This window comes from Microbacterium sp. sgz311019 (genome assembly GCF_056135325.1).
Genome location: NZ_JBWAXO010000006.1, coordinates 1 through 113,179 on the forward strand (window position 1 = coordinate 1; position 113,179 = coordinate 113,179).

The window sequence follows — 113,179 nt, forward strand, 5'->3', positions numbered from 1 at the left end:
ACTCCATGACCCTCCTCCTCGCCGAACCAGAGGAGGTGGCCATCCCCGAACTCACCGCGGCATAATCACATCAGCTGATCCCCGCACGGTGTCGAGAAACTCCACCAACCAGCGGGACGTCACCGGACGCCGCATCCGCCACCCTCGCCCAGTCGGCCCAGATGCTCACGCTCGTCGCCCGGTTCGACGACGGGTCAGCGCGCCCGGAGCGCCCCCAGGATCGGCGCACTCCGCTGGAAGAGCAGCGCGTGGCCGCCGTCGACGAAGTGCGCGGCGACGTGCGACAGCCGGGAGACGATCGCCCGGCCGGCGGACGGATCCACGTTTCCGTCCTGCTCCCCGTGCCACCACTGGATCGGCGCCTGCACGTCCTCCAGCTCGAAGCCCCACGGGCTGCAGATCATCCGCGCCTCGTCGGTCGGCCCCTCCGGACCCTGGCGGAAGCCGTCGGCGACGGCCTCGAGAGAGGTCCGCATGCGGTCCGGGTGCTCGCGTGCGAATGCCGCATCCGGTGACGAGCCACGGGCGACGAGGGCGATGGTGCGGTCGATCCCGGTCGCCGTCCGCGGCGTGCTGGACGCCATGAGCCGCCCGAAGAGCCTCGGCGCGTGCAGCGCCATTCCGTAGTAGGCCCGCGAGGTGCGCGAGATCCGCGCCTGTTCGCGGAACCACGGCTCGCTGTAAGGCCCGGAGCCGGCGCACACGACCGTCGCCGACACGCGATCGGGCAGCCGATGCGCCACCGCGAGCGCGAATGCGCCGCCGGCGGAGTGCCCGAGGACCCCGACCCGGTCGACGGCCAGCCGGTCGAGGAACGGGGCGACGTCCGCGGGCCAGTCGACGAGCGGTCGCACCGGCGCCCGGTCGGAGCGGCCCAGCCCGGGCCGGTCCATCCCGATGAGACGGATGCCCGCATCCCTTGCGGCCTGGTCGAGGGCGAGGCCTGCGAGCCCCGAGCTCGACGAGCCCGGGAGGAACAGCACGGGCGCGCCCGTGGGGTCGCCGAGGTCGTACCAGCCGAGCGCGCGGCCGTCGTCGAGGCGGACGTCTTGCGCGGTGGGAGTGGTCATCGCGAGCCCTCTCCCTGGGTGGCGATCCACTCGTCGAGCAGACGCGGCAGCTGCTCGGCCAGGAAGGAGTTCAGGGATGCCGTGGCCTCCAGCACCGCGCGCTGCTCGGTGCTCGACTCGTCCAGGAGCGAAAGGCCCTCTCGAGCCATCGCGGCCGCTTCGAGATAGGGTGCCGGGTCGAATCCACGCGTCCGGTCGAAGATGAGACCGACCCGGTCGGCGCGCTCTCCCGCGGCACGGGATCGCCGCACGAGCCGGCGCGATTCGAGCTCCCGCACTCCTCCGACGACGGCGCTCCGGCTCGCCTGCAGCGCCGCGGCGAGTTCGTCGATGGAGGGATGCGGCGGCTCGCACACGAAGAGGTATCCGGCGATGCGGCCCGTGATCGGTGCGACTCGGTAGCGCACGGTCCAGATGGCCGCGATGCGATCGGCGTAGGCCAACCGGTCTTCCAATGTGCTCACGTGGTGAGGATATCGCACTAACGACTGTTATGACAGATAAATATGTCATCTCGCTCGCGAGATCCGAGGAAGAATGAGACGGCGGGGCCGCCCGCATCCATCGACTTCCTCTGACAGGAGAACCCATGAGCGACCCGCACGCCGACTGGAACCAGCGGATCATCGACCAGTTCCGCACCAATGACGGCCTGGTGGAGTCGCCGCCGTTCGGTCGCAGCCTCGTGCTCGTGCACCACGTCGGCGCGAAGTCGGGCACGGAGCGGATCGCACCGGTCAGAGCCATCCCCGAGGGCGACGGGTGGCTGATCGCGGCGTCCAAGGGCGGTGCCCCGGAGAACCCGGGCTGGTACCACAACCTGCTCGCCCACCCCGACGTCTCCATCGAGGTCCCGGGCGAGGCCGACCTCGTCCCGGTGCGCGCCGAAGAACTCAGGGGACAGGCGCGCGACGAGGCGTGGCAGCAGTTCACGGCGGCCAGCCAGGGCTTCCGCGACTACGAGCAGAAGACCAGCCGGACCATCCCCGTGCTCGTCCTGCACCGCCGCTGACTCAGGGCTGCAGCAGAACCTTCCCGACCCGTCCCGGACGGGTGCTGGCCGCCACCGCCGCGGCGATGTCGTCGAGCGGGTGGATGCTGTCCACCGGCAGGGTGAGCTTCCCCGAGCCGACCAGCTGGAACAGCTCGCCGAACAGCGCCCGCTGGGTCTCGCCGGGCATCGCCGCCGACACCTTCGAGCCCCAGAATCCCTTGACGACGGCCTGCTTGAAGATGAGATCGCCGGAGGAGAGCTGCATCCGGTCCGACGCCATCGCACCGAACGAGACGAGGGTGCCGCCCTCGCCCAGGAGGTGGAGGAGATCGCCCGCCGCACTGCCGCCGACCGAGTCGACGGCGGCCCGGATCGGGCGGTCGCCGGCGAGCTCGCGCACGCGGTCCTTCCAGTCCTCGTCGTCGGTGGAGACGATGTTCGAGATGCCTTCCGATGCGAGCTCGTCGACATCCGACGCCCGTCGCACGATGCCGATCACGGTGATGCCACGGCTTGCGCCGATCTGGGCGACGAGGCGCCCGACGGTGCCGTTCGCCGTGTTCTGAAGGATGACATCGCCGTCGCTCACTCCGAGGAAGTCCACCAGCGTGAGGGCGCTGAACGGCATGGCGACGAGCTGGGCCGCGACCTCGTCGGGGATGCTGTCGGGGACCGGGATGACGGCGCCCGCCTTCGCGATGACGTACTCGGCCCATGTGCCGAATGTGCCGCCGGTGGCCACGCGCTGGCCGACCTCGATGCCCTCGACCTCCGGACCGACGGCATCGACGATGCCGACGGCCTCGGTGCCGGCGCGGGCCGGCAGCTGGGGCTTGTAGCCGTAGGTGCCGCGCACGGTCCACAGGTCGTGGTTGTGGATCGTGGCGAGGATGACCTTGACCCGGACCTCGCGGGGACCGGGCTCGGGAAGGGGCAGTTCTTCGACGCCGAGGACCTCGGCCGGGTCTCCGAATTCGGAGTGGATGAGTGCGCGCACCCGCCGAGCCTACGCTCCGACAACCCTCGGGGGCGGTCTCGGAGCGCGGAACCCCTATCGGATCACGCGATATCGCAGAAAGACGACTCCCGAGCCGAAGATGCGGGATTCGAGCAGCTCGAGGTCGTCGCGATGCTCGTGATGCGGGAAGTAGGGCGTACCGCCGCCGACGAGCACCGGGGAGACCCGCATCCGGAATTCGTCGACGAGTCCTGCGTCGATCGCGTGCGCGGCGAGGTCGGCGCCGCCGATGGCGATATCCCCCTCCCCCGGCTCCGCCTTCAATCGTTCGATCTCCTCGACGAGGCTGCCCGTCGCGAGGCGGGCATTGCCCTGCACGGCATCGAGGGACCTCGAGAACACGACCTTGGGCAGCCGTCGCCAGATCGCGGCCCAATCCTGCAGCGCACCGTCGAACTGTGCGACCTGGTCGTCGTCCTCCCAGACCAGCATGTCCTCGTAGAGCCGCCGCCCCAGCAGGTGGACGCCGTCGAGCCGGATCTCTTCGGTCACGAACGCGAACATCTCGTCGTCCGGCGCCGACCAGTCGAAGCCGCCGTCGGGACCCTTGACGTATCCGTCGAGCGACATCCCGAGTGAGTACGTCACCTTGCGCATGCCTATCCCTTCATGATCGGCTCAGCCGGCACACCGTCGCGGAACAGGTGCCAGTGACCCTCGGAGATCACCCCGACAGTCCCGTCGACGACGGAGATCGCGGTCTGATCGTCGATCGCGTAGGCAGTGCCCGGGATGCGCGTCGCCCAATCGCGTGCCTTCTCCGTCGTGTTGCCCGACCAGCCCGGATAGTCGAGGTGCGGGAAGATCGAGAAGTCGACGACCCCGAGGGTCTCGTCGCCCTCGCCGGGCTTCCAGTCGACGAACTCCTCGCCGATGCGCGGTGTCATCACCATGCTCCCCGCGCTCACGCCCACCCACACCGTGTCGCCGAGCGACGGGAGGAGGTCGGCGAGGCCGGAGTCCCGCATCCATGTCGCGAGGTAGACCGCCTCGCCGCCGTCCACCAGGAGCACGTCGGCATCACGCACCCACGGCACCCAACGCTCGTCGCCGATGCTCGGCAGCGCGGTCAACTCGAGCACGCCGACGGACTTCCAGCCGAGGCCGCACAGCCCCGACATCCCCGGCCATCGATCCGCGGTCGACCTCCAGACCGTCTCGGGAGAGCACTGCGGTTGCCCCCACTGCGCGGTCGGGACGAAGAGCGCCGCCGATTCGGCGATGGGCTTGCCCAGGAGGTCGACGAGCGCGTCGCGAATCGAGTCGTTCGTGACTCCGCCGGATGTCAGCAGCAGTTTCATCGTCGTCCAACCTCTCGTGAGCAGGGCGAAAGCGACGATATCTCCCCGCGCCGTCGACCGGCACCCCCTTGCGGGCTAGCGCACAGCGCCCTCTCGCGAGAGGTCGACGGCCGCGAGCGCGTAGCCGATCGCCATCCCCAGCAGGGCCGCAAGCCACACCCAGCGGATGATCGCCGCGAGGCCGCCCGATCCTGCGATGGCGACCGCGCCGGCGAGCGCCGTCATCGCGCCCGCGGCGACGGTGAACGGGCCGGGGATCCACAGGCTCTTCCCGAACGATCCGCCGCGCGTGCGACCCAGCGCGGCGAGCCAGACCCCGACGACCGCGACGACGATGCCGATCGCAAGTCCCGCCCACGGAATGACCGCGTACACCTCGTAGACGTTCTCTCCGACGATCGCGCTGACCAGAGCGATGAGCCCGAAGACAACGGCGAGGGCATACCCCGCTGCCGCGAGCCTGCTGTCGCGTCGTGGCCGCGTGGCGTGGTGGCTCGCGAGGGCCGCGAGCGCGATGAACTGTGCGACCCCGGCAGTGACGCGAAGCGCGGGGCCGGTCGGATCCTGCGCGAGCACGGCGACGACCATCACCACGAGGGCGGCGGCACCCGTCCACGCAAGCGCGGTGGGAAGCTCGACACGAACGGATCGCTGCGCAGCCGGTGCTTCCCGCTCGGCCGCCTCCCGCCTCAGCACCACGGCGGCGACGGCATATCCCACCCCCATCCCGACCATGCTCAGCGGCCAGAGCCAGTTCTGGTTCCAGCTCACCCCGCCCAGCCACACGACGATGGCGATGGTCGAGACGATCCCGGAGACGATGGCTCCGGGCGCGGGGGCCACGAGGCTCGTGGCGAACCGTGACGAGCGCCGGCGGCTTGCGCGCATGAGCCAGACCCCGATCACGATCAGCACCAGTCCGTATGCGAGCTGAACCCAGGACGCGACGAACGCCTGACCACCGACGGTCATCAAGACGATCGCGCTGAGGACGGCGGCCGCACCGAACAGATACGCGGCCGGGGTCGCGTCACGCCCGGGCCGAACGCTGCAGTGCACCGCGAGGGCGACGACACCGAGCGTCTGCGCCCCCAGTCCCGCCGCGCCGAACTCGTCGCCCGCTCCGAAGACAGTCGCGAGGAGGAGTGCGGCCACGACCACGAGCAGTACCGCCCCCGCCCACGCGGTCGCCAGGGCCAGCCTCACAGGCGTCTCGTTGTCCGGCCGCGACCGCGGCGCCTCCGGCATGACAGTTCGGTCGGCGGGCTTCGCGGGCTCTTCCTCGGATACGACGACGGGATGCCGACTCCCGACCGGCTCGGGCACCACGCCGGGCTCCGCCACCGCAACGGGCTCTGCATCCACAATGTGCTCTGCATCCACGACCGGCTCGGCCATCCCGACGGGCTCGGGGACCGCGGCCGGCGGCGCCCCCCGGCCACCGTGGGCCTGCGCCTCCTCAGGGCCCGGCGCATCCGCGATCCCCGCGCGATCCTGGCCGGCCGGCGCCTCCGGGAGGGCCGGCGTCTCGACCTCGATCTGTGCGTCGGCACGCCCGCCCGTGTCCTGGGAGGGAGCCTCTTCCTGGTCAGGAGCCGGACGGGCGTCCTGAACATCGAACAGCCGGGCGTCGCCATCGCGCAGATAGAGCACGGGTGTGCCGAACTCGGTCGCGAGCATCGCACCGACGATGGCTCGGCGCGCGGGGGCGAGCGCAGCATCCACCGGCAGTCCGTGTGCGAGCCCCGTGTAGAGGCTCTCGCTGAACGCGATGGCGGCGTCGTCCGTGATCTCGAACTGCATGCCGATCACCGCGGGGATGTCGAAGTTCACCAGGCTCGCGGCCACGCCGGAGAACGGATCGACGTGCGAGGTGCGCGCCCCTTCGCAGGCGTTCAGCACGACGAGCCGCAGGCTCGTCTCGTCCTGCAGGATCGCGCCGATCTCCTCGCCCGAGACGTCGTGGGCGCGGCCCTGCGGCGTCTCAAGCACGAGAATGCCCGAGTCGGTCGCCTCGTCGTACGCGCCATGGCCGATGTAGTGCAGCACGTGCACGCCGTCGATCTCCTCGACCGTCCGCGCCAGGTCGCCGAGCGTCGCCCGCTCGAGCCAGGTGACCTCGACCAGTCCCGCCGCGCGTGCTCCGGCGAGGGCGCGCTCCAGGTTCCGGCGCTCGGCATCAGCGTCGAGCTCCGGATACCCCGACGGGCTGCTGACCATCGCGAGGATGCGCAGGGGAAGGGCGAGTCGCTGCGGACGCATCGCCGAGTCCACGTCGAGCGCCCGCACCACCGGCGTCTGCGTGGACTGCGCGAGGAACCGCGGCCGCTTGTAGAGGAACTCCCAGGGCAGCCGCATCAGTTCGGGCGAACCCGAGAGCCGCAGCGTGATGCGCAGTCCCCGGTCACGCTCGGCCGCGGCGCTGCGCGCCGAGTAGTAGACCGTGCCGACGTCATCCTTGATCAGCGAGTCGAAGAGGGCCGATCCGACGTCCCGGATCGCATCCATCCGCGTGTCGGCCGATCCCCCGCGTCTTCGCGCGAGCCCGACGCGCTGCACGAAGTCGTCGAGCTCGTCGTCGCTCAGCGGGGAGACGAACGAGCCGCGCGCCGTGCGTCCGTCCGGTGCCATCGCGAGGACGCGGTACGACCCGTCCGCGTCGCGGTCGATCCGCAACTGGAGATCGTCGTACGTCGTGACAGCCATCAGCGGCTCCCCTGACCGCCACCCCACCTCAGCGCGATGCGGAAGTTCGCCTCGCCACCCGCCTTCGCGATGACGATGTTCGAGTCTGCGGAGATCTTCACCGCGAATTCGATCTCGACCTCGTCGGGCCACGCGCCGGAGCTGCGGATCTCCGCCACCATGCCCTGCATGATCGGCCCGATGCGCCCGACCACCTGTTCGAGACTCTGGCCCGCCTCGATGACATTCGAGGCGAGCGCGCCACCGCGCATGAGCGGGCGCTCGGCATCTGCGGTCTCGACATACACGACACCGCCGTCGTCCCCTGCTGCGAATGCGATCAGATCCGCCACGGCATCCCCCAGACATCGTCCGCCGCTCTGTCTCCAGTGTGCTCTTCCTCTGCGTCGCGCGCCATCCATCCGGGTGCTCTTGGCTGTCATCCGTCACGGCGCCAGACTGGACCTCGACAGGGGCGGCGGCATGGGAACGAGTGTCAAGACCATCACCATCGAGACCCGGGCGCAGCCCGAGGTCGCCTTCGCCTGCCTGACGGATCCCGCGGGATTCGGCGGGTGGCTGCCCCGATCGCCCGTGTATCGCGGTACAAGCGTCTCGGCGGCCGGTGCCGGCGGATACGAGTACGTCGACCGCACCCCGCTCGGCCGGGTGACCGGCAGTCTGGTGTCTGCCACTCCCCCGGAGCGGGTCGAGTTCTTCCAGTCGACCTCCGACGGGGCACTGAGCATCCGCATCGTCTACACGCTCACCCCGACCGGAGCGGGGACGCGTATCGCCCGCACGGGCACGATCACGACCGCGGGCCGGCTTCGCTGGCTCCACTCGATCGTCGTCGCGGCGACCGTCCGGGAGAATCGCCGGACCATGGGCCACCTCCGCACCGCCCTCGACGCGTCCGGACGGTGACGGCGAGCCCGGGTGACGTCAGCGCCTACGCCCGGGTTGATTACTGGAAGTCGCCGCCGGCAGCCATGTCGGTGAAGCGCGAGAAGTGGCCCTGGAAGGCGACCGTGATCGTATCGGTCGGCCCGTTGCGGTGCTTGGCGACGATGAGGTCGGCCTCCCCCGCGCGCGGGCTGTCCTTCTCATAGGCGGCTTCGCGATGCAGCAGGATCACCATGTCCGCATCCTGCTCGATCGAGCCCGACTCACGCAGATCCGACAGCGCCGGCTTCTTGTCAGCGCGCTGCTCGGGACCACGGTTCAGCTGAGAGAGCGCGATGACCGGCACTTGCAGCTCCTTGGCGAGCAGCTTCAGCGCACGCGAGAATTCCGAGACCTCCTGCTGACGGCTCTCGACCCGCTTGCCCGAGGTCATCAGCTGGAGGTAGTCGATGATCACCATCTTGAGGCCGTGCTTCTGCTTGAGGCGGCGGCACTTGGCGCGGATCTCCACGAGCGTCATGTTCGGGCTGTCGTCGATGAAGAGCGGCGACTGGTCGATGCGTCCACGGGTCGCCGCGATGGTCGTCCAGTCGCGCGAATCGAGCGTGCCCTTTCGCATGTTCTGCAGCGGCACCGCGGCCTCGGCGCTCATGAGGCGCATGGCGATCTCGGAGCGCCCCATCTCGAGAGAGAACACGACAGTCGGCATCTCGGCCTTGATCGCGGCGGCGCGCGCGAAGTCGAGAGCGAGCGTGGAGTTGTGGGTCGGGATCATCGACTTGCCCGCCAAGTACAGGTGGTCGTCGTTGTCCACCTCCACACAACGGACGGGCACGCTGGCGATCGGGCGGATCGCCTTGACGTAGCGCCTGCCCGTGCGCCGCGTGTCGGCCGGGCGCTCCTGCTCGTGCAGTGCACGTTTGCGCTCGAGCCAGAACACGTCCTCGGTCGTCGAGAAGTTGAGGATGTAGCAGGTGGACGACGCCTCCGAGCGACCATTCACGCGCTTGGTCGTGCGCCCGCAGCGGTAGCCGAGACCGACGATCAGTTCATATACCGAGTCAGCGAGCTTCTTGCTCGTGACAGCGAACTGACAGGAGCCCACTCCTCTGACGACAGTGCCGTCGGTGTCCAGCAGGCCGGCCAGCAGCTCGCGGCGCTGCGCCTCCGATGCACGCAGGTACGCCGCGGGCACATGCTTATCGCCGAGGACGCCCGCCTTCCGCAGCAGCGCCGTGAACGAGCCGTGGTCACGATGGCAGTCGGCGCATCGCTGCGCCTCGCCCGAATACGGCTTTCCGCAGTCGGGGCACGACAGGCGCTCGGGATGGGCGCCCTTGTTCTTCGGACCGCACGTGCGACCGCACGTGCGGACATGCGGATGGCGGGCCGTGAACCGGACGCCGCACACCTCGCAGGTGCGCACTAGTTCCTCACGGTCGAGAAGCTGAAGCGAGTACACCATGCCGCCGCGGGACTCGACCCGCACCCCGCTTCGCGCGATGAATGACGGGATCTCGTCGGACTCGCTCGTCATCCGGGCACCGTCGCTGTGCCCGTCGCCCAACCAGGCACCGAGCGCATACGGCGCGACGGGCAGATCGGCCTCGGGAGCCTGCAGTGCCCGAGCGTTCCGTACCGAGTGGTTGGCGCGCTCCTCAGCGCCCAGCCTGAGCGTTGCGAGCATCTGCTCGGTCGTGACGACAGTTGCGCCGACCGTTCCGCCCCGCCTCGCCGCACGCGTCTCGGTCAGCCATTGGTGCTCTGCGTCCGCAGTGATCTTCGAGCCGTCTGAGAACTCGATCTCGTAGCAGGGTCGGCCGAGCATGACCTCCGTGGCAGCGACGACCCGTGTCGGTCGGCCCTCCGCGTCGTAGAGCTCGTCGCCGACCTCGACGGCACCCATCGTCGTCCAGCCGGTCGGCGTCGGCAGCGGAGTGTCGAGGGCGAGCGCCTTGCCCATCGCCGGTCGGGCGGCGACGACGATCATCTGACCGGGGTGCAGACCGTTCGTCAGTTGGTCGAGCCCGGCGAAGCCCGTCGGGATGCCGGTCATCTGACCGTCGCGCCCGCGCGCGGCCTCGATCTCCTCGACCGCCGCATCGACTGCGACGGTGAGCGGGACGTAGTCCTCGGACGCCTCGGCGCCCGTCACCGCATAGATCTCGGCCTGCGCCGTGTTGACGAGGTCGAGCGCCTCGCCCTGCCCGGAGTACCCCATCTGCACGATGCGCGTGCCCGCTTCGACGAGGCGGCGCAAGAGCGCGCGCTCGGACACGATGGATGCGTAGTACCCCGCGTTCGCCGCCGTCGGGACGATCGACGTCAGCGAATGCAGGTAGTCGGCGCCGCCGGCCCGCTCCAGCTCGCCCGTCTTGATGAGCTCGTCGGTGACGGCAACGACATCCGTGGGCTCGCCGTGCGAGTACAGGGTGAGGATCGCCTCGAAGATCAGCTCGTGCTTCGGAATGTAGAAGTCGATGCCGCGCAGCGTCTCGATGACGTCGGCGACCGCATCCTTCGACAGCAGCATGCCCCCGAGCGCGCTCTGCTCGGCCAGCACGTCATGCGGCGGGGTGCGCTCGTGTTCACGCGGCGCGCCGAGTCGTTCGGGTGCGATGTCGGCGATCGACACGTGGCCGTCCTCCTCTGCTGCTCGGGCACTGCTTCGGGCCAAGCACAGCATTGACGTCCGACATCGCACACATGGATGCTCGGCGTCCCCCCGCGGGCCGCACCCCACGCTAGGCACGCGTATATCCGGACGCAACACGGCCTGTGGATAACTCTGTGGAGATCCTGCGGGAAACGCCGGTGCTCCTGTGCAGAACACCTGTGGACAACGTGCGGCATCACCCTCCGAAGGAAGTTTTTTATCTCCCCTGAACTGGGATTTGCGAATCCACACACTGTGGATGGAATCCAATATGAAGTTCACGTTGAAGGTTGCGCGCGCGGGAACGGCCTGTGCACAACCAGCTGCACCCGAAGAAGTTCTTCCACCGTCTGGACTCCGAGCCCGATCAGCGGTATCGTCTTCAGTCCAGGCACCCTCACCGGCCCGTGTCCTTCTTCGAAGACACGAGGCATTAGTCGTCTTGGGAGGTGAACGTGGAGACCGCACATCAGCGGCCCCGCTGGGGTTCCTGGCTTCTCATCGGCATCAGCTTCGCGTTCGCCTGGCTCGCGATGTCGTTCTTCTTCGGTCTCGGCGCCTCCGAAGCCCGCGCAGACGACTCCGGCGCCGGCCTGCTCGGTGGCGTCACGTCGACGATCGACAACACGGTGAGGGCTGCCACGAACACGGCCTCCGCGGTCGCGACGCCCGTCGTCCAGGCCGTGGTCAAGGCCACCGCCGCCGTCCCGGTCGTCGGCCCCGCCGCCTCGCAGGGCGTCACGAGCGCGGCCGACAGCGTGGCCCGCGTCACTCAGCCGATCGCGAGCTCCACGAGCGGACTGGTCACGACGACCACCGCCCCCGTCGTGAAGGCCGTCGAAACGACCGTCGGCACCGTGCTGAACACCACAGCCACCACGACGGCTCCCCTGCCGGTCATCGGCAGCGTGGTCGGCACCCTCGGAGCCGTCGTCGACTCGGTCGATCTCACCGGCACTGCCGGAACGCTGACAGGGCTCGTCGACGACACCGTCGGTGCAGTGACGGAAACCGTGACGGACGTCGTCTCGGCTCCCGGTTCGACGCCGGCATCGCCCGGCATCCCTGCGATCCCGGGCATTCCTCTCGTTCCGAGACTCTTCGACGGGTCGCCGGCGGCCGGCGCGACGCCTGCGACCGCCGTCGGCGTCGACGCCGCCTACGCGCTCGATGGGATGTGGGCCTCCGCTCGTCAGGCCGCCGCGTTGGCACGCGCCGCCGCATCCGTCGTCGTCACACTCTCTCCCGCTGATGGCGCGCTGCGCCTCGCGGACGACACCTCTCCCGTCCTCGGCGCGGCAACGCCGGGCGGGACTTCCGCGGGTTCCTCCGGTGCAGGACCCGGCGGTGCGGCAGCGCTGCTCGCGTTCGGACTGTTCTTCGCACACCGTGCCTGGGTGCGTCGGCGCGTCGCGAACGACCAGCAGGCGCCTCCCGTACCGGTGTACGACACCGACGTCGCCCCCGACTGATCGAGCCCCCGCCGCAATCGCGCTGCTCAGGCGCCGCGGCACGGAACAGGCAATCCGGCGCGCGCTCACGCGCCGAACATCGATCAAATCTGGGAGAACTTCTTATGCGCACTTTCTACAAGCGCGCCCTGTGGGGCACGCTCATCGCCGGCGGCATCACGCTGCTGGGAGCGACCGCGGCGAACGCCGCAGATAACACGACATCCGGAGACAACGGCCTCGTGTCGGGGACGCAGGCCCTCGTCAGCGTCGCCGCGCCGGTCACGGTCTCGGGCAATTCGGTCTCGCTGCTCGGCGGCTCGACGGCGACCTCGCCGTCGAGCGCTGCACCGGCTCCGGCACCATCCGGCGCCGCTGCTACCGGTGGCAGCGGGGGAGCGGCGTCGGGCACTCAGGCTGTCGCACTCATCAACGCTCCGATCACGGTCAGCGGCAACGCCGTGTCCGTACTCGGCAACTCGTCCGGCAGCTCCGCACCGGCGGCGTCGTCGGCCCCCGCGGCCGCATCGCCGGCCACCACGTCCGGCGCCGGCGGGGTCGGCAGCGGAACGCAGGTCGTCGCACCGGTCACCGCACCGGTGAACGCCAGCGGCAACGCGCTCTCGGTGCTCGGCAGCTCCACCGCCACCACCGGTGGTAGCTCAGGCAGCGGCGGGGCGGCCTCGACCCCCGGCACGGCCGCCACGAGCGGCTCCGCCGGCACCCTGTCGGGCACGCAGGTCATCGCTCCGATCGCGGCGCCGGTGAATGCGACGGGCAACGCCATCACGGTGCTCGGGCGTTCCTCGGCGACGACGACCGGAGGCACCGGAACCGGTGCGGGCGGGACCTCGACCGGCACGTCTGGATCGGTCACGAGCGGACTCGGCGGCATCCTGTCGGGCACTCAGCTCGCCGCACCGGTCAACCTGCCGATCACCGTCGGCGGCAACGCGATCTCGGTGCTGGGCAGCAGTACGACGACCGCGACCGACGGGGGCACCCCCGGAACGCCCGGCACGCCGGGCACCCCCGGAACGCCCGGAACGCCCGGCACCCCTGACGTCACCGGCTCCCCGGCATCCGTCGGCGCGGTGGTGGCGGTGTCGGCCGAGAGCGGCTCGCTCGCCTCGACCGGCGGCACGGGGGCCCTGGGTCCGCTGCTGTTCGCGCTGATCGCCCTCGCGCTCGGTGCGGCTGCCTTCGGCGCCACGCGCTGGAGCGCCGTCGCCCAGCGCTGATCCACTCACGCCGGGAGGCGGGCTTTGCCTGGGCCCGCCACCGGCGTTCAGGCGGAGATGATCGAGGCCGGGGGGCCGCGATCACGACTCCGCCGACCGTGTCACCGTCCAGTCGGATCGGCCCGAGTACCCGCGGCACAGCCGCGGCAATCCTGAGCGGCCGCGGCCCGTGGGTGGGCGGTGATACAGCGGGTGCGCGCGTCGGTTCCCCAGCCCGACGCGCGCACCCGTCCTTCGCATGTCCGCGCTGCGCCCGTTGCGGACGCATCCGATCCCCGACACAGTGAGGGGATGCCTGTTCCCGAGCCCTATCGCCTCGAGCCCGTCAGCCACGACCGTATCGACGACGTCCTCCGCCTCGACGTGTGGGCCTTCCCCACCGACCATTCGGTCGAGCAGCTGCGGGGCGTCCCCAGCCCGCTCACGTGGTCACGCGCATTCGGCGTCAGCCGGCCCGCGGACGGCACGGATCTCGCAGGCTTCCACGCGACCTATCCGCTGCGGGCCTATCCGGTGCCCGGAGCGGAGGTGGCCTGCGGCTGGCTCACCTGGGTCGGCGTGCACCCGAACCACCGCCGCCGCGGCATCCTCCGCAGCATGATCGAGTTCCACTTCGCGGACTGCCTCGCGAACGGCGAGGCCATCTCCGCGCTCACCGCCTCGGAGCCTCCCATCTACGGCCGCTTCGGCTACGGCATGGCCTCGACGACGCTGTCGTTGTCGCTGTCTCGGCGCGCGGCGCTGCGTCCGGTCGCCGGGTCGGACGCCCTCGACATCGAGGTCCTCGAATGGGATGCCGGCATCCATGGCCCGATCGTCGCGGAGATACACCAGGGCTACGCCCGCCTGCCCGAGGGCCTCGGACGACCCGGCTGGGCGACGCGCGAGACCCCCGAGCTGCGGACGGCGCGCGAGGCAGATCCCGCCCTCACGCGCGACGGGCGCGAGGCGCTGCGGCTCCTCCTCATCCGCGACGACCACGGCACGCCGGTCGCCTTCGCAACGTTCCGGCGCACGGTCGCGTGGGAACGCGGGGGCGCCGAGGGAACCGTCCACGTGCGCGAAGCCGTCGCGCTGACGCCGGCCGCAGCCCACCGGCTGTGGTCGACGCTGCTCGACCTCGACCTCACGAGCCGCGTCAAGGCGGGCATCGTCGCGGTCGACGACCCGATCGTGAACCTCATCGTCGACATCCGCGCCGCCCTCGCGGACTACCAGGATCACACGTGGGTGCGCATCCTCGACCTGGCCCGCGCCCTCGCCGAGCGCCGCTATGCCGGCGACGTCGACGTCGTCCTGGAGGTGAGCGATGGGATGCTGCCCGCCAATGCCGGACGCTGGCGCGTGCGCGCGGACGCCTGGCAGCATGCCGAGGTGACCCGCACCGACGCCGAGCCCGACCTCGTGCTCGACATGCGCGAGCTGGGCGCCGCGCACCTCGGGTCGACCTCGCTGGCGGGGCTGGCTCTCGCCGGTCTGGTCGACGTGCGCAGCCCGGAGAAGCTCGCGGCGGCCGCCGCCGCATGGTCCTGGCCCGTCGCAGCGGCGGCGAACTGGATCTTCTGAGCCGAGGTCGAAAAAAGGATGCCGCGGACCCGAAGGTCCGCGGCATCCTGATGCTTCCGAAGAAGGCGCGAATTACTTCGCGGCCACCACCTGAAGGGTGATCACGGCGGTGAGGTCGTCGCGCAGGCGAACGGTCGCCTCGTGCTCGCCCACCGACTTGATCGGGGAGGTGATGTGGATCTTGCGCTTGTCGAGCTCGCCCAGACCGGCAGCCTTCACCGCGTCCGCGATGTCGCCCGTCTTGACGGCGCCGAAGAGACGTCCCTCGGCACCGGCCTTGACAGCCAGCTTGACCTTGGCGGCCTCGATGGAGTCCTTGAGTGCCACGGCCTCCTCGTGGACGTGGATCGCGCGCGCGTCGCGAGCGGCGCGGATCGACGCCACCTGCTTCTCGCCGCCGCGGGTCCACATCACCGCGAAGCCCTGGGGGATGAGGTAGTTGCGGGCGTACCCGTTCTTGACCTCGACAACGTCACCGGCGCTACCGAGCCCGGCGACCTCATTCGTGAGAATCAGCTTTGCCATATCGGTACTCCTTACCGGCCAGCGCCGGCGTAGGGGAGGAGCGCCATTTCACGGGCGTTCTTGATCGCACGGGCGATCAGACGCTGCTCCTGCACCGAGACACCGGTGATGCGACGGGCGCGGATCTTGCCGCGCTCCGAGATGAATTTGCGAAGCGTTGCGACATCCTTGTAGTCGATGACGCCGACGCGGATCGCCTTCGCGGGGGCCGCGTTCTTCGCGCCCTTCCGCGGCTTGCGGCGGTCGCCGCTCGCCTTTCCAGCCATGGTCAGTCCTTTTCCTGATCGGATGCCGCAGCATCCGCGAATCTCTTAGAAGGGGGTGTCGTCGCCGTACGAGCCGGGGGCGGCCCACGCGTCCGAACCGTTGTCCGCGCCGCCGCGGCTGCTCGCCGCCGCGTTCGACCCCGGGGTCGACCACGGCTCGTCGTCGCGGCTGAACGAGCGCTGCTGACCGCCACCGTTGCCCGAGCCACCGCTGGCGGCACGGGTGACCTGAGCGGTCGCGTAGCGCAGCGAGGGGCCGATCTCGTCGACCTCCAGCTCGATGGACGTGCGGTTCTGGCCCTCGCGGTCCTGGTACGACCGCTGACGCAGACGCCCGGTCGCGATGACGCGAGAGCCCTTGGTCAGCGAGCCGGCCACGTGCTCGGCGAATTCGCGCCACACGCTCGCACGGAGGAACAGCGCTTCGCCGTCCTTCCACTCGTTCGAGGCGCGGTCGAAGGTACGCGGCGTCGACGCGATCGTGAAGTTCGCGACGGGGAGCCCGTTCTGCGTGTAGCGCAGCTCGGGGTCAGCCGTGAGGTTTCCCACCACGGTGATGACGGTCTCGCCGGCCATAATCCCTTACGCCTTCGCGACCTTGGCCGGAGCGGCGGCCTTGCGGGCAGCCTTCTCGTCCGAGCGCTTCTTCTCGGCGGCGACCTGCGCGATGGCCTCCTCGGCCCGGAGGACCTTGGTGCGCATCACAAGCTCGCTCAGCTTCAGCTGGCGGTCGAGCTCCTGAGTGGCCTCGCTCGTCGCGGTGAAGTTGACGACGGCGTAGATGCCCTCGGACTTCTTCTGAATCTCGTAGGCGAGACGGCGGCGACCCCACACGTCGACGTTGTCGATCGAGCCACCATCATTAGTGATGACCTTCAGGAACTTGTCGAGGTTCGGGGCGACCTGGCGCTCGTCGAGCTCAGGGGTCAGGATGACCATGAGTTCGTACTGGTGCGTCACTTACCCACCTCCTTCGGACTAGAACGGCTGCCGGGCATTTCCCGGCAGCAGGAGGGTGTGTTGCATGTGTCCGGGCGCGTGGGCGCCTGGACAACCCTCCCATGCTACCGGAAGCGTCGGCCGCGGACGAATCGTGCCCGCGAGGTAGCGTGATCTCATGGAGTGGACGGCGGACGTCGATGCAGGGGACTGGATCGCGGCCGGCGTGGACCGGCCCTGGCGGCGCACCGTGCACGACGTCATCCCGCGCGGCTTCCCCGCCTACGCCAGGGTGCTGCATCCGGTCACGCGCGAGCGGCCCGTGGATCGGGAATGGCCGGCAGACGGCGACCGCGCCGAATGGCGGAGATTCCAGCGCGATGCGCCCGAGATCGACGTGGAGCGGGTGACCTGGGACCAGGTCGCGGCCGCCTTCGGCACCGTGATGCATCCCCTCGCGCAATGGCTGCGGCTGGTCCGGGTCGATCCGCGCGACAACGGCTTCGGCCACCCGCGCGATGTCGAGGGCTGGCGATACGACTCCCCGCGCGAAGGCCAGCTGGATGCCGCCTCCTGGGCCGTCCTGGCGCGGGCGCTCGCCGACCACACCGCGACCTCGCGCGACGGCGGTGTCGCCGTCTGGGACGGGTGGGGAGGGCTCGTCGGGGCGTTGGGCTACGGCGGGTCCCGCCTGTTCGTCGAGAAGGATGCGGACCCCCTGCACGCCGCGTTCCTCGCCCACGCCGCCCGCGACAAGTTCAACGACGCCTTCCGCCCGCCGACGTGGCAGCCCGGCATCCTGTCCGACACCGTCTCGCGCGGACCCCGCCTCGAGCTGCCTGGTCGCGCGTTCGTCCTCTTCCGCGGCGGCGTTGCAGAGCTCGAGCGCCCGGACTGGCCGACGCGGATGCCGTGGCGCGACCCGGCGCGCACCGCGTCGGGGCTCGACGCGGAGGCGGAGTCGCCGGCGATCGTGTGGCCGGCGGACCGCGCGTGGATCGTCGTCAGCGAGGTCGACTTCGACTCGACGCTCGTCGGCGGCTCGCGCGAGCTCGTCGCTGCGCTGGTCCGCACGCCGGGCCTCGATGTCGTGCCGCTCCCCGCCGATGCCGACCTCGGCTGGGACGGCGACGAGGTGAACCGGCCGCTCGACTGAGCGCGGCCCTCAGCGGTGCGTGCCCTTGGGGACCGGCAGCATCCGCGAGAACACCATGCCGACCGGTCGCGTGAGGAACATCAGGAGCAGCGCGTAGTACGAGATCGTGGGGAAGACCACCGCGACGACGAGCGACACCGAGAACAGCACGATCATCGAGAGTGCGATCGCGATCCAGCGCAGCATCCGGTCGTGCCCGATATCGTGCATGCGCGGATGTGCGCGCAGGTAGAGGAGCGTGACGATGGTCATCGCCTCGGTGAGGAGCATGCTCCCGATGTACATGCCGGTGAGCAGGGGATCACCGCTCGCCATCTGCCCGACCATCGCCGTCACCACGGGCAGCCACACGATGGTGAGCAGCCAGGCCATCGTGATCCACAGGAAGGGCGTCGAGACCAGGTGGACCCGGGAGAACACCCGGTGATGGTTCATCCAGAAGAGCGCGATGATCACGAAGCTCAGCACGAATCCGAAGAGCTGATCGCCGTGGCCGGCGAGCCACTGCACCGCGCCCTGGCCTCTCGCCGCGACCGCGGAGACGCTCTCCATGAGGGGGAGGATCAGCAGCGTCATGGCGATGGCGACGACCGCGTCGATGAAGGCCTTCGCGCGCTCCGCGCCGAACAGCCGCTCGTCGTTCGCCTCGGTCGTGCGATCGGTCACGGTTCAGATGCTAGCGAGCGAGCGCCGGCCCGTCAGACCACGGTCTCGTGCCAGGCGGCACGGCGGGCGGCCTGCGCCACCGGATCCGGGACGGGCAGCGACGCGAGGAGCCGCTTCGTGTAGTCGTCTCTCGGATCGGTCAGCACCTGCACCGTCGTCCCCTGCTCGCGGATGACGCCGTGCCGCAGCACCACGATCCGGTCGGCCACCTCGTCGATCACCGCGAGATCGTGGCTGATGAACAGGCACGCGAAGCCGAAGTGCGCCTGCAGCTCGCTGAACAGCTCGAGCACGCGCGCCTGCACCGACACGTCGAGCGCACTCGTCGGCTCGTCGGCGATGAGCAGCTTGGGGTCGAGGGCGATGGCACGGGCGAGTGAGGCCCGCTGGCGCTGCCCGCCGGACAGCTCGTGCGGGTAGCGATCGCCGTACGTCTCGGGGAGGCGCACCGCATCCAGCAGCTCGTTCACGCGGGGGCGGGCGGCCGCGGCGCTGCGTGCACGACCGTGCACGACGAGCGGCTCGGCGATGCACTCCGCGATCGTGAGAAGCGGGTTGAAGCTCGTCGCGGGGTCCTGGAAGACGAAGCCGACCTCCGGCCGGAGCTTCGCGAGGCGTCGCGTGCGTGCGCCGCGCATCTCGGTGCCGAGGACCGTCAGGGAACCGTCGACGACCGGGGTGAGCCCGACCATCGAGCGGCCGATCGTGGTCTTCCCCGAGCCGGACTCGCCGACGAGGCCGACGACCTCGCCGGGGCCGATCCAGAAGTCGACACCCTTCACGGCGACGACGCCTGCGCTGCCGAAACGTCCGGGATACGCGATGTGCAGGTTCTTCGCGACGACCACCGCATCGTCGGGAGCGGAGGTCGGCGCAGGGATGCCGGCATCCTGCGTCGCGCTCTTGCCCTGGCCGACGCGCGGGACGGCCGCAAGCAGCTCGCGCGTGTACTCCTGCTGCGGGTTCGCGAACAGCTCGCGCACCGGCGCCTGCTCGACGATCTCACCGCGGTACATCACGACCACGCGGTCGGCGAGGTCGGCGACGACGCCCATGTTGTGGGTGATGATGACGATGGTCGCGCCGAAGTCGTCGCGGCACGTGCGCAGCAGGTCGAGGATCTCGGCCTGGACGGTGACGTCGAGCGCGGTCGTGGGCTCGTCGGCGATGATCAGCCCGGCGTCGAGCACGAGCGCCATGGCGATGACGATCCGCTGCTTCTGGCCGCCGGAGAACTGGTGCGGGTACTCGTCGACACGACGCTCGGGGTCGGGGATGCCGACCCGGCGCAGGATGTCGATCGCGCGGGCGCGCATCTGCTTCTTGCTGAGCTTCTCGTGTGCGGCGAGCCCCTGAGCGATCTGGTCGCCGATCGAGAGAACAGGGTTCAACGCGGTCGACGGCTCCTGGAACACCATGGCGGCGTCGCGGCCGCGCATGGCCCGCAGCTCGGAGGCCGAGGCGTGCACGACATCCGTCTCCTCGCCGTCGCGTCCCTGGATGACGATGGCGCCGGACATGGTGGCGTTCTCGGGGATGAGTCCGAGGAGGGCGTTGGCGGTGACGGTCTTGCCCGAGCCGGACTCGCCGACGATCGCGAGAACCTCGCCGGCGTGCGCCTGCAGCGAGATGCCGTCGACGGCGACGACGGGCTCGGCATCCGTCGCGAAGACCACGCGGAGTCCGTCGACGGATGCGACGTCGGGAGTCGTGTCGACAGCAGTCATGCGGCACCTCCGGCGCGGCGGCGACGGCGCAGGCGCGGGTCGCTCAGATCGTTCAGGCTCTCGCCGATGAGCGTGATGCCGAGCACCACGATGACGATCGCGACCCCTGGCGGGATGGCTGTCCACCAGATGCCGCTCGTGACGTCCTCGACGGAGCGGTTGAGGTCGTAGCCCCATTCCGCCGCCGACGTCGGCTCGATGCCGAAGCCGAGGAAGCCGAGACCGGCGAGCGTGAGCAGTGCCTCCGACGCGTTGATCGTGACGATGACCGGAATCGTGCGCGTCGAGTTGCGCAGGACGTGGCGGAACAGGATGCGGTTCGTCGGCACGCCGATGACCCTTGCCGACTCAACGAACGGCTCGGCCTTGACGCGCACGACCTCTGCGCGGATGACGCGGAAGTACTGCGGCACGAAGACCACGGTGATCGAGATGGCCGCGGCGAAGATGCCGCCCCACAGGTTCGCCTGGCCCTGCGTGATGACGATCGACATGACGATCGCGAGCAGCAGCGACGGGAATGCGTAGATGGCGTCGGCGATGACGACGAGTGTGCGGTCGAGCCATCCGCCGAAGTACCCGCTCAGCAGGCCGACGGTCACGCCGAGGAAGATCGAGAAGACGATCGCGAACAGGATGGCGAGCAGCGCGGTCTGCGCGCCCCAGATCGTGCGCGAGAGGACGTCGAACCCGCTGACGGTCGTGCCGAGGAGGTTCACCGGGTTCGGCGGCTGGCGCGTGCCGAAGTCCTTGCCGTTCACGCCGAGCTGCGCCCACCCGTAGGGCGCGAGCCACGGTGCGAAGACCGCGACGATGATGAAGAGCGCGCCAAGGACGAGGCCGATCGTGAGCATCGCGCGCTGGAGGCCCACACTCTGCCGCAGCTGCGAGAGCACCGGGATGCGCTCGATCACCCGCTTCTTGCGCGGCGCGACGGCGACGCCGGTCGTGGTGGTGGGAGCAGCCATCTCAGTACCTCACCCGCGGGTCGATGACGACGGCGAGCACGTCGACGATGAAGTTCGCGACCGCCACGATGATCGCGATCAGGATGACGATGCCCTGCACCGCGACGAAATCCCGGGCCTTCAGATACTCGGAGAGCATGAACCCGAGGCCCTTCCACTCGAAGGACGTCTCGGTGAGCACAGCCCCCGACAGGAGGGCCGCGATCTGCAGGCCCATCAGCGTGATGATCGGGATGAGCGCCGGGCGATACGCGTTCTTGGTCACGAGCGTGTACTCGCCCACGCCGCGCGAGCGGGCGGAGGTGACGTACTGCGACCCGAGGGTGCCGATCACGTTGGTTCGCACAAGACGCAGGAAGATGCCGGCGGTCAACAGACCCAGGGCGATGGCGGGCAGCACCGCGTGCCACAGCACGTCTGCCACGGCCGCCGCGTCTCCGAGCCGGATCGCGTCGACCAGATAGATGCCCGTCGGATTGGTGATGCTCTGAAGTTCGAGCTCGACGCGGACGGATGCTCGGCCCGCCACCGGGAAGGCTCCGAGGTTCACCGCGAGGATCAGCTTCAGCAGGATCGCGACGAAGAAGATGGGCGTCGCGTACGCGAGGATCGCGCCCGTGCGCAGGATCGCGTCCTGCCAGCGGTCGCGGCGGTACGCGGCGATGAGCCCGAACGGGATGCCGACCAGGAGCGCCACGATGAGCGCGTAGAACGCGAGCTCGAGGGTCGCACTGCCGTACTGCAGCAGGATCTGCGTGACCGGACGGTTGTCGGTGAGCGTCGTCCCGAGATCGCCCACCAGCAGATTGCGCAGGTACTCGGCGTATTGGACGTAGATCGGCCGGTCGTATCCGGCTTCGTGGATGCGACGCGCCAGCTCGGCCGGAGCAAGCCGTCCGCCGAGCGCGGCGGTGATGGGGTCGCCCGTCACACGCATCAGGATGAACACGACCGTCACGAGGATGAGGATCGTCGGGATGATCAGCAGGAGGCGGATCAGGATGTAGCGCCACAGGCCGCCGCGCTTGGCGGTGACGGGACTGGCGAAATCGGCGGCATCGACCGCAGTGACCATGAGTGAACCTTAGGGCGTCACGGCACAGGCCGGGAGGGGCGAACCCCTCCCGGCCCGGGTCCGGTGTCTGTGCTTACTTGTGCAGCGGCGCGTAGCGGAACTTGAACGAGGCGTCGAGGGTCGTGCCCTGGACGTCCTTGCCCACGACCGCGATCTGCGTGCCCTGCAGCAGCGGGATCGTCGAGAGGTCCTTCGCGACGAGGTTCTGGATCTGCTCGATCTGCTGCTTGCGCGAGTTCGCGTCGGTGTTCGTGGCCTCCTTGGCGAGGAGGTCCTGCACCTGCGCGTTGTCGTAGTGGTTCGACAGGAAGTTCTCCTTGGAGAAGAACGGCGTCAGGTAGTTGTCGGCGTCCGAGAAGTCCGGGAACCAGCCGAGCTGGTAGACGGGGTAGCCGTCGACGCGCTGCTTCTGGTACGTGACCCACTCGGTCTGCGCGAGGTTGACGGTGAACAGACCGCCGTTCTCGAGCTGCGCCTTGATCTTCGCGTACTCGTCGCCAGAGGAGGCGCCGTAGTGGTCGCCGTTGTACTGGAGGTTCAGCGTGACAGGCGTGGTGACGCCCGCTGCCTGCAGCGTCTGCTTGGCCTTGTCGAGGCTGGGGCCGCCCTTGCCGTCGCCGTAGAGGCCCTTGAGGGACTCGTTGGCGCCGGTGAAGCCCTGCGCGACATACGAGTACAGCGGCGTGAAGGTGTCCTGGTAGACGTCCTTCGCGATCGCCGGGCGGTCGATGAGGTCCGCAGCGGCCTGACGGACCGCGAGCGCCTTGGCGGTGTCGGCGCCCTGGGCGGTCGCGCCGAACGGCATCGTGTTGAAGTTCCACACGATGTAGCGGATGGCGCCGCCGGGGCCGTCGACGACCTTGACGTTCTTGTTCGTCTTGAGGTCGGAGATGTCGGACGGCGACAGGCCCGGGAAGGCCACGTCGATGTTGCCCTTGCCGATGTCGAGCTTCTCGTTCGACGGGTCGGCGTAGTACTTCACGGTCACGCCCGAGTTCTGCGGAGTGCCGAGGTTGCCCTGGTAGCCCTTGTAGGGCACGTACTCGATGAGCTGGTTGACCTTGTACGACTTGATCTCGTACTGGCCTGCGAACGCCTTGCCCTCGACGATCGTGTTGTCCGGCGTGACCTTGTCGGCCGAGAAGACCTTCTCGTCGACGATCGGAGCGGCGGGGCTCGAGAGCACCTGGGCCCACGTCTGGTCGTTCGGGTTCTTGAGGTGGAACACGACGGTCGTGGCATCCGGCGTCTCGACGCTGTCGAGGTTGCCGAGGAGGGATGCCGGCCCGTTGGGGTCGTTGATCTTGACCATGCGGTCGAACGAGAACTTCACGTCCGACGAGTCGAGGGCGTCGCCGTTGGCGTACTTCAGACCCGGCTTCAGCTTGACGGTGTACTCGGTCGGCGAGGTGAACTCGGCCGACGTGGCGATGTCGGGGGTGACCTCCGCCGTGCCGTACTTGCTGTTCAACAGGAACGGGTAGATCTGGTTCATCACGGCGAACGAGCCGTTGTCGTACGAGCCGGCCGGGTCGATCGACGTGATCTTGTCGGTGGTGCCGATGAGGAGCGGCTGGGAGGCAGCGGTGCTGCCGCCGCCGCTGTTGGTGCTGGCGCAACCCGCGAGCACGACGGCGGTCGCGCCGACGGCCGCGATCGCGAAGCCCAGACGGGCGCGGGTGGAACGACGGACTGTCATGGTTCCCCTTCGAAACGAGAATTGCGCGCGCCGGGTCGACGCCGCATGACGCACCATCTTCACCCGCGATGTCGGATCCGTGACATGAGGTGAATGATTCGTAACCGAATCGAGACACGGCATGACGGATGTCACCCCAGGATCGTGACGGTCGAACGAAGTGTGCGAGCGGGGGCGCGAGCATCCTGGATGCATGGAATCCACCACAGTGCGCTCGCAGGGCGAGCGTGTCGAGACCGTCACCGCGATCGCCGCGGCCGGCCTCGTGAAGAGTTTCGGCAAGGTGCGGGCGGTGCGCGAGGTCGATCTGACCGTGCGCGCGGGCGAGATCGTCGCGTTCCTCGGCCCGAACGGCGCCGGGAAGACCACGACGATCGACATGCTGCTCGGACTGTCCCAGCCGGATGCCGGGTCGGTCGAGGTGTTCGGACGCTCGCCACGCGCCGCCATCTCCCACGGTCTCGTCTCCGCGGTGCTGCAGACCGGCGGCCTGCTGAAGGATCTCACGGTGCGCGAGACCCTGCGGCTCACGGCCAGCCTCTTCGTCGACACGCGTCCGGTCGACGAGGTGCTCGAGCGGGCCGGCATCCGCGAGATCGCCGACCGCAAGGTCGCCGTGTGCTCGGGCGGCCAGCAGCAACGGCTGCGGTTCGCGATGGCTCTGCTCAGCGACCCCGGCCTCCTGATCCTCGACGAGCCCACGACGGGGATGGATGTCGAGGGCCGACGCTCCTTCTGGAGCTCCATCCGCGCCGATGCAGCCCGCGGCCGCACGGTCCTCTTCGCGACGCACTACCTCGACGAGGCGGACGAGTACGCCGACCGCATCGTGCTCATGAGCCAGGGCCGCGTCGTCGCCGACGGCACGACGTCGGAGATCAAGAACCTCGTCTCGGGCCGCGTCGTGCACGCGACGCTGCCCGGCGCCGACCAGGTCGCCCTTGCTGCCCTGCCCGACGTGGAGAGCGTCGAGGCGAAGGGCGAGCGCGTCGCCATCCACACGAAGAACTCGGATGCCGTGGCCCGGTATCTGCTCACCCGGACGACGGCCCGCGACGTCGAGATCACCCCGCAGAACCTCGAGAGCGTCTTTCTCGCGCTCACCTCGGAAGGAGAGGCATCATGACCATGCCCACGCCCGCTCCGGCCGCCGTCCCCGCGGACCGCGTGCAGCTCGACCGCCGCGTGCCGCCGCTCGGGGGATTCAACCTGACCTACCTCGGCATCGAGCTCACGCGCAAGCTGCGCAATCGCCGGACGCTGATCTTCACGATCGCGTTCCCGGTGCTGATGTTCATCGTGATCGGCGGCCGGTTCCTCACCGTCCCCCTCACTCCGACGCCGATCTCGGCCGGCGGCCCATCCGTCGCTGCGTACATCATGGTGTCGATGGCCATGTACGGCGCCATGATGTCGGCCACGCAGACGGGCGCCGCTGTCGCCGTGGAGCGCGCGCAGGGCTGGAGCCGGCAGCTGCTCCTCACGCCACTGAACCCGTTCGTCAACGTCATCATCAAGATGATCGCCGGCATGCTCCTCGGCCTCCTCGCCGTCGTCGCGACGTACATCGCCGGTGCGATCGCCGGGGTGCACCTCACTCCCGCCCAGTGGATCGTCACCGGTCTCACGAGCTGGGTGCTCGCGAGCGCGGTGTTCACGACACTCGGGCTGATGGTGGGGTACATGGTCCCCGGTGAGAACGCGGCGCAGATCACGAGCCTCGCGATCGTCCTGCTCTCCTTCATCGGCGGCATCTTCTACCCGCTCAACAACATGCCGGACTTCCTGCAGACGATCGCGAAGTTCACGCCCGTGTACGGCATCGGGCAGATGGCGCGCGCACCGCTGACCGGCGACTCGTTCGACATCCTGTGGCTCGTGAACGCCCTGGTGTGGCTCGGCATCTTCCTCGCCGGGACGGTCTACTTCTTCCGTCGCGACACGAAGCGCGTCTGAGCGCACCGCGCCCTCCGATGCCGCCGGCATCGGAGGGCGAGACCTCGTGCGGGAGAGTCCTAGGGTGAGAGCGAGGTGAGGACATGAGCGACGATCGGTACGGTCCGCGCTGGCCGGTGCTGCCCGCCGGGGCGGCGGCCCGCGAGGGGCTCGCCCTGCCGTCGGTGCTGTGGTCGCCCGGGGCACGCCGCTGGTATATCGGTGGCGGCATATCCCTCATCTGGCTCATCAGCGCAGGCACCCGCATCATCCAGGCCGCGGGTTCGACGTTCTCGGCGACCGTCGGCATCCTGTTGCTGTGCCTGTACGCCCTGGCCTTCCTCGCAGCCACGCCGGTCAACTGGACACTGTCTCTCCGGGGCCGCCTCGTCGTCATCGCCGCGGTCTTCGCGCTGTCCTTCGCGCTCTGGCCGTGGCTCGATTGGCAGGTATGCGCGGTCTGGACGTACGTCGGTGTCATCGTCGCCACGGCGGTCCTGCCCTGGCAGATCACGTGGACGTCGATCCTCGGACTCTCGGTCCTCGCTCTCGTGTTCGACGTCATCCACCAGGGCTGGAACCCGAACGTCCTCTGGGTGCCGGCGATCATCGCGTCGATCTCGCTCATGATGGCCGCCTTCATGCGCTCGATCGTCGCCGTGAACCAGACGCGCCTCGCGCAGCGCGAGGTCGAACGTCTCGCCGCCGAACGCGAGCGCGGGCGGGTGGCGCGCGACGTCCACGACATCCTGGGCCACTCGCTCACGGTGATCACGGTGAAGAGCGAGCTCGCGGGCCGGCTCGTCGACGTCGACCCCGCCCGGGCGAAGGTCGAGATTGCGGAGGTCGAGGCGCTTGCCCGGGTGGCCCTCGCCGACGTGCGTGCGACGGTCGCCGGCTTCCGGGGCGTGAGCGTGAGCGGCGAGCTCGCCGCCGCGCGCGTCGCCCTCTCAGCCGCGGACATCGCGCTCGACGCCCCCTCGACCACGGATGCCGTGCCCCCCGACCGCCGTGAACTCGCCGGGTGGGTGGTGCGCGAAGGCGTGACGAACGTCGTGCGGCACGCGCAGGCGCAGCGCTGCCGCATCCGTCTCGACTCCCGTGTCGTGTCGGTCGAGGATGACGGGGTCGGGCCCGTCGGGGCCGGATCCGGGACGGGGCTTTCGGGACTGCGGGAGCGCGTGGATGCCGCGGGCGGAATACTGTCGGTCGGCCGCAGCGACCTCGGGGGGTTCCGGCTCGAGGTGACCCTGTGATCCGGTTGCTGATCGCCGACGATCAGGCGCTCGTGCGCGGTGCCCTGTCGGCCCTGCTCGGGCTCGAGGCCGACATCGAGGTGGTCGCCGAGGTCGGCCGCGGAGACGAGGTGGCGTCCGCCGCCGTGGCCGCGAGCGCCGACGTCGCCATGCTCGACATCGAGATGCCCGGGATGGACGGGATCGCGGCCGCCGCGGAGCTGCGCACGCGGTTCCCGTCGTGCCGCGTCCTCATGGTCACGACCTTCGGTCGCCCCGGATACCTCAAGCGCGCGATGCAGGCAGGCGCAGCGGGCTTCGTCGTGAAGGACACTCCCGCACCCCAGCTCGCCGACGCCGTGCGCAGGGTCGCCCACGGCCTGCGTGTCGTCGACCCCGCGCTCGCCGCCGAGTCGCTCACCCAGGGCGACTCGCCTCTGACCGAGCGCGAGACCGATGTGCTGGGAGTTGCCCTCACAGGAGGCTCGATCGCGGACATCGCCCGCATCCTGCACCTCTCCGAGGGCACGGTGCGCAATCACCTGTCGAGCGCCATCGGCAAGACCAGCGCCCGCAACCGTGCGGACGCGGCCCGCATCGCCGAGGAGAGCGGCTGGCTGTGATGTCTCGAAGAGCCCGGTGAGTCAGACCTTCGGGCTGCCGGGCGGCTCCTCGGGACCGGGCTGGGGGAGCGGCGTCGTCGGCTGCGTGGGCTGAGCGCCTCCGGAGGCCTGCTGGCCTCCCGGGTAGCCCGGGTACGGCTGGCCGGGGTACGACTGCGGCGCGGGCTGACCGGGCTGCGCCGGGTAGCCCGGGGGCGCAGCGGGTGGCACGGGCTGGCCCGGCTGTGCGCTCGGATAGCCCGGGTAGGGATGCTGCGCGGCCGGATACGTGCGCGCACCGCCGCCCGGCCGGCCGGCGTCCAGCCAGCGGGTGTGCGCCTTGAGTGCGTGGAGGGCGGCGAGCCGCACAGCCGCGTAGATGATGCCGAAGAGGGCCGCGAGCCCCATCAGCCAGAGGAAGATGACGGCGATCCAGCCGACCCCGGCCATTCCATATCCATACATGGCCTGAGCCTACGTCCGCAGCTCCCTGGTCCGGCTCTCCCGGGACGCGAAGGGTGTGGTCGTCAGCCGGCCAGGCCGAAGTGCGCCAGCTCGGCCTCGTCGAGCATCCTGCTCCGGATGAGGAAGCGCATGCCCGTCGGCCCCTCGACGGAGAAGCCTGCGCCGCGTCCGGGCACGACGTCGATCGTGAGGTGTGTGTACTTCCAGTACTCGAACTGCGCCTGCGACATGTAGACCCGGATCGGGTCGTCCAGACCGACGTCGATCGTGCCGAGCTCCACGTCGCCCGGCCCGGTCAGGAACATGCCGATCGGGTAGCACATGGGCGAGCTGCCGTCGCAGCATCCACCGGACTGATGGAACATCAGCGGCCCGTGCTGTGCCGTGAGTTCGCGCAGGAGGGATGCCGCGGCATCCGTCACCGCCACGCGCTGGGTCATGTGAACCTCCTCGAGATGAGTCGTCGAGCGAGCGTCCGTGCGCTCGCTCGACGACCCGGCTGGGCCGGCTTAGAAGAAGCCCATGGCCCCGTCGGCATACGACACCAGCAGGTTCTTCGTCTGCTGGTAGTGGTCGAGCATCTTGAGGTGGTTCTCGCGGCCGATGCCCGACTGCTTGTAGCCGCCGAAGGCGGCGTGCGCCGGGTACTGGTGGTAGGTGTTCGTCCACACCCGGCCGGCCTCGATCGCGCGCCCGGCTCGGTAGGCGGTGTCGCCCGAGCGACTCCACACGCCGGCGCCCAGGCCGTACAGCGTGTCGTTGGCGATCGAGATCGCGTCGTCGAAGTCTGAGAACGACGTGACCGAGACGACGGGACCGAAGATCTCCTCCTGGAAGATGCGCATGTCGTTCGTTCCCTCGAACACCGTCGGAGCGACGTAGTATCCGCCAGACAGCTCGCCGCCGAGGTCGACCCGCTCGCCGCCGGTGAGGAGCTTCGCGCCGCCGGCCTTGCCGATCTCGATGTACGACAGGATCTTCTCCAGCTGGTCGTTCGAGGCCTGAGCGCCGATCATCGTCGCCGGGTCGAGCGGGTTGCCCTGCACGATCTTCGAGACGCGGTCGAGGCCGTCGCCGAGGAACCGATCGTAGATCGACCGCTGGATGAGCGCGCGCGACGGGCACGTGCAGACCTCGCCCTGGTTCAGCGCGAAGAACGTGAAGCCCTCGAGGGCCTTGTCGTAGTACGCATCGTCCGTCGACTGCGCAACGTCCTCGAAGAACACGTTCGCCGACTTGCCGCCGAGCTCGAGCGTCACCGGGATGAGGTTCTGCGATGCGTACTGCATGATCAGGCGGCCCGTCGTGGTCTCGCCGGTGAACGCGACCTTGCGGATGCGCTTGTGCTGGGCGAGCGGCGCGCCCGCCTCGATGCCGAACCCGTTCACGATGTTCACGACACCCGCGGGCAGCAGGTCGCCGATGATCTCGAAGAGGAACAGCAGGGACGCCGGGGTCTGCTCGGCCGGCTTGATGACGACGCAGTTGCCGGCGGCGAGCGCGGGCGCCAGCTTCCACGCGGCCATGAGGATGGGGAAGTTCCACGGGATGATCTGGCCGACGACACCGAGGGGCTCGTGGAAGTGGTACGCGACCGTGTCCTCGTCGAGCTGGCTGAGCGACCCCTCCTGGGCGCGCAGCACTCCGGCGAAGTAGCGGAAGTGGTCGACGGTGAGCGGGATGTCGGCAGCCAGCGTCTCGCGGACGGGCTTGCCGTTCTCCCACGTCTCGGCGACCGCGATGCGCTCGAGGTTCTGCTCGATGCGGTCCGCGATCCTGTTCAGGATGACGGCACGCTCCGCGGGCGTCGTGCGCTTCCACGACTCGAATGCCTTCCAGGCGACATCCACCGCGCGGTCGATGTCCTCGACGGTGCCGCGGCCGACCTCGCAGAACGGCTTGCCGGTGACCGGCGTGATGTCCTCGAAGTACTCGCCTTTGACCGGATCGACGAACTCGCCGCCGATGTAGTGGCCGTACCGGGTGCGGTACTCGGCGACCGACCCGCGCTCACCCGGCGCGGCGTAGACGCTCGAGACGCCCTCTTCGACGATGGTCATGGTGTCTCCTTCGACGTGTCCTCGCGACTGTCGTCGTCGCGTGAAGCCGAAGGTAGGCGCCTCCAGGTTGCAGAACGTTGCACTCAGTCTTCGAGGCGCTCGATGCGGGCGACGAGCCCCGCGCGCCGCGGCGACCGCGGCGGAAGCATCGAGAGGCACAGGCGCAGCAGTTCCACGTCGTCGGCCGCGGCATCCGTCTCCGCGAAAGCCAGGAGCACGTCGACGCTCGCCTCGGCCATGAGAGCCTCCCGCAGGGCGGTCCGAACGCTGTCGCGATACTCCTCGACGCCCGGCGCCGTCGACTCCGGCAGCGCGTCGCCGTGGTACGCCGCGAGCGCGACCCGGTGGGCGCCGCGGTCCAGGAGAGAGAGGACCTGCTCGGCATCCGTCTCGAGCGGGACATCCACGCGGTAGGGCTTGGATGCGGGGGCAAGCTCGGGCGCGATGCGCTCGAGCGTCTTGCGCAGCCGCACCATCTCGGCCCGCAGTGTGACAGTGGCACCCGGGTCGCTGTACACGAGCTCTGCGAGGCGCTCGGCCGAGAGGCCCTGGCGATGCGTGGCGAGCATGAGCAGCAGCTCGGCGTGCCGAGTGGTGACCTCGGCGACGTGCTCGCCGTCCTCCAGCGCGACCTCGAGGAGCCCCTTGCTGCGGCCGAGTACAGAGAGCGTCGCCCGAATCGGCGCCGATCGAGGAGCGGGCCGGCGCGGCGCCCGACTCTCCGCGCGCGCCCGCATGCGGCTGAGCAGCAGCTCGCCCTCCACCGCGCGGGCCGTGGCATCCACCAGCAGCTGAGCCTGCGGCGAGACGACGGGCTCGCCGCCCGTGACGTCGATCACTCCGAGCACGCGCCGCGTCTCCGGGTCGTGCACCGGCGCGGCGGTGCACGACCACGGCTGCACGAGGCGGTTGAAGTGCTCCGCCCCGCGGATCTGGACCGAGCGATCGAGCGCCAGCGATGTCCCCGGGGCCGAGGTGCCCACGGCGTCCTCCGACCAATCGGCACCCGCGATGAAGCCCATGTCGCCTGTCAGCGTGCGGACGTGCGCGTCGCCCTCGACCCACAGGAGGCGTCCCGCTGCATCGCCCACCGCGACGACCACGCCGGAGTCGGTCGCATCCCCCGGCATCAGCAGCCCGCGGATCATGTCGATCACGCCGGCGAGCGGGTGCTCGCTGCGCAGCCGCTCGAGCTGCTCGGCATCCAGGGCCAGGGGAGGGAGTCCTTCCACGCCGACCAGGCTGTCGAGCGAGCGGCGCCAGCTGTCGCGAACGATGCCGCGGATGTCGGCCAGCCGCGGATCGGCGCTGTTGCCGTTCACGAACTCGTCGTGGGCGCGCTCGATGAGCAGGCGGGACGCGTCGGGCGATCCCGGGCGGCGAGGAGTCCACGGTGAGGACATGCAGGCTCCGTTCGAGCGACGGTGCTGCGCCCAGTGTAGGCCGCGTGGCATGCACACGCCTCAGGCGCGGGCGGCCCACCATTCGCGCAGGCGCTGCTCCGCGGCATCCGGCCCGATCATCCCCTCGTCCAGGCGCACGTCGAGCAGGTAGCGGTACGCCTCGCCGACCTCCCGGCCCGGCCGTATGCCCAGGATCTCCTGGATGCGGTTGCCGTCGAGCTCGGGACGCATGGCGTCGAGCTCCTCCTGGGCGGCGAGCTCGGCGATGCGGCGCTCGATGTCGTCGTAGGCGCCGGCGAGCCGTGCGGCCTTGCGCTTGTTGCGCGTCGTGACGTCGGCACGGGTCAGGATGTGCAGTCGCTCGAGCTCAGGACCCGCATCCCGCACGTACCGCCGCACGGCGGAATCCGTCCACGCACCCTCCGCGTAGCCGAAGAAGCGCAGGTGCTGGTCGATGAGCTGAGCGACCGTGTCGATCGTCGCGGTGTCGAACCGCAGCTCCTTGAGGCGCCGCCGCGTCATGCGCGCACCCTTGGCGTCGTGGTGATGGAAGGACACCCCGCCGGCCGGCTCGAGCCGCCGGGTCGAGGGCTTGCCGATGTCGTGGAGGAGCGCGGCCAGGCGCAGCGGCACGTCGGGCGCCGCATCGGGATGCCGCTCCCCTTCGAGCGCGATCGCCTGGCGCAGCACGGTCAGCGAGTGCTCGTACACGTCCTTGTGATGGTGGTGCTCGTCGATCTCGAGCCTCAGGGCGGGGATCTCGGGCAGGAATTCGGCCATCAGCCCGGTGTCGACGAGAAGACGGATGCCGCGAACCGGGTCGTCGGTCTGCAGCAGCCGCGTGAGCTCGCCCTGGATGCGCTCGGGACTGACGATCTCGAGCGTGCTGCGCAGCTCCGCGATCGCCGCGATCGTGTCATCGTCGACGTCGAACTCCAGCTGCGACGCGAAGCGTGCGGCACGCAGCATCCGGAGCGGATCATCGCCGAAGCTCACTCGCGGGTCGCTCGGCGTGCGCAGGAGGCCGCGGACGAGGTCCTCGACGCCTCCCGTGGGGTCGATGAGCGTGCGCCCGGGCACCTGCAGCGCCATCGAGTTGACCGTGAAGTCACGGCGCACGAGGTCGCCCTCGATCGTGTCGCCGAATTCCACGGTCGGCTTGCGCGTGGCGCCGTCGTAGCTGTCGGCGCGATAGGTCGTGATCTCGACCTGCTCGTGCTGGACGCGAGCGCCGATCGTGCCGAAGTCCCGCCCGACATCCCATTGGACGGAGCTGATCGGCTTGACGATCCGGAGGATCTCGTCCGGCCGGGCGTCGGTCGTGAAGTCGTGGTCGTTCACGGGCCGTCCGAGCAGCGCATCACGCACCGGACCGCCGACGACCGCCAGCTCGTGGCCCGCCTCGGCGAAGGCATCGGCGAGGGTGGCGACGACGGGCGAGTCGGCGAGAGCGCCCAGGCGTGCGATGCCCTCGGCCATGTTCAGCATGACTACGAGCCTAACCGCGGGCCTCGGCGCCGCCTGCGCGCCGTGTCAGTCGCCGAATCGCAGGAAGCCGGTGAACAGCAGCTCACGCACGCGGGGGAGGAGGTCGGCGCGCAGGGCCGCGGCATCCGTCTCCATGAGCTGGGCGATCGCGTCGATGAGCGGCCCGACAGCGAGATCGCCGTCGCTCGCACCCGCGAGCGCCGCGAGCGCCGGATCCACGTCGAGCACCCGACCGAACCCGCCGCCCTGGCGCAGCTCGATGACGCTCGGGTTCTCCGCACCGGGCAGGTGGTGGCGCGCCTCGGTGACATCGGGTGCGACGACCAGGATGGATGCCGCGAGCCCGTCGTCATCGAGAGCGGCCAGGCGATCGTGCGCCGCGAGGGCGGCCGTGAGGTGCGACCCGAGCCCACCCTCGGAGACCGGCTGGAACAGCCGTTCGTAGCGGGAGAGCGTCGGCGCGCCCGCCGGCGGACGGCGCAGGAGGATGTAGCCGAAGCCGATCGACGTCACGCCGCGTGCGGCGAAGTCGTCGAGCCACGCGCCGAGCAGCTCATCGAAGTGCGCCGTCCCGGGCACGGTGCCGCCGTCGCGGATCCACAGTTCCGCATACGCGATCGGATCGAGGTCCTCCCGTTCGACGACCCACGCCTCGAGCGGCACAGGAGATGCCTCCACCCATGCCCGCACGCGGTCGAGGCCCGCGATGCCCTCGCGCGTCTCCCAGTTGCCGAGGAGCTGGGCCGTTCCGCCGGGTTCGAGGTGGGCTCCCACACCGGCGACGAACTCGGCGACGAGTCCGTCGCCGACGCGGCCGGCATCCCGGTACTCGTATGCCGGAACGCCGGGCGTCCGCGGCGTGATGACGAACGGGGGGTTCGAGATCACCCGGTCGAAGAGCTCGCCGTGCACCGGCTCGAACATGTCGCCGGCGCGGGTCTCGATCCCGTCGACGCCGTTCAGGGCGGCGTTCAGGCGAGTGAATGCGAGCGCGCGCTCGGAGACATCGGTGGCGATCACCGTGGGCGCCTGGCGCCGCGCCCGCAGCGCCTGGATGCCGCATCCCGTCCCGAGATCCAGCGCGCGTGACGCCGGGCTGGTGAGCTGGAGACCCGCGAGGGTGAGGGATGCGCCGCCCACTCCGAGCACGTGATCCTCGGGGAGCGGTCCGCCCAGTGCGGCCTCGTCGAGGTCGCTCGCGATCCACCACTCGCCGGCACCCTCGTCGTCGACGAACGCCTGCGGACGGATGAGGGCCTGTGGCCGGACGAGACCGTCCTCCTGCACCACCAGCCCGAGCGACTCGAGGCCGTCGAGGCCGGTCGCCGGGAACGCCGCATCCAGGTCGGCGACCGCATCCCCGAGCCCGAACAGCCGCGCGATCACGGCGACCGGCGAGTCGTCGCCGGCGAGCAGGCGTCTCGCGGGCAGCGGGTGACCGCGACCGATCGCACCGTCTGCGGCGGCGCCCCACAGGCGACGCAGTCCCTCGGTCGTGTAGCCGGCGGCGGCGAGATCGGCGGCGAGTGCCCGGCCGAGAGCGTCGTCCGGGTGAGGCGCGGGGTGGGGGAGCGGCATCCCCCCATTCTCCCCGTGCCCACTCCCCAGATCGCTGACGCGCTCCGCGGAGCCTCCGGGCCCGTGGGCCCACCCGTGCCCACCGCTCGCATGCCCGCACTGGGAGCGTCTCACCGGATGCGCCGAACCACGCCCCGTAGAATCGCCGGAGCACGAGCACGAGCATGTGCGTGGAGCGCACACGAGCAGAAGCCGAGCATGATCACCACCTCCCCTCCCGCGCACGCGGCCGCTGCGGCTCCCGCAGACGCCGCCCGTATTGCCGTGCGCGCGCGGAGAGCGGTCCGTCGGATCGCACGACGGACGGCGGTCGGCGCGGCAGTGCTGGCCATCGCTGCGTCCACCGTCCTGATCGCCCCGGCCGCGGCACGCGCGGCCGGTCCGACCCCGAGCCCCTCCGCCACCCAGCTCTCCGGCAAGGCCGCGCTCACCCTGTCGCCCCTGGGCCGAGGTGTCGTGCCGCAGCAGGGCGGCCTCTCCGCCTATGTGACGCTCGACAACGGCACGGCGACGGAGTTCGACGCCGGCACGGTCACCCTCTCGGTTGCCACGGCGCCGCTCGCCGATCGCGCTGCGCTCTCGGCGTGGCTCGGCGGCGACCGGGCCGGCGTCGAACTGATGACCGTGGGTACGACACCGATGGATCCCGTGCCCTCCGGGGGCTCGTCGACGGTGCTCGTGCAAGTGCCCACGGCCGATGCCCAGCGAGCACCGGGCGTGTATCCGATGCTCGCGAGTCTCGATGGCCCGGACGGGGCGATCACCGCGCCGAGCGTCATGATCGTGTCCGATCCCGCGCAGCCGCCGTCGAGCATCGGAGTGGTGGTGCCCATCACCGCCGGTCCACTCTCGACGGGTCTGCTGACGTCCGACCAGTTGCAGGCGATGACCGCGAGCGACGGCCAGCTCACCGCTCTTCTGGATGCTGTGGCGGGCACCTCGGCGATCCTCGCGGTCGACCCGGCCATTCCGACCGCCATCCGCGTGCTCGGCAGCTCCGCCCCCGCCGATGCGACGGCCTGGCTCGACCGCCTCACCTCACTGTCGAACGCCCGGTTCGCCCTGCAGTTCGGCGACGCCGACATCGCCGCTCAGATCAACGCGGGCGCCGCCACCCTGACAACGCCCCTCGAGCTCAGCGCCTACCTCGATCCCACGCACTTCACGAGCGGAGCCGGCGGTGCCACGCCCGCTCCGACCGCGACACCGACGCTGCCCGATACGAAGACGCTGACCGGCGTCCCCGGAGCCGTGCAGGGTATCTACTGGCCCTTCACCGACACCGCGAACGACAAGGTGCTGACGACGCTGCGCACGGCCGACAGCTCGGCGCTCACGCTCGTCGCCACCGGCTCCACGGCGGCCGGCGCATCGAACGCCACCGTTCCGGCCCGTGCGCGCATCGCGGACTCGCGTGTCCTCCTGTACGACAGCGCCATCTCGGCGGAGCTCGCGCAGGCGTCGGCCGCCGCCGACCCGCAGCATCGAGGTGCACCGCTGGCCGCCGCGACCGCGAACCTCGTGTTCGCAAGAGGGGATGCGGCCGGCGCCCCGCTCCTCGTCACCGTCGACAGGTCGAGCACGAGAGACGGGGTCGGCCTCCGCGCAGCGATCGAGGCCGCGTTCGACGGGTCGACGCCTGCCACCCTCGCGTCGCTGGAGTCGGCATCCCCCGTCGACACCACGTTCGGGAAGACGGATGCCGACACCGCCCGCACCGCCGCCTTCACCGCCCTGTCGACCGACGAGGAGGAGCTGCACAGCTTCTCATCGGTCCTCGACAACCCGGCCGTCCTCACGGGACCGGAGCGGGGGCAGATCCTGCAGCTCATCGGCGGCGGCTGGGTCGGCGACGACCAGGCGTGGGCGGCGGCGCTCGCCGCGCATCGCGCGCAGACCGCGAAGACACTGAACTCCGTGCGCATCCTCGCCCCCAGCGACCTCGTGGTGCTGAGCTCGGGCGCCGACCTGCGGTTCTGGGTGCGCAATGACCTGCAGTGGCCGGTCAACGTGACGCTGCACGCCTCACCGGATTCCCCCAAGGTGGTGGTCCAGCCCATGACTCAGGTGCAGGCGAGCGCGGCGAGCAACACACGGGCGATCGTCCCGGTGAAGGCTCGCATCGGCAACGGCGAAGTGGTCATCACGCTGTCGCTGAAGAGTCCGACGGGAGTCTCCGTCGGCACAGTGCAGGTCGCGACCGTCAACGTGCGTGCCGATTGGGAGGCCTTCGGCCTCATCGGCCTCATCGTCCTCGTCGTCGCCTTCCTCGTGCTGGGCATCTTCCGCACCATCCGACGGAGACGCCGACGGGCCGCTCGGACGCCGGCCGAGGCCGCTCCCGCGCAGGAGCAGGCTCAGGATGCGGCGCCGGACGACGCATCCACTCGACCAGCGGGCGAGCCCGCCGACGTGGAGTCCGACCGATGAGCAGCATCGGCCGGGCGAGTGCACTCCTCGGCGCCGGCACGATCGTGTCCCGGCTCACGGGCTTCCTGCGCACGATCGTGCTGGTGGCGGCCATCGGCTCGACGACCGGAGCCGGCAACGCGTTCACAGTCGCCAACCAGCTGCCGAACAACGTCTACGCGATCATCTCGACCGGCATCCTCACCGCCGTCATCGTGCCGCAGATCGTCCGGTCGGCCGCGCATCCGGACGGCGGCAACGCCTTCGTCTCGAAGCTCCTCACCCTCGGCACGATCGTCCTCCTCGGCGCAACGGCGCTCGCATTGCTCTTCGCGCCGCAGCTGATCGGCCTGTACGGCCCGCGCTTCAGCGAGGATCAGCGTGCGCTCGGCACCGCCTTCGCCTACTGGTGCCTGCCGCAGATCTTCTTCTACGGGGTCTATTCGCTGTTCGGCGAGACACTGAACGCGCGGAAGGTGTTCGGTCCCTTCACGTGGGCGCCGATCGTCAACAACATCGTGTCGATCGCCGGCTTCGGCGTCTTCATGATCGTGTTCGGCGCCCAGCCGACGACGTGGACGCCGACGATGGTCGCCATCCTGGGCGGCACCGCGACCCTCGGCATCGCCGTGCAGGCCGGCATCCTCATGCTGTTCTGGCGTCGCGCGGGCCTGCGCATCCGGCCCGACTTCCACTGGCGGGGCGTCGGGCTCCGTGACATCGGGCGCCTCGCCGGGTGGACATTCCTCATGGTGCTCGCCGGCCAGCTGGCGGGGATCGTCCAGACCCGCGTCCTGCCTCCGGACGGCAGCCCGGGTGCGTTCACGACCGCGAACGCATGGCTGCTGTTCATGCTGCCGTACTCGATCATCGTGCTGTCGATCGGCACCCCGTATTTCACTCGGCTCAGCGAGCACGCGGCTGCCGGTCGCGACGATGACGTCCGCTCCGACATCGGCCAGAGCATCCGCACACTCGGTGTGTTCATCGTGATCGCGACCGTGGCTCTCGCGGTGGCGGCGGTGCCGGCATCCCGGATCTTCACCGGATCGGCGTCGCAGGCGATGCAGGCCGCGCCCGTGCTGTGGTCCTACCTCGTCGGCCTGATCCCGCTCGCGGTGCTGTTCGTGATCCAGCGGACGTTCTACGCGTACCACGACACGCGCACGCCGTTCTTCTTCACGCTGCTGCAGTGCACGCTGGTGGTGGGAACCGCGCTCATCGCCGCGGCCGTCCTCCCGGACTCGCTGCTCGCCGCGGGCGTCGCACTCGGCCAGTCGCTGTCGAGCCTCATCCAGGTCATCGTCGCCACGTGGCTCCTGCATCGACGTCTCGGCGGCATCGGCACCGCCGCATGGATCGGAGCGCTCGCCCGCTTCGTCGCGGCCGCCATCCCGGCAGCCGTCGTCGGCTGGCTCGCCTACGTCGTCCTGGGCGGGGCGACCGGCTGGATGACGCGCGGTCAGCTCTTCGGGGCCCTGGGCGCCGCGGTCATCGGCGTCATATGCCTCATCGTGTATGTGGGGATGCTGGCGCTCCTGCGCGCTCCGGAGCTGGCCCCGGCGATGGGAATCGCGCGGCGTCTCATCCGGCGCTGAGCCGTCCGGGCGCTTCACGCACCGTCACGCACAGGGTCTTGGAATGCGCCGCGGTTACGATGTGTTGAGCATCCGTGGACGTTCTGAAGGAGATCGCACGTGCGCCAACTCATCATCATCGGCTCCGGCCCCGCAGCTCTTACCGCGGCCATCTATGCGGCTCGCGCCAATCTGGCGCCGCTGGTCGTGGCCAGCTCGGTAGAGGTGGGCGGAGAGCTCATGAACACCACCGAGGTCGAGAACTTCCCGGGCTTCCCCGAGGCGATCCAGGGCCCCGAGCTCATGACGAAAATCCAGGAGCAGGCCGAGAAGTTCGGTGCCGAGGTCGTGTACGACGACGTCGTGTCCGTGGACTTCGCCGGGCCGGTCAAGTCGGTGAAGCTCGGCAGCGGGACGACGCACGAAGCGACGTCCGTCATCTTCGCCACCGGCTCCGCCTACCGAAAGATCGGCATCGAGGGCGAGGAGCGCCTCTCCGGGCGCGGCGTCTCGTGGTGTGCGACCTGCGACGGCTTCTTCTTCCGCGAGCGCACGATCGCCGTCGTCGGTGGTGGCGACTCCGCGATGGAGGAGGCGACCTTCCTCACGCGCTTCGCGTCGAAGGTCTACGTCATCCACCGCCGTAACGAGCTTCGCGCATCCAAGATCATGCAGGAGCGTGCGTTCGCGAACCCGAAGATCGAGTTCGTCTGGAACAGCGAGGTCGTCGACATCGTCGGGACGGATGCCGTGACCGGCGTCCTCCTCGAGGACACCGTCACCGGCGAGCGCCGGGAGCTTGCGCTCGAGGGCCTGTTCGTGGCCATCGGCAACGATCCCCGCACCCACCTCGTGCACGACGTGCTGGATCTCACGCCCGAGGGGACCATCTGGGTCGACGGCCGTTCGTCCCGCACCTCGGTGCCCGGTGTCTTCGCCGCGGGCGATGTCATCGACCCGACCTACCGGCAGGCTGTCACGGCCGCGGCGTCAGGCACCGTCGCGGCTCTCGACGCCGAGCACTTCCTCGCGGCGCTGAACGAGGCGGGACTGCCGACTCCGGACGACGACCAGATCGCGGGGCTTCCCGACGCCGATGCCGTCGCTGCGGCCGGTCGCTGAGCCGGCGGGGAACAATCCAGGCCACGTGCCTGTTGATGGATTCGAACGACTTCCGAGATAGGAGATGCAGATGACTGCGAAGGCCACGACTTCCGCGACCTGGGAGCAGGACGTGCTCAACGCGGACGGGCCCGTGCTCGTCGACTTCTGGGCGGCATGGTGCGGCCCGTGTCGCATGGTTTCGCCGATCCTGGATGAGATCCAGTCCGAGAACAGTGACAAGATCACGATCCTGAAGCTGAACGTCGACGAGAACCCCGACCTCGCGATGAAGTATCAGATCACTTCGATCCCTGCGATGAAGGTCTTCCAGGGCGGAGAGGTCAAGACGACGATCATCGGCGCCAAGCCGAAGTTCGCCATCGAGCAGGACCTGGCCGCCTTCCTCGGCTGAGCCGGGCAGTCCGCGTCGTTCCCCCAGACGACGCGCAGGCACGCTCCCGAAATCCCCGATGATTCCCCCAGATCGTCGGGGATTTCCGTTTCTGCGGGCTGGCCGTCGTCGCCGGTTCAGGATGCGTCGCGAACGACCGCATCCCATCGGCGGTTCGATCCCGAGTCGCCGAGGAGTCGCCACACGGCGCGCGTGAGGGGCGGATAGTCGAGCGCGATCTGCCTCAGGACGCGATAGTGGCGGGAGGCGTTGGGTCGCTGACCTCCGTTGGCCTCGATGTTCTCGGCGCGCAGCGTGAACACGACGAGTTCGTCGACCGTCGGCAGATCGCCCATGAACTCCCAGGGATCCTCGCCCGCGCGGAGCCGTTCCTCGACGAGCACCGAGAGTTCGTCGGACGCCTCTGCGCGCAGCAGCTCGAGGCTGGCTCTGCGCGTGGGTGTCGCTTCCGACTCGTTCATCACTCCAAGGGTAATCGGCGGCGCCGACGTCGCATCCCCTCGTCTTAGAGTGGGATCCGTGCCCGTCCCATCGCCGAAGGACTCCGCCGTCGGCGATGTCGAAGCGGTGTGGCGCGAAGAGTCCGCGCGGATCGTGGCCTCTCTCGCCCGCTACACGGGCGACATCGTGTGGGCCGAAGACCTCGCGCAGGACGCGTTCGTCGAGGCCCTCGCGGCATGGCCGGAAGACGGCATCCCCGCATCCCCCGGCGGATGGCTGCTGACCGTCGGGCGACGGCGGGCGATGGATGCGTGGCGTCGAGGGGAGCGGCTCGCCCGGCGCCAGGAGCTCCTGGCCACCGACCTGCGGGACCTCGAGCGCGACCCCGTGGCCGACCTCGGCGACCCTGATCGCATCGATGACGACACCCTGCGGCTCGTCTTCGTCTGCTGTCACCCGGTGCTGCCTGCCGCCTCCCGTCTCGCCCTCACACTGCGGGTCGTCGCCGGCCTGACGACGGAGCAGATCGCGCGGATGATGCTGCTCACCACGGCGTCGGTTCAGCAGCGGATCGTCCGGGCGAAACGCGACCTGCGCACGGCCGACGTCCCGTTCGAGGTTCCGGATCGCGCGTCGCGCCCTGCTCGGCTCGGCAGCGTGCTCCAGGTGCTCCACCTCATGTTCACGGAGGGCTATGCGCCGAGCGTCGGCGACGACGCCGTGCGCCGACGTGGCTGCCGACGCGCTCCGCGTGGCGCGTCTGCTCACGACTCTCGCGCCGCAGAGCGCCGACGCTCGGGCGCTGCTCGCTCTGATGGAACTGCAATCGTCGCGCTTCGCGGCCCGCCGCGACGAGGCGGGCGATCTGGTGACGATGGATGCGCAGGACCGGTCGCTGTGGGATGCCGGAGCCATCGCGCGCGGCCGCGAGTCGCTGTCGGTCTCACTGTCACTGAGCCCGGACCCTGGTGTCTACGCGCTTCAGGCTCTCATCGCCCAGGAGCACGCCGTGGCGGGTTCGCCCGACACCACCGACTGGACCCGCATCGCCGACCTGTATGCCGCGCTGGATGCGGCCGAGCCGTCGGCGGTCGTGCGCCTCAACCGCGCGGTCGCGGTGGCGATGTCCGGAGCAGTGCCCGCAGCGCTCTCGCTGGTCGACGAGGTGGAACGGTCCGGTGCGTTGGCCGGCTATCGTCCGCTCCTGGCGGTCAAGGCCGATCTGCTCGCACGGTCGGGGGAGAGGGATGCCGCGGCCCGGGCCTTCCTGGCCGCCGCCGAGCTTCCGGGAAACGCGGCCGAGGCCGCACATCTGCGTCGCCGAGCCGCGGAGCTGGCTCAGATTCCGTAAGAGACCTCGCCCAGCTCGGCGAGGATGCGGTTCAGGTCCTGGATCGTCGCGAAATCTATGTTGATCTGGCCTTTTCTGGCCGTCAGATTGATCTTGACGCGAGTGTTGAGACGATCGCCGAGGCGCTCCGCGATCTCGTCGAGGTGCCCCCGGCGGGCGCCTGCCTTGACTGCGGGGCGACGGATCTCCGTCGCATCCGTCCCCTTCGCGAGGGCCTCGGCGGCGCGCACGGAGAGGTCCTCATTCACGATCTTGTCGGCCAGCTTCTGCATCGCGCCGGCGTCGTCGAGCGACAGGATCGCGCGGGCGTGGCCGGCGCTCAGAACTCCCGCGGCAACCCGCTGCTGCACGGGGACCGGCAGCTTGAGCAGCCGGATCGTGTTGCTGATCTGCGGCCGAGAGCGTCCGATGCGCGTGGCGAGCTCCTCCTGCGTGATGCCGAAGTCCTCGAGGAGCTGCTGGTACGCCGACGCCTCTTCGAGCGGGTTCAGCTCCGACCGGTGGAGGTTCTCGAGGAGTGCATCGCGAAGGAGATCTTCGTCGGCGGTGTCTCGGATGACGGCGGGGATCGAGGTGAGACCGGCCTCGCGTGCGGCACGGGTGCGCCGCTCGCCCATGATCAGCTCGTACATGCCGCCTTCGGCTTCACGGACGACGACGGGTTGCAGCACGCCGAACTCGCGAACGCTGTGCACGAGCTCGGCGAGGTGGTCGGAGTCGAAGTGGGTGCGTGGCTGGCGCGGGTTGGGGACGATGGCGTGCGGGTCGATGTGAGCCAGGCGGGCGCCGGGGACGGCGAGGAGCTCCGCGTCCGGCTGCTCCGTGGTGGCGTCATCTGCGTGGGCCTGAGCCTTGTTCGCGGTCGCCGTCGTACTGACGGATGGGAAGAACACGTCGACGGGACGATCCTCCCGCATCTCTGTCGTCGGAATAAGGGCTCCGATCCCTCGGCCGAGTCCTGTTCGCTTCGCCATCAGGTTGCCCTCTCTGCGGTTTCGTCGGTTCCGCGCTGCATGATCTCAACGGCTGCCTCGCGGTAGGCGATGGCGCCGGCCGACTGTCCGTCGTAGGCGATGACGGTCTGTCCGAAGCTCGGAGCCTCCGAGACCCGGACGGACCGGGGGATGACGGTATCCAGCACCTCGCGGGTGAAGTGGGATCGGACCTCTTCCGCGACCTGCTGCGCCAGTCGCGTGCGCCCGTCGTACATGGTGAGCAGGATCGTGGAGACATGCAGTCGCGGGTTGAGGTGCTTCTGGATCATCCGCACGTTGCCGAGCAGCTGGCTCAGCCCTTCCAGCGCGTAGTACTCGCACTGGATGGGGATGAGCACCTCCTGGGCGGCCGTGAACGCGTTGATCGTGAGCAGACCCAGGGACGGCGGGCAGTCGATGAGGACGAAGTGTGGAGGATCGTCGAGGACCGAGAGGTGGTCATCGAGCGCGGTCCTGAGCCGGTGCTCGCGCGCGACCTGTGTGACCAGCTCGATCTCGGCACCGGCGAGGTGGATCGTGCTGGGCGCACACGTCAGCAGGGGAGACTCCGGACTCGTCTGGATGATCTCTGAAAGAGGGAACTCGTCGATGAGGACGTCGTAGATGCTCGGGACGTCGGCGGAGTGGGGGATGTTCAGTGCGGTGGATGCATTGCCCTGCGGGTCGAGATCGATGACGAGGACTCGCGCGCCGAGATCGGCGAGGGATGCTGCGAGGTTGACGGCCGTCGTCGTCTTGCCGACGCCGCCCTTCTGGTTCGAGACCGTGATGACGCGGGTTTCCGAGGGGAGTTCGACGACCGCACCTTCCAGCGCACGACGGCGTGCGTTGAGTGCTGCGAGTTCGCGAGCAAGGGGAGTGTCGTTGTCATCGAGCGACGTCGCGACCGCGGCGTTATCGGGATGTTTCACGTGAAACGCTCTCCTTCTTCCCGGTCGCACACAACGTTTCCACTCTAACCCGCAGCCCTCATCATCCCCGCGTGTCATCCGGGATCGGGGTGCATGTTCTGGTTCGGAGCGCCTGTGGGGGAGTGTCTCTGTGGGATGCAGGGGCTCGGACTGCTTCCGTTGCGGCCTGCCGGGCGCGCGCCGATGTGCCCCACCCACCTTTCCCCATATGCGGGCCGCATCCTCGATCCGGCTGGCGAAGAACTCGGCGAATGAACCGGATCCGGAGGACGATGCCTCGCCTGCGGAGTGTCGTCACACCAGGAGTTTGGTGAGCCCGCGGCGATTGAGTGTCATCTTCCGGTGCCGCGCAGGGCCGGCCGGAGGGGCTGGCGCGTGCACTTGTGCTCGTCCCCGGTCGCGCCCGTTCCGCCGCCCGGCCGTTGCTTTGACCACGGGGGCGCCAGGCCGCGCAGCGCACAGCGGTCTTCCTGGCGGGGCGCCGAGGTGGGCCCGCAGAGCGTGTGTGGCAACGACGATCTCGCGCTGGTGTTTTTGGCGTCGTGCGGGCCTGTCGAGCGAAGATCTGTCGTGCCGATGCGGTCGATGTTTCACGTGAAACGTTGGCTCACCTCGACCGCGGTCAACACTGTGGAGGAAGCTCACTCGTCCCCGTACGTCATTCCTCGAGCGCCACCGTGAACCACCCGGACCGATGAGCCAGGACGGCACCGCGGATCAGGGAGACCGCTGCGGAGCGGGGGCCGTGACGAGCTCCGGCCCAGTGTTGGCAGATGCCGGGCTGCCTCGGAGCGAGGATGGGCGCGACTGCCCGCCGCGTCACGCTCAGTGAGGAGCGCAGCTCTGTTTCACGTGAAACTCCGGTGCCGGCACTTCGTCGCACGGGATGCTGGCGCGAAGCCGTCCATCCGTGCCGGTGGCCCCGCTGACCGTGGCGAAAGCTTCCACCTGCCAGTGCGCGTTCACCGCGTTTCGACCGTATTGGCTGATCTCCGGCTTCGTTCCGGGTTTCCGGGACCCATGTCTGAGATGCGCGTTGTCGTTTCTGCTGGATACCCACCGCCTGCCGCGTTTCACGTGGAACACACTCGCCACCACGTGACGCTGTCTCCCGATTGGAACTGCCCTACCGACTCACCGGGTATGAGATGAACTCTCGACCTGGCGTTGCCGTCCATCCCCCCGCCGGAACCTCGGCGTCGGGGGATGTGGTCGCTGCATCCTCGCTCCTTGCCACCACGGTGGGCCCGCCGGGTCGCACACCCGTCTCGGTATCAGTACGGTCTGATCGGTATGTCACCCTTTTCCACTGGCCGGCTCAGTCCGATGAATCGCCGAATTCACGCGGGCGACGACCTCGGCGCTCACTCCGCGCGCTGAGCTCGTCGACCCGCGCATGGCGTTGTTTCACGTGAAACGGAATCGCAGCCCGCCAACGACGGTGCATGCTCCGAGCCGGGCGAGGAGAGCGCGATGCGGGCCGCGGTATTCCTCTCCATGCGCGCACCGGCCACTCGGTGGGGTAGGGGACCGCCTCAATCGTCGAATCGCAAGACTCCGGTGAACATGGACACGGCTATCGGGTGCCGAGAATTGATGGACTTGGGGGGCGGCTCCGAGGTTCGGCTATGCCGCGACCATCCTGTGTACGCCCTTCCGTTTCACGTGAAACATCCGGTCCTTCTGGATGCGTTCGTCAGCGCGGACGAGCGTCAGCGATGACCTTGCCCTGCTGAGGACCGCTTCTCATCAGGTACGGAGCGTCTCGCCAGACACCCGCGCCCGCTCGAGCCGCGCTCTGCTCGTGCGAGAGACGATGGGGGACCTGTTCAACGTGGGGAATGGCCAGCACTCGCTGTCGGATCCGCATACCTGCGAGCGCGCACAGCTGCACGTCGGCGCGCGAGTCCGTCAGGCTCACGTCCTAAACTTCGATACGACTCGTGCCACCAGGAATCGAAGGCGTGAGCGTGAGGCTCGCGGGCGCTCGGCTCGCGCCCCCCCGGGATACTTCTTCCAGCGCGCCGCGCGCCCTGCCTCAGGTTCGCCACGAGTTTTCGCATTGCGTACGGGCCTGGTCTCCCTGCCAGGCCGCGGCAGATTCTGCGACTCTCTGTCTCACGTGAAACGTCCGTGGAGTTGTTGCCGAGCTGGCAAAGGAGCAGAGACTCAGAGTGGGAGCGGGCGCGCCCGCACGAGCGACGGCACACGAACAGCCCGCGCTCGAGCGCGCCGCGCGCCAGACTCATCGCAAGGGGCCCGGTGACCGCGCCGGGCCGCTCCGGACGCCGGCAGCACGTTCCGGCGCCCCTCTGTTTCACGTGAAACATCCGTCCAGCTGGTGCAGAGTGGCAACAGGGCAGAGGACCACAGTGAGACAGCGCGGGCACCGATACCAGGGCCGACACAGGCACCTCCTCTGCGCGAGCGCCGCGCGTCGGGGTCCAGACTTGCCCCAAGGTCGCTCCGCGACCGCGCCGAACCTCCCAGCCAGGCCGCGGCACCTTGCGCGACCCCTCTGTTTCACGTGAAACATCGATGCAATTGGCCTCCGCGCAGGCATCGGAACGGAGACCCACGGTGGGAACTCCGGCGCACCAGCACGAGCGCCGACACCCGGACCGCCCGCGCGCGAGCGCGCCGCGCGTCCTCGTCACACTCGCCCCCTGCTCACCCTGGGACCGCGCCAGGACTCCTCGCACGTTCGCGGCACGCTCCACCACACCCGAAGTTTCACGTGAAACTTCCGTGCAGTTGCTGCCCAGCGGCAGAAGAGCAGAGATCTACAGCGAGCAGGGCGGGCGCCAATACCAGCGCCGCCACAGGGACCCTCCCGTGCGCGAGCGCCGCTAGTCCTGGCCCAACACTTGCCCCGACGTCGCTCCGCGACCGGGCTTGGTCTCTCTGCAACGTCATGTCAAGTTCCGCGACTTCCTCTGTTTCACGTGAAACATCCGTGCAGTAGCTGCCCAGCGGCGGCAGAAGAGCAGAGACCCACACTGGGCAGCGGTGCACAACACAAGCGCCGACACAGGCACCTCCCGCGCACGAGCACCGCGCGTCGTCGCCAGACTCATCACAAGGGGACTCAGCAGCTGCGCCTGGACTCCCCGCAAGGTCGCGGCACGTTCCCGCACCCCCTGTTTCACGTGGAATATCCGCTCAGTTGCTGCCCAGCGGCAAGATTGACCAAGGACCCAGAGCGAACAGCAGGCGCGCCAATACGAGCGCCGGCAGGCGGACCTTCCACGCAAGGGTGCCGCGAGTTGCAGATCGCGGCGTGTTCCGCCACTCCCTCTGTTTCACGTGAAACATCCGTTCAGTTTCATGCCGAGCGACAAGAGAACGCGGTTCGGCCGAGGCGCACTATGAGCGCCGACACACGGACCGCCCACGCAAAGGGGCGCTGCTGGCTTGGCCGCGTACGTGTGAGTGGATGCCCAGCATCCTGCAGCGGACGCATGGTCGCGCTCGACATCACGGCCGTCGAGCACGGGGGAGCCTGAGCATCGGGGGAGCGGCGACGGAGTCGCAGACCTTCTGGACCACGCTCCCGCGCTCCGAGCGAGCATCGTCCCGGGCTGTGCGCCACTTGCATCTCCGACGCGCACATCAGCTGAATGCCAAGATCCGGACCGTGCTCGCCAGTGCGGAGTGGTGGCGCTGCCCAGCTGCATCTCACGCGCGGGGCCATCGCGCACGTCACAAGGACAACCGAGCCGATGGACGCCTCGATCATCGGCGTGATGTTCACCCGACTCGAGACCGAGCACGCCCTGAGCCCATTCGACGGGATCGTGCGCGCGCTCGCGCCCTGCGATTCGCGGTGCCATCAGCTGCCTGATACCGCCCACGACGTCCAGCTCGCCTGAGCCGTAGCCCCGCTCCAGAGATAGCATCACGTCTGGTCGAAGGACCGCTGGATCGCCTGAAGGAGATCACATGCGGGGCAGACGGGGTCGGCACGTTCACACCGCCGCACTGCCCTGCCGGCCGGCGGCGTCTGATCGAAGAGTACGACGACGGGGACGGCGCAGACAGCGACCATCTCAGCACCACGCCAACGTCCTCCACGAGACCGAGCCAGAGGACGTGGCCCTCACCGACCTGATCGCGGCCGGGACACGAGCTGTCGATCCTGCATAGAGCGGAAGGACTCCGCGGCGATGCTGGACGTAACTACGTTTCACGTGAAACATCCCTGCTGCATCCACCCCGCGGACGATTCGACTCCCGCGTCGGAGAAGACTCCTGCCGTCAGGCAGCCACCAGGGCGCGGTGCGGTCGCAGTGCGCGGGCATGGGTAGGCGACACTGGACCAGCGCGGAACCCACAAGCCCCCACCAACAGGGTGTCGATCTGGACGCGGGCGCGTCTGTGTGTGAGCACCTGGCTCGCTCGTTTCACGTGGAACATCCGCCGTTGCCCGTGATCAGTGTCCCCGCGCCGGAGCAGCCTCGGTAAACAGTGCGACTGCTTGAGAATCGTGGGTGACCGCGGGACTCGCGCGGTGTGCATCAAGAACTCACGCCGGCTCGACCCTCACGCTGCCGCATGACATGCCTTGGCAGCCGGGCAGAGGATTAACCCCCTGAGCAGCGGTCAGCCGCCTACTCTGCAGAAAGACGTTTCACGTGAAACACGGCATCCCGAGGCCGCCTCCCGGCCCAAACCCACAGTCCCATGCATTCCGCGACAGCGCCCGCGAACACCAGACACCCGAGCCGGGTCCCCTCGACTGCCAACTCGAGGATTCAGCGCACCGTCGCAGTCACGACGCGCGTCGGCTCCGCGATCACACCCTCGCCCAGCACGGAGACCATCACGTTCGACAGCCGGAACTTCTTGATCTGCTTCTCGGCCGCCGTGATCTCGGCATCCGCGTTCACACCCTTCAACAGGATGAGCTGCCCTCCGTCGCGAACCAGGGGAGCGGTCAGTGGAATGAGGGTACGCAGCGCACTGACAGCACGGGCGGTCGCAGCATCCAGAACTGGGCCGCGTCGCCAATCTTCGGCACGAGCCCGCAAGACTTCGACGTTGTCCAGCCCGAGCTCCGAGACCTGCTCGTTCAGCCACGCCACACGCCGTTCCATGGGCTCGATGAGAATCCACTCGACATCAGGTCGGGCAATCGCCAGCACCAGCCCGGGCAGCCCGGCCCCAGAGCCCACATCGCCGACACGGCCCGAGAACAGTGGTGCAGCAATGACGCTGTTCATCACGTGACGAGTCCACAACCGCGGAAGCTCGAGCGGGCCTATGAGCCCGCGCTCCTCGCCGTGCGCCGCCAATGCCGCCACGAACTGGCGGGCGGTATCGATGCGATCGCCGAAGAGATCCGTCGCCTCGGACGGTTCGAGTTCGAGAGTCGACATGCCGGAGGGTTCAGCCGCGACGGATCACTGTGTGGCGATCGGCGCCCTCGCCGTACGACTCCGACACATAGCCGCGCTCGGCCACGATGTCGTGCACCAGCTTGCGCTCGTAACTCGACATGGCGGGGAGCGACGCCTGGGACGCACCCTCGTCCAGGCGTGCAATCGCGCGGTCCACGAGCGTCCCGAGCTGCTGCTCGCGGGTATCCCGCGATCCGCCGACGTCGAGGATGAGCCGCGAGAACCGGCCGGTGCGCGTCTGCACCGCGATGCGCGTCAGCTCCTGGAGGGCCTGCACCGTGTCGGGTTCCGACAGCAGGCTCAGCGAGCCGCTGCCCTCGGCCTCGATCGAGACGTATGCGCGCCCCGCACGGACATCCAGCGCGAGATCGCCGTCGATGTCGGCGATGTCGAGCAGCCCTTCCAGGAAGTCCGCTGCGATGTCGCCCTCCTGCTCCAGTTGTGCGACGGTCGCCTGACCCTCGGCGGATGGCTCGGTGGTGACGGGGGAGTCGGTCATAGCTCGTTCCTACAATCGATGGATCAGGAGGTCTGTGCGCTGTCGGCGCCCGTGTCACGCGCGGACGGACTCGACCCGCCACCCGCGGTGGCCGGCCCCTTCTGCCCCTGCTTCTTCGCGCGCTGCTTGCTCACCGGCTGCTGACGCTTGGGTGCCGCGGCACGGGCCTTCTCCGCTTCCTCCAGCAGGCGCTGCTGCTCGGCCTGGTACCTCTCCAGTGACACGATCTTGCCGTTCGCGTCGATGGCTTTGCCCTTGCGAGCCAGACGCTCCTCCCGCTCCTTCGCGGCCTGCGAACCCGGAGTCGGGAGATTGCGGATGACGAGGAACTGCTGCACCGCGGTCCAGATGTTCGATGTGAACCAGTAGATGACGACGCCGAGCGGGAAGAAGATGCCCGAGAAGACGAAGGCGAACGGCAGGATGTAGAGCATCACGCGCTGCATCTGGTACGCCTGGCCCTGCTTGGCCTCGGGGGAGAGGTTCTTAGAGACGATCTGCAGCTGGGTGAAGAACTGCGACGCGATCATCAGCACGACGAGGGTGACCATGATGGTGACCGTGGTCTGCCACCCGACCGGCTGGGTCTTGATCGTGTCGACGAGCGACTCGTGCAACGACGCGACACCGAAGAGCTTCGCGTTGTAGAACTCCAGTGTGAGCTCGGGCGTCAGCGGGCCGACGCCGCCGTGTCCGCTCTTGGCATTCGTGGAGACCCCGTTGAGGACGCTGTACAGCGAGAAGAAGACCGGCATCTGCACGAGCAGCGGCAGACACCCGGAGACGGGCGAGGTGCCGTTCTTCTTGTACAGCCCCATGGTCTCGCGGCTCATCGCCTCACGAGAGAGCTGATCGCGCTTGCCCTTGTACTTCTCCTGGATCTTCTTGAGCTCAGGCGCGATCTCCATCATCTTGCGCTGGCTCTTGATCTGTTTCACGAACAGGGGGATCAGGGCCGCGCGAACGACGATCACGAGTCCGATGATCGCGAGCACCCAGGTCAGGCCATCCGCCGGCGGCATGCCGAGGAAGGTGAACAGGCCGTGCCAGGCGACGAGGATGAGCTCGACCACCCATTTCAGCGGCCAGAGGATGATTCCGAGGAGATCCGGCAAGGATCAGTCCTTTCTCAGGGGGACGACGTATCCGCGCGGCGTGAGCTCGAAGCGGAAGTTCTGGTGCGCGGGCGGATCATCCACCCCTCCGGCCGCCCAGGGGTGGCATCGGGCGATCCGAGCAGCGGCCAGCATCGATCCCTTGAGAGCACCGTGCTGCTGGACCGCACCGACCGCATACGCGGAACAGGACGGGTAGTAACGGCACACGTCGCCGTATGCGTGGGAGATGGTTGCGCGGTAGCCGTGCAGAAGCGCCAGAACCGCGTTACGCGGAAGCAGCGGAACGGAATCGCTCAGATCGGATGCCGAGAACCGACCCTCACCCCTCGACGCTGCGGGAAGACTCGCGCTGCTCATACGGCTCTCCGCGGAAGGCTGCGCTGCACGTCGGCGCGCAGGTCCTGGAAGGATGCGCCAGCCGAGACGGGCAGCGCGCGCAGAACGATGTCCGAGCCCGGCTCCACCGAGGGGAGCGCTTCGGCGCAGATCGCCTTGAGACGACGCCGGACGGTGTTGCGCACGACTGCGCCGCCGACCTGCTTGCTCACGATGAAGCCGAAGCGGGTCGCGCCGTCGTCGCGGGATGCCGACACGTAGACGATGGCGTTCGCCCCGGCGCGCCGACGGCCCCGACGGACGACTGCCTTATAGTCCGCGCCGCGGGTCAGACGATTCGGCCGCGCCAGCACCGTGTGGATTCAGGCCGAGAGCTCGGTGCGCCCCTTGGCGCGGCGAGCCGAGAGGATGCCGCGGCCGGCGCGCGTGCGCATGCGGGCGCGGAAGCCGTGCTTCTTGGCACGACGGCGGTTGTTGGGCTGGAAGGTGCGCTTGCTCATGGGATCACTCCGGATCAGGTCTCACCGGAAGGCTCGGCTCCGGGAAGGTCGGGACGGACTGCCGTTCAGGCATAAGTCAACCGATTAAGGCTACGTCGTCGCGGCTGAGAACTCAAACCGAGAAGCCCTGTGATGCATTATCCACAACCTGTGAGCAACCCCTGGCAGGGACACGCACCCCGGTTCTACAGTGGAGTTTGCTCTGCGGCGCACCCCTGACTAGCGTGGCACGGGCAGTTATCCACAGGTACTCGGCATCCGTCGGCCCGGTGGTTCATACACACCCGGGGGGGCAATGGCACCGCAGGAGATTCCGGACGTTCCGGTATGGACGGCAGTCCTCGACGTCCTCGTCGACGACGACCGGATCACCCCGCAGTTGCATGGGTTCCTCAGCCTCGCCGTCCCTCAGGGCGTCATGGCGGGAACGCTCTATCTCGACGTGCCGAACGATCTCACGGCCGCGCAGATCAACAAGAGGATGCGCGCGCCGATCCTCGAGGCCCTCGAGCGCGTGGATGCCGAGCCCGTCGTCAGCGCGTTCCGCGTCGTGGTCAATCCCGACCTCACCGACAGCCCTGCGCCCACGATCGCCGTGGCATCCACTGCCGCGATCGCGGATTCGCCCATCGCACGACCCGTCGCCGCCGAGCCCGTGGAGCAGACGCCCTCCCGCAGCGACACCCGGCTGAACCCGAAGTACACGTTCGACAACTTCGTCATCGGACAGTCCAATCGATTCGCGCACGCTGCGGCGGTCGCCGTGGCCGAGGCACCGGCGAAGGCCTACAACCCGCTCTTTGTCTACGGAGACTCCGGACTCGGCAAGACCCACCTCCTCCACGCCATCGGCGATTACGCGCAGAGCCTCTACGCCGGCATCCGCGTGCGCTACGTCTCCAGCGAGGAGTTCACGAACGACTTCATCAACTCCATCGCCAACAACCGCGGCTCCGCGTTCCAGGCCCGCTACCGCGACGTCGACATCCTCCTGATCGACGACATCCAGTTCCTGCAGGGCCGCGCCGAGACCCAGGAAGCCTTCTTCCACACCTTCAACACGCTGCACGACCACGACAAGCAGGTCGTGATCACGAGCGATGTGCCGCCGAAGCATCTCACGGGCTTCGAAGACCGGATGCGCAGCCGCTTCGAGTGGGGCCTCATCACGGACGTGCAGGCGCCGGACCTCGAGACCCGCATCGCGATCCTTCGCAAGAAGGCGCAGAGCGAGCGCCTGCAGATCCCCGACGAGGTCCTCGAGTACATCGCGACCGTCGTCTCGTCGAACATCCGGGAGCTCGAGGGCGCCCTCATCCGCGTGTCCGCGTTCGCGAGCCTCAACCGCTCGACGCTCGACATGTCCCTCGCCCAGACCGTGCTGCGCGACATCATCGACCAGGACGACGCCAACGTCATCTCGCCGACCGACATCATCACGGCGACAGCGGCCTACTTCAAGCTCTCCGTCGACGACCTCTACGGCTCGAGTCGCTCGCAGGCCGTCGCGACGGCACGCCAGATCGCGATGTACCTGTGTCGCGAGCGCACGAGCCTCTCCCTGCCGAAGATCGGCCAGCTCTTCGGCAACCGTGACCACACCACGGTGATGTACGCGTACAAGAAGATCAGCGACCTGATGAAGGAGCGTCGCTCGATCTACAACCAGGTCACCGAGATCACCACGCAGCTCGGCCGCCGCTGAGCCCGTCGCGGCTCATTTCCCTCCACAGGCCTCATTCAGCGGCCGTTCAGGCAACGCACAGATCCCGACCAGACGCATGCGTCTACCCGCATGCGCCCTTCGGGCTTGACACACCCGCTCCAGCGCACGATCATGCCCGTTCTTCACAGTGTGGATAACTTGTGGATAACTCGGACCGAGCATCGAATCCCTGTGAGCGAATGACGGGAGCCTGTGGAGAACCGAATGACACGGATTGCGAGGTCCTCGAGTCGCACCCGCGTGATTCCGCAGGTCTTCCACAAGTCACACGCTTGTAGTTCCCATGAGCCGCATACTGTCCACGGACTTATCCACAGTTTCCACAACTGTTAACAAGATGACAGAGATAGAGAGATACATCCCCGCTCGATCACCCTGGCGGGGTCGGTCCGACCCGAGCCGGGCCTCTTCCGATCCGGGCACTGTCGGGCACTAGCATGGGAGGCCCAGTCAGATGTCGAGGGAGCGCCCCGTGAAGTTCCACGTCAATCGCGATGTGTTCAGCGAAGCCGTGTCATTCGTGGTCAAGCTCCTGCCGCAGCGGAATCCGCAGCCGATCCTGGCGGGCGTGCTGATCCAGGCCAGCGACGACGGACTTTCGCTCTCGGCGTTCGACTACGAGGCATCCGCCCGTACCACGATCGAGGCCACCGTCGATGAGCCCGGCACGATCCTCGTGCACGGCCGGCTGTTGGCCGACATCGCGAGCAAGCTCCCCAACGCGCCGATCCAGATCGCGGTCGACGAGGACGGCGGGATCCTGCTCACCTGCGGATCGGCGCGCTTCACCCTCGCCGCCATGCCGGTGCAGGAGTACCCGGCGATCCCGGAGGTGTCCGGCGAGTCCGGCCTCGTGAAGGCGGAGGACTTCGGCACCTCGATCTCACAGGTCGCATTCGCCGCATCCCGCGATGACGTCACCCCGGTGCTCACCGGCGTGCAGCTCGAGGTCAGCGGAACGCACCTCAGCCTCGTCGCGACCGATCGCTATCGCGTCGCACTCCGCCAGATCCCCTGGGACGGGGGGAGCGCCGCATCGGACGAGACGACCACGGCCCTCGTCCCCGCACGCACCCTCACGGAGGTGGGCAAGACGTTCGCCCACGGCGGCGACATCTCCATCGCCTTCTCCGGCGCCGGCGACCGCGAGATCATCGCGTTCACCGCCGGAGACAAGACAGTCACCTCCCTGCTCATCAAGGGCAACTTCCCGCCCGTGCGTCGCCTCTTCCCCGAGCAGACCGACCATTACGCCGTGGTCAACACGGGAGACCTCATCGAAGCGGTCCGCCGCGTGTCCCTCGTCCTCGATCGCTCAGCTCCGCTGCGTTTCACCTTCACGACCGAGGGTGTGTCGATGGATGCCTCGGGCACCGAGCAGGCGCGCGCATCCGAGTCGGTCGATGCCACGCTCACGGGCGAGGACGTCACGCTGGGCCTCAACCCGCAGTACCTGCTCGAAGCGCTCGGTGCGGTCCGCAGCGAGTTCACGCGCATCACGTTCACCTCGAACGAGAACCAGAACAAGCTCAGCCCCGTCCTGATCACGCCGCAGACGTCGGTGGAGAAGGGCGGAGAGGACTCGTTCAAGTACCTGCTGCAGCCCAACCTGCTGCTGCGCTGACCTCGCGCCGCGGACCCTCGCCGACCGGCTCGACGTCCGAGCGCTTCATTAGGCTTGTCCGGTGATCGTGGAGCATGTGAGTCTCGTCGACTTCCGCAACTATGCGGCCGCCGATGTGACGCTCGGCGCCGGACCGCAGGTGTTCATCGGACGTAACGGTCAGGGCAAGACCAATCTCGCCGAGGCCATCGCCTACTTCGCCACCGTCGGCTCGCATCGCGTATCGGCCGACGCGCCGATGGTGCGTGACGGAGCGGATGCCGCGATCATCCGGACGCGCCTCGCCCACGGCTCGCGCCATGTCGGGCTCGAGGTGCAGATCAATCGGCAGGGATCCAACAAGGCCAGGGTCAACGGCGCGAATGTGCGTCCCACCGAGCTGCCGCGCTACGCACAGGTCGTCCTCTTCGCGCCGGAGGACCTGCAGATCGTCCGCGGCGACCCGTCGGCACGGCGCCGCTTCAGCGACCAGCTGCTCGCGCAGCGCACACCGCGGATGTCTGCCGTTCTCGCCGACTACGACCGCGTGCTGCGCCAGCGCAACGCGTTGCTGAAGTCCGCGCGTGCGCGCGGCGTGAAGGGCGATGCGCTCTCCACCCTCGATGTGTGGGACGACAAGCTCGTCTCCCTCGGGACGCAGATGATCGAGGCGCGCCTCGCTCTCGCATCCGATCTCGCCCGGCCGCTTGCGGACGCGTACACCGTCATCGCCGGAGCCGACCACGCGGTCGAACTCGAGTGGGCCCTCTCGGTGAGCGGGGTCGACCCGGAGGAGGGCGAGGGCGCGGACGGCGATCGGACGACGGATGCGTCGACAGCCGACCTGTTCCGCCAGGCACTCGCATCCAAGCGGACGGCCGAGCTGGAGCGGGGCATCACCCTCGTCGGTCCCCATCGCGACGACCTGCTTCTGCGCGTGCGCGGGCTTCCGGTCAAGGGATACGCCTCGCACGGGGAGTCGTGGTCGGTTGCCCTGGCGCTCCGGCTCGCCTCGGCTGAGCTGCTGCGCGCCGAGTCGCTCCTCGGCGACCCCGTGCTGATCCTCGACGACGTGTTCGCCGAACTGGACGCCGATCGCCGAGCGCGCCTCGCCGACATCGCCGCAGGCTTCGAGCAGGTCATCGTGACCGCGGCCGTTCAGCAGGACGTGCCGGCGAACCTGCGGGGTCGCGTCATCCGCATCGAAGCAGGAACGATCCTCGGGGTCGAGGATGCCTGAACCCGAGCCGGAGCCGGAGATCCCGGAGACGATCGCAACGTACCTGCGGCTGCGGGGCCTCGAGCCGTCGGCCCGGCGCAAGCGGCGGAAACGCAAGACGGGCGACGACGACGCGCAACCCTTCATGCCAGGTCGCGACCCGAGAGGCATCGGCGACGTCCTGGGCGCGCTCACCCGGGACGCGGGCTGGGAGCCGCATCTGTCACGCGAGGATCTTGTCCGCCGGTGGGACGAGGTGGCCGGCGCGGAGACCGCGAGGCACACGCATCCCGTCGACCTGACCGATGGAACGCTCACCATCAAGTGCGACTCCACGGCCTGGGCGAAGCAGCTCCAGCTGATCCGCGCGCACGTGCTCACGGAGATCCTTCGACGGTTCCCCGACGCGGGTGTGGAGAGCTTGCGGTTTCTCGGACCAGACGTCCCCTCCTGGAAATGGGGCACCAGAGCCGTTCCAGGCCGCGGTCCACGCGATACCTACGGCTGAGGCACCTCAGCAGCCTCTGGGCCCGATTTCAACGCGTCAGCGGGCGTTTTTCCGTTCAGTGCGCCTCCCGGCACGATAGGATGGAAGCACAGCCGCTGGACGAATCGGAGAGCGCGAACACCTATGACGTCAGACATCACCGCAAGCGTTCCCGAGGACGATACTTCGGCGCAGCAGCCCACTCCTCGCAGCGATTACGGAGCCGACGCCATCCAGGTGCTCGAAGGCCTCGAGGCCGTGCGCAAGCGCCCGGGCATGTACATCGGCTCGACGGGTGAGCGGGGCCTCCACCACCTGGTGCAGGAGATCGTCGACAACTCCGTCGACGAGGCTCTCGCCGGCTACTGCGACGAGATCGTCGTCACGATCCTCGAGGACGGCGGCGTCCGCTGCATCGACAACGGCCGCGGCATCCCGGTCGACCCGCATTCCTCCGATCCCTCGAAGTCGACCGTCGAGGTCGTTCTCACGGTCCTGCACGCCGGCGGAAAGTTCGGCGGCGGCGGGTACGCGGTCTCGGGCGGTCTGCACGGCGTGGGTTCGTCGGTCGTCAACGCGCTGTCCCGCCGACTGGATGTCGAGGTCAAGCGTCAGGGCCACGTCTGGCGACAGTCGTTCCGCGACGGCGGGGTGCCGATGGGTCCCCTCGCGAAGGGCGAGGAGACGGATGAGACGGGCACGACGATCACGTTCTGGCCGGATCCCACGATCTTCGAGACCGTGCACTTCGACTACGTCACGCTCCGCACCCGTTTCCAGCAGATGGCGTTCCTCAACAAGGGACTGAGCATCACGCTGACCGATGAGCGCCCTGAATCGGCCTACCCCGCGGACGGGCCGGACGAGACACCCATCACCCCGTCGGAGAACTACCTCTACGAGCGGGGACTGGTCGACTACGTCGAGTACCTCAACAAGATCCGCCGAGCCGACGTCGTCAACGAGGAGATCATCGACTTCGAGTCCGAGGACACGGAGCGCAAGATCGCCATGGAGATGGCGCTGCAGTGGACGACGAGCTACACCGAGAACGTCTTCACCTTCGCCAACACCATCAACACGCATGAGGGCGGTACGCACGAGGAGGGCTTCCGGGCAGCGCTTACCGCGCTCGTGAACAAGTACGCCCGTGCGAACAACCTCCTCAAGGATCGTGACGACAACCTCTCGGGCGAGGATGTGCGCGAGGGCCTCACCGCCGTGATCTCGGTGAAGCTGTCCGAGCCCCAGTTCGAGGGCCAGACCAAGACGAAGCTCGGCAACACGGAGGCGAAGGCGTTCGTGCAGAAGGTCGTCGGCGATCGGCTGGGCGATTGGTTCGACCGTAATCCCGCCCAGGCCAAGAGCATTATCCGCAAGTCGATCGACGCGGCGAGTGCGCGGATGGCGGCCCGCAAGGCGCGGGAGACGGCACGGCGCAAGGGATTCCTCGAGACGAGCGGGATGCCGGGCAAGCTCAGCGACTGCAGCTCGAAGGACCCGGTCATCTCGGAGATCTTCCTGGTCGAGGGCGACTCGGCCGGCGGCTCGGCCAAGACCGGACGCAACCCCGCGACGCAGGCGATCCTGCCGCTGCGTGGCAAGATCCTGAACGTCGAGAAGGCACGCCTCGACCGCGCGCTCGGCAACGCCGAGATCCAGGCCATGATCACCGCGTTCGGCACCGGCATCGGGGAGGACTTCAACCCCGAGAAGGCCCGATACCACAAGATCGTGCTGATGGCGGATGCGGACGTCGACGGCCAGCACATCACCACGCTGCTGCTGACCCTGCTCTTCCGCTACATGCGCGGGCTCATCGAGATGGGATACGTCTATCTGGCGCAGCCGCCGCTGTACCGCCTCAAGTGGACGAACGCCGAGCACGAGTACGTGTACTCCGACCGCGAGCGGGACGCGCTCCTGACCGCCGGCCAGGCCGCCGGCAAGCGTCTGCAGAAGGAGAACGGCGTCCAGCGCTACAAGGGTCTCGGCGAGATGAACCACCAGGAGCTGTGGGAGACGACGATGAACCCTGACACGCGCACGCTGCTGCAGGTGACGATGGATGACGCCGCCGCCGCGGACGAGATCTTCTCGACGCTCATGGGGGATGACGTCGAGAGCCGCCGCTCGTTCATCCAGAAGAACGCGAAGGACGTTCGCTTCCTCGACATCTGATCGCCGCGCGTTCCGCGCCTGAGGACCGATCCTTCCGAATCGACGAGAGCACATGACTGACGACACCAGCCCCGAAGCCACCGACCCCGGCACCGACGAGCACAACCACGGCAGGATCGACCAGGTCGATCTGCAGCTCGAGATGCAGCGGTCGTACCTCGACTATGCGATGAGCGTCATCGTCGGGCGCGCGCTGCCCGACGTCCGTGACGGCCTGAAGCCGGTCCACCGGCGCGTGATCTACACGATGTTCGACGGCGGCTACCGCCCCGACCGCGCGTTCTCCAAGTGCACGCGCGTCATCGGCGACGTGATGGGCCAGTTCCACCCGCATGGCGACAGCTCTGTGTACGACGCTCTCGTGCGCCTGGTGCAGCCGTGGTCGCTCCGCTACCCCCTGGCGCTCGGTCAGGGCAATTTCGGCTCACCGGGCAACGACGGCGCCGCCGCCCACCGGTACACCGAGACCAAGATGTCGCCACTCGCCATGGAGATGGTGCGCGATATCGAGGAAGACACCGTCGACTTCCAGGACAACTACGACGGCCGCACGCGGGAGCCGACGGTCCTGCCATCTCGATTCCCGAATCTGCTCGTCAACGGCTCCGTCGGCATCGCGGTCGGCATGGCGACGAACATCCCGCCGCACAACCTCCGTGAGGTCGCGGAAGGGGCCCTCTGGGCGCTGGAGCACCCCGAGGCGACCCACGAGGAGCTGCAGGAGGCGCTGATCCAGCGCATCAAGGGACCGGACTTCCCGACGGGAGCCCAGATCCTCGGGGTGAAAGGCATCCACGACGCCTATCGCACCGGTCGCGGCTCGATCACGATGCGCGCGGTCGTCAGCGTCGAGGAGATCCAGGGCCGCACGAGCCTCGTCGTCACCGAGCTGCCCTACCAGGTCAACCCGGACAACCTCGCCATCAAGATCGCGGAGCTCGTCAAGGACGGCAAGATCTCCGGCATCGCCGACATCCGCGACGAGACCTCCGGCCGCACCGGGCAGCGTCTCGTCATCGTGCTGAAGCGGGATGCCGTCGCCAAGGTGGTGCTGAACAATCTGTACAAGCACACCCAGCTGCAGGAGAACTTCGGCGCGAACATGCTCGCGATCGTCGACGGCGTGCCGCGCACCCTGTCGATCGACGGCTTCATCTCCCACTGGCTCGTGCATCAGGTCGAGGTCATCGTGCGCCGCACGCAGTTCCGGCTGAACAAGGCCGAGGCCGAGGCGCACATCCAGCGCGGCTACGTGAAGGCGCTCGACGCGCTCGACGAGGTGATCGCGCTCATCCGCCGATCCCCGGACGCCGACACCGCGCGCCAGGGCCTGATGGAACTTCTCGGCGTCGACCAACTGCAGGCAGACGCCATCCTCGCCCTCCAGCTACGCCGCCTCGCCGCGCTCGAGCGCCAGAAGATCAACGAAAAGCTTGCCCAGCTCGAGCTCGAGATCGCCGAGTACATCGCGATCCTCGCCGACGAGGGCCGGCAGCGCGAGATCATCCACGCAGAGCTGAGCGAGATCGTCGACAAGTTCGGCGATGAGCGTCGCACGCAGATCATGTTCGGCTTCGACGGAGACATGTCCGTCGAGGACCTCATCCCCGAGGAAGAGGTCGTCGTCACCGTCACCCGTGACGGCTACATCAAGCGCACCCGGAGTGACAACTACCGCTCGCAGCACCGCGGCGGCAAGGGCGTGAAGGGCGCGCAGCTGCGCGCCGACGACGTCGTCGAGCACTTCTTCGTCACGACGACCCACCACTGGCTGCTGTTCTTCACGAACAAGGGACGCGTCTACCGCACCAAGGCGTACGAACTGCCGGAGGCTGGCCGGGATGCGAAGGGCCAGCACGTCGCGAACCTCCTCGCGCTGCAGCCGGGGGAGGAGATCGCGCAGATCCTCGACATCCGGGATTACACGGTGGCGACGTACCTCGTGCTCGCCACGCGCAGCGGTCTCGTGAAGAAGACGCGTCTCACCGAGTACGACACGAACCGACAGGGCGGCATCATCGCCATCAAGCTCCGCGGGCAGGCCGCCGAAGAGGGTGACGAGGGCGAGGATGGTCCGGACGACGAGGTCGTCAGCGCGCTGCTCGTCGATGAGGGCGATGACATCCTCCTCATCAGCCGCCGTGGCATGTCGCTGCGGTTCTCGGCGACCGATTCGGCGCTGCGTCCGATGGGTCGGTCGACGTCCGGCGTGAAGGGCATGGACTTCCGCGCGGGTGACAGCCTGCTGTCGGCATCGGTCGCACAGGACGACGGCTACGTGTTCGTCGTCACCGAGGGCGGCTATGCGAAGCGCACCGCGGTCGACCAGTACCGCGTGCAGAATCGCGGCGGATTGGGCATCAAGGTCGCCAAGCTGAACGACGAGCGAGGCGTTCTCGCGGGCGGTCTCATCGTGTCCGACGACGACGAGGTCTTGGTGGTTCTTGCCAGCGGCAAGGTGGTAAGGTCTGCCGTGGCCGAGGTGCCAGCCAAGGGTCGCGACACGATGGGAGTCGTGTTTGCGCGAGCCGACGACAACGATCGCATCCTCGCCATCGCCCGGAACGGCGAGCGAGCGCTCGCAGCGGAGGAGTCGGCGGACGCCGACTCGGAAACGGGTGCACCCGACGCGTCCCCTGAGACCCCGGAAGTGAGTACTGACGCATGAGCACGGTAGCCGACAAGCTGGCGAGAAAATCCTCCACGAACACCAGCGCAAAGCAGGTGCGCCTGCGCCTCGTCTACGTCGACTTCTGGTCGGCCGTGAAGCTCTGCTTCCTCGCGGCGGTCGCCGTCGCGATCGCGACGATCGTCATGTTCTTCCTGATCTACCTCGTGCTGCAGGGCACGGGCCTGATCGCGAAGATGGATGACTTCTTCAAGAGCTTCTCCGACGGCAGCGTGACGCTGTCGCAGTTCGTGGGACTGCCTCAGGTGATGGCGTTCGCCTCGATCGTGGCCATCCTGAACCTGATCGTGATCACCGTGATGGGCGCTGTCGTCGCCGGCGTCTACAACCTCGCGGTGAAGATCACCGGTGGCCTGCTGGTCGGGTTCACCTCGAACTGAGTCAACTGACGCCGGCGGCTCGCAGCGCCGCCGCGACCACGCCGCTGTTGCCCAGCAGCGTGCCGATGAGCCAGGTCGCGAACAGCGCGAGTGCGCCGCCGATGACTAGGCGCGCGACCGCGCGAGGCGCGGACGAGCCGCCCAGCCACGCTGAGAGCGTGCCGGTGAGTGCGAGTGCGATCAGCACCGCGACGAAGGTGACCGGTACGCGCCACTCGGGCGGAGGCAGCAGGATCGCGAGCAGCGGCAGGATCGCGCCCGCCGTGAATGCGATCGCGGATGCCAGGGCGGCATGCCACGGACTCACGAGGTCGTGCTGGTCGATGTGCAGCTCCACCTCGAGGTGGGCGGCGAGGGCATCGTGGGCCGTGAGCTCGACGGCGACCCGGTGGGCGGTCGCCTCGCTCAGCCCCCGGTCGCGGTAGAGCTGGGTGAGCTCGGCGAGCTCTTCTTCGGGCATCTCCTCGAGCTCGCGCCGCTCCTTCTCGATCAGCGCCCTCTCGCTGTCGCGCTGGCTGCTCACCGAGACGTACTCGCCCAGCGCCATCGAGAACGCACCTCCGATGAGGCCCGCGAGGCCCGCGGTGAGGAGCGCTCCGACATTCGGCGTCGCCCCTGCCACGCCCACGACGATGGATGCGACGGAGACGATGCCGTCGTTCGCGCCGAGGACGCCCGCGCGCAGCCAGTTCAGCCGCTGCCCGATGCCGCCGGCGTGCGGTTCGCTCGCGTGTGCCGCGTCTTCCATGCTCACAGGGGTGAGTCAACCACCGCCGCCATTCCGGGGCAACGAAGGCGAGCCTGTGCTGACCCGGCGCTGACGCGTGCGCACCGCGGGCCCGATTCGTGAAATCGCGCGGAGTCCGGTAAAGTCTTGCAGGTTGACGGCGAGAGAATCGCCGACGAACGGGGCTATAGCTCAGGCGGTTAGAGCGCTTCACTGATAATGAAGAGGTCCCAGGTTCAAGTCCTGGTAGCCCCACTCTCCCCTGGTCCCGGGGCCTTAGCTCAGTTGGTAGAGCGCCTGCTTTGCAAGCAGGATGTCAGGAGTTCGAATCTCCTAGGCTCCACAGTTTCCGCATCAGCCCGCCGGCGTCAGACCGTGCGGTGTCGTGTTCAGGCGTTCGCATCCCTCTGCCGTCACGACCACGATGTCCTCGATGCGCGCTCCCCACCGACCCGGGAAGTAGATCCCGGGTTCGATGCTGAAGGCCATGCCCTCCCGCAGCACGAGCTGGTTGTCCGGCGCGATGTACGGCTCCTCGTGCACCGAGACGCCGATGCCGTGGCCGGTGCGGTGGAGGAAGGCATCCGCCAGTCCCGCTGCGGCGAGCACGTCCCGGGCCGCGGCATCCACCTGCTCGGCGGTCACGCCGGGGCGCACCGCATCCACGGCCGCCTGCTGGGCTCGCACAAGGATCTCGATGAGTTCGGCGGCCTGAGGATCCGGCGTCCCGACGACATACGTCCGGGTGCTGTCGGAGTTGTAGCCCGAGGGCACGGGGCCGCCGATGTCCACCACCACGATGTCGCCGTCCTCGATCACCCGATCGGAGACCTCATGGTGCGGGTCGGCGCCGTTCGGGCCCGATCCCACGATCGCGAAGTCGGCCGTCCGGTGACCCTCCTCGACGATCGCCGCAGCGATTTCGGATGCGATGTCGCGCTCAGTGCGGCCGGGTCGCAGCATCCCGGGCACCCGGCGGTGGACCGCATCGATCGCCGCGCCCGCACGTCGCAGCTCGACGATCTCCGCCATGTCTTTGATCATCCGGCCCTCGCGCAGCACCGGCGTCGCAAGCTCGAGTCGGACGCCGAGGCGCTCGCCGATCGGGATCACGTGCATCGCCGGCAGTGAGTCCGACACAGCCACCCGGGAGGGCGCCGCAGGCATGGCGAATCGAACCAGGCCGTGCGGGTCGTCGCCGTCGACCCAGTCGATGACCTGCAGATCGAGGAGTGACACAGCCGTTCCGCGGACCTTGGCCAGTTCCATGCGGGGAACGATCAGCGACGGCTCACCGTCCGCGGGAATGACGAGGGCCGTGAGCCGCTCGATCGTGTCGCCTTCGATGCCGACGAGGTAGGCGAGGTCGGCTCCCGGTCCCACGATGACGGCATCCAGTCCGCTCTCCCGGGTGAGCGAGCGTGCGCGCTTCACGCGCGCGGCATAGACATCGGCGGGGAAGGGGAGGGGGGTCACCGCTCCACGCTATTGCCGCCACACGCCGCGGGGCCAGTGCGGGCTCACACGTCCACCGTCTGACCGGCGAGGAAATGCCAGCCGATCCACCACCACATCACGATGATCGCGACCCGCGCCGCGCGCGACGTCATGATCTGGTCGAACAGCGCGGTGACGGTGGCCTCCGCATCCACCCGGTGCATCCACCACGTGGCGATGATCAGCGCCACGGCGCACGCGCCGAAGAACAGGAAGCTGAAGATCACGATCGCCTCCCTCGACGCAGCAGCCAGACACCGGCGATCAGCCAGACCGCGGCGAAGACGACCTGCCCGACGCCCGTCGACAGGACGGGGTTCGCGATGTCGCTCAGAGAGTCCGCCGTCTTGTGCGGGGCGATGCGCGTGGCGACGAACTCGCCGAGCTCCCAGAGGCATCCGGCGATGACGCACAGTGCCCAGGCGCGCGCGAGCCGCACGGTGCCGCGCGGCCAGTGCGCCGCCGGTCCTCGTGCTCCCGGCCATGCAGCCATCACCGCCGCGACGCCGATGATCACGACCGCCGCGATCATCACAGGGCTGTGCCGTGGTGCGATCCATAGGGCGATGCCGAACGCAGTCGCGGCGACCAGTATCACGCGAAGAGGTCGCGACCGCCTGAGGATGCGGTCCGGAAGCATGCCCGTGGCGTCGGCCCCGATCAACACGACGATCAGTGCGTAGATCCCCGCATCGAACCACTGCTGGCGGATCACCTGAACGATGCCGATGGCTGCGAGGACGGCGATCCACCCGAGCTCCGACCATCGTGGCCGACGGCGCACCGCGCCGTCGGCGCGGTCCTCGGATGCCGGTTGCGTGCTCACGGTGTTCCCCTGCCTGGACTCTACTCGTTGGGCGGCCCCGGGCCCGCGCATGGGTATGGTGTCGTCATGGACATGCGCGTCGCCGCATACGCCGTCGTCAGGCACGACGATGACGGCCGACTCCTGCTCGCTCATTGGAACGAGAACGGCCGGTCCGGATGGACCATGCCGGGCGGTGGTCTCGAGGACGGCGAAGACCCGGAGGATGCGGTGCGCCGTGAAGTGCGCGAGGAGACGGGGTATCGCGTGCGCATCGACGAGCTGCTCGGCATCCACTCCCAGGTCATCCCCGAGTCGCACCGCATCTCACCGGGTGCGAACGGGCCGCTGCACACGCTGCGCATCGTCTATCGCGCGCGGGTGACGGGCGGTCGCCTCCGCAACGAGCTGGGTGGCTCCACCGACCGGGCGGGCTGGTTCGCCCTCAAGGACGTCGCGGCGCTGCACCGTGTCCGGCTGGTCGACATCTCGCTCGGCATGGCCGGTATCGACTACTGACCGAGGTCCTCCACGGGGACGGAGATATCGGCCACGGTGGCCCCGTACGCGTCGATGAGATCGTCGGCTTCGAGGAACACGCTGTAGCCGTGAGCACCTGCGCCCATCGCGATGCGTCGGCCGACGATGTCGGTGTCGGCGTACACAGGCCATTCGGTCGTGCTGCCGATGGGGGTGATCGTGCCGCGCACGTACCCCGTGGCATCCAGCGCGCGCCCGGGGTCGGGCAGCTGCAGCTTGTTCACACCGACCACAGCGCGCAGCTTCGACCACGAGATCCCCCGGTCGCCGGGGATGAGCGCGAACAGGTACGTGTCGTCCGAGCGCTTGACCACGAGGGTCTTCACGATGTCGGCCGGACGCAGCCCCAGGATCTCCGCCGCCTCGGTCAGGCTGCGGGCCGCAGGTCGCTCACGCACCTCGATCGACAGACCGCGCGCCGATGCGGCCGCCCGCACGCGGGCGACCGGGTCGGCTTCCGACGCCGGATCGGACGCCGAGTCGCTCACTCCTCGGGCGCGCGCAGCGGGTCGTCCGCGACCCACAGCTCGTCGTCCGCGCGCAGCGTCTGCCAGGCGGCGTAGAGCACACCGACTGCGGCCGCGACGCCGAGGATGATCGCGATGACCCCTCCCGCGCCGATGCCCTTCTTCTGCGGCTCGACGACGGGCGTCTTGGACGCGAACTTGCGGACGGCGTCCGTGCCCCGCGCGACGGCGGCACCGGCGCGCGTCTCGTTCGCGACGTCCCACACCTCGAGAGCCGAGCCGAGAGCCGCGCCTGCGGCGGGCACGATGCGGTCGGAGTAGACGTGGCGGGAGAACTTCAGGCCCTTGTCGACATACGGTGCCGCGTACTTCTCATAGTTGGCCTGCACGACGGGCACGACCGTCTCGCGGTTGTAGGCGCCCAGCTGGCGACCGGCCTCGCGGGCGACATTCGCCGCCTCGCCGACCAGCACCTGCTGCGCCTCCCACAGCTGAGTCGCCTGGCCCTGCAGCCGGCGGAGTTCCTTCTTGCGCTTGCGACTGACGCTCACGGGATGCCCTCCTGTCGATGGATGGTCTCCCTATCCTGCCAGAGGCCACCCGTACAGGGAGGGGATCTACAGAACTCTGAAAGAATGTCGGCATGGTCAACCACACCGCTGTCGCCACTCTGCACACCAACCACGGCGACATCGTCGTCAACCTCTACGGGGACCACGCACCCCGCACCGTCCAGAACTTCATCGGTCTCGCCGACGGCAGCGGAGCGTGGACGAACCCCGCGACGGGCAAGCCGGGCGAGGGCCCGCTGTACCAGAACGTCGTCTTCCACCGCATCATCCCCGGGTTCATGATCCAGGGCGGCGATCCGCTCGGCCAGGGCACCGGCGGCCCGGGCTACAACTTCAACGACGAGATCCACCCCGAGCTCGACTTCTCGAAGCCGTACATCCTCGCGATGGCGAACGCAGGCCTGCGTCGCAACGCGATCACGGGCGCCGTCGAGGGCACGAACGGCTCGCAGTTCTTCATCACCACCGACCCGACCCCGTGGCTGCAGGGCAAGCACACGATCTTCGGCGAGGTCGCGGACGACGAGTCGCGCCGTGTCGTCGACGCGATCAGCGATGTCCCGACGGGTGCGCAGGACCGTCCGATCGAGCCCGTCGTCCTCGAGTCGATCGACATCTCCGAGGTCTGACCCCAGCCGTGACATCGGCCGAGTTCGCGAACAACCGCGACAACTACTGCTACCGGCATCCCGACCGGCAGAGCTTCGTGCTCTGCCAGCGGTGCCTGCGCACGATCTGTCCGGAGTGTCAGACGCAGGCACCGGTCGGCGTCATCTGCCCCGAATGCCTCGCCGAGGGTCGCAAGGAGCAGCAGGCCACACAGGCGAGGCGGCAGTCGTCGATGAGACGGATGCCGCGCGCCCGCACCAGCACGCTGCAGGCGCTCGATACGCGACCACTCGCGACGTACTGGCTGATCGGGATCACCGCGGTGGTGTTCTTCGCGCAGCAGCTGGTGCCGGGGCTGCAGACCTGGCTCGTGTTCTATGCGCCCTACCTCTACCCGGGGCTCACCGGCCACTTCGAGCCGTGGCGCCCGATCACGATGATGTTCGTCCACTCGGGTTGGATCCATGTGGGCCTGAACATGCTGACGCTGTGGATGATCGGGCGCCTCCTCGAGCCGCTGATCGGTCATGGACGCTTCGTCGCGGCATACCTCATCAGCGGCCTCGGAGGGGCGGCGGGAGTCGCCCTGCTGGCGTTCGACACCCCCGTCGTGGGCGCCTCCGGTGCGATCTTCGGGCTCTTCGGCGCACTGCTGGTCATCGGCCGCCACATCGGTGCGGATGTCGCAGGCATCGCCGTCGTGATCGCGATCAACCTCGTGATCGGATTCCTGCCTGGCATGACGGTCGCCTGGCAGGCGCACGTCGGCGGCCTGGTCACGGGTGCGGCCGTGGGACTCGTCCTCGCCCGCACTCGGGCTCGCGGTCAGAGGCGGGTGCAGGTCGTACTGCTCGGCGTGATCGTCGCGGCGCTGCTGGCGCTGCTTGTCGTCCCCGTGTTCATCTACGGATAGTTATCCACAGGTTCATCCCCAGCTGGGGATGAATCACACCGGTGTAATTCGTGTGATCCTCAGCGCCAGCGCGTCGTCATCAGGAAGCCTACGAACGCGATGCCGAAGCCGATGACGAGGTTCCACGCGCCGATCCCCGGAATGGGGTACTGCTGGGCGGAGAGATAGAAGACCAGCACCCACACCAGACCGACGAGCATCAGTCCGATCATGATGGGCTTGAACCACACCGGGTTCGGCGCCGCGTCTGCGTCGCTCCGTTCGGTGAGCTGATCGTCACCCTTGCCTGATCGTGCCATGCCGTTATTGTAGGCGGATCGTCGGCGGGCTCTTAATCGTGCCCCCGTAGACTCATGATGTGTCAGAGGTTCCCATGTCTGGGGCAGCGGAGCCGCCGGGTGTCACAGGACGTCATCGACGTCCTCGACGCCGGGTGAGCGTTCTCGGCGTGCTCGGAGAGGTGCTCATCACGCTCGGCGTGGTGTCGCTGCTCTTCGTCGCCTGGCAGCTGTGGATCGGGGACTGGATCATCGGTGCGCAGAACGACGCGGTCGGCAACTCCCTCTCGCAGCAGTGGGCGGCAGCGCCGGCGCCGACGGTCTCGCCGACGCCCTCCGGGTCGAACGATCCGTCGCCGTCGCAGACGACCGCGCCGACGACGGTCACCGCGGACCCCGTGGTCATGGCACAGCCGGGCAACGGGCAGGTGTTCGCCGTCATGCACATTCCGCGCTTCGGCTCGGACTATGCCGTGCGCATGGCCGGCGGTGTCACACGCCCGAAGACCCTCGATCCCATCGGCATCGGGCATTACCCGGACACGGCGATGCCCGGCGACACCGGAAACATGGCGGTCGCCGCGCACCGCACGACGTTCGGCAAGCCCTTCAACCTGATCGGGACGCTCCACGTCGGCGACGCCATCGTGATGGAGACGCCGGCCGGCTGGTACACGTACAGGTTCCGTACGCTGGAGTACGTGAAGCCTGATGCGGTGGAGGTGCTGCTGCCCGTGCCGCAGCAGGTCGGCGTCGCGGCGGACGGCAAGTACCTCACCATGACGAGCTGCAGCCCGATGTACTCGAAGGCGGAGCGCATCGTCGCCTACAGCGCGTTCGACGCGTTCACGCCGCGCTCGGCGGGGGCGCCCGCATCCCTCGATCCGGTGTCGTGAGGACGGTCGACTGATGTACGCAGCCCTCTGGCGCATCCTCCCCGGCCCCTGGTGGGTGCGGGTGGTCATCATCCTCGCGCTGGCCGCCGCGGTGCTCTACGCGCTGTTCTGGTTCGTCTTCCCGTGGGTGAGCACCATCATCGACCCGCAGGACGTCACCGTCTCGTGAGCCGCATCCTCGTGGTTGACAACCACGACAGCTTCGTCTTCACCCTCGTCGACTACCTCCGCGAGCTGGGGTCCGACGTCGCGCTCGTGGAGGCGGACGAGATCGCGACGGATGCCGTGTCCCGGGCGATCGCGGGATACGACGGCGTGCTCGTCTCGCCCGGCCCGGGAGCGCCCGCCGGCGCCGGCGCCTCCATCGCCGTGGTGAGGGCCGCCGCGGCGGACCGCATCCCGCTGCTCGGCGTGTGTCTCGGCCATCAGGCGATCGCCGAGGCGTTCGGCGCGCACGTGGACCACGCGCCCGAGCTCATGCATGGGATGACGTCCCTCGTGCACCACGAGGGCGATCCGCTGTTCGCTGGTCTGGCCGACCCGTTCACCGCCGGCCGGTACCACTCCTTGGCGATCGTGCCGGAGACGGTCCCGGCTGAGCTCGTCGTGACGGCGCACACGGATGCGGGGGTCATCATGGGCGTCCGCCATCGCTCGGCGCCCGTGCAGGGGGTGCAGTTCCACCCGGAGAGCGTCCTCACCGAGGGTGGGTACCGGCTGCTGGGCAACTGGCTCGAGCAGACCGGAGAAGAAGGAGCCGCCGAGCGCGGCGCGCTGCTGGCACCGCACCGGCTCTGAGACCGTGGTCAGCCGCTGCAGACCGTGAGGGTGATCGTCGAGTGGATCGGCGCCTTGCCGGGCGCGATCGACTGCGTGGTGATCGTCTTGGAGGACGCTGAGCACGACGGATCGTCGGCGGTGGCGACCGTGAGGCCGAGATCCTTGAGCTGACGGGTCGCCGCATCCACGGTGTAGCCCGTGACATCCACGATGACGACCTGTCCCGACGCGACGACCATGTTGACGACCGTCCCGGTCGGCACTGTGGTGCCCGCCTGCTGGTCGGCGGACAGGACGGTGCCCGCGGACTGGTTGGGATCGTCCTGCGGCGTCTCGGTGCCGACCTGGAGCCCGGCATCCCTGATGGCCTGCTCCGCGCCCGCCTGCGGGAGGCCGACGAGCGTCGGGACCGTGGAGGTCTGCGGTCCCTTCGACACGTAGACCTCGACCTTCTGCCCCTTCGTGACGGCCGTGTTCGCACTCGGATCGGTGCGGATGACGTTGCCCTGCGTCACGCTCGAGCTGGGCTCGTCGACGCGCACCGACACGAGATCCTGCTTGCCGAGGATCTCACTCGCCTTGGCGTAGGTCATCGAGGTGACGTCGGGGACCACATTGGCGTTCGGTGGCGGACCGTTGGCGGGCCGGAGGGTCACGACCCAGAAGAGCAGGGAGATGAGCAGCACCGCGATGAGGGCGACGCCTGCCCAGATCCACGCCACCGGCGGAGCGGACTGCGTGCGGGCCATGGTCGTGTCGGTGCTCAGCTGGCGCAGCGAGCGCGCGGTGTCGGCTGCGTTCCTCGTACTCGGGCCGTACAGCTCGTTCGTGAGCGTGTCGACCTGGCGCTGCGAGGGCCCGGCGCCGTAGACGGACGCATCCAGAGCGGTGCGGAAGGCGACCGCATCCGGATACCGCTGATACGGGTCCTTGGCGAGCGCACGCAGCACCACCGCGTCGAGCGAGCGGGGGATGCTGGGTGCCAGCTCGCTCGGGGCCACCGGCGTCTCGCTGACGTGCTGGTAGGCGACGGCGACCGGCGACTCGCCGCGGAACGGCTGGCGCCCGGTGAGCAGCTCGAACAGCACCACGCCGGTGGAATAGAGGTCGGCGCGCGCGTCGACGGACTCGCCCTTCGCCTGCTCGGGGGAGAAGTACGCGGCGGTGCCGAGGATCGTCGTCGTCTCGGCGACCGTCGAGGACGAGTCGGATACCGCACGCGCGATGCCGAAGTCCATGACCTTGACCTGCCCGGCCGTCGTGATCATGACGTTGCCCGGCTTGATGTCGCGGTGGACCACGCCTGCCCGGTGCGAGTACTCGAGCGCCTCGAGGATCCCGTCGGTGTAGCGGATGGAATCCTGGATGCCGACCGGTCCCTCGGCGATGACATCCTTCAGCAGGGTGCCCTCGACGAGCTCCATGACGATGTAGGGCACCGGCATCCGTGTGCCGTCTGGACCCTCCTCGGTGTCCTCGCCGGCGTCGAAGACGCGCACGATCGAGGGGTGCGCCATGCGCGACGCCGCCTGGGCCTCGAGCCGGAAGCGCGTGCGGAACGCCGCATCCATCGCCAGCTCACGATGGAGAAGCTTGATCGCGACGTCGCGGCCGAGTGTCAGATCGTAGCCGCGGTAGACGGTCGCCATGCCGCCGCGGCCGATCAGCTCGTCGACGCGATAGCGCCCCGAAAGCACGCGAGGATCGGCCGACACTTCACTCCCTGAGTTCATCGCCAGCCTAACCGACGCTCGATCACGGACCTCCGATCGCCGCTCAGGCATGCGTCACGGAGTCGGGGTCGGGGTCGGGGTGGGGATGGAGGCACCCTGGATCAGGAAGCTGCTGGCAGGCGACGCGTCGGACTGGCGCTGCTGTCCGTTGCCGGAGCAGAGCGCGACATACGAGACGGACATCGTCTGTCCCGGCTGGTTCGGAACGGTGAACGATCCGGTCGTCGCGCTGGGCGGGAAGCTGGTGTCGGTCTTCGACGCGCCGACGACGGTCGACACCGTGTAGCCGCTCAGCGAGTAGCCGGCGGGGCAGGTGTATGCCTTCCATGCCACCGTGGCGGGCGCCCCCGCGGTCACGTTGCCGGCGCCCTGTCCGTTGACGGTCGGCGCTGCGCTCGGTGCCGGAATCGGTGTCAGGCTGCCGTAGCACGTGATCGTTATGTCCGAGTTCTGTGGCGCATTTCCAGCGGACGGACTGGTGGACTCAACGGTGTTCTGCTGGCTGGACGTCGTAGCCGCGGGACTGTTCGGGTTCTTCGTGGGGCTGAGCCCCGCGGTGGATGCCTTCTGCAGGGCGGCGTCGCACTGCATTCCCACGAGTCCGAGGGAGCCGATGTCGACGGTCGTCGGGGTCGGGCTCGGCGTGACCGACGGCGGGGCCGACGAGTGCGTCTTCGAGGTGATCGGCGCCGCGGCGTTGCCGCCGTTGGCGAGAAGGGCCCACAAGGTGCCGACGAGGACGATGAGCAGCAGGGCGATGAGCGCGATGAGCGGCCACGTCCAGGGGCTGCGCTTCTTCTTCTCCGTCGACTCCTCGACGGCGTCGGCGTCCGCTGCAGGCATCAGCTGGGTCGCGGTGCCGGTGCCCTGGGTGCCGAGCAGCTGCGTGAAGCCGTCGGCCGCGGCAAGGCCGGCCACACCGAGCGCGATGGCCGGCACCACCGAGGCCGCGGACGCGACGTCGCCGCGGCGGAGGGCCGTGGCTGCCCGCGCCACGTCGGACGCGGTGGCCGGACGGTCCTCGGGCTTCTTCGCGATCATGGTCATCACGAAGTTCTGCACCGGCTGCGCCACGGTGGGCGGCAGCGGCGGCGGCTGCTCGTTGATCTGCGCCATGGCGATGGCGACCTGCGACTCGCCCGTGAACGGACGCTTGCCCGCGAGGGACTCGTAGGCCACGATGCCGAGCGAGTAGATGTCGGTGGCGGGGGATGCCGGGTGCCCCGAGGCCTGCTCGGGCGAGAGGTACTGGACCGTGCCCATGACCTGACCGGTCGCCGTCAGCGGCACCTGGTCGGCGATGCGGGCGATGCCGAAGTCGGTGATCTTGACGCGGCCGTCGGGTGTGATCAGCAGGTTGCCCGGCTTGATGTCGCGGTGCACCAGGCCCGCGGCGTGCGCCGCCTGAAGGGCCGCCGCCGTCTGGGCGACGATGTCGAGAGTCTTGTCGGTGGACAGCGAACCCTCGCGCTCGAGGATCGTCGACAGCGCCTCACCGGGGACGAGCTCCATCACGAGGAAGGCGCTGCCGTTCTCCTCGCCGTAGTCGAACACGCTCGCGATGCCCTCGTGGTTGACGAGCGCGGCGTGACGGGCCTCAGCGCGGAATCGCTCGAGGAAGCCCGGGTCGCCCATGTACTCGTCCTTGAGGATCTTGATGGCGACGGTGCGGCCGATGACGTGGTCGGTGGCCTCCCACACCTCGCCCATGCCGCCGATCGCGATCCGAGTCTCGAGCTCGTACCGCCCGCCGAAAGTCACTCCCTGCGTCGGTCTCATCTGCCCAGCACCGCCTCCATGACCTTCTTTGCGATCGGCGCGGCGATGGTGTTGCCGCTGCCTGACTGCCCCTTGCCGCCACCGTTCTCGACGACGACGGCAACGGCGACCTGCGGGTTCTCGGCAGGCGCGAATCCGGTGAACCAGAGCGTGTACGGCTTGTCCGGTCCGTTCTCTGCCGTGCCTGTCTTACCGCCCACGTCGACCCCGTCTATTCTTGCATTCGTCGCAATGCCGTCACTGACATTGGCGACCATCATCTGAATCATCTGCGCATCCAGATTCGCGTCCAGCGCCCGGCCGAATTCCGTGCTCGCGAACGTCTGCTGCACGGAGAGATCCGGGTTGATCACGCGGTCGACCATGCGCGGGTTCATGACGACACCGCCGTTCGCGATACCGGCCGACACCATCGCCATCTGCAGCGGCGAGGCGAGCACCTTGCCCTGACCGAAGCCGCTCAGCGCCGTCTGCGCGTCGTCCTGGATCGACCGCGGGTAGGTCGACGGCGTCGAGGTGAGCGGGATGCTGAAGCTCTTGTTGAACCCGTACTTCTCGGCCTCGGCACGGATCGTCTCGTCCCCGAGCTCGACCGCGAGCTCCGCCATCGGGATGTTGCAACTGAGGCGCAGCGCGTCGGCGATGGTCACCGTGTCGCCCGGACCGCACGTGCCGCCCGTGTCGTTGTGCACGACGGAGGACGATTGGGGGAGCTGGTACACGGCGGGGTTCGGCAACGTCGATTGCGGCGTGTACTTGCCGGTCGCCAGGGCGGCCGAGGCCGTGACGAGCTTGAATGTCGATCCGGGCGGGTTGAGGTCGCCCGCGATCGCCCGGTTGTACAGGGGATGCGCCGGGTCGGCGTTCAGCGCGTCGTAGGCCGCGTTGACCGCCTTGGTGTCGTGCGAGGCGAGCGTGTTCGCGTCGTACGTCGGGCTCGTCACCATCGCGAGGACGCGACCGGTCTTCGGCTCGATCGCGATCACGGCGCCCTGCAGGTTGCCCAGGGCGTCGAAGGCCGCCTTCTGCACCGTCGCATCCAGCGACAGCTCGACGTTCGCCCCGCGCGGCGGCTGGCCGGTGAGGATTTGCTCGATGCGCGCGATGAACAGCGAGCCGGCGGTGCCGCCGAGCGCACCGTTCATGGCCTTCTCGATGCCGGTGGCGGAGCCGAGCGCCGGGTTGAACCAGCCCGTCACCGGCGCCCACATCCTGCCGTCGGAGTACACCCGCTGCCACGCGTAGACGTCCTTCGACGGCACCGATGACGCGATCGCCGAGCCGCTCGCGATGATCGAGCCGCGCTGCACCTCGTACGAGTCGTAGCGCGCACGGGTGTTGTGGGCGTTCTGCGCGAGCGCGTCCGCCTGCACGACCTGGATGATCGTGGTCGACGCGAACAGCGCGAGGAACATGAACAGGATGACGATGCTCAGTCGTCGAAGCTCTTTCGTCATCGGATCGCCCCCTTCGGGCGACGGGTGCGCCGGCGTGCACCGGGATGCGTACCGCGTGTCATCCGATCACCACCCTCGGGCGGTTGCGGACCGCATCCGAGATCCGCAGCAGCAGCGCCACGATGATCCAGTTCGCCACCAGCGACGAGCCGCCCGCCGCCAGGAACGGCGTCGTCAGGCCCGTGAGCGGGATGATGCGCGTCACGCCTCCGACCATGATGAACACCTGCAGGGCGATCGTGAACGACAGGCCGGTCGCGAGCAGCTTGCCGAAATCGTCCTGGCCGGCGAGGCCTATGCGGATGCCCCGGCTCGCGAACACCATGTAGAGGCACAGCAGGGCGAAGACGCCGATGAGGCCGATCTCCTCGCCGAGGCTGGCGAAGATGTAGTCGCTCTGCGACAGCGGCGTGATGTACGGGCGGCCCTGGCCGAGGCCGGTGCCGATGAGGCCGCCCTGCGCGAGCCCGAAGATGCCCTGCAGGAGCTGGTAGCTGCCGCCGTCGGCGTTGATGACCGCCGGATCGAACGCGTTGAGCCAGTTCTCGAAGCGGCCGCCGACGTACGGAAGGATGCGGGACGCCAGGAACGCGCCGCCCGCGGCGAGCAGGACGCCGAGGACGACCCAGCTCGTCTTGCCTGTCGCGACGTAGAGCATCGCGACGAACATGCCGAAGATCAGGAGACCGGTGCCGAGGTCGCGCTGCAGGACGATGATGCCGAGCGAGACCGCCCAGACGACGAGGATCGGGCCGAGCTCGCGGGCGCGCGGCCACGTCAGGCCGAGGAAGCGCGTTCCGGTGGACGTCAGGCTTTCGCGGGTGCGGACGAGGTACCCCGCGAAGAAGATGCCGAGGGCGATCTTCGCGAGCTCGCCCGGCTGGAACGAGAAGAAGCCGAGGGAGACCCACACGTCGGCGTTGGCCTTCGCGCCGAGGCCGGGGACGATCGGCAGCAGGAGCAGGAAGACGCCGACGAAGCCGGCGATGTACGTGTAGCGGAAGAGCACGCGGTAGTTGCGCAGCAGGAGCACCACCACGATCGCGCCGACGAGGGCGATGCCGGCCCACGCCAGCTGACGGGTCGAGTAGGCCGCCCAGCCGTGCAGGTGCACGGCGACGTCGATGCGGTAGATCTCGGCGAGTCCGATGCCCGTGAGGAGGGTGGCGATCGGGACCACGAAGGGGTCGGCATCCCTCGCCCGCAGTCGGAGCACGATGTGCAGCGCGATGACGAGCGCGGTGAGGCCGCCGAGGTAGATGAGGAACTTCGGATCCAGCTGGCCCGCCGCACCGAGCTGCACGAGCGCGATGGCGGCGCCGTTGACGACGAACGCGAAGATGAGCAGTCCGAGTTCGCGGTTGCGGCGCGTCTGCGGCACCCGGATCTTCTTCAGAGCGCGCAGCACAGCGGTGTCGGTGGAGGTCCCGGCGTCGTCGCGCAGCGGCGGGGTCGTGCGCGGAGGCTCCGTCTTCTGCGGAGCCTCGGACCGCAGCGGGCCGGTGGCGGCAGCATCCGTCATTGTCCACCTCCTGACACCGACTCGAGCCGTGCCACGATCTGCTCGGCCTCGGCGAGGGACGACGCGGGGATGGTGGCCACCACCGTGGCGCGATTGAAGTCGGACAGCGAGTCCAGGGAGAGCCCCGTGTCCTCGTAGGGCGACGAGAGCGAGATCGGCCCGATGTCCTGCTGGATCCCGCGGAAGATCACCACCGTGTCGTCGTCGGCGCCGACGAAGTAGCGGGTCTGCGTCCACTGGTAGGCGGCGAACAGCCCCGCGGCGAACGCGGCCAGGACGACGAGGAGGCCGACGATCCATCCGATGCGGCGACGACGGGCGCGACGCTTGTCCTCCTCGATGAGCTCCTCGAGGAACTCCGCGGCCGGCTCGAAGTGCGTGGGCTCATTGGCGGCGACGCGCGCGGCGTGCAGCCACCCGGCCCGGCCCGCGCGTGCGGCCGGCACCTCGACACCGCGGGGGTTGGAGGCCGAGCCGACGATCGTGGGGGTTCCCGAGAAGACCGGATGCGCGCCGCCCACGTCGACGATGACGATCGTGACGTTGTCCGGCGCCCCGCCGTCGAGGGCCTGCTTGAGGAGGAGGTCCGCCGTGCGGCCGGGGGCGAGCCCGAGCCCGAGCGCCTTCGAGGTATGCGGGTCGTCGACGACGCCCGACAGGCCGTCGGAGCACAGCAGCCAGCGATCGCCCTGCTGCGTCGGCATGATGAAGGTGTCGATCTCGGGATCGGGATCCTGGTCTCCGAGCACGCGCATGAGCACCGAGCGGCGCGGGTGGTACCGCGCCTCCTCGACCGTGATGCGTCCCGAGTCGACGAGCCGCTGCACGAACGTGTGGTCGGTGGTGATCTGCGTGAGCGCGCCCTCGCGGAACAGATAGATGCGCGAGTCGCCGATGTGCGCGATCACGGCGTAGTCGTCGACCATGATCAGGGCACTCACGGTCGTGCCCATGCCGGCGAGCTCGGGGCGGGCCTTCACGGTCGAGATGAGGTCGTGCGCAGCATCCGACACGGCGCTCTGCAGCGCGCGCTCGGCTTCGGAGGTCGTGGTGAACGCGCGATCGAGCTCCTCCATGCGGTGGACCGCGAGGCTGGAGGCGACGTCTCCGCCCGCGTGACCGCCCATGCCGTCGGCGACCACGAACAGGTTGGACCCCGCGTAGCCGGAGTCCTGGTTGTTCGACCGCACCTTGCCGGTATGGGAGAGCGCGGCGCTCGATCCTTCGAAGACCATCAGGGGTCCGGGCTACTTCCGCAGCTCGAACGTCGTGGCGCCCACTTTGATCGGTGCGCCGACCTTCACCGGCACCGGCGAGGCCACCCGCTGACCGTCGTGCCATGTGCCGTTCGTCGAGTCCAGGTCCTGGATCATCCACTGCTCGCCCCACAGGACGAGTCGCGCGTGATGGCTCGACGTGTAGTCGTCGCGGACGACGAGGCCCGACTCGCTGGAGCGGCCGATGGTGAGGGGCTCGCGCCCCAGAGGCAGCTCGAGGCCGGCCTTCGGGCCGCTCGTGATGACGATGCGCGACACGGAGGAGAGGGTCGCGGGCGCGCCGTTGCCGCCCGCCGCCGGTCTGGGCACGGAGGGAGCGGGAGCGGTCGGGGATGCCGAGGCGGCCGCGGCGCTCGCTACCGGGGCCGGCGCGGGTGAGGGCGCGGGGACCTCGGGCATGCGGCGGACCTTGACGCCGAACAGATCGGCGCGCAGCGAGTAGACGACCGCGAACACGAAGAACCACATCAGGACGAGAAACCCGACGCGCAGGAGGAGGAGAGTGAGCTCGCTCACGAGAGGGCGCCCCCGCTGCGGTGGTCGTACGCACGCGTGTAGTCGGCCGGCGGGGGAGGCGGAACGGGCGGCGCGGCCTGGGCGACGACGCGGAAGACGATGTCAGTGTGCCCGATGGTGATCGTCGAGTCCGGCGGAAGCGCCGCCTCCACGACGCGGCGGCCGTCGAGGCTCGTGCCGTTGGTGGAGTTCATGTCGCGGACCATCGCGCGCTCGCCGTCCCACAGGATCTCGACGTGCTTGCGGCTGGTGCCGGCATCCGCCACGGTGATGTCCGCGTCGCTGCCCCGGCCGATCACCGTCCGGGAGGTGATGAGGGGATGCCGCTTGCCGGCGATGTCGACGACGGCACGCCACGACACCCTGCCCTCGGCGGTCTGCGACTCGACCCGCAGTGTGCCCGTCGTCAGCTGCTCGTCGCGGACGAGCGTGATGGTGACCGGACCGGCGAACGAGTATCCCTGCGCCTTCGCATGCGCCTCGACGAGGTCGTGCAGCTCATCGATGAGCGTGTTGCCCAGTGCCGCCATGCGCTCGCTGTCCGACGAGGACAGCGCGACCGTGAACGTGTTGGGCGCCAGGATGCGGTCGCGTGTCACCACGGCGGCCTTCTTGTCGAGCTCGCTCCGCAGAGCCGAGGCGATCTCGACAGGCTGAATGCCGCTGCGGAAGGTCTTCGCGAACGCGCCGTTGACGGCGCGCTCGAGACCTTTCTCGAAGCTGTCCAGTAGTCCCACACGACTCCTCGGGTCGATCCGGTGGCTACATGCTAGTTGCACAGGCTGGGGAGGCCGTGAACGAGACGCCCAGCCGCGGATCCGCGCCGATTCGGGCGGCGCGCGGCGACGTGATACCCTCGTGAAGTTGAGTTCGTGGGCGACCACGACTCGCGCGAGTGGCGGAATAGGCAGACGCGCTGGCTTCAGGTGCCAGTGCCCGAAAGGGCGTGGGGGTTCAACTCCCCCCTCGCGCACGAGATGGCCCCGGGATTCCCGGGGCCTTCGTCGTTCCTCCCGGGCTCACTCCAGGGCGGGGAGCAGGCTGTAGACGCGCTCCTCGACCTCACGGCCGACGCCCGGGGCGAAGGACATCATGCGCGACATCTCGGTGAAGCCGACCCTCTCCAGGACTGCGATCGAGCGGACGTTGTGTGACGCGACGCGGGCGAACAGCGGTCGCGTGGGCTCGCGCGACACCAGCAGTCGCAGGGCCTCGGTGGCGACGCCGCGCCCGCGCGCGTGGCCGGTGATCCAGTACGTGATCTCGCGGTCGCCGTCGGTCGTGAACGCGCCCGCCGTGCCGGCGAATCCGCCGTTCTCGGTGACCACGAACAGGGCGTTCTCCCGGTTGGCGCGCTGGCGCGCGATCCAGGCGTCGAAGGCCGCGCGATCATCGGGATCGGTCGCGGTGAACGCCGCCTGGGCGACTGCCTCAGGGTCGCGCATCATCTCGAAGATGGCGTCCAGATCGTCGTCGTCGAGGTCGCGCAGCTCGATGTGCCCCATGGCCCCAACCTACCCGGGGCCCCGGTCAGGCGAAGCCGTGGCGCTTGCGGATCAGCGCCTCCGCGGCCGCGCCGTCGCGAGCGGCCACGGCATCCCTCAAGGCGAGATATTCGACCTGACGCTGATCGGGATGCTCGCCGTAAGGGCGCCACCCGACGGTGTTGCGTCGCATCGCGTACTCCGCCTCGTCCTGCACGCGCAGCAGCACGCGATTGCCGCTCGCCGCGGTGAGGTAGCGGAAGAAGGTGGCGTTGGCGCGGACGAGACGCGTGTGCTCGTCGGCATCCGATGCCTCGATGATCTCGTCCAGCATCATGAGGGCGGTCTCGAGCTGTTCGTCCGTGATGCGGGGCAGCGCGATGCTGAGGGTGTTGCCCATCATGTACACCATGAACTCGCGCGACGCCTCGTAAAGGCCCTGATCAGGCACCGATACCCGCGTCCAGCGGTTGGCGGAGACCTCGACGAGTCCGATCCGCTGCAGGCGCTGGAGTGCCTCGCGCACCGGCGTCCGAGACACCCCGAGGCTCGCGGCGAGATCGACATCGCGCAGTGTCGAACCGGGTTCGAGGCGTCCGTCCAGGATGGCTTCCGCGATGACGGAGTACACATCGTCGCGGAGAGTCACACCCTGCGGTTCGAGTCGGGGAAGCGCAGCATCGGTGCTCATGGGCGCCCCAATCCTAGGGCTCGGGGCGACATTTCACGCAACTTTTCGGTCACCTTCCGATTTGGCTCCTGTGCGAACGCCCGGAATTCGTTAGCGTTGTCCGCAAAGCCGGTGCACTCGCGCCGGGGAGTGCAGGAGAACGGCAGTACATGAGCACGCAGGGCACCGTCAAGTGGTTCAACTCGGAGAAGGGCTTCGGCTTCATCGCGCCGGATGACGGCGGCGCCGACGTCTTCGCCCACTACACGGCCATCGAGGCCAGCGGATACCGCAGCCTGGAAGAGAACCAGCGCGTCGAATTCGACGTCGCGCAGGGTCCGAAGGGTCTGCAGGCGGAGAACATCCGCCCGATCTGACGTCGGAGATCGAAGGGACCGGATGCTGCGGCATCCGGTCCCTTTCTTCACCCCTGCGATTCAATCGCGACGCACGAGGTCGAGACCCGCGCCCGCGAACTGGCGCAGTGTGGCGTCGGGTAGGAAGGCGCGTGTCAGTCCGGTGGCGATGCGTGCGAGGTCTCCCTCCTCGCGGTAGAGGAGATACATCCGCTCGTAGCGCGGATGGAACTTCTGCTTGAACCGGTGCAGCGCCTGGAAGCCGTAGACGGGCTCGAGGGCGGTGGCGAGACGCTCGGTGAGATCGCCGATGATGCCCGGGTCCGACGGACCCTCGTGCGTGAGCGGCGCTCCCGACAGCGACGCGACCTGCGCGCCCTCGTCCCGGAAGGCACGCACGGAGGCTCCGAGCAGGAACTCCATGACCGTCGGGAAGCCGCCCTCGCGGCGGCGCATGAGGTCGAGCGTCCACCCGATCACGTGACCGCCGGGGCCGTAGCGCGGGAGCCACGAGAGGAATCCCTCCACATCCCCGTTCTCCGAGACGGCGAGGGCGAGGCGCACCTCGGGGTCGGCCGCCTCGTCGAGCGTGCCGAGGGTGAACGACATCTCCGGCAGCCCGCGGTCGCCGACCCACATCTCCGAGATCGCCCGCAGCTGCTGCTGCACGCCCCACGGCTCGTCGCGCAGATGCGTGAGCCGGAACTGCACGCCCTCGCGCTCCGCGCGGTTGAGCGCGGTGCGGATGTTGTTCCACCGCTTGCCGGTGAATTCCAGGCCGGGGAGGTCGACGATGGTGTCGTCGGCGACGATGAGGCTCCGCCATCCCGCCGGGACCGCGTTCTTCGTGGGCGAGGTCGCGCTGAAGAAGCAGGGGATGAGCGCCTCGTGCTCGACGGCCTCGATGAACTCCCGGGTCGAGCGGGCGATGCCGGATGCGGGCCCGATCGGGTCGCCCAGCGCGATCGCGACGCCCGACCTGCGCTGGTAGGCGACGATGCCGTCGGACGTGCGCAGATAGCTGTTGTCGTCCCACGTCGCCATCCACGACAGGGTGCCGCCGCCGTACTTCCGGATCTCGGCCTTGACGTCCTCGACGGTGGGAGCGGGCTGCAGCCCCAGCTTCGACGAGCGGCGCACCTGGAACGCCCCGCGCACGAGGATCAGGTACACGAAGGCGGCGATCCAGAGGATGCCGGTGGCAAGGGACACCGCGGGGTCGCCGCGGAGGAGGGTGTGCATCTCCGGCAGGCCTTCGAGCCAGATCAGCAGGATGAGCAGGGCCATGCTGAGCATGTTGACGATCGAGAGGATGATCGCGACGACCCATGCCCAGCGCCGCCCTCGCCGCAGGCCGTTGGCCGCGAAGCCGATGACGACGATGTCGGTCAGGATGTCGAGCGCCGACCCCGAGACCGGCGCCGTCGAGCCGAACAGACCGTCGGTCGGCACTATCAGCACGATGATCTCGATCGCACCGAGGGTGACCAGCCCGAGGAATGCGAGCAGCCGCTGCTCGCGCACCGTCGTCCGGCGCAGGCGGAGGCTGCGGTCCACGGACAGAACCAGGAGGACGCCGAGGAAGTGCTGCAGGTCGAGGACGTTGCCCCAGAAGAGCATCGCCACGGACAGGAAGGCCAGCAGGAGAGTCCACGCGCGGACCCGCCAGGGCGCGTGGAAGAGGCCGATGGAGGCCGCCAGGCACGCCAGCACCCCGGCGCCCGGTCCGACGTCCAGATGGGTGGCCTGCTCATGGGCCCAGTCCCACCCGGTGAAGCTGCTGAAGAACCACAGGATCAGCGCGGCCCCGAAGATCGCGAAGAGCTGGCCGACCCAGAAATAGGCCAGGGCGACGCGCCAGCCGCGCCGGTACTCGAGGTAGGCCATTCCGGTGAAGCCGAGGAACACGATCATGTAGATCCACGGCCACGCGATGAGGAAGGTGCCGGTGAACGGGGTCCAGAAGCGACCCGCCTCGAACGCGGGGAGACCGTAGGCGAACGTGTCCCACATCGGGTTGTGCCGGAACGGATGCCACAGCCCCCGCGAGACGATGCCGACGACGAGGATCGCCGCGACCATCGCGAGGGTTGCGGGGATCCGCCGAATCACGCCGACGGCGCGATTCGACGTCGGCATCACAGCATCCGTCACGTCAGAAGCCTATTGAAGACGTGTGGGAACTCCAGATGGCTCAGCCGCGAACGAGCAGAAGATCGCGCAGCTGATCGACGTCGTCGACGGCAGCCTGCGCGCCGGCCGCCTCGTGCGGCCAGCTGAAACCCCACCGCACGAAGATGACGGGCACGTCGTTCTGCGCCCCGCCGTCGACATCGTGGTGGCGGTCGCCGATCAGCACCGGTCGCGTCGTGTCGACCCCGGCCGCCGCGAGACGGCGCAGCGCCTCCCGCACGATGTCGGCCTTGGCGCCGAGGGTCCGCTCGTCGGGACTCGCGCCGGTGATCGTGACGAAGCAGTCGTCGAGCGAGAAGTGGTCCATCAGTGCGACGACCTGGTTCTCGGGCTTCGAGCTCGCCGTCGCCTGCGGGATGCCGCACGCGTGCAGCTCGGTGATGAGCTCGCCGACGCCCGGGTACAGCCGCGCGCCGGCCGTGTAGCCCTCGGCCTTGCTCAGGCCCCGGTAGTACGCGACGGCCTCGGCGGCCTGGTCGCGGGTCATGCCGACGTTGTGCTGGAACGACTCGAACATGGGCGGGCCGATCCAGTGCGAGAGCTCGTCACGCGTGGCCGCGGGCAGGCCGAAGTGCTCGAGAGTCGTCGTCAGTCGACGGAGGATCGCATCCGATCCGTCGACGATCGTGCCGTCGACGTCCCAGAGGATGCAGGTCCAGGGGGAGCGGGCGGAGTCAGAAGAGGCGGGGTGCACCGGACTCGATCCCCTTCATCTCGTCGTAGTCGAGGGTCACGCAGCGGATGCCGCGGTCCGCGGCGAGGACCTTGGCCTGCGGCTTGATCTCCTGTGCGGCGAAGACGCCTGTCACGGGAGCGAGGTGCGGGTCGCGGCCCAGCAGCTCGAGGTACCGGGTCAGCTGCTCGACGCCGTCGATGTCGCCGCGGCGCTTGACCTCGACGGCGATCGTGCCGCCGGCGGGATCGCGCAACAGCAGGTCCACGGGGCCGATCGCCGTCGGGAACTCGCGGCGGACGAGCGTCACTCCCTCGCCGATGACCCCGACCTGTTCCGCGAGCAGGCGCTGCAGGTCGGCCTCCACGCCGTCCTTCTGCAGGCCGGGATCGATCCCGAGCTCGTGCAGCGAATCGTGGAGGACTTCATGGATGCGGACCACCAGCGCATCGCCCGACTTGGCGTGGGTCACGCGCCACTGCTCGATGACACCCTCGCCCGTCGGGTCCTCGACGGTGAGCGTGCAGGGCGGGCTCATCCAGTTGAGCGGCTTGTACGACCCGCCGTCCGAGTGCACGAGCAGGCTGCCGTCGCCCTTGTGCACCAGGAGCCGGGTGGCCAGCGGCAGGTGGGCGTTCAGCCGCCCGGAGTAGTCCACCGAGCAGCGGGCGATGACAAGGCGCACCCTTCGAGCCTAGCCGGGGCCGGGAGCGCGCTCGGCCCGGACCCGACGTCGTCCGCCCGTGCTTGACTGGACGGATGCCGGCCGTTTGGGCGCCCGGCGGGAGAGGGGTTGCGGTGTCCTTCTGGATCTGTGCAACGTGTGCCGTCGAGCACGAGGAGCGCGTGAAGGTGTGCGCGATCTGCGCGGACCCGCGGCAATGGGTCCCGGCCGAAGGGCAGCGATGGACGACGCTCGAGGAGATGCGGGACGCGGGCTACCGCACGGAGATGGCTGAGATCGAACCCGATCTGTGGGGGATCACGAGCCGTCCCGGGGCGGGCATCGGGCAGCAGGCGAAGCTGCTGCGCACGGATGCCGGTTCCCTGCTGTTCGATCCGATCGGCTACCTCGACGACTCGGCCGTCGAGGCGATCCGCGAGCTCGGGCCCGTGGTCGCGATCCTCGCGAGCCATCCGCACATGTACGGCGTGCAGGTCGAGTGGAGCCACGCGCTCGGCGGTGTTCCGGTGCTCATCGCCGAGAAGGACAAGGAGTGGGTCGCGCGGACCGACCCCGCGATCCGCGTGTGGACCGACGACCTCGAGCTGCTCCCGGGCGTGACGCTGACACAGCCCGGTGGCCACTTCCCCGGCAGTGCCGTCGTGCATTGGGCGGCGGGCGCCGAAGGGAGGGGCGTGCTGCTCTCGAGCGACACGATCTTCGCGAACCCCGACCGCACGTCCGTCAGCTTCATGTGGAGCTTCCCGAATCGCATCCCGCTGTCGGGGGCTGTCGTCGAGCGGGTCGCGGCCCACGTCGAGCGCTTCGCGTTCGACCGGCTCTACGGCAACTTCGACAACGTCATCCCATCCGAGGCGCGCGCGGTCGTGCGTCGCTCGGCCGACCGGCACATCGCCTGGGTCCGCGGCGACTTCGACGACCGGACCTGATGCCTCGGCTCAGGCCTCGTGATGCGCGCGGCCCGCGCCGACCGTCGAGCCTGCGATCGGCTTCGCGGCACCGGAGGCGAAGCCCGACAGCGCGATGAGCCCGACCAGGATCCACAGCGTGTTGAGCAGGCCGATCTGGTGGCTGATCCAGCCGAGGATCGGGGGCCCGCAGAGGAACGCGATGTAGCCGATCGTCGCGGCGGCGCTGACGGATGCGGCGGCCTTCGTCGGGTCGTCCGCCGCGGCAGACATCCCGAGCGGGAAGCCGAGCGAGGCACCGATGCCCCACAGGGCGACGCCGATCAGCGCGATGGGCAGCGTGGGCGCCAGGATGAAGACGATCAGGCCGACGCCCGCGGCGACGGCGAGGATGCGCAGGGTCCAGACGCGCCCGAACCGGTCGACGAGCGGGCCCCCCAGGGCGCGGACCGTCGTCATCGCGATGGAGAAGACGGTGAGGGCGATGGCACCCTGCGCGACCGTGCCGCCGTGGCCGTCGACGACGGCGAGCGGCAGCCAGTCGTTCGCGCCGCCTTCGGCGAACGCCATCCCGAGCATGATCGCGCCGATCGCGTAGGTGCGCGGGTCGCGCCACACGGCGAGGATGGCGGCGAACTTCTCGCGGCGGGTCGGTCCGTCGCCGTCGGCGACCGGGTCGTCCACCGCCTCGCGGCGCGGGACGAACGCGACGGCGACCAGACCGCCCACGACGACGACGACGCCCATGATCCACAGGTGCGGGGCGATGCCCACGCTCCAGAAGGTCATCGCGACGCCGATGCCGGCGCCCGCGACGGTGCCGAGGCTGAACAGCGCATGGAACAGCGGCATGATCGTGCGGTCGGTCGCGCGCTCGATGGCGGCGCCCTCGACGTTCATCATGACGTCGGTCGCACCCATCCCGAGTCCCATGAAGGCGAGCCCGATGCCCGTCAGCGCGTAGGACGTGAACGTCTGGGCTCCAAGGCCGACGAGCAGGATGCCGGCGGCGAAGATCGCGAGGCCGACCAGGAGCCCGCGCCGGGCCCCCCAGCGGGCGAGGAGGACGTTGGCCAGCGACAGGCCGAGGATCGACGCGGCACCCGAGGCGAAGAGCAGGACGCCGAGCTGGAAGTCGTCGATGCCGAGGTTCGCCTTGGCCGTCGGCACGCGCGACGCCCACGTCGCGAAGCCGAGGCCGGTGGCGAAGAAGATCGCGAACACGGCGTTGCGCCAGCGCACGAGTTGCACGCGAGTGAGCGGAGTGTCCATCGGGACAGCATATCGAATCGATTCGACGGATCGATACCCCGGCGCGTTAGCATCAGAGGACCATGAGTTCTCGCAGAGCCACGATCGCAGACGTCGCCCGGGAGGCGGGGGTGTCGGTGTCCACCGCATCCGTCGTCTTCAGCGGCAAGACGCCCGTGTCGGACGCCACTCGGAGTCGCGTGCTCGCCGCGGCCGCCTCGCTCGGCTACACAGGGCCGGACCCGCGCGCCGCGTCGCTCCGCCGCGGCCGCTCGGGGATCGTCGGCGTGGTCTTCCAGGACCACCTCAGCCGCGTGTTCCTCGACCCGGTGGTCACCCACATGATGGACGGACTCGCGGATGCCGCCGCGCCGCTCGGCGCTGGCCTCCTCCTGCTGCGCGACGACGAGCCGCAGGAGGGCGCGGCATCCGAGCCGTCGATCACGACGGCGCCGATCGACGCGGCCGTCCTGATCGGCTGCAGCGGACGGATGCGCGATCAGCTCGCCGTGCTCGAGGCGCGCGGCATCCCCGTGGTCGTCATCGAGGGGGATGCCGGTCCCCACGTGCCGCGCATCGACCTCGACAACCACGAGGCTCAGCGCGCCGTGGCGCAGCACATCCGCGGACTCGGTCACACCGACGTCGTCCTGCTGACGCTGCCTGTGGACGCCAAGCGCACCTACGGCTGGATCCGCCCGGACCAGCAGATCACGACCGACGTCACCCGCGTGCGCCTGGGCGGTGCGCGCGAGGTCTTCCCCGACGCCCCCGCGTTCGCCGCCGAGAGCAGCTCGATCGACCAGGGGCTCGCCGCCGGACGCGCGATCCTCGCCACCGGCCGGCCGACCGCGGTCATCGCGCAGAGCGACCTGCTCGCGGCGGGCATGATCCGCGCCGCCGAGGAAGCGGGGCTGCGCGTGCCCGAGGACATCTCCGTCACGGGCTTCGACGGCGTGACCGTCGACGGCCTCGAGCCCTACGAGCTCACCACCATGGTGCAGCCCGCGACGGACAAGGGCCGCGCGGCGGGCGAGGCGGTCGCCGCACGCCTGGACGGGCGGGATGCCCCCTCCTTCCGGTTCACCTGCACCTTCCGCGCCGGCAACACGACGGCCGCCCCCCGGGCGTAGCGGGGAGGCGCAAGCGCCGCCGTAGACTGGGCCGACACCCGAATCGCGCGCGCCGGAGGAGCCCTCCGGCCGACGACTCCGAGGAGGTCGCCCGTGCTGGCTCTCCTCGGTGCGTTCGCGGTGATCCCGCTCGCGCTGCCGTGGCTGGTCGGCCGGATCGGCGCCCGCACGTTCTACGTCGGCGCAGCCCTCGCGGCCATCGCCTTCGTGCAGGCCGCGCTGCAGGCGCCGGTCGTGATCTCGGGCGGTGTCGTCACCGAGTCCTACGACTGGATCCCGAGCCTCGGCATCGTCCTGTCGATGCGCATGGACACCCTCGGGTGGGTCATGGCGCTGATCGTCACGGGTGTCGGTGCACTCGTCATGCTCTACTGCCGCTGGTACTTCCGCGGCAAGCGCGAGGGCCTCGGCCAGTTCTCCGCCGTCCTCCTCGCGTTCGCCGGGGCGATGTACGGGCTCGTGCTCACCGACGACATCGTCGTGCTCGTGATGTTCTGGGAGATCACGAGCATCCTGTCGTACCTCCTCATCGGATACGCCCATCGTCGTGGCGGCAGCCGTCGGGCCGCGCTGCAGGCACTCCTGGTGACGACGGTCGGCGGCCTCGTCATGTTCGTCGGCGTCGTGCTGCTCGTCGTCATGGCGGGCACCAGCAGCATGTCGGAGATCCTGGCGCACCCGCCGACGGGGGCGCTGGCGGATGCGGCGCTCGTCATGGTGCTCGTCGGAGCGCTGAGCAAGTCCGCCATCTTCCCCTTCCACTTCTGGCTGCCCGGCGCCATGGCCGCGCCCACGCCGGTGAGCGCCTACCTGCACGCGGCGGCGATGGTGAAGGCGGGCATCTACCTCATCGCGCGCTTCGCCCCGGCGTTCGCGTTCGCCGCGCCCTGGCGGCCCATCGTCATCGGCCTCGGTGTCTTCACGATGCTGCTGGGCGGACTCCAGGCCCTCCGCGAGACCGACCTCAAGCGCATCCTGGCGTTCGGCACGGTGAGCCAGCTGGGGCTTCTCACCGTCGTCCTCGGCTACGGGACCCGGAACGCCGCGCTCGCCGGCATGGCCCTGCTCATCGGCCACGCCCTGTTCAAGTCGAGCCTCTTCCTGGTCGTCGGCATCATCGACCGCCAGCTCGGCACACGCGACGTCGGCGAGCTCAGCGGCGTGGGCCGTCAGGCTCCGACCCTCGCCGTCTTCTCGATGATCGCCGTCGCGTCGATGGTCGGCATCCCGCCGACGATCGGATTCGTGGCCAAGGAGGGCGCGCTCTCCGCGCTGCTCTACGAGGCGTCGCACGGCGAGGCGTGGGGGACGGCGGCCCTGATCGGCATCGTCCTCGGCTCGGTGCTGACCACGGCGTACGGCATCCGGTTCGTGTGGGGCGCCTTCTGGACGAAGAAGGACACCGCCCGCCGGCCCATGCCGAAGACGGAATGGCCCGACCCGCCGTTCGGATTCCTGTCGGCACCCATCGTGCTCTCGGCCCTCACGGTCGTCGCGGGCATCGCCGCGCCGGCGCTCGACACGGTGCTGGCCGGCTACGCCGACACCCTGCCTCCGTCGAGTCCCGGTGTCCCGGCACCCCCCGAGGCGCACCTCGCGCTGTGGCACGGCCTCGAGCCGGCGCTGTGGATCTCGCTGGCCTCCATCGCCGTCGGCGCCGCGGTGTTCTGGCTGACCGTCCGCACCGGATGGCACGCGCGCGTGCTGCCCTTCACGGCCGCCGACGTGTACAACGCGACACTGCGCGGCGTGGCGCGGGTGTCGGTCTCGGTGACCAGCTTCACGCACACCGGTTCGCTGCCCGTGTACGTCGGCACGATCTTCGTCGTCTTCGTCGCCGCCGAGGGGACTGCGCTGCTGGCGGGCAACGCGTGGCGGGCGCAGCTGGATGCGTGGCACACCCCGGCGCAGCTGCTTGTGGCGCCGCTCATGATCGCCGCGGGGCTCATCGCGATCCGCGCGCAGAAGCGCTACACGGGTGTCGTGCTGGTGTCGGTCACCGGACTCGGCATGGTCGTTCTCTTCGCGACGAGCGGCGCCCCTGATCTCGCGCTCACGCAGGTGCTCGTCGAGACGGTCACGATGGTGGCCTTCGCCCTGGTGCTGCGACGCATCCCCTCCCGTCTCGGTGAGCACAATGCCTCCGTCAAGCCGGTCATCAGAGGCGTGATCGGCGCCGCCGTCGGTCTGACGATGGCCGCAGTCGCCCTCGTCGCCACCGGCGCGAGGGTCTACACACCGATCTCGGAGCGCTTCCCCGCCCTCGCGTACGACCTCGGCCACGGCAAGAACGTCGTCAATGTCGCTCTCGTCGACCTGCGCGGCTGGGACACGATGGGCGAGCTGTCGGTGCTCGTCCTCGCAGCCACGGGCGTGGCGTCCCTCGTGTTCGTGACGGATCGCGCCGACCGGCTGTCGAGCCTGTCCGCGCTCCCGGTGCGCAGCCGCCGTCCGATGGTCGAGACGTCGGAGGGCGTGCGGCCTCGCTCCTCGGAGACGACGGGCTGGCAGGCCTGGCTGGTCGGGGGCCAGCGCGTGCGCACCGAGAACCGGTCGCTGATGGTCGAGGTCATCGTGCGGATCCTCTTCCACTCGATCATCGTCGTGTCGCTGTTCCTGCTGTTCGCGGGGCACAATGCGCCCGGCGGCGGCTTCGCCGGCGGACTCGTCGCGGGCATGGCGCTCGTGATGAGGTACATCGCGGGAGGGCGGTACGAGCTCGGCGCGGCGGCGCCGACGGATGCCGGGCGCCTGCTCGGAATCGGGATGACGCTCGCCGTCGCGTGCGCCGCCGTGCCGCTGCTCTTCGGGGCCGATCCGCTCAAGAGCGCGTTCTTCGAGGCGACGATCCCGGTCATCGGCCACATCGAGTTCGTGACCTCGACGATCTTCGACATCGGCGTCTACCTCGTCGTGGTCGGACTCGTCCTCGACGTGCTGCGCAGTCTCGGCGCCGAGGTCGACCGGCAGCTGCAGGAGCAGCGGCGACAGGGGGTGCCGCTGCCGTGAGCGTCTCGGGCATCCTCATCCTCATCATGGCCGTGCTCTTCGCGTGCGGCGTCTACGCCATGCTCGAGCGCAGCCTCACCCGCGTGCTCATCGGGTTCCTGCTGCTCGGCAACGCGGTGAACCTGCTGCTTCTCATCGTCATGGGATTCCCCGGCGAGGCACCGTTCCACGGGGCGGAGGGCGCGGTGTCGGACCCCCTGCCGCAGGCGCTCATGCTCACCGCGATCGTCATCACGTTCGCGGTCTCGGCCTTCCTGCTCGCCCTCATCTACCGGTCGTGGCAGCTCGGCCGCGCCGACATCGTGCCGGACGACGAGGCCGACATCGAGGTGCGCGAGCGCGGCGAGGAGGTCGAGGACGCGCTCGACGACGAGGTCGAGCTCGAGGAGGCCGACGAGGAGGAGACGACCGACTTCATCGGGACCGGGACGACACCGCTGCGCGTGCTGCACCAGCGCGACATCGCGGGCATCCGCGACAACGCACCGACCGATGAGAGGGACGGGGGTGGCCCGCGATGAGCGCGCTCGTGCCCCTGCTCGTGACGCTGCCCCTGCTCGGCGCGGCGATCGCGCTCATCGCCGGGCGCCACCGGCGCACGCAGATCGTCGTGTCGATCGTGACCCTCTCGTGCGTGCTCGCCATCTCCGCGGTGCTCCTCGTGGCGGTGGACATGCGCGGCCAGCCGATCGCGGTCTCCGTCGGAGGCTGGCCGATCCCGTTCGGCATCGTGCTCTACGTCGACGGCCTCGCGGCCCTGCTCGTGCTGGTCTCCAGCATCGTGCTGCTCGCGGTGCTCCTGTACTCGGTCGGCCAGGGCGCGGCGGACGGGGATGACGACACCCCGGTGTCCATATTCCACCCGACGTATCTCGTTCTGGCAGCGGGCATCTTCAACGCCTTCATCGCCGGCGATCTCTTCAACCTGTTCGTCGGGTTCGAGATCCTGCTCGTGGCGTCCTACGTGCTCATCACCCTCGGCGGGACGTCCGGCCGCATCCGCGCCGGCATCGTCTACATCGTCGTCTCGCTCGTGTCGTCGGTGCTGTTCCTGGCGGCGATCGCGATGGTCTACGCGGCCCTCGGGACGGTCAACATGGTGCAGATCTCGCAGCGCATGAGCGAGCTTCCGCAGCAGACGCAGCTCGTGCTGCACGTCATGCTGCTCCTGGCTTTCAGCATCAAGGCCGCAGTCTTCCCGCTGTCCTTCTGGCTGCCAGACTCGTACCCGACCGCGCCGGCGCCGGTGACCGCGGTGTTCGCCGGGTTGCTGACGAAGGTGGGCGTCTACGCGATCATCCGCACCGAGACCGAGCTGTTCCGCGACAACGAGGTGAACACCCTGCTGCTGATCGTCGCCCTGCTGACGATGATCGTCGGAGTGCTCGGCGCCGTCGCGCAGGCCGAGATGAAGCGCATCCTGTCGTTCACGCTCGTGAGCCACATCGGCTACATGGTCTTCGGCATCGCCATCGCGACTCCCGCCGCGCTCGGTGCGACGACATACTACATCGTTCACCACATCGTCGTGCAGACGACGCTGTTCCTCGCCGTCGGACTCATCGAGCGAAGAGCAGGGTCGACGTCGATCCTCAAGGTCAAGGGCCTCATGCGCGCGGCGCCCGTCATCGCCGTGCTCTACTTCATCCCCGCCGTGAACCTCGGCGGCCTGCCACCCTTCTCGGGCTTCATCGGCAAGTTCGCGCTGTTCGACGCGGCCGCCCAGGTCGGCACCCCGCTCATGATGGTGCTCATCATCGGCGGCATCGTGACATCGCTCCTCACCCTGTACGCGCTGATGCGCGCGTGGAACCTGTCGTTCTGGCGCGAGAGCGACGAGGACCTCGCCGAGCCGGAGACCGAGGCGCGCGTCGCGTATCTGGGTGACGCGCCGGAGGCTCTCGTGCAGACCGAGCGCCGGGCCATCCCGCGGATCATGACGGGTGCGACCGTCGGCATGGTCTCCGTCACTGTCGCACTGACGGTCTTCGCCGGGCCGCTGTACGACGTCTGCAGCCGCATCGGCGCCGAGATCCTGCAGCCGGTGAGCCTCGTCCAGCTCGAGCAGGAGGCGACGAAATGAGCCCGGGGGTGTCCGTGGCCAGGCGCGCCTGGCGCCAGTTGCCGTTCTTCGTGTGGCTGGTCGCGCTGTGGATGCTGCTGTGGGGACAGTTCACCGTCCTCGCCTTCGTGACCGGCGTGGTCGTCGCGGTGTTCGTGACCCGCGTCTTCCGGCTCCCGGCGGTCGAGCTCTCGGGCCGGGTGAACCTCTGGTACGGCCTGGTGTTCGTCGTGACGTTCATCGGCGCGCTGGTTCGCGGGTCGCTCACGGTCGCCTGGCAGATCGTGAATCCCTGGAGCTACCCCGGCACCGCTGTGATCGCGGTCCCGCTGCGCACGGACGACGACCTCATCATGACCCACGTCGGGGTGACCGCATCCCTCATCCCGGGATCGCTCATCATCGAGGCCGACCGGGATCGGCGCATCCTGTACCTGCACGAGGTCGGCGTCTCATCGGACCGCGATGTCGAGCGGCAGCGCCGGAGCGTGCTGCGCTGGGAGCGCCGGATCGTCATGGCGCTGGGGTCGAAGGCGCAGGTCGAGGCGGTGAGGTCCGCATGAACCCGGTGCTGGTCGTGGTCTACGTCGTCTTCGCGGTCGCCGCGCTGCTGACGCTGTGGCGGATCGTCGTCGGGCCGTCGATCCTCGACCGGGCCGTCGCATCCGACGTGCTGCTGACGGAGGTGATGTGCGTGCTCGGCGCCGACATGGCGATCAACCGCCACACGAACACGCTGCCCGTGCTGCTGATCATCGCGGCGGTCGGCGTGTTCGGCTCGATCGCGATCGCGCGCTACGTCGCGCGCAGGGACAAGGGGGAGGGATGAACGCGATCCTGGATGCGGCGTCCCTGCTGCTCGTGCTCGCCGGGGCGCTGCTGTGCCTGTCGGCCGCGATCGGCCTGCTGCGCTTCCGCGATGTGCCGACGCGACTGCACGCGGCGACCAAGCCGCAGGTGCTCGGCTTCCTGCTCATCTGCGTCGCGATCGCGCTGTCGCTGCGGTCCTGGCCGGTGGTCGCATTCCTCGGGGCGGTGGTGCTGATCCAGCTCGCGACTGCCCCGCTCGCCGCCCACATGATCGGCCGGCAGGCGTACCGCAACGGCACGATCGACGAGCCCTCGCTCTACGTCGACGAGCTCGCGCAGTCGCGCGAGACACCGCCTGGCGCCGGCGGCTGAGCCCTGGGCGCCGGCGGCTGAGCCCTGGGCGCCGGCGGCTGAGGAGTCTCAGCGCCGGCGGCCGGGCGACGGATCAGTACCAGTTGACGGCCTGCGAGTGACCCCAGGCCGCGCACGGCGAGCCGTAGGAGCGCTTGATGTAATCGAGGCCCCACGCGATCTGGGTCGCGGCGTTGGTCTGCCAGTCGGCGCCTGCGGCCGCCATCTTCGAGCCGGGGAGCGCCTGCGGGATGCCGGTCGCCCCGCCACCCTTGTTGTACGCCTTGTAGTTCCAGCCCGACTCCTTCTGCCAGAGCGAGGAGAGGCACGAGAACTGGCCGTCGCCCCAGCCGTAGCGGCTGGCGGCGAGGGAGCGCGCGGTCGCGCGAGCGCCGTCGGGCGTGTTCGTCTGTGCGAGTGCGGCGGCGGCGGCCGCGGCCTGGGCGGCGGCCTGCGCTGCGGCGGCTTCACGCGCCTGGATGTCGGCCAGCTCCTGCGAGATGCGGGCGGTGTTGCTGCGCACGAGGTCGGTGAGGGCGTCGACGGTCGCGGACGGGAGGCCTTCGGAGTCGTCGAGCACGGCGACCTGGCGCTGGAGCGAGCTGGTGTCGACCTTGCCGGCGGCCCGCCCGACGGTGGCGCGCGCGGTGAGGGCGAAGAAGGCGGCCGAGTGGTCGACGCTCCGCTCGACGGAGAGGGATCCGGAGGCGATGAGCTCGTCGGCGGCGGCGGCGCTCGTGGCGACGCCGAGGGGGATGGAAACGGCCGCGATGACGGCGATGGCGGGGATGGCGATCTTGTGGATGCGGGTGGGGAGGCGCATGGAACTCCAGTGCTCGGGCTTCCCTGCGTGTCCACCGACGGGCCCGCATGCAGGCGCGACGGCAACGGATGCACGCGTTCAGCACGCGTCACCCGGGCAGGCGTATCGCCTCGGACGGTGGAGAGTGAACGCGTGAGCGATCGTCGGGATGCTGAGTCACCTGACCGCTCGGGAGCGGCCGTGCCGAGGCATCCGCCCCCCGCATTCGGGTGCGGGCGACGAACTCGGACCACCGTATGGGGCGAGTCTGGACGATTCGTCCGAGACCCCTGGCAGGCCCATCCATGCGGGCCGGACGGATTCAGCCCTTCGGGGTCAGCGTGAGGGAGTGCGTCGCAGCCGCCTGGACCGCCCTTGTGGAGAACGCCCATGGCGGCAGGCGGACGTGCCGCCAGTCGTCGGTCTGGTCGAAGTAGTTCTCGTGGAACGCATGCCCGCTCTCGCCCGTGAGGTTGTTCCACTCGGACTGGTCGAAGCCCGCGAGGTCGACGATCATGCGCATCGAGGGCACGGTCACGGTCTGGAATCCCTCGCCGAGCACCCAGCCCGTCGCATCCACGACCGACGATCCGCCGCCGACCGGGAACGGTCCGCGGTTGAAGAGCCATTCGATCGGCGCGATCCCGGATTTGCCGAACGTCGCGTTGGTGAGAGTCAGCGCATGCAGGTCGCCCCAGTTCCAGGTCGACACGGTGTCGCCCTGCAGCTTCGCCAGGCGGTGGTAGGCATCCACCGCGGCCTTCTGCAGCATCTCGCGCTCGCTCGAAACGCCGAGCCGGTCATTCGTCCACCACGACGACGTCGGCTCTCCGAGCAGCTTGTCGACCACGAGGAACAGGCGGCCCTGACCGTCGACCGATACGGGATGCGCGCGCTCGGTGAAGAGGTCCTTCACGAGCTCGTCCCACAGCACGTTGGCATAGGCGGCGGCCGGCGAGTCCGCGTCATCGCGCGCGTCCCACGACTTCAGCAGGGAGAGGGCGGATGCGGCTCCCTTGTCGTCGACCGAGACGTCCGCGTAGGCGGCCATGAGCCTCATTCCCATCCAGAACGACGTGTCGGCCTGGATGCCGTTCATGTCGGCCGCGGTGAGCTTGCCCTGCGAGGACAGACGATCGAGCTGCTGGGTGATCTGCGCTGCGCGCCAGCCGTAGTCCCAGTCCTTGGTGAGGAAGTACGGGTAGCCCGGTCCGACGATCGGGTTGTTGGCCGTCACGATGTAGCCCTCGGGTGGGTTGTAAGACACCGGCAGCTTGTCGAAGGGGATGTACCCCTTCCAGTCGTAGGCGGAGTCCCACCCGGGCTGTGGCATCCATCCGTCTCCCGCCCCCCGGATGGGAAGCCGGCCCGGCGTCTGGTAGCCGATGTTCCCCGCGGTGTCGGCGTAGATGAGGTTCTGCGCGGGCACGTCGAAGAGCGATGCCGCGCGCCGGAATCCGGCGAAGTCCCGCGCCGAGTCCAGGGCGAAGATCGCTTCGGCGGTCGTGCCGGGCTCCAGCGCGGTCCACCGCAGGCTGACTGCGGTGGTCCCCTCCGGCGCTCCTTGGGGCGTGGACACGTCCCCGGTGCTGGAGCCCGTGCGCGGCTCGGCGGCGACGGCCTTGAAGTCGCCGCTGAACGACACGATCGGGCCGTGCACCGTGGACCGGATCGTGAGCTTCACGTCGTCGCCCCCGGCGACCTTGATCGTCTCCGTGCGCACCTTCATGGGCACCAGCTGCCCATCGCGCCAGTAGGCGTCGCCCTGGACCTTCTCGATGTAGAGGTCCGTGACGTCCGTCGTCAGGTTCGTGAAGCCCCACGCGATCTTCGCGTTGTGGCCGATGATCACGCCGGGAAGGCCTGAGAAGCTGAAGCCGCCGACGTCGAACGGGCACTCCGCCGTCACCGTCGCGCATTTCAGGTTCACCTGGTACCAGACGCTCGGCATCGCCGCCCCCAGGTGCGGGTCGTTCGACAGCAGCGGCTTGCCCGACGCGGTGAGCGATCCGGAGACGACCCACGAGTTCGAGCCGATTCCCTCACCGGCACCGCCGAGGAGCGCGCCGGCCGCCTCGACGGCGCTGTTCACGCTCTTCCATTGGATGGATGCGGCGGTCGACACAGCCGCGGCTGCCGCCGGTGCCGGCGCTGTCGTGCTGATCGTCGGCACGATCACCGGGTTCTTGTCGTACGGGTAGTCGGGGTAGAGCTCGTGGATCTTCGCCGTGTCGTAGTGCGTAGCCATGGTGGCGCGCTCGGTCTCGGCCTCGATGTTGTCGCGGAGGTCCCAGGCCATGGCCTTCAGCCACGCCACCGAATCGGCGGGGGTCCATTTCTCGATCGTGTATGCCGGGTTCTGCAGTCCCAGGGTCGCGTACTCCAACGACGCCGCGGAGCCCTGGTGGTCGGCCAGATAGGCGTTCACCCCGTCGGCGTAGGCCTGGTAGTAGGCGCGGGTGGCGGCATCCATCCCGTCCACCTCCTGCTGGGCGATGCGGTGCCAGCCGAGCGTGCGGAGGAACTCGTCGGTGGGCACCTGGGAGGCGCCGAACAGCTCCGAGAGCCGGCCGCTCGTGACGTGACGGCGGAAGTCCATCTCCCAGAAGCGGTCCTGGGCGTGCACATAGCCCTGGGCGAAGAACAGGTCGTGCGAATCGCCCGCGGTGATGGTCGGGATGCCGCGGTCATCACGCTGCACGCTCACCTTCGCGTGCAGGCCCGACGCGGCGATCGTCCCGTCGGTCTGCGGGAAGGAGCGCTGCACGACCCACAGACCCGCGCCCGCCCCGATCAGGGCGATCGCGACCACGCCGGCCACGATGCCGAAGAGCGTGATCCCGATGGTCCGACCGACGCGGCGCCTGGGCTTGGTCTCGGCATGGACGGCAGCGATGGACGCCGTGTCGGTCTTCGTCATCGAGGGGTCTCCCGGGCATGGAACTCGGTGTCAGGGCGGCCGGGACTCGGGTGTCCGCAGTCGCCCTCCGAATCGTAGCCCCGGGCAGCGCCCTCTGCCGACCCCCGTTCGGGATTCAGCGGCGGTCAGCCGATGAGGCTCGGCTGCAGGTCGCGCAGCGTGCGGCCTCGGATCATCCGCTGGACCCCGATCATCGACACCACCAGCGCCCCGAGGAGCCATGTCGCGAGCACCAGCATGTCGCTGCCGGCGCGCGCGAGGTCTCCGCCGTACATGAGCTGGCGCATCGCATCCACCACGTATCCCATCGGCAGCACGTGATGCAGGCCCGCGAGCGGCTCCGGCAGCGTCTGCCACGGGAAGGTGCCGCCGGCGGTCACGAGTTGCATGACCATCAGCACGAGCCCGAGAAACTGGCCCACGGAGCCGAGCCACACATTCAGGGCGAGGATGATCGACGCGTAGACGAAGGATGCCGCGACCATCACCCCGAGCGTGCCGAGCGGATGCGCGAACCCGAACCCGAGCGCCACGGCGAGGACGCCGAACAGGGCGACCATCTGGATGCCGCCCAGCACCGCGGGGGTGAGCCAGCCGGCGAGGGTGATCCTGACCGGCCTGTGCAGGGCGGTCACGGCCCGGCGCGAGATCGGCTTGACGATCAGGAACAGCGCGTAGATGCCGATCCAGCCGGCGAGGGCGGCGAAGAACGGCGCCAGCCCGGAGCCGTAGTTCGACGCGGAGGCCAGCTTGCCCGACGAGACGTCGACCGGATCGGCGATGGTCTTCGCCTGCGCGGCACGCAGCGCCGCGGACGAGTCGGGGATCTTCGCGACCCCGTCCCGCAGGCCATCGCGCAGCTGATCGGCGCCCGTCGTGAGCGTGCCGAGGCCGCTTGTCAGTGCGGCCGCGCCGCTCGCCAGCTGGGCGGAACCGGATGCCGCGGCATCCGCCCCCGATGCCACCTGCGCGGCGCCGGACGCGACCTGATTCGCACCCGCTGAGAGCTGGTCGACCTTGCCGACCGCGCCCTGGACCGTCGTGTTGCCGGCGCGCACCTTGTCGCCGAGCACGTCGAGCTTCGCGACCACCGCGTCGATCTGCGCCGGGTCGAGCCCCTGCTTCTGCAGCTCGGAAATGATGTCGGCGCGGGCCTGCGGCAGCGCGTTGGCGACCTGCTGCGAGGCCGACCCGGCGCGGTCGGCGTAACCGGCGAGGGTGCGGTTGCCCGCGGCGACCTGTGCGGCGCCATCCGCGACCTGGTGGGCGCCCTGGGCGAGGGTGGCCGTGCCGCTCGCCAGTCGCGAGGCGCCGCCGGAGAGCTCGGCCGCGCCGTCGTGCGCGCTCGCTGCCCCGTCGGCGAGCCGGGATGCGCCGTCCGCCGCGGTGACGAGGTTCGCGCGGATGTCCGAGATCGCGCCCAGCAGTCGCGTGGCGGCCTCCTCTCCGACGAGCTGAGCCACCGAACGCCGGATCTTCTCGACGGCCTGCGCGCCGATCGTCGAAGCGAGGTAGTTGTTGGCGTCGTTCGTCTCGAGGAGGATCTTCGCCTGATGCGGGCCATCACCCGAGACCGATGTCAGAGCCGCGGAGAAGTCCTTCGGCAGCGTGACGGTGAAGTCGACGGAACCGTCCTGGAGGGCCGTCGTCGCGGCCGTCGCCGACATGACCTGCCAGTCGAAGGCACCGCCGTCGACGAGCTCCTTCGCGACATGATCGCCGTAGTTCGTGTCGCCGACGCCTTCGTCTGCCACCACGAGCCCGACGGGCACGTCCGACAGGCGCGCGTACGGGTCCTGGTTCGCCCACAGGTACAGGCCGCCGTACAGGACGGGGACGAGCATCAGCGCGATCAGTGCGATCACCGACATGCGCGTGGACGTGAGGCGGCGCAGCTCGGCCGCGATCATCGCGGGAACCTTCATTCCTGGTCCTCGCTCTCGGCGGACGGGAGCCGGAGGAGGGATGCCGCGGCCTCCCCGACGACCACGAGCACGGCCATGCCGCGAGCGGCATACTCGTTCGCCAGCTGCATCCACTCGAGTGGATCGCCTCCGTGGCGGTCGGGGGAGACGAGCACCAGGCCCTCGACGCCCGCGCGGAGCGCCGACAGCTCGAGGAGCAGCGAGATGCGCTCGCGGGCGGGCACATCGCCGATCGGCAGCCGGGCGAGATCGCCGGAGCCAGCGGCATCCAGCCACCGCCGCACGGCTCTGCGACCGGCCGGGCGACCGGCGAACATGAGCTCCTCGGCCGTGACGCCCGCGACCGTGACGTCGGGCGCGGGGTCGCTGACGGTGGGGGCGTCGACGAGGGCGACGCGCCGGCGGAGCGCCGCGGCATCCTCCTCTCCGTCGATGAGGACGCGGCCCTCCGCAGGCCGCATCCGGCCCGAGGCGATGAGCCCGAGCACGGTGGGCCGCTGCTCCGTCTCGGCAACGGCGACCACCGCCTGGCCGGAGACGTAGGCGACAGAGGTCGGCGGCAGGGCGAGGCCCTTCGACACGTCGTGGAGCTCGACGCGCATCAGGCGGCCGCCCCCGCGGTGGCGGCCTCGTGGAAGAGGTCGGGATGCGCGTCGAGCAGGGCACTCGAGGCGGTCCAGGAGAGCCCGGCGATTCCGAGCACCGCTTTGACGGCGATCGGCCCGGATTCGGAGGAGGAGGCGTCGAGATGCGAGACGACCGAGCGCGCGGTCTCCTCGATGAGCCGGGCGGTGGTCGCGACCGGGAGATCGCCGCGGAGGGTGCCGTCGTCCTGGCCACTGCGAACGATGTCGAGCAGCACGCGCCGGAGCGGCGCGAGGATGTCCGCGGTCTCCTGCACGTGCGCATCGTCCAGTGCGATCGCAGCGGCCACCTGCACCATCGCGGCCTCGCGCCACAGCCGTGCGGTCAGCCGCGCGAGAGCGACGGGGGCGTCTGCGTCGGAGATGTCGAGCGCGATGGCGTTGAAGCGAGGTGCGCCTCCGGCGAGGATCTCGCGGATGATCGCATCCCGATCCTCGAAGTGGCCGTAGACGGCGCGGCGTGAGAGGCCGGCGCCACGGGCGATGGCGTCGAGCGAAGCGCGCGGGTCGAGCGCGATGGCGGCAGTGGCCGCGGCGATGATGCCGGCTCGGTTCTCGAGGGCATCGCGGCGCGGGCGGCGCGACGAGACGGGGGCGTTGTTCACCCCTCCATTATAACTTGCACAAGACTGTGCAAGTTAACACTCACTGAGTCAGTCGGTACCCGTGTCGAAGGCCGCGGACTCCGATGCCTCTTCGACCGCCTCGGCGATGGCCGAGGCATCCTGGCCCTCGGTGATCTCGAGCGACGCGCCCTTCTCGAGGCGACCGACCAGCGCGCCGGTCGCACCGCCGATGAGGCCGAGGCCCGCGTACTGCTCGAGGCGGGCGCGGGAGTCGGCGATGTCGAGGTTGCGCATCGTGAGCTGTCCGATGCGATCGGTGGGGCCGAAGGCGGCGTCGCCGACGCGCTCCATCGAGAGCTTCTCGGGGTGGTACGAGAGTCCCGGGCCGCTCGTGTCCAGGATCGAGTAGTCCTCGCCCCGGCGCAGGCGCAGAGTGACAGAGCCCGAGATCGCGGAGCCCACCCACTTCTGGATCGACTCGCGCAGCATGAGCGACTGGGGCTCGAGCCAGCGGCCCTCGTACATCAGGCGACCGAGGCGACGTCCCTGCTCGTGGTAGGTCGCGAGCGTGTCCTCATTCAGGATGCCGTTCAGCAGGCGCTCGTAGGCGATGAACAGCAGCGCCATACCCGGGGCCTCGTAGATGCCGCGGGACTTCGCCTCGATGATGCGGTTCTCGATCTGGTCGCTCATGCCGAGGCCGTGGCGTCCGCCGATGACGTTCGCCTCGCGCACGAGCTCGACCGGGTCCCCGTACTCGACGCCGTCGATGGCGACGGGGCGGCCGGACTCGAACGTGATCGTCACGTCTTCGGTCTCGATCTCCACCGCCGGGTCCCAGAAGCGCACGCCCATGATCGGGTCGACCGTCTCGAGCGAGACGTCGAGGTGCTCGAGGGTCTTCGCCTCGTGCGTGGCGCCCCAGATGTTCGCGTCGGTGGAATAGGCCTTCTCGGCCGAGTCGCGGTAGGGGAAGCCATGCGCGACGAGCCACTCGCTCATCTCCGTGCGGCCGCCGAGCTCGGTCACGAAGTCGGCATCCAGCCACGGCTTGTAGACGCGCAGCGCGGGGTTGGCGAGCAGTCCGTAGCGGTAGAACCGCTCGATGTCGTTGCCCTTGTAGGTCGAGCCGTCGCCCCAGATGTCGACGCCGTCCTCCTTCATGGCGCGGACCAGCAGGGTGCCGGTCACGGCGCGCCCGAGCGGCGTCGTGTTGAAGTAGGTGCGGCCGCCGCTGCGGATGTGGAACGCCCCGCACGACAGGGCCACGAAGCCCTCTTCGACGAGCGCGGTCTTGCAGTCGACGAGCCGCGAGGCTTCCGCGCCGTACTGGAGTGCGCGGTCGGGGATCGACGCGATGTCGTCCTCGTCGTACTGTCCGAGATCGCCGGTGTACGTGTACGGCACCGCGCCCTTGTCGCGCATCCACGCGACCGCGACCGAGGTGTCGAGACCCCCCGAGAAAGCGATGCCGACACGCTCGCCGACCGGCAGGGACTGGAGGACCTTCGACATAGTCCCCCATCCTATCGAGGGGGTTCCGGATGCCCCGAGCCTGTGACGCCGGGCCCGTGAGGCGCCCGTGACGAGGGAGGACACGAGGCGAGCGGAGGGCCGGATCGGGGTGGATGCGCCGGGGCTACGGTAGAGCGCGTGGCGCAGATCCAGGTGGTCGGGGCGGTGCTCGTGGAGCACGGTCGTATCCTGGCCGCGCGGCGCGGTCCCGAGATGGACCTTCCCGGCAAGTGGGAGTTCCCCGGCGGGAAGATCGAACCGGGCGAGACGCCCGCGGCCGCTCTGCGCCGCGAGCTCATCGAGGAGCTGGGCTGCACGGTCGAGGTCGGCGGGCTCGTCGCATCCACGGATCACGGCCGTGTCACGTTGACGACCTACGTCTGTCGGCTGGTCGAGGGGATGCCGCAGCCCGGCGAGCACTCCGAGCTGCGGTGGCTCCCGCCCGGCGCACTCCCCGAGCTCGACTGGGCCCCCGCCGACATGCCGGCGGTTCGGCTCCTGGCGGGCGGTGGGGCCGGCGGTGGGACCTTCGTCCCGGCGGCGACGCCATGCGCCCCGGAGCATGAGAGGCGCGAGGAGACACCTCGGAAAGCAGGTGGACGATGACCGACGGCTATCCCGGTCGTGGCGCGGAGAGCGCCGGCATCTGGGGATTCTTCTTCTTCCTCGCCTACATCGGAGCGGCGATCTACTTCGTCTCGCACTCGGACGGCTTGTTCTGGGGAGTCATTGTCGGGCTGCTGCAGGCGATGGTCTGGCCGGCGTACGTCGTCTACCACGTGCTGGTGCTTCTCGGCGCCTAGCCAGGTCGGCTCCGCGGCCCTCGATAGGATGGGGTGTAACCCGTCCTACACACGAACCGGGGGCTGCAATGCCAGGAATCGTCATCATCGGAGTCCAGTGGGGGGACGAGGGGAAGGGCAAGGCCACCGACCTCCTCGGCGACCGCACCGACTGGGTGGTCAAGTTCAACGGCGGCAACAACGCGGGGCACACGGTCGTCATCGGTGACGAGAAGTATGCGCTGCACCTGCTGCCGAGCGGCATCCTGACCCCCGGGGTCAACCCGGTGATCGGCAACGGCGTCGTCGTCGACCTCGAGGTGCTCTTCTACGAGCTCGAGGCGCTGAACGCGCGCGGCGTCGACACCTCGCGCCTGCGGATCAGCGCCAACGCGCACATCATCACGCAGTACCACCGCACCCTCGACAAGGTCACCGAGCGCTTCCTCGGCAAGCGGCAGATCGGCACCACCGGTCGCGGCATCGGGCCCGCCTACGCGGACAAGATCAACCGCGTCGGCATCCGCGTGCAGGATCTCTTCGACGAGAACATCCTGCGCCAGAAGATCGAGGGCGCCCTCGACCAGAAGAACCACCTCCTCGTGAAGGTCTTCAACCGCCGCGCGATCACGTGCGACGAGATCATCGACGACCTCCTGTCGTATGCCGACCGCGTGGCGCCGATGGTCGCCGACACGTCGTTGCTGCTCAATGACGCGCTCGAGGCCGGTGAGGTCGTCGTCTTCGAGGGCGGCCAGGCCACGATGCTCGACGTCGACCACGGCACGTACCCCTTCGTGACGTCGTCGTCGGCGACCGCGGGTGGCGCGGCCACCGGCTCCGGCGTCGGTCCGAACCGCCTCGACCGCATCGTCGGCATCGTGAAGGCCTACACGACCCGCGTCGGCTCCGGCCCGTTCCCGACGGAGCTGTTCGACGAGAGCGGCGACTGGCTGCGCTCGCGGGGCTTCGAGTTCGGCACGACGACCGGCCGCCCGCGTCGCGTGGGCTGGTACGACGCGCCCGTGACGCGCTACGCCACCCGCATCAACGGCATCACCGACCTCGTTCTCACGAAGCTCGACATCCTGACCGGGCTCGACCGCATCCCGGTGTGCGTCGCGTACGACGTCGACGGCGTGCGCTTCGACGAGATGCCGGCCAGTCAGACCGACTTCCACCACGCGAAGCCGATCTACGAGTACCTGCCCGGCTGGACGGCCGACATCTCGGGCGCCCGCACGTTCGAGGAGCTGCCTGTCGAGGCGCAGGAGTACATCCTGGCCCTCGAGGCGATGAGCGGCACCCGGATCTCGGTCGTCGGCGTGGGCCCGGCTCGCGACGAGGTCGTCGTGCGCCACGATCTCGTATGAGGTTCCTGACCGGCGGCTACACAGCCGACACGGACGGAGCGGGCTCCGGAATCGGGATGCTGTTCGCCGGCGCGCCGGATGACGCCCTGGCCGGCGGGCCCCTCGGCTTCGCCGGCACTGTGGCGACGACCGATTCGCCGTCATGGGTGACCCGGCATCCGGGGTCTTCGAGCCTGTCGTCGGGCGACGTCGTCTACGCGGCGCTCGAGGGCGCGGGCGCCGTGCAGGGCTTCCGCCGCACGGGCGAGCAGAGCTTCGTCGCTCTGGGGAGGCCCGTCCCGACCGGCGCGCTGAACTGCCATGTCGCCGTGTCTCCGGACGCGTCGTACCTCGTCGCCGCGTGCTGGGGCGACGGACGCGTGGTCCGGGTGGGGCTGGATGCCGCCGGCCGGCTCGGCTCGGCATCCATCGCCCCCGCGGCCGTCGATCCGTACGGACCCGATGCGCCCGCGAGGGAACCCGCGGGGGGTATCGACATCGCCGCAGCCGCCCGGGCTCTCCGCGATGTCGCCGGCGAGTACGCGCACCTGATCCCGGGCGGCGAAGAAGAGGCGGAGGCCGAGCAGGCGCCGGATCGGGCCGAGGCGGAGCTGCCGGATGCCGACGCGCGCGTCTCGCGTGCGCACCAGACGATGTTCCTGCCCGGCGGGCTCGTCGTCACGACCGACATGGGGTACGACCTGGTCCGGTTCTGGCGGCCGACGGCCGACGGGCTGCGTGCGGTGCAGGAGGTCGTCCTGCCGCGCGGCAGCGGTCCGCGCCACATGGTGCACCACCCGAGCGGATACCTCTACGTCATCACCGAGCTGTCGCACGAGGTGTTCGTCCTCGGGGCCTCGCGCGAGGGCGTCTGGAGCGTCGTCAGCGGAACGCGCATCGCGCCCGGCATCCTTCCGACCGACACCGGAGCGGAGCTCGCGATGTCGCACGACGCCGCGTTCCTGTATGCGGGCGTGCGGGGCACGAACACGATCGGCACGCTGCGGGTGCGAGGGTCGGGTGAATCGCTCGAGTCCGTCGCCCTTGTCGAGGCCGGCGTGGACTGGCCGCGACACCACCTCGTGGTGCGCGACACCCTGGTCGTGGCGGGCCAGAAGTCCGACGACGTCGCCTCGCTCACCCTCGACACGCGCACCGGGGTTCCGGGCAAGGTCCGGTACCGCACCGCGGTCCCGTCGCCGACCTGCCTCGTCGCCCTGCCCTGATCCGGCGGTCGGGGAAGCTCAGGCCGCGACGGCGGCCTTCGCCTCGACCGCGAAGAGGCGATCCACGACGTATCGCGCGTCGCGGCCCATGCCCATGAGCGTCGGCGACGCGACGGAGTACTGGAACGGCAGGCCCACGAACGCCAACCCGGGCACGGCCGCAACCAGTCCGCGCTCGTGCGCCGGCCAGCCGCGGGCGTCGAATGCACCCGGGATGTCGATCCAGTCGTGGCGGGGCAGCGAGCCGGTCGCCCACACGACGGTGGCGGCATCCATCGTCTCCCCGTCCTCGAGGACCGCACGTCCGTCGACGACACCCGCCACCCGACCGACATGACGGATGCCGGCCTTCCGCAGGTCGCTCATGTGATTGCGCACGAGGTTCACTCCGTGTCCGCGGTGCTCCTCCTGGAAGCGCCGGCCCTTCTCGGTGTCGATCGTCGTGTTGCGCAGGCGCCGGATGAAGATCTCGCTGATGAGGTTGCCGACCGGGGTGTCGATGCGCCCCGGGATCTCCCCGGGCACGCGCCCCGCGATCGTCGTGGCGTGGCCGGATGCCGCCGCATCCAGGGCGATGTCGGTTCCGGAGTTGCCGACGCCGACGACGAGCACGGGCCCGTCGGCGAGGTCGTCCGGTCCCCGGTAGGCGAGCGAGTGCAGCTGGCGGACACCCTCATCGAGGTCGTGCGCGAACGCGGGTGTGAGCGGGCGATGGTGGGCGCCGGTCGCGACGATGACGCGCTCGGCATCCACCGTGTCGCCCGTCGACAGGTCGAGTCGGAACCGACCCGACCCGTCGACCGTCAACCGCTCGACGCGCGTCGACGTGCGGACCGGGAGGTCGAAAGCCACCGCATACCGCTCCAGATAGTCGGCGAGCTGGGCGGCGGTCGGGTAGGCGAACATCCCGATGTCGATGCGCATCCCGGGCAGGCTCGCCCACCGGCGCGGCGTGAACAGCCGCAGCGAACGGTACCGTCCGCGCCACGTGTCGCCGATGCGCGGGTCGCCCTCGAAGACGGAGAACGCGGCTCCGCGCGCGGCGGCGAGACGGGCGGCGTGAAGCCCGGCGGCCCCGGCGCCGATGATGGCCAGATCGAGTGTGGTTGTGGACATGATGCCTCCTTCTCGCGCTCACGCTACGGAGCGGGCGGAAGGCCGGCATCGGCAGAAATGACCAATTCAGGAGGCGGGCACCAGGCCGTGCTCGAACGCGTACGCGGTCGCCGCCGACCGGCTCGGCACGTCGAGCTTCGCGAGGATGCTGCCCACGTGGTGGGCGACCGTGCGCTCGGAGAGGAACAGTCGCTCCGCGATGCGCCGATTCGACAGGCCCTCCGCCACCAGTTCGAGCACCTCGCGCTCGCGGGGGCTCAGCCCGACGTCGGCGAGCGCAGCGCCCGCAGTGGCCGACGCGACCCGCTCGAGCCGGGAGAGATCGGGCACCGCGCCCAGGGACTCGAAGACGACGCGCGCGGCGTCGAACTCGAGCTGCGCCCCCTCCTCGTCTCCGGCGGCTCGGGCAGCGCGACCCATCGAGAACCGGGCGCGCGCCGCGTCGTAGGGGGCGTCGAGCTTCCGCCATCGCGTCCACGCTGTCCGCAGCAGTCGCAGGGCATCGGTCGTGCGGTCCTCGGCGATCGCAACCTCCCCATCGGCCTGCGCCGACAGGGCGTGGAGCAGGAGCGTGTCGACCGCGTCCGCGCACCCTCGCAGCTCGGCGGCCGCATCCCGTGCGCTCGCGAGGCGCCGGCGCGCGAGGGCGACGTCGACGGCCGCGGCGAGCACCTCCGCGCGCGCCGCCGGTTCGACCACCGTCGCCCGTGCGCGCTCCAGGCCCGCCCACGCGGTGTCGAACTCGCCGGCGTCGCGGTTCAACAGCGCGAGCCCGGGCTGCACCTCGCGGCCGAGCGCCGCGGCCTGACGGTAGGCGTCGCGGGCCGCGGCCGATCGCCCGGCGACGCGGTGCAGCTCGCCGAGCCGGTACCAGGCGTTGGCGAGGGTCTCGGGGCGGTCCTCGGTGCGGCAGACGCTGTCCGCCGCCTCCACCGCGGCATCCCATTCGCCGCCGACCTGCATGACGGTCGCGCGGTGGAGCGTGCACTCACCGCGGAACGGCTCGAGCCCGCGCTGGGTGTCGCACCAGTCGCCCAGGTCGCGTGTCCAGACGCGGGCGCGCTCGATGTCGGCCCGGGCGAGGAGGCTCGCGATGACCGCGCAGTAGGCGGGGCCCGCAGCGCGGTCGCTGACCCGCCCGCTCCCGATCAGCAGCATCACCCGGTCCATGCACGCGACGCCCTCGTCGAGCAGGCCGCTGCGCAGGAGCGACCGACCCTCGCCCATGATCCCGAGCACCTGCACGTCCGGATCGCCCGCGGCGTCGGCGAGCCTCGCCGCCTCACGATACTGGCCGACGGACCCTGCCAGGTCGCCCTGGAGATAGGCGACCTGACCGCGGCAGAGCGCCGCTATGGCGTCGATCGTCGGGTCGCCCGCGAAGCGGGCGCACAGCTCGAAGAGGCGCTGCATCCACGTCCGTGCCTTCACGTCCTCGCCGCGCTCGCCGAGCGTGAAGCCGAGCCAGAAGACGCATCGCACCGCAGACGCCGGGTCGCCCTCGTCGAGGAACGTCAGGTGCGCGCGCTCCCACGCGACCGCGGCGATGTCGTCGTGTCCGGTGAACCACGCCGCCTGGCCGTAGTCCGCCAGCTCGGGTGCGGTGAGCGACGCCTCACGCGCGCTGAATTCGCCGAAGCGCCCACTCCAGTCGACGACCGCGGCCTGCCGGATGGCCATGGGCACAGTATCCGGGCGGCACGGCCGGGCCGCAAGCCTAGACCTTGGCGTCCTGCCGTGGGATGACGACCTGCTTGATGATGAGCAGGATCGACGCCGTGATCGGGATGGCGACCAGGGCGCCCAGAAGTCCGAACAGCGATCCGCCGACGAGCGCTCCGATGACGACGAGCGAACCCGGCACCGAGACCGCCTTGTTCATGACGCGCGGGGTCAGCACGTAGGCCTCGAGCTGGATGTAGACCAGGTAGATGACCGCGAAGATCAGGGCGGGAACCCAGCCGCCGGTGAAGAGCGCGATCACCGTGGCGGTCATCCAGTACAGCACCGAACCGATGAGCGGGATCAGGGTGATGGCGAATGCGAGCAGGGCCATGATCCCGGGATACGGCAGACCCAGGAACAGATGCAGGAAGAACGCGACGATCGAGTTGCACCCGGCCAGGACCACCATGCCCATCAGGTATCCGCCGATGGAATCGGTGATGTGGTTCGTGAGATCTCCCACCACCGGCCGGTTGCGCGCGGGCGCGAACTGGATCAGCGCGACCTTCATCGCGGGGAGGGATGCCAGGAAGTACAGGCTCAGCACCAGGACGATGATCAGACCGGAGATGGTCGTCCCCACGGTCACCGCGAAGTTGAGGAACCCTCCACCGATCTTGGCCAGGTTGGCCGGGTTCGTCAGGTACTTCTGCACCTGGTCGACGATCGCACTCACCTGCGAGCCGAAGGTCTGTGTGAGCCAGGCGTAGAACGGGGTCTTCTCGAAATCCTGGATCGTCTGGGGCAGATTGGTGAAGAACTTCGTGATCTGGGCGACGAGCGCGGGGACCACGAGCAGCAGGATGCCGGTCATGATGATCGCGAAGATCGTATAGACGATGACGATGCCCCACGGGCGCTTCACGTTGTGCCGCTCGAAGAACCGGACGACCGGGTCGAGGCCGAGCGCGGCGAACAGCGCGAAGATGACGTAGATGATGATCGTCGACAGGCTGACGAACGCCGTGCCGAGACCGACGGCGACCAGACCGCCTAGGGTGAGCGACAGCCCCACGGCGAAGGGGTTGGTGAGCGAGGCCCAGATCGGCTTCGAGCCCGTCGAGCCCGGTGTCGCCGCCGCCGCGGCGGCAACCGCGTGAGCCGCGTCGGCCTCGAGCGACGCCCGGGTGATGAGGACCCGGGTCGACCCGTCGGCGGGGACGGATTCCGTGGGTGCATCCGAGGGGGCGGGGTCGACCGCCGCAGTGGTGGCAGGGGAGGTCTCCTCGGCACCTGCAACGGGCTTGGCGTCGGTCATGTCGCTAACTATATGGCTCGCCGGGTCGCAACCCCGAGAGGCGCGGAATCAGGGGGACACGGCATCCCGTATCGTCGTTGCAGAGGAGGATCCATGAACGCCGACCCCACCGACACCCTGCTGCGACTGCGCAGCAGCATCGACAACATCGACGCCGCACTGATCTTCCTGCTCGCGGAGCGCTTCAAGTGCACGAAGGAAGTGGGCGTGCTGAAGGCGGAGCACGGGATGCCGCCGTCCGATCCGGCACGCGAGGAGCAGCAGGTCGCGCGCCTGCGCACTCTTGCCGAGCAGGCCGACCTCGATCCGGCCTTCGCCGAGAAGTGGTTCAACTTCGTGGTGGCCGAGGTCATCCGCCATCACACCGAGGCGGCCGACAGCCGCTGACGCGGCGTGCTACGACCTCGGCGGACGCTTCGCCGAGCGCGATGGCACCGGCCACGGCGAGGGCACGCCCTGCGACATCGTCGGGGTGGACGCCTGCGACGGCGGTGCGGACGCGGCCGGGGGAGTCGACGGCGGGGAGGTCCCGACCCGCGCTCCGCTCGCCGGCGACGCGGCGGGGGGAGCCTCCGTGGGCGGCGTCGGCCCGGCCGCCGGCCTGCGCTGATCTGCACCCGGCGCGGGGGTCGAGGGACCCATCGTCAACTCGAGCGACACCCGCTTCTCGAGCCGGTCGATCGCCCCGTCGGACAGCGAGATGAGGCCGTCGAGCTCTTCGCGCACACGCTTGTAGGCGAGCTGCCGCTCGGCGGGGGTCGCTGCCTGGTCGATCGCGACCGTGAGCAGCTGCTTGGCGGTGTCGAGGCGCTTGCGCTCGGCATCCGTGAATCCGGAGTCCTGGATGCGGCGCGCATCACGTTCCGCCACATCGAAGGCGACCTCGTAGTCCGTCACGGCGTTGCGGTACTCGGTGAACTGCTCCTTCGTGAGCCGCGACTTGGCCGAGGGCGGGCGCAGCCCGTCGGCGACGCGCTTGGCCCGGAGGAAGGCCGCGGTCAGCGGCTGGCGCCCGTCGCTCATCGCGGGGTAGGAGATGGCCTTCGCGACGTCGAGCTCGTACTCCAGCCACCGCTTCGTGACGGCGTCCTGCGTGTCGAAGAGCCGTTGGAGGCGGGTCTCCTGCGTCTCGGCGGGGGGTGCCTGCTCGGTCTGGACGACCGGGATCGCGGAGGTCGGATACGGGATGCCGCGGGCGATCGCGCGCGCCTCGGTCTTCGCGTGGATGATCTCCAGGCGGCGCGCGTGCCGGCGGCGGGCGCGCTGCTCGTAGCCGCGGCCGATCGCGCCCATCACTCCCATGAGCGGAAAGGCGAGCCACCAGTAGCTGCCGAAGAACGCGAAGAAATCCCCGTGCACTGGTTCATCGTATCCCCGGCGAGTGGGGTGTTCGCCGGGCGTTCAGAGGATTGCGAGCGGACGCCTCAGGCGTTCGGCACCAGAAGCGCGAGCACCGTCGCGCCGCCGCCGACGAGGATCAGCGCCACGATGACGATCCACGCGATCGTCTTCATGCGGCGCGACCGGTTCTCGTTGAGGTCGGCGTACTCGTCGTCGTTCTCGGGCATCTCTCGTTCCTTCGTCGCGGGTGTCAGAGCGCGGTGCCGGTCGGTTCGGCGATCGTGGGGCCGAAGACGGCGGGCAGGGTGCCGGTCGACAGCGCCTTCAGCTCGCTGAGGGGCACCGTGAACAGCCCCTGCACCTCGAGCGCAGCGTCCGCGCCGTCGGCGGGCAGGTCCGTGACGCCGATGCGCAGCACCGGATAGTTGCGGCCCTCGCACAGGCCGCGGAACTTCACGTCGTCCTCGCGCGGCACCGAGACGATGACGCGGCCGGTGGACTCCGAGAACAGGGCGGACGCCGCATCCACTCCGTCGCGCTCCCTGAGCTCGTCGAGCCAGACGCGCGCGCCGATGCCGAAGCGCAGCGTCATGTCGGCGAGCGCCTGCGCGAGGCCGCCCTCCGACAGGTCGTGCGCGCTCGAGACGAGGCCCTGATCGGAGGCCGCCTTCAGCAGCTCGGCGAGGCGCTTCTCGCCGGCCAGGTCGACCACCGGAGGACGACCGCCGAGGTGGCCGTGGATCGTGGCGGCCCAGGCCGAGCCGCTCAGCTCGGTCGAGGTGACCCCGAGGAGGTAGAGGTTCTGGCCCGGGTCCTGGAAGCCGCTCGGGATGCGGTGCGCCACGTCCTCGATGATGCCCATGACGCCGACGACCGGGGTCGGATGGATCGGGGTGTCGCCGGTCTGGTTGTAGAAGCTGACGTTGCCGCCGGTGACCGGGACGCCGAGCTCGAGGCATCCGTCCGCCAGGCCGGCGACGGCCTGCGAGAACTGCCACATGACCTCGGGGTTCTCCGGGCTGCCGAAGTTCAGGCAGTCGGTGACCGCGGCGGGAACCGCGCCCGTCACGGCGACGTTGCGGTACGCCTCGGCGAGGGCGAGCTTGGCGCCCTCGTACGGGTCGAGCTGGCAGAAGCGGCCGTTGGCGTCTGTGGCGATCGCGAAGCCGAGACCCGACTCCTCGTCGACGCGGATCATGCCGGCGTCGTCGGGGAACGCGAGGGCGGTGTTGCCCATGACGTAGTAGTCGTACTGGTTCGTGATCCAGGAGGTGTCGGCGAGGTTCGGGCTCGACACGAGCCGCGTGAACTGCTCGCGCAGGGTCGCGCCGTCCGTAGGGCGCTCGAGCGCCGCCGCGGTGTCGTCGCGGAGGGCGTCGATCCACGCGGGGTAGGCCACCGGGCGCTCGTAGACCGGACCGTCCACGGCGACGGTCGACGGGTCGACGTCCACGATCTGCTCGCCGTGCCAGAAGATCTGCAGGCGCCCGTCGCCGGTGACCTCGCCGAGCACCGAGGTCTCGACATCCCACTTGGTCGTCACCGCGAGGAAGTCGTCCAGCTTCGCGGGGGAGACGATGGCCATCATGCGCTCCTGGCTCTCGCTCATGAGGATCTCCTCGGGCGTGAGCGTGGGGTCGCGCAGCAGCACGTTCTCGAGGTCGACGCGCATGCCCGAGCCGCCGTTGGCGGCGAGCTCGCTGGTCGCGCACGAGATGCCGGCGGCGCCGAGGTCCTGGATGGCCTCGACGAGCTCGTCGCGGTACAGCTCGAGGCAGCACTCGATGAGCACCTTCTCGGCGAAGGGGTCGCCCACCTGCACCGCGGGGCGCTTGGTGGGGCCGCCGTCGGAGAACGTGTCGGAGGCGAGGATGGATGCGCCGCCGATGCCGTCGCCACCCGTGCGGGCGCCGAAGAGCACGACCTTGTTGCCGGGGCCCGAGGCATTCGCGAGCTTCAGGTCCTCGTGGCGGAGCACGCCGACCGCGAGGGCGTTGACGAGCGGGTTGCCCTGGTATACCGGGTCGAAGACCGTCTCGCCG

General features: G+C 69.3%; 107 protein-coding genes, 3 tRNA genes and 1 pseudogene (1 of these 111 cut by a window edge). 47 read left to right on the forward strand and 64 right to left on the reverse strand.

Features of this window, described 5'->3' with window-relative positions:
* Positions 1-194 precede the first annotated feature (194 nt).
* Positions 195-1,070 (reverse strand): alpha/beta fold hydrolase, encoded by an 876-nt coding sequence (locus AC0NZN_RS10610; protein ID WP_474592277.1) that lies wholly within the window; start codon positions 1,068-1,070, stop codon positions 195-197.
* Entirely contained in the window at positions 1,067-1,534 is a 468-nt protein-coding gene (locus AC0NZN_RS10615; protein WP_474592278.1) for a GbsR/MarR family transcriptional regulator, read from the reverse strand. The genes AC0NZN_RS10610 and AC0NZN_RS10615 overlap by 4 nt, the downstream gene beginning before the upstream one ends.
* 125 nt (positions 1,535-1,659) lie before the next feature.
* Here AC0NZN_RS10615 and AC0NZN_RS10620 point away from each other — a divergent pair, with 125 nt between their 5' ends.
* Positions 1,660-2,082: a nitroreductase/quinone reductase family protein gene (locus AC0NZN_RS10620; protein WP_474592279.1), complete on the forward strand. Its 423-nt coding sequence runs from the start codon at positions 1,660-1,662 to the stop codon at positions 2,080-2,082.
* Position 2,083: 1 nt separating this feature from the next.
* Here the strand turns inward: AC0NZN_RS10620 and AC0NZN_RS10625 are convergent, their stop codons facing one another.
* The 5 genes from AC0NZN_RS10625 to AC0NZN_RS10645 all read right to left on the reverse strand — a co-directional run bounded on the left by AC0NZN_RS10625 (position 2,084) and on the right by AC0NZN_RS10645 (position 7,421).
* Positions 2,084-3,061, reverse strand: coding sequence for a zinc-binding dehydrogenase (locus tag AC0NZN_RS10625; RefSeq protein ID WP_474592280.1), 978 nt, complete (start codon positions 3,059-3,061; stop codon positions 2,084-2,086).
* Between the two features lie 54 nt (positions 3,062-3,115).
* Entirely contained in the window at positions 3,116-3,679 is a 564-nt protein-coding gene (locus AC0NZN_RS10630) for a dihydrofolate reductase family protein (protein WP_474592281.1), read from the reverse strand.
* 2 nt (positions 3,680-3,681) lie between these two features.
* Positions 3,682-4,383 (reverse strand): Type 1 glutamine amidotransferase-like domain-containing protein, encoded by a 702-nt coding sequence (locus tag AC0NZN_RS10635; RefSeq protein ID WP_474592282.1) that lies wholly within the window; start codon positions 4,381-4,383, stop codon positions 3,682-3,684.
* Between the two features lie 75 nt (positions 4,384-4,458).
* The gene (locus AC0NZN_RS10640; RefSeq protein ID WP_474592283.1) at positions 4,459-7,089 is read right to left on the reverse strand and encodes a CHAT domain-containing protein; all 2,631 of its coding nucleotides are present in this window, start codon (positions 7,087-7,089) and stop codon (positions 4,459-4,461) included.
* The gene (locus AC0NZN_RS10645) at positions 7,089-7,421 is read right to left on the reverse strand and encodes a CU044_2847 family protein (protein WP_474592284.1); all 333 of its coding nucleotides are present in this window, start codon (positions 7,419-7,421) and stop codon (positions 7,089-7,091) included. The genes AC0NZN_RS10640 and AC0NZN_RS10645 overlap by 1 nt, the downstream gene beginning before the upstream one ends.
* A 130-nt stretch (positions 7,422-7,551) precedes the next feature.
* Here AC0NZN_RS10645 and AC0NZN_RS10650 point away from each other — a divergent pair, with 130 nt between their 5' ends.
* Positions 7,552-7,995: an SRPBCC family protein gene (locus tag AC0NZN_RS10650; protein ID WP_474592285.1), complete on the forward strand. Its 444-nt coding sequence runs from the start codon at positions 7,552-7,554 to the stop codon at positions 7,993-7,995.
* A 40-nt stretch (positions 7,996-8,035) separates the two neighbouring features.
* On the opposite strand, the gene dnaB is transcribed toward AC0NZN_RS10650, so the two are convergent.
* The gene (dnaB, locus tag AC0NZN_RS10655; RefSeq protein WP_474592286.1) at positions 8,036-10,660 is read right to left on the reverse strand and encodes a replicative DNA helicase; all 2,625 of its coding nucleotides are present in this window, start codon (positions 10,658-10,660) and stop codon (positions 8,036-8,038) included.
* Between the two features lie 425 nt (positions 10,661-11,085).
* Here dnaB and AC0NZN_RS10660 point away from each other — a divergent pair, with 425 nt between their 5' ends.
* From AC0NZN_RS10660 to AC0NZN_RS10670, 3 genes are all read left to right on the forward strand, one after another.
* The gene (locus tag AC0NZN_RS10660; RefSeq protein WP_474592287.1) at positions 11,086-12,102 is read left to right on the forward strand and encodes a hypothetical protein; all 1,017 of its coding nucleotides are present in this window, start codon (positions 11,086-11,088) and stop codon (positions 12,100-12,102) included.
* A gap of 104 nt (positions 12,103-12,206) precedes the next feature.
* Complete coding sequence (locus AC0NZN_RS10665) at positions 12,207-13,322, forward strand: chaplin family protein (RefSeq protein ID WP_474592288.1); 1,116 nt, start codon at positions 12,207-12,209, stop codon at positions 13,320-13,322.
* 291 nt (positions 13,323-13,613) lie between these two features.
* A complete protein-coding gene (locus AC0NZN_RS10670; protein ID WP_474592289.1) occupies positions 13,614-14,888 on the forward strand; it encodes a GNAT family N-acetyltransferase in 1,275 nt (424 codons plus the stop codon).
* A gap of 72 nt (positions 14,889-14,960) precedes the next feature.
* On the opposite strand, the gene rplI is transcribed toward AC0NZN_RS10670, so the two are convergent.
* Genes rplI through rpsF form a run of 4 tightly spaced genes read right to left on the reverse strand, consistent with a single transcriptional unit; the run spans position 14,961 to position 16,639 of the window.
* Positions 14,961-15,413: a 50S ribosomal protein L9 gene (gene rplI, locus AC0NZN_RS10675; RefSeq protein ID WP_474592290.1), complete on the reverse strand. Its 453-nt coding sequence runs from the start codon at positions 15,411-15,413 to the stop codon at positions 14,961-14,963.
* Positions 15,414-15,424: 11 nt separating this feature from the next.
* A complete protein-coding gene (gene rpsR, locus AC0NZN_RS10680) occupies positions 15,425-15,679 on the reverse strand; it encodes a 30S ribosomal protein S18 (protein ID WP_320942704.1) in 255 nt (84 codons plus the stop codon).
* A 45-nt stretch (positions 15,680-15,724) separates the two neighbouring features.
* Complete coding sequence (locus AC0NZN_RS10685; protein WP_474592291.1) at positions 15,725-16,255, reverse strand: single-stranded DNA-binding protein; 531 nt, start codon at positions 16,253-16,255, stop codon at positions 15,725-15,727.
* Between the two features lie 6 nt (positions 16,256-16,261).
* The gene (gene rpsF / locus AC0NZN_RS10690) at positions 16,262-16,639 is read right to left on the reverse strand and encodes a 30S ribosomal protein S6 (protein ID WP_286285983.1); all 378 of its coding nucleotides are present in this window, start codon (positions 16,637-16,639) and stop codon (positions 16,262-16,264) included.
* Between the two features lie 157 nt (positions 16,640-16,796).
* Between rpsF and AC0NZN_RS10695 the strand changes: the two genes are divergently transcribed.
* Positions 16,797-17,774, forward strand: a complete 978-nt coding sequence (locus tag AC0NZN_RS10695; RefSeq protein ID WP_474592292.1) for a hypothetical protein — start codon at positions 16,797-16,799, stop codon at positions 17,772-17,774.
* Between the two features lie 9 nt (positions 17,775-17,783).
* Here the strand turns inward: AC0NZN_RS10695 and AC0NZN_RS10700 are convergent, their stop codons facing one another.
* The 5 genes from AC0NZN_RS10700 to AC0NZN_RS10720 all read right to left on the reverse strand — a co-directional run bounded on the left by AC0NZN_RS10700 (position 17,784) and on the right by AC0NZN_RS10720 (position 23,909).
* A complete protein-coding gene (locus AC0NZN_RS10700) occupies positions 17,784-18,440 on the reverse strand; it encodes a TMEM175 family protein (protein WP_474592293.1) in 657 nt (218 codons plus the stop codon).
* A gap of 32 nt (positions 18,441-18,472) precedes the next feature.
* Complete coding sequence (locus AC0NZN_RS10705) at positions 18,473-20,167, reverse strand: dipeptide ABC transporter ATP-binding protein (protein ID WP_474592294.1); 1,695 nt, start codon at positions 20,165-20,167, stop codon at positions 18,473-18,475.
* A complete protein-coding gene (locus tag AC0NZN_RS10710) occupies positions 20,164-21,135 on the reverse strand; it encodes an ABC transporter permease (RefSeq protein ID WP_474592295.1) in 972 nt (323 codons plus the stop codon). The genes AC0NZN_RS10705 and AC0NZN_RS10710 overlap by 4 nt, the downstream gene beginning before the upstream one ends.
* 1 nt (position 21,136) lies before the next feature.
* Positions 21,137-22,210 (reverse strand): ABC transporter permease, encoded by a 1,074-nt coding sequence (locus AC0NZN_RS10715; RefSeq protein WP_474592296.1) that lies wholly within the window; start codon positions 22,208-22,210, stop codon positions 21,137-21,139.
* A 73-nt stretch (positions 22,211-22,283) separates the two neighbouring features.
* Positions 22,284-23,909 carry an ABC transporter substrate-binding protein gene (locus AC0NZN_RS10720; RefSeq protein ID WP_474592297.1) on the reverse strand — a complete coding sequence of 542 codons (1,626 nt, stop codon included), beginning with the start codon at positions 23,907-23,909 and terminating at the stop codon, positions 22,284-22,286.
* 193 nt (positions 23,910-24,102) lie between these two features.
* Between AC0NZN_RS10720 and AC0NZN_RS10725 the strand changes: the two genes are divergently transcribed.
* The 4 genes from AC0NZN_RS10725 to AC0NZN_RS10740 all read left to right on the forward strand — a co-directional run bounded on the left by AC0NZN_RS10725 (position 24,103) and on the right by AC0NZN_RS10740 (position 27,702).
* Positions 24,103-25,035, forward strand: coding sequence for an ABC transporter ATP-binding protein (locus AC0NZN_RS10725; RefSeq protein ID WP_474592298.1), 933 nt, complete (start codon positions 24,103-24,105; stop codon positions 25,033-25,035).
* On the forward strand, positions 25,032-25,865 hold the full coding sequence (locus tag AC0NZN_RS10730; protein WP_474592299.1) for an ABC transporter permease: 834 nt from the start codon (positions 25,032-25,034) through the stop codon (positions 25,863-25,865). Before AC0NZN_RS10725 ends, AC0NZN_RS10730 begins: the two co-directional genes overlap by 4 nt.
* Positions 25,866-25,948: 83 nt before the next feature.
* Positions 25,949-27,100: a sensor histidine kinase gene (locus AC0NZN_RS10735; protein ID WP_474592300.1), complete on the forward strand. Its 1,152-nt coding sequence runs from the start codon at positions 25,949-25,951 to the stop codon at positions 27,098-27,100.
* A complete protein-coding gene (locus AC0NZN_RS10740; protein WP_474592301.1) occupies positions 27,097-27,702 on the forward strand; it encodes a response regulator in 606 nt (201 codons plus the stop codon). Before AC0NZN_RS10735 ends, AC0NZN_RS10740 begins: the two co-directional genes overlap by 4 nt.
* Positions 27,703-27,723: 21 nt before the next feature.
* Here the strand turns inward: AC0NZN_RS10740 and AC0NZN_RS10745 are convergent, their stop codons facing one another.
* From AC0NZN_RS10745 to AC0NZN_RS10770, 6 genes are all read right to left on the reverse strand, one after another.
* Positions 27,724-28,146 carry a hypothetical protein gene (locus AC0NZN_RS10745; RefSeq protein ID WP_474592302.1) on the reverse strand — a complete coding sequence of 141 codons (423 nt, stop codon included), beginning with the start codon at positions 28,144-28,146 and terminating at the stop codon, positions 27,724-27,726.
* 62 nt (positions 28,147-28,208) lie between these two features.
* A complete protein-coding gene (locus AC0NZN_RS10750) occupies positions 28,209-28,586 on the reverse strand; it encodes a DUF779 domain-containing protein (protein WP_474592303.1) in 378 nt (125 codons plus the stop codon).
* Positions 28,587-28,655: 69 nt separating this feature from the next.
* Positions 28,656-30,206 carry an acetaldehyde dehydrogenase ExaC gene (gene exaC / locus AC0NZN_RS10755; RefSeq protein WP_474592304.1) on the reverse strand — a complete coding sequence of 517 codons (1,551 nt, stop codon included), beginning with the start codon at positions 30,204-30,206 and terminating at the stop codon, positions 28,656-28,658.
* 83 nt (positions 30,207-30,289) lie between these two features.
* Positions 30,290-31,609 (reverse strand): GAF domain-containing protein, encoded by a 1,320-nt coding sequence (locus AC0NZN_RS10760; RefSeq protein ID WP_474592305.1) that lies wholly within the window; start codon positions 31,607-31,609, stop codon positions 30,290-30,292.
* Positions 31,610-31,669: 60 nt separating this feature from the next.
* Positions 31,670-33,097, reverse strand: a complete 1,428-nt coding sequence (locus AC0NZN_RS10765; protein ID WP_474592306.1) for a CCA tRNA nucleotidyltransferase — start codon at positions 33,095-33,097, stop codon at positions 31,670-31,672.
* Positions 33,098-33,142: 45 nt separating this feature from the next.
* Positions 33,143-34,675: a DUF7059 domain-containing protein gene (locus AC0NZN_RS10770; RefSeq protein WP_474592307.1), complete on the reverse strand. Its 1,533-nt coding sequence runs from the start codon at positions 34,673-34,675 to the stop codon at positions 33,143-33,145.
* A 198-nt stretch (positions 34,676-34,873) separates the two neighbouring features.
* Between AC0NZN_RS10770 and AC0NZN_RS10775 the strand changes: the two genes are divergently transcribed.
* The 4 genes from AC0NZN_RS10775 to trxA all read left to right on the forward strand — a co-directional run bounded on the left by AC0NZN_RS10775 (position 34,874) and on the right by trxA (position 40,177).
* On the forward strand, positions 34,874-37,105 hold the full coding sequence (locus AC0NZN_RS10775; RefSeq protein ID WP_474592308.1) for a DUF6049 family protein: 2,232 nt from the start codon (positions 34,874-34,876) through the stop codon (positions 37,103-37,105).
* The gene (gene murJ / locus AC0NZN_RS10780) at positions 37,102-38,682 is read left to right on the forward strand and encodes a murein biosynthesis integral membrane protein MurJ (protein WP_474592309.1); all 1,581 of its coding nucleotides are present in this window, start codon (positions 37,102-37,104) and stop codon (positions 38,680-38,682) included. The genes AC0NZN_RS10775 and murJ overlap by 4 nt, the downstream gene beginning before the upstream one ends.
* A 99-nt stretch (positions 38,683-38,781) precedes the next feature.
* Entirely contained in the window at positions 38,782-39,783 is a 1,002-nt protein-coding gene (gene trxB, locus AC0NZN_RS10785; RefSeq protein WP_474592310.1) for a thioredoxin-disulfide reductase, read from the forward strand.
* 70 nt (positions 39,784-39,853) lie between these two features.
* Positions 39,854-40,177 (forward strand): thioredoxin, encoded by a 324-nt coding sequence (gene trxA / locus AC0NZN_RS10790; RefSeq protein WP_474592311.1) that lies wholly within the window; start codon positions 39,854-39,856, stop codon positions 40,175-40,177.
* A gap of 116 nt (positions 40,178-40,293) precedes the next feature.
* Here trxA and AC0NZN_RS10795 read toward each other — a convergent pair whose 3' ends face one another.
* Complete coding sequence (locus AC0NZN_RS10795; protein WP_474592312.1) at positions 40,294-40,638, reverse strand: tryptophan synthase subunit alpha; 345 nt, start codon at positions 40,636-40,638, stop codon at positions 40,294-40,296.
* 166 nt (positions 40,639-40,804) lie between these two features.
* Between AC0NZN_RS10795 and AC0NZN_RS10800 the strand changes: the two are divergent.
* A pseudogene (locus tag AC0NZN_RS10800) lies at positions 40,805-41,158 on the forward strand (sigma factor); the annotation flags it as partial.
* 154 nt (positions 41,159-41,312) lie between these two features.
* Positions 41,313-41,969, forward strand: a complete 657-nt coding sequence (locus AC0NZN_RS10805) for a DUF6596 domain-containing protein (protein WP_474592313.1) — start codon at positions 41,313-41,315, stop codon at positions 41,967-41,969.
* On the opposite strand, the gene AC0NZN_RS10810 is transcribed toward AC0NZN_RS10805, so the two are convergent.
* A complete protein-coding gene (locus AC0NZN_RS10810; protein WP_474592314.1) occupies positions 41,957-42,943 on the reverse strand; it encodes a ParB/RepB/Spo0J family partition protein in 987 nt (328 codons plus the stop codon). The genes AC0NZN_RS10805 and AC0NZN_RS10810 overlap by 13 nt on opposite strands.
* Complete coding sequence (locus tag AC0NZN_RS10815; RefSeq protein ID WP_474592315.1) at positions 42,943-43,875, reverse strand: ParA family protein; 933 nt, start codon at positions 43,873-43,875, stop codon at positions 42,943-42,945. The genes AC0NZN_RS10810 and AC0NZN_RS10815 overlap by 1 nt, the downstream gene beginning before the upstream one ends.
* A 3,722-nt stretch (positions 43,876-47,597) precedes the next feature.
* Between AC0NZN_RS10815 and AC0NZN_RS10820 the strand changes: the two genes are divergently transcribed.
* On the forward strand, positions 47,598-47,747 hold the full coding sequence (locus AC0NZN_RS10820; protein WP_474592316.1) for a hypothetical protein: 150 nt from the start codon (positions 47,598-47,600) through the stop codon (positions 47,745-47,747).
* A gap of 882 nt (positions 47,748-48,629) precedes the next feature.
* On the opposite strand, the gene rsmG is transcribed toward AC0NZN_RS10820, so the two are convergent.
* The 6 genes from rsmG to rpmH are packed head-to-tail and all read right to left on the reverse strand — an operon-like array spanning position 48,630 to position 51,727.
* Positions 48,630-49,253, reverse strand: coding sequence for a 16S rRNA (guanine(527)-N(7))-methyltransferase RsmG (gene rsmG / locus AC0NZN_RS10825; RefSeq protein ID WP_474592317.1), 624 nt, complete (start codon positions 49,251-49,253; stop codon positions 48,630-48,632).
* Between the two features lie 10 nt (positions 49,254-49,263).
* Positions 49,264-49,773, reverse strand: coding sequence for a Jag family protein (locus AC0NZN_RS10830; RefSeq protein ID WP_474592318.1), 510 nt, complete (start codon positions 49,771-49,773; stop codon positions 49,264-49,266).
* Positions 49,774-49,796: 23 nt separating this feature from the next.
* A complete protein-coding gene (gene yidC / locus AC0NZN_RS10835) occupies positions 49,797-50,888 on the reverse strand; it encodes a membrane protein insertase YidC (RefSeq protein ID WP_474592319.1) in 1,092 nt (363 codons plus the stop codon).
* A gap of 3 nt (positions 50,889-50,891) precedes the next feature.
* The gene (yidD, locus tag AC0NZN_RS10840) at positions 50,892-51,248 is read right to left on the reverse strand and encodes a membrane protein insertion efficiency factor YidD (protein ID WP_474592320.1); all 357 of its coding nucleotides are present in this window, start codon (positions 51,246-51,248) and stop codon (positions 50,892-50,894) included.
* Positions 51,245-51,580: a ribonuclease P protein component gene (gene rnpA, locus AC0NZN_RS10845; RefSeq protein ID WP_474592321.1), complete on the reverse strand. Its 336-nt coding sequence runs from the start codon at positions 51,578-51,580 to the stop codon at positions 51,245-51,247. The genes yidD and rnpA overlap by 4 nt, the downstream gene beginning before the upstream one ends.
* Before the next feature lie 9 nt (positions 51,581-51,589).
* The gene (gene rpmH, locus AC0NZN_RS10850) at positions 51,590-51,727 is read right to left on the reverse strand and encodes a 50S ribosomal protein L34 (RefSeq protein WP_055952712.1); all 138 of its coding nucleotides are present in this window, start codon (positions 51,725-51,727) and stop codon (positions 51,590-51,592) included.
* A 295-nt stretch (positions 51,728-52,022) separates the two neighbouring features.
* Here rpmH and dnaA point away from each other — a divergent pair, with 295 nt between their 5' ends.
* The 7 genes from dnaA (at position 52,023) to AC0NZN_RS10885 (ending at position 62,012) form a co-directional block, all read left to right on the forward strand.
* Positions 52,023-53,432 (forward strand): chromosomal replication initiator protein DnaA, encoded by a 1,410-nt coding sequence (gene dnaA, locus AC0NZN_RS10855; RefSeq protein WP_474592322.1) that lies wholly within the window; start codon positions 52,023-52,025, stop codon positions 53,430-53,432.
* A 493-nt stretch (positions 53,433-53,925) separates the two neighbouring features.
* Positions 53,926-55,077 carry a DNA polymerase III subunit beta gene (dnaN, locus tag AC0NZN_RS10860; protein ID WP_474592323.1) on the forward strand — a complete coding sequence of 384 codons (1,152 nt, stop codon included), beginning with the start codon at positions 53,926-53,928 and terminating at the stop codon, positions 55,075-55,077.
* A 61-nt stretch (positions 55,078-55,138) separates the two neighbouring features.
* The gene (recF, locus tag AC0NZN_RS10865) at positions 55,139-56,296 is read left to right on the forward strand and encodes a DNA replication/repair protein RecF (protein ID WP_474592324.1); all 1,158 of its coding nucleotides are present in this window, start codon (positions 55,139-55,141) and stop codon (positions 56,294-56,296) included.
* Positions 56,289-56,783, forward strand: coding sequence for a DciA family protein (locus tag AC0NZN_RS10870; protein WP_474592325.1), 495 nt, complete (start codon positions 56,289-56,291; stop codon positions 56,781-56,783). Before recF ends, AC0NZN_RS10870 begins: the two co-directional genes overlap by 8 nt.
* Positions 56,784-56,906: 123 nt before the next feature.
* Positions 56,907-58,943, forward strand: coding sequence for a DNA topoisomerase (ATP-hydrolyzing) subunit B (gene gyrB / locus AC0NZN_RS10875; protein ID WP_474592326.1), 2,037 nt, complete (start codon positions 56,907-56,909; stop codon positions 58,941-58,943).
* A 52-nt stretch (positions 58,944-58,995) separates the two neighbouring features.
* Positions 58,996-61,611 carry a DNA gyrase subunit A gene (gyrA, locus tag AC0NZN_RS10880; protein WP_474592327.1) on the forward strand — a complete coding sequence of 872 codons (2,616 nt, stop codon included), beginning with the start codon at positions 58,996-58,998 and terminating at the stop codon, positions 61,609-61,611.
* The gene (locus AC0NZN_RS10885) at positions 61,608-62,012 is read left to right on the forward strand and encodes a DUF3566 domain-containing protein (protein WP_474592328.1); all 405 of its coding nucleotides are present in this window, start codon (positions 61,608-61,610) and stop codon (positions 62,010-62,012) included. The genes gyrA and AC0NZN_RS10885 overlap by 4 nt, the downstream gene beginning before the upstream one ends.
* 1 nt (position 62,013) lies before the next feature.
* On the opposite strand, the gene AC0NZN_RS10890 is transcribed toward AC0NZN_RS10885, so the two are convergent.
* Entirely contained in the window at positions 62,014-62,760 is a 747-nt protein-coding gene (locus AC0NZN_RS10890; RefSeq protein ID WP_474592558.1) for a VIT1/CCC1 transporter family protein, read from the reverse strand.
* A 160-nt stretch (positions 62,761-62,920) separates the two neighbouring features.
* Here AC0NZN_RS10890 and AC0NZN_RS10895 point away from each other — a divergent pair.
* A tRNA-Ile gene (locus tag AC0NZN_RS10895) sits at positions 62,921-62,994 on the forward strand.
* A gap of 15 nt (positions 62,995-63,009) precedes the next feature.
* Positions 63,010-63,082: transfer RNA gene (locus AC0NZN_RS10900), tRNA-Ala, on the forward strand.
* 11 nt (positions 63,083-63,093) lie between these two features.
* Here AC0NZN_RS10900 and AC0NZN_RS10905 read toward each other — a convergent pair.
* Genes AC0NZN_RS10905 through AC0NZN_RS10915 form a run of 3 tightly spaced genes read right to left on the reverse strand, consistent with a single transcriptional unit; the run spans position 63,094 to position 65,062 of the window.
* Positions 63,094-64,215, reverse strand: coding sequence for a M24 family metallopeptidase (locus AC0NZN_RS10905; protein ID WP_474592329.1), 1,122 nt, complete (start codon positions 64,213-64,215; stop codon positions 63,094-63,096).
* 44 nt (positions 64,216-64,259) lie between these two features.
* Entirely contained in the window at positions 64,260-64,463 is a 204-nt protein-coding gene (locus tag AC0NZN_RS10910) for a DUF6186 family protein (protein WP_474592330.1), read from the reverse strand.
* Complete coding sequence (locus AC0NZN_RS10915) at positions 64,460-65,062, reverse strand: hypothetical protein (RefSeq protein ID WP_474592331.1); 603 nt, start codon at positions 65,060-65,062, stop codon at positions 64,460-64,462. Before AC0NZN_RS10915 ends, AC0NZN_RS10910 begins: the two co-directional genes overlap by 4 nt.
* A 66-nt stretch (positions 65,063-65,128) precedes the next feature.
* Here AC0NZN_RS10915 and AC0NZN_RS10920 point away from each other — a divergent pair, with 66 nt between their 5' ends.
* Complete coding sequence (locus AC0NZN_RS10920; RefSeq protein ID WP_474592332.1) at positions 65,129-65,560, forward strand: NUDIX hydrolase; 432 nt, start codon at positions 65,129-65,131, stop codon at positions 65,558-65,560.
* On the opposite strand, the gene AC0NZN_RS10925 is transcribed toward AC0NZN_RS10920, so the two are convergent.
* Together AC0NZN_RS10925 and AC0NZN_RS10930 are read right to left on the reverse strand one after the other, a co-directional pair.
* Positions 65,554-66,018 (reverse strand): aminoacyl-tRNA deacylase, encoded by a 465-nt coding sequence (locus tag AC0NZN_RS10925; RefSeq protein ID WP_474592559.1) that lies wholly within the window; start codon positions 66,016-66,018, stop codon positions 65,554-65,556. The genes AC0NZN_RS10920 and AC0NZN_RS10925 overlap by 7 nt on opposite strands.
* A 47-nt stretch (positions 66,019-66,065) precedes the next feature.
* Positions 66,066-66,599 carry a DNA helicase gene (locus AC0NZN_RS10930; protein ID WP_474592333.1) on the reverse strand — a complete coding sequence of 178 codons (534 nt, stop codon included), beginning with the start codon at positions 66,597-66,599 and terminating at the stop codon, positions 66,066-66,068.
* A 92-nt stretch (positions 66,600-66,691) separates the two neighbouring features.
* Between AC0NZN_RS10930 and AC0NZN_RS10935 the strand changes: the two genes are divergently transcribed.
* Positions 66,692-67,249, forward strand: a complete 558-nt coding sequence (locus AC0NZN_RS10935; RefSeq protein WP_474592334.1) for a peptidylprolyl isomerase — start codon at positions 66,692-66,694, stop codon at positions 67,247-67,249.
* A gap of 8 nt (positions 67,250-67,257) precedes the next feature.
* Positions 67,258-68,142: a rhomboid family intramembrane serine protease gene (locus AC0NZN_RS10940; RefSeq protein ID WP_474592335.1), complete on the forward strand. Its 885-nt coding sequence runs from the start codon at positions 67,258-67,260 to the stop codon at positions 68,140-68,142.
* A gap of 59 nt (positions 68,143-68,201) precedes the next feature.
* Here AC0NZN_RS10940 and AC0NZN_RS10945 read toward each other — a convergent pair whose 3' ends face one another.
* Positions 68,202-68,441 carry a cell division protein CrgA gene (locus tag AC0NZN_RS10945; RefSeq protein WP_320942657.1) on the reverse strand — a complete coding sequence of 80 codons (240 nt, stop codon included), beginning with the start codon at positions 68,439-68,441 and terminating at the stop codon, positions 68,202-68,204.
* Between the two features lie 134 nt (positions 68,442-68,575).
* On the opposite strand from AC0NZN_RS10945, the gene AC0NZN_RS10950 reads away from it, so the two are divergent.
* The 3 genes from AC0NZN_RS10950 to AC0NZN_RS10960 are packed head-to-tail and all read left to right on the forward strand — an operon-like array spanning position 68,576 to position 70,114.
* Entirely contained in the window at positions 68,576-69,316 is a 741-nt protein-coding gene (locus tag AC0NZN_RS10950) for a class E sortase (RefSeq protein ID WP_474592336.1), read from the forward strand.
* Between the two features lie 13 nt (positions 69,317-69,329).
* A complete protein-coding gene (locus AC0NZN_RS10955; RefSeq protein ID WP_474592337.1) occupies positions 69,330-69,485 on the forward strand; it encodes a hypothetical protein in 156 nt (51 codons plus the stop codon).
* Positions 69,482-70,114, forward strand: coding sequence for an anthranilate synthase component II (locus AC0NZN_RS10960; protein WP_474592338.1), 633 nt, complete (start codon positions 69,482-69,484; stop codon positions 70,112-70,114). Before AC0NZN_RS10955 ends, AC0NZN_RS10960 begins: the two co-directional genes overlap by 4 nt.
* An 8-nt stretch (positions 70,115-70,122) precedes the next feature.
* Here AC0NZN_RS10960 and pknB read toward each other — a convergent pair whose 3' ends face one another.
* From pknB to AC0NZN_RS10995, 7 genes are read right to left on the reverse strand one after another with little or no spacing between them, the layout of a single operon-like run.
* Complete coding sequence (gene pknB, locus AC0NZN_RS10965) at positions 70,123-71,829, reverse strand: Stk1 family PASTA domain-containing Ser/Thr kinase (protein WP_474592339.1); 1,707 nt, start codon at positions 71,827-71,829, stop codon at positions 70,123-70,125.
* A gap of 54 nt (positions 71,830-71,883) precedes the next feature.
* Entirely contained in the window at positions 71,884-73,608 is a 1,725-nt protein-coding gene (locus tag AC0NZN_RS10970) for a serine/threonine protein kinase (protein WP_474592340.1), read from the reverse strand.
* A complete protein-coding gene (locus tag AC0NZN_RS10975; RefSeq protein ID WP_474592341.1) occupies positions 73,605-75,065 on the reverse strand; it encodes a peptidoglycan D,D-transpeptidase FtsI family protein in 1,461 nt (486 codons plus the stop codon). Before AC0NZN_RS10975 ends, AC0NZN_RS10970 begins: the two co-directional genes overlap by 4 nt.
* A gap of 58 nt (positions 75,066-75,123) precedes the next feature.
* On the reverse strand, positions 75,124-76,587 hold the full coding sequence (locus tag AC0NZN_RS10980) for an FtsW/RodA/SpoVE family cell cycle protein (RefSeq protein WP_474592342.1): 1,464 nt from the start codon (positions 76,585-76,587) through the stop codon (positions 75,124-75,126).
* Complete coding sequence (locus tag AC0NZN_RS10985) at positions 76,584-77,822, reverse strand: PP2C family protein-serine/threonine phosphatase (RefSeq protein WP_474592343.1); 1,239 nt, start codon at positions 77,820-77,822, stop codon at positions 76,584-76,586. Before AC0NZN_RS10985 ends, AC0NZN_RS10980 begins: the two co-directional genes overlap by 4 nt.
* Before the next feature lie 12 nt (positions 77,823-77,834).
* Entirely contained in the window at positions 77,835-78,380 is a 546-nt protein-coding gene (locus tag AC0NZN_RS10990) for an FHA domain-containing protein FhaB/FipA (RefSeq protein WP_474592344.1), read from the reverse strand.
* Positions 78,377-79,117, reverse strand: a complete 741-nt coding sequence (locus AC0NZN_RS10995; protein ID WP_474592345.1) for an FhaA domain-containing protein — start codon at positions 79,115-79,117, stop codon at positions 78,377-78,379. Before AC0NZN_RS10995 ends, AC0NZN_RS10990 begins: the two co-directional genes overlap by 4 nt.
* Positions 79,118-79,269: 152 nt before the next feature.
* Here AC0NZN_RS10995 and AC0NZN_RS11000 point away from each other — a divergent pair.
* Positions 79,270-79,353 (forward strand) — tRNA-Leu (locus tag AC0NZN_RS11000).
* Positions 79,354-79,399: 46 nt separating this feature from the next.
* On the opposite strand, the gene AC0NZN_RS11005 is transcribed toward AC0NZN_RS11000, so the two are convergent.
* Together AC0NZN_RS11005 and AC0NZN_RS11010 are read right to left on the reverse strand one after the other, a co-directional pair.
* Positions 79,400-79,885, reverse strand: coding sequence for a GNAT family N-acetyltransferase (locus tag AC0NZN_RS11005; RefSeq protein ID WP_474592346.1), 486 nt, complete (start codon positions 79,883-79,885; stop codon positions 79,400-79,402).
* 25 nt (positions 79,886-79,910) lie between these two features.
* Positions 79,911-80,555 carry a GntR family transcriptional regulator gene (locus AC0NZN_RS11010; RefSeq protein ID WP_474592347.1) on the reverse strand — a complete coding sequence of 215 codons (645 nt, stop codon included), beginning with the start codon at positions 80,553-80,555 and terminating at the stop codon, positions 79,911-79,913.
* A 149-nt stretch (positions 80,556-80,704) separates the two neighbouring features.
* On the opposite strand from AC0NZN_RS11010, the gene AC0NZN_RS11015 reads away from it, so the two are divergent.
* On the forward strand, positions 80,705-80,911 hold the full coding sequence (locus AC0NZN_RS11015; RefSeq protein ID WP_320942644.1) for a cold-shock protein: 207 nt from the start codon (positions 80,705-80,707) through the stop codon (positions 80,909-80,911).
* 60 nt (positions 80,912-80,971) lie between these two features.
* Here AC0NZN_RS11015 and AC0NZN_RS11020 read toward each other — a convergent pair whose 3' ends face one another.
* Genes AC0NZN_RS11020 through nucS form a run of 3 tightly spaced genes read right to left on the reverse strand, consistent with a single transcriptional unit; the run spans position 80,972 to position 84,441 of the window.
* A complete protein-coding gene (locus tag AC0NZN_RS11020; protein ID WP_474592348.1) occupies positions 80,972-83,044 on the reverse strand; it encodes a bifunctional lysylphosphatidylglycerol flippase/synthetase MprF in 2,073 nt (690 codons plus the stop codon).
* 40 nt (positions 83,045-83,084) lie between these two features.
* On the reverse strand, positions 83,085-83,777 hold the full coding sequence (locus AC0NZN_RS11025; RefSeq protein ID WP_474592349.1) for an HAD hydrolase-like protein: 693 nt from the start codon (positions 83,775-83,777) through the stop codon (positions 83,085-83,087).
* Complete coding sequence (gene nucS / locus AC0NZN_RS11030; protein ID WP_474592350.1) at positions 83,758-84,441, reverse strand: endonuclease NucS; 684 nt, start codon at positions 84,439-84,441, stop codon at positions 83,758-83,760. Before nucS ends, AC0NZN_RS11025 begins: the two co-directional genes overlap by 20 nt.
* 113 nt (positions 84,442-84,554) lie before the next feature.
* Between nucS and AC0NZN_RS11035 the strand changes: the two genes are divergently transcribed.
* Positions 84,555-85,370 carry an MBL fold metallo-hydrolase gene (locus tag AC0NZN_RS11035; protein ID WP_474592351.1) on the forward strand — a complete coding sequence of 272 codons (816 nt, stop codon included), beginning with the start codon at positions 84,555-84,557 and terminating at the stop codon, positions 85,368-85,370.
* A 9-nt stretch (positions 85,371-85,379) separates the two neighbouring features.
* Here the strand turns inward: AC0NZN_RS11035 and AC0NZN_RS11040 are convergent, their stop codons facing one another.
* A complete protein-coding gene (locus AC0NZN_RS11040) occupies positions 85,380-86,621 on the reverse strand; it encodes an MFS transporter (RefSeq protein WP_474592352.1) in 1,242 nt (413 codons plus the stop codon).
* A gap of 62 nt (positions 86,622-86,683) precedes the next feature.
* On the opposite strand from AC0NZN_RS11040, the gene AC0NZN_RS11045 reads away from it, so the two are divergent.
* The 7 genes from AC0NZN_RS11045 to mnhG all read left to right on the forward strand — a co-directional run bounded on the left by AC0NZN_RS11045 (position 86,684) and on the right by mnhG (position 93,986).
* Positions 86,684-87,733, forward strand: a complete 1,050-nt coding sequence (locus AC0NZN_RS11045) for a LacI family DNA-binding transcriptional regulator (RefSeq protein WP_474592353.1) — start codon at positions 86,684-86,686, stop codon at positions 87,731-87,733.
* A gap of 93 nt (positions 87,734-87,826) precedes the next feature.
* Complete coding sequence (locus AC0NZN_RS11050; protein WP_474592354.1) at positions 87,827-90,742, forward strand: Na+/H+ antiporter subunit A; 2,916 nt, start codon at positions 87,827-87,829, stop codon at positions 90,740-90,742.
* Positions 90,739-91,263 (forward strand): Na(+)/H(+) antiporter subunit C, encoded by a 525-nt coding sequence (locus AC0NZN_RS11055; RefSeq protein WP_474592355.1) that lies wholly within the window; start codon positions 90,739-90,741, stop codon positions 91,261-91,263. The genes AC0NZN_RS11050 and AC0NZN_RS11055 overlap by 4 nt, the downstream gene beginning before the upstream one ends.
* Positions 91,260-92,825, forward strand: coding sequence for a Na+/H+ antiporter subunit D (locus AC0NZN_RS11060; protein WP_474592356.1), 1,566 nt, complete (start codon positions 91,260-91,262; stop codon positions 92,823-92,825). Before AC0NZN_RS11055 ends, AC0NZN_RS11060 begins: the two co-directional genes overlap by 4 nt.
* Positions 92,822-93,367, forward strand: a complete 546-nt coding sequence (locus AC0NZN_RS11065; RefSeq protein WP_474592357.1) for a Na+/H+ antiporter subunit E — start codon at positions 92,822-92,824, stop codon at positions 93,365-93,367. The genes AC0NZN_RS11060 and AC0NZN_RS11065 overlap by 4 nt, the downstream gene beginning before the upstream one ends.
* On the forward strand, positions 93,364-93,633 hold the full coding sequence (locus AC0NZN_RS11070) for an MrpF/PhaF family protein (RefSeq protein ID WP_474592358.1): 270 nt from the start codon (positions 93,364-93,366) through the stop codon (positions 93,631-93,633). The genes AC0NZN_RS11065 and AC0NZN_RS11070 overlap by 4 nt, the downstream gene beginning before the upstream one ends.
* Positions 93,630-93,986, forward strand: a complete 357-nt coding sequence (gene mnhG, locus AC0NZN_RS11075) for a monovalent cation/H(+) antiporter subunit G (protein WP_474592359.1) — start codon at positions 93,630-93,632, stop codon at positions 93,984-93,986. Before AC0NZN_RS11070 ends, mnhG begins: the two co-directional genes overlap by 4 nt.
* 73 nt (positions 93,987-94,059) lie before the next feature.
* On the opposite strand, the gene AC0NZN_RS11080 is transcribed toward mnhG, so the two are convergent.
* The 6 genes from AC0NZN_RS11080 to argG all read right to left on the reverse strand — a co-directional run bounded on the left by AC0NZN_RS11080 (position 94,060) and on the right by argG (position 102,337).
* Complete coding sequence (locus AC0NZN_RS11080; RefSeq protein WP_474592360.1) at positions 94,060-94,788, reverse strand: aggregation-promoting factor C-terminal-like domain-containing protein; 729 nt, start codon at positions 94,786-94,788, stop codon at positions 94,060-94,062.
* 301 nt (positions 94,789-95,089) lie between these two features.
* Positions 95,090-97,687, reverse strand: a complete 2,598-nt coding sequence (locus tag AC0NZN_RS11085; RefSeq protein ID WP_474592361.1) for a penicillin acylase family protein — start codon at positions 97,685-97,687, stop codon at positions 95,090-95,092.
* Between the two features lie 125 nt (positions 97,688-97,812).
* A complete protein-coding gene (locus AC0NZN_RS11090) occupies positions 97,813-99,612 on the reverse strand; it encodes a YhgE/Pip family protein (protein ID WP_474592362.1) in 1,800 nt (599 codons plus the stop codon).
* On the reverse strand, positions 99,609-100,214 hold the full coding sequence (locus AC0NZN_RS11095; RefSeq protein ID WP_474592363.1) for a hypothetical protein: 606 nt from the start codon (positions 100,212-100,214) through the stop codon (positions 99,609-99,611). Before AC0NZN_RS11095 ends, AC0NZN_RS11090 begins: the two co-directional genes overlap by 4 nt.
* The gene (locus tag AC0NZN_RS11100; protein WP_474592364.1) at positions 100,214-100,861 is read right to left on the reverse strand and encodes a TetR/AcrR family transcriptional regulator; all 648 of its coding nucleotides are present in this window, start codon (positions 100,859-100,861) and stop codon (positions 100,214-100,216) included. The genes AC0NZN_RS11095 and AC0NZN_RS11100 overlap by 1 nt, the downstream gene beginning before the upstream one ends.
* 48 nt (positions 100,862-100,909) lie before the next feature.
* On the reverse strand, positions 100,910-102,337 hold the full coding sequence (argG, locus tag AC0NZN_RS11105) for an argininosuccinate synthase (protein ID WP_474592365.1): 1,428 nt from the start codon (positions 102,335-102,337) through the stop codon (positions 100,910-100,912).
* Positions 102,338-102,475: 138 nt separating this feature from the next.
* Between argG and AC0NZN_RS11110 the strand changes: the two genes are divergently transcribed.
* The 4 genes from AC0NZN_RS11110 (at position 102,476) to AC0NZN_RS11125 (ending at position 105,697) form a co-directional block, all read left to right on the forward strand.
* Positions 102,476-102,943 carry a (deoxy)nucleoside triphosphate pyrophosphohydrolase gene (locus tag AC0NZN_RS11110; protein WP_474592366.1) on the forward strand — a complete coding sequence of 156 codons (468 nt, stop codon included), beginning with the start codon at positions 102,476-102,478 and terminating at the stop codon, positions 102,941-102,943.
* Complete coding sequence (locus AC0NZN_RS11115; RefSeq protein ID WP_474592367.1) at positions 102,940-103,140, forward strand: hypothetical protein; 201 nt, start codon at positions 102,940-102,942, stop codon at positions 103,138-103,140. Before AC0NZN_RS11110 ends, AC0NZN_RS11115 begins: the two co-directional genes overlap by 4 nt.
* A gap of 68 nt (positions 103,141-103,208) precedes the next feature.
* Complete coding sequence (locus AC0NZN_RS11120) at positions 103,209-104,492, forward strand: adenylosuccinate synthase (RefSeq protein ID WP_474592368.1); 1,284 nt, start codon at positions 103,209-103,211, stop codon at positions 104,490-104,492.
* Positions 104,489-105,697, forward strand: coding sequence for a lactonase family protein (locus AC0NZN_RS11125; protein ID WP_474592369.1), 1,209 nt, complete (start codon positions 104,489-104,491; stop codon positions 105,695-105,697). Before AC0NZN_RS11120 ends, AC0NZN_RS11125 begins: the two co-directional genes overlap by 4 nt.
* Before the next feature lie 18 nt (positions 105,698-105,715).
* Here the strand turns inward: AC0NZN_RS11125 and AC0NZN_RS11130 are convergent, their stop codons facing one another.
* From AC0NZN_RS11130 to AC0NZN_RS11140, 3 genes are all read right to left on the reverse strand, one after another.
* Positions 105,716-106,813, reverse strand: a complete 1,098-nt coding sequence (locus AC0NZN_RS11130; RefSeq protein WP_474592370.1) for a flavin-containing monooxygenase — start codon at positions 106,811-106,813, stop codon at positions 105,716-105,718.
* Positions 106,814-106,879: 66 nt separating this feature from the next.
* Positions 106,880-108,493 carry a LuxR C-terminal-related transcriptional regulator gene (locus tag AC0NZN_RS11135; RefSeq protein WP_474592371.1) on the reverse strand — a complete coding sequence of 538 codons (1,614 nt, stop codon included), beginning with the start codon at positions 108,491-108,493 and terminating at the stop codon, positions 106,880-106,882.
* Positions 108,494-108,530: 37 nt separating this feature from the next.
* Complete coding sequence (locus tag AC0NZN_RS11140; RefSeq protein ID WP_474592372.1) at positions 108,531-109,796, reverse strand: AI-2E family transporter; 1,266 nt, start codon at positions 109,794-109,796, stop codon at positions 108,531-108,533.
* 93 nt (positions 109,797-109,889) lie between these two features.
* Between AC0NZN_RS11140 and AC0NZN_RS11145 the strand changes: the two genes are divergently transcribed.
* Positions 109,890-110,183 (forward strand): chorismate mutase, encoded by a 294-nt coding sequence (locus AC0NZN_RS11145; protein ID WP_474592373.1) that lies wholly within the window; start codon positions 109,890-109,892, stop codon positions 110,181-110,183.
* A gap of 9 nt (positions 110,184-110,192) precedes the next feature.
* Here AC0NZN_RS11145 and AC0NZN_RS11150 read toward each other — a convergent pair whose 3' ends face one another.
* From AC0NZN_RS11150 to purL, 3 genes are all read right to left on the reverse strand, one after another.
* Positions 110,193-111,155 carry a hypothetical protein gene (locus tag AC0NZN_RS11150; protein ID WP_474592374.1) on the reverse strand — a complete coding sequence of 321 codons (963 nt, stop codon included), beginning with the start codon at positions 111,153-111,155 and terminating at the stop codon, positions 110,193-110,195.
* Positions 111,156-111,220: 65 nt separating this feature from the next.
* Positions 111,221-111,364, reverse strand: coding sequence for a hypothetical protein (locus AC0NZN_RS11155; RefSeq protein ID WP_474592375.1), 144 nt, complete (start codon positions 111,362-111,364; stop codon positions 111,221-111,223).
* Positions 111,365-111,387: 23 nt separating this feature from the next.
* Positions 111,388-113,179 carry the 3' portion of a phosphoribosylformylglycinamidine synthase subunit PurL gene (purL, locus tag AC0NZN_RS11160; RefSeq protein WP_474592376.1) on the reverse strand. It continues 563 nt past the right edge of the window, so 1,792 of the gene's 2,355 nt are visible here — the last part of the coding sequence; the start codon falls outside the window, past its right edge; its stop codon occupies positions 111,388-111,390.

Coding starts and splice junctions, on each gene's coding strand:
- AC0NZN_RS10610 (WP_474592277.1), bottom strand. CDS start 1,070: ATGACCACTCCCACCGCGCAAGACGTCCGCCTCGACGACGGCCGCGCG.
- AC0NZN_RS10620 (WP_474592279.1), top strand. CDS start 1,660: ATGAGCGACCCGCACGCCGACTGGAACCAGCGGATCATCGACCAGTTC.
- AC0NZN_RS10630 (WP_474592281.1), bottom strand. CDS start 3,679: ATGCGCAAGGTGACGTACTCACTCGGGATGTCGCTCGACGGATACGTC.
- AC0NZN_RS10635 (WP_474592282.1), bottom strand. CDS start 4,383: ATGAAACTGCTGCTGACATCCGGCGGAGTCACGAACGACTCGATTCGC.
- AC0NZN_RS10640 (WP_474592283.1), bottom strand. CDS start 7,089: ATGGCTGTCACGACGTACGACGATCTCCAGTTGCGGATCGACCGCGAC.
- AC0NZN_RS10650 (WP_474592285.1), top strand. CDS start 7,552: ATGGGAACGAGTGTCAAGACCATCACCATCGAGACCCGGGCGCAGCCC.
- dnaB (WP_474592286.1), bottom strand. CDS start 10,660: ATGCTGTGCTTGGCCCGAAGCAGTGCCCGAGCAGCAGAGGAGGACGGC.
- AC0NZN_RS10665 (WP_474592288.1), top strand. CDS start 12,207: ATGCGCACTTTCTACAAGCGCGCCCTGTGGGGCACGCTCATCGCCGGC.
- AC0NZN_RS10670 (WP_474592289.1), top strand. CDS start 13,614: ATGCCTGTTCCCGAGCCCTATCGCCTCGAGCCCGTCAGCCACGACCGT.
- rplI (WP_474592290.1), bottom strand. CDS start 15,413: ATGGCAAAGCTGATTCTCACGAATGAGGTCGCCGGGCTCGGTAGCGCC.
- rpsR (WP_320942704.1), bottom strand. CDS start 15,679: ATGGCTGGAAAGGCGAGCGGCGACCGCCGCAAGCCGCGGAAGGGCGCG.
- AC0NZN_RS10685 (WP_474592291.1), bottom strand. CDS start 16,255: ATGGCCGGCGAGACCGTCATCACCGTGGTGGGAAACCTCACGGCTGAC.
- AC0NZN_RS10695 (WP_474592292.1), top strand. CDS start 16,797: ATGGAGTGGACGGCGGACGTCGATGCAGGGGACTGGATCGCGGCCGGC.
- AC0NZN_RS10705 (WP_474592294.1), bottom strand. CDS start 20,167: ATGACTGCTGTCGACACGACTCCCGACGTCGCATCCGTCGACGGACTC.
- AC0NZN_RS10710 (WP_474592295.1), bottom strand. CDS start 21,135: ATGGCTGCTCCCACCACCACGACCGGCGTCGCCGTCGCGCCGCGCAAG.
- AC0NZN_RS10715 (WP_474592296.1), bottom strand. CDS start 22,210: ATGGTCACTGCGGTCGATGCCGCCGATTTCGCCAGTCCCGTCACCGCC.
- AC0NZN_RS10720 (WP_474592297.1), bottom strand. CDS start 23,909: ATGACAGTCCGTCGTTCCACCCGCGCCCGTCTGGGCTTCGCGATCGCG.
- AC0NZN_RS10725 (WP_474592298.1), top strand. CDS start 24,103: ATGGAATCCACCACAGTGCGCTCGCAGGGCGAGCGTGTCGAGACCGTC.
- AC0NZN_RS10730 (WP_474592299.1), top strand. CDS start 25,032: ATGACCATGCCCACGCCCGCTCCGGCCGCCGTCCCCGCGGACCGCGTG.
- AC0NZN_RS10735 (WP_474592300.1), top strand. CDS start 25,949: ATGAGCGACGATCGGTACGGTCCGCGCTGGCCGGTGCTGCCCGCCGGG.
- AC0NZN_RS10745 (WP_474592302.1), bottom strand. CDS start 28,146: ATGTATGGATATGGAATGGCCGGGGTCGGCTGGATCGCCGTCATCTTC.
- AC0NZN_RS10750 (WP_474592303.1), bottom strand. CDS start 28,586: ATGACCCAGCGCGTGGCGGTGACGGATGCCGCGGCATCCCTCCTGCGC.
- exaC (WP_474592304.1), bottom strand. CDS start 30,206: ATGACCATCGTCGAAGAGGGCGTCTCGAGCGTCTACGCCGCGCCGGGT.
- AC0NZN_RS10760 (WP_474592305.1), bottom strand. CDS start 31,609: ATGTCCTCACCGTGGACTCCTCGCCGCCCGGGATCGCCCGACGCGTCC.
- AC0NZN_RS10765 (WP_474592306.1), bottom strand. CDS start 33,097: ATGCTGAACATGGCCGAGGGCATCGCACGCCTGGGCGCTCTCGCCGAC.
- AC0NZN_RS10770 (WP_474592307.1), bottom strand. CDS start 34,675: ATGCCGCTCCCCCACCCCGCGCCTCACCCGGACGACGCTCTCGGCCGG.
- AC0NZN_RS10775 (WP_474592308.1), top strand. CDS start 34,874: ATGATCACCACCTCCCCTCCCGCGCACGCGGCCGCTGCGGCTCCCGCA.
- murJ (WP_474592309.1), top strand. CDS start 37,102: ATGAGCAGCATCGGCCGGGCGAGTGCACTCCTCGGCGCCGGCACGATC.
- trxA (WP_474592311.1), top strand. CDS start 39,854: ATGACTGCGAAGGCCACGACTTCCGCGACCTGGGAGCAGGACGTGCTC.
- AC0NZN_RS10795 (WP_474592312.1), bottom strand. CDS start 40,638: ATGAACGAGTCGGAAGCGACACCCACGCGCAGAGCCAGCCTCGAGCTG.
- AC0NZN_RS10805 (WP_474592313.1), top strand. CDS start 41,313: ATGCGCCGAGCGTCGGCGACGACGCCGTGCGCCGACGTGGCTGCCGAC.
- AC0NZN_RS10810 (WP_474592314.1), bottom strand. CDS start 42,943: ATGGCGAAGCGAACAGGACTCGGCCGAGGGATCGGAGCCCTTATTCCG.
- AC0NZN_RS10820 (WP_474592316.1), top strand. CDS start 47,598: ATGGACGCCTCGATCATCGGCGTGATGTTCACCCGACTCGAGACCGAG.
- rsmG (WP_474592317.1), bottom strand. CDS start 49,253: ATGTCGACTCTCGAACTCGAACCGTCCGAGGCGACGGATCTCTTCGGC.
- AC0NZN_RS10830 (WP_474592318.1), bottom strand. CDS start 49,773: ATGACCGACTCCCCCGTCACCACCGAGCCATCCGCCGAGGGTCAGGCG.
- yidD (WP_474592320.1), bottom strand. CDS start 51,248: ATGAGCAGCGCGAGTCTTCCCGCAGCGTCGAGGGGTGAGGGTCGGTTC.
- rpmH (WP_055952712.1), bottom strand. CDS start 51,727: ATGAGCAAGCGCACCTTCCAGCCCAACAACCGCCGTCGTGCCAAGAAG.
- dnaA (WP_474592322.1), top strand. CDS start 52,023: ATGGCACCGCAGGAGATTCCGGACGTTCCGGTATGGACGGCAGTCCTC.
- AC0NZN_RS10870 (WP_474592325.1), top strand. CDS start 56,289: ATGCCTGAACCCGAGCCGGAGCCGGAGATCCCGGAGACGATCGCAACG.
- gyrB (WP_474592326.1), top strand. CDS start 56,907: ATGACGTCAGACATCACCGCAAGCGTTCCCGAGGACGATACTTCGGCG.
- gyrA (WP_474592327.1), top strand. CDS start 58,996: ATGACTGACGACACCAGCCCCGAAGCCACCGACCCCGGCACCGACGAG.
- AC0NZN_RS10885 (WP_474592328.1), top strand. CDS start 61,608: ATGAGCACGGTAGCCGACAAGCTGGCGAGAAAATCCTCCACGAACACC.
- AC0NZN_RS10890 (WP_474592558.1), bottom strand. CDS start 62,760: ATGGAAGACGCGGCACACGCGAGCGAACCGCACGCCGGCGGCATCGGG.
- AC0NZN_RS10920 (WP_474592332.1), top strand. CDS start 65,129: ATGGACATGCGCGTCGCCGCATACGCCGTCGTCAGGCACGACGATGAC.
- AC0NZN_RS10935 (WP_474592334.1), top strand. CDS start 66,692: ATGGTCAACCACACCGCTGTCGCCACTCTGCACACCAACCACGGCGAC.
- AC0NZN_RS10945 (WP_320942657.1), bottom strand. CDS start 68,441: ATGGCACGATCAGGCAAGGGTGACGATCAGCTCACCGAACGGAGCGAC.
- AC0NZN_RS10955 (WP_474592337.1), top strand. CDS start 69,330: ATGTACGCAGCCCTCTGGCGCATCCTCCCCGGCCCCTGGTGGGTGCGG.
- pknB (WP_474592339.1), bottom strand. CDS start 71,829: ATGAACTCAGGGAGTGAAGTGTCGGCCGATCCTCGCGTGCTTTCGGGG.
- AC0NZN_RS10970 (WP_474592340.1), bottom strand. CDS start 73,608: ATGAGACCGACGCAGGGAGTGACTTTCGGCGGGCGGTACGAGCTCGAG.
- AC0NZN_RS10975 (WP_474592341.1), bottom strand. CDS start 75,065: ATGACGAAAGAGCTTCGACGACTGAGCATCGTCATCCTGTTCATGTTC.
- AC0NZN_RS10980 (WP_474592342.1), bottom strand. CDS start 76,587: ATGACGGATGCTGCCGCCACCGGCCCGCTGCGGTCCGAGGCTCCGCAG.
- AC0NZN_RS10985 (WP_474592343.1), bottom strand. CDS start 77,822: ATGGTCTTCGAAGGATCGAGCGCCGCGCTCTCCCATACCGGCAAGGTG.
- AC0NZN_RS11005 (WP_474592346.1), bottom strand. CDS start 79,885: ATGGGGCACATCGAGCTGCGCGACCTCGACGACGACGATCTGGACGCC.
- AC0NZN_RS11010 (WP_474592347.1), bottom strand. CDS start 80,555: ATGAGCACCGATGCTGCGCTTCCCCGACTCGAACCGCAGGGTGTGACT.
- AC0NZN_RS11015 (WP_320942644.1), top strand. CDS start 80,705: ATGAGCACGCAGGGCACCGTCAAGTGGTTCAACTCGGAGAAGGGCTTC.
- AC0NZN_RS11040 (WP_474592352.1), bottom strand. CDS start 86,621: ATGGACACTCCGCTCACTCGCGTGCAACTCGTGCGCTGGCGCAACGCC.
- AC0NZN_RS11045 (WP_474592353.1), top strand. CDS start 86,684: ATGAGTTCTCGCAGAGCCACGATCGCAGACGTCGCCCGGGAGGCGGGG.
- AC0NZN_RS11060 (WP_474592356.1), top strand. CDS start 91,260: ATGAGCGCGCTCGTGCCCCTGCTCGTGACGCTGCCCCTGCTCGGCGCG.
- AC0NZN_RS11065 (WP_474592357.1), top strand. CDS start 92,822: ATGAGCCCGGGGGTGTCCGTGGCCAGGCGCGCCTGGCGCCAGTTGCCG.
- AC0NZN_RS11070 (WP_474592358.1), top strand. CDS start 93,364: ATGAACCCGGTGCTGGTCGTGGTCTACGTCGTCTTCGCGGTCGCCGCG.
- mnhG (WP_474592359.1), top strand. CDS start 93,630: ATGAACGCGATCCTGGATGCGGCGTCCCTGCTGCTCGTGCTCGCCGGG.
- AC0NZN_RS11080 (WP_474592360.1), bottom strand. CDS start 94,788: ATGCGCCTCCCCACCCGCATCCACAAGATCGCCATCCCCGCCATCGCC.
- AC0NZN_RS11085 (WP_474592361.1), bottom strand. CDS start 97,687: ATGACGAAGACCGACACGGCGTCCATCGCTGCCGTCCATGCCGAGACC.
- AC0NZN_RS11090 (WP_474592362.1), bottom strand. CDS start 99,612: ATGAAGGTTCCCGCGATGATCGCGGCCGAGCTGCGCCGCCTCACGTCC.
- AC0NZN_RS11095 (WP_474592363.1), bottom strand. CDS start 100,214: ATGCGCGTCGAGCTCCACGACGTGTCGAAGGGCCTCGCCCTGCCGCCG.
- argG (WP_474592365.1), bottom strand. CDS start 102,337: ATGTCGAAGGTCCTCCAGTCCCTGCCGGTCGGCGAGCGTGTCGGCATC.
- AC0NZN_RS11115 (WP_474592367.1), top strand. CDS start 102,940: ATGACCGACGGCTATCCCGGTCGTGGCGCGGAGAGCGCCGGCATCTGG.
- AC0NZN_RS11120 (WP_474592368.1), top strand. CDS start 103,209: ATGCCAGGAATCGTCATCATCGGAGTCCAGTGGGGGGACGAGGGGAAG.
- AC0NZN_RS11125 (WP_474592369.1), top strand. CDS start 104,489: ATGAGGTTCCTGACCGGCGGCTACACAGCCGACACGGACGGAGCGGGC.
- AC0NZN_RS11130 (WP_474592370.1), bottom strand. CDS start 106,813: ATGTCCACAACCACACTCGATCTGGCCATCATCGGCGCCGGGGCCGCC.
- AC0NZN_RS11135 (WP_474592371.1), bottom strand. CDS start 108,493: ATGGCCATCCGGCAGGCCGCGGTCGTCGACTGGAGTGGGCGCTTCGGC.
- AC0NZN_RS11140 (WP_474592372.1), bottom strand. CDS start 109,796: ATGACCGACGCCAAGCCCGTTGCAGGTGCCGAGGAGACCTCCCCTGCC.
- AC0NZN_RS11145 (WP_474592373.1), top strand. CDS start 109,890: ATGAACGCCGACCCCACCGACACCCTGCTGCGACTGCGCAGCAGCATC.
- AC0NZN_RS11155 (WP_474592375.1), bottom strand. CDS start 111,364: ATGCCCGAGAACGACGACGAGTACGCCGACCTCAACGAGAACCGGTCG.